Annotated in this window: 83 protein-coding genes and 2 pseudogenes (2 of these 85 running past the window's edge); 38 read left to right on the top strand and 47 right to left on the bottom strand. The window is 33.3% G+C overall.

Annotation, left to right across the window (positions count from 1 at the left end; translation table 11 throughout):
- From DMB65_RS03900 to DMB65_RS03890, 3 genes are all read right to left on the bottom strand, one after another.
- Positions 1-1,461: the 5' end (the start) of a TonB-dependent receptor gene (locus DMB65_RS03900; RefSeq protein WP_110305353.1), read on the bottom strand. 1,941 nt of this gene lie to the left of the window's left edge; only the first 1,461 of its 3,402 coding nucleotides appear in the window; its start codon is at positions 1,459-1,461; its stop codon lies off the left edge, out of view.
- Positions 1,462-1,643: 182 nt separating this feature from the next.
- Entirely contained in the window at positions 1,644-2,687 is a 1,044-nt protein-coding gene (locus DMB65_RS03895; protein WP_110305352.1) for a FecR family protein, read from the bottom strand.
- Between the two features lie 224 nt (positions 2,688-2,911).
- Complete coding sequence (locus tag DMB65_RS03890; RefSeq protein WP_110305351.1) at positions 2,912-3,499, bottom strand: RNA polymerase sigma factor; 588 nt, start codon at positions 3,497-3,499, stop codon at positions 2,912-2,914.
- A 1,144-nt stretch (positions 3,500-4,643) separates the two neighbouring features.
- Between DMB65_RS03890 and DMB65_RS03885 the strand changes: the two genes are divergently transcribed.
- From DMB65_RS03885 to DMB65_RS22670, 8 genes and pseudogenes are all read left to right on the top strand, one after another.
- Positions 4,644-7,691, top strand: coding sequence for a beta-L-arabinofuranosidase domain-containing protein (locus DMB65_RS03885; RefSeq protein ID WP_110305350.1), 3,048 nt, complete (start codon positions 4,644-4,646; stop codon positions 7,689-7,691).
- 57 nt (positions 7,692-7,748) lie between these two features.
- Complete coding sequence (locus tag DMB65_RS03880; RefSeq protein WP_110305349.1) at positions 7,749-10,439, top strand: DUF5695 domain-containing protein; 2,691 nt, start codon at positions 7,749-7,751, stop codon at positions 10,437-10,439.
- An 88-nt stretch (positions 10,440-10,527) separates the two neighbouring features.
- Positions 10,528-11,505, top strand: coding sequence for an ornithine cyclodeaminase family protein (locus DMB65_RS03875; RefSeq protein ID WP_110305348.1), 978 nt, complete (start codon positions 10,528-10,530; stop codon positions 11,503-11,505).
- Positions 11,506-11,551: 46 nt separating this feature from the next.
- Positions 11,552-13,693, top strand: a complete 2,142-nt coding sequence (locus DMB65_RS03870; RefSeq protein ID WP_110305347.1) for a family 43 glycosylhydrolase — start codon at positions 11,552-11,554, stop codon at positions 13,691-13,693.
- Positions 13,694-13,709: 16 nt separating this feature from the next.
- Positions 13,710-15,671 carry a glycoside hydrolase family 97 protein gene (locus tag DMB65_RS03865; RefSeq protein ID WP_110305346.1) on the top strand — a complete coding sequence of 654 codons (1,962 nt, stop codon included), beginning with the start codon at positions 13,710-13,712 and terminating at the stop codon, positions 15,669-15,671.
- Between the two features lie 3 nt (positions 15,672-15,674).
- Positions 15,675-15,809, top strand: a complete 135-nt coding sequence (locus tag DMB65_RS22585) for a hypothetical protein (protein ID WP_262511959.1) — start codon at positions 15,675-15,677, stop codon at positions 15,807-15,809.
- Positions 15,810-15,824: 15 nt separating this feature from the next.
- A pseudogene (locus tag DMB65_RS22080) lies at positions 15,825-15,995 on the top strand (DUF6055 domain-containing protein); the annotation flags it as partial.
- Positions 15,986-16,287: pseudogene (locus tag DMB65_RS22670) on the top strand (DUF6055 domain-containing protein). The pseudogenes DMB65_RS22080 and DMB65_RS22670, both read left to right, overlap by 10 nt.
- 355 nt (positions 16,288-16,642) lie before the next feature.
- On the opposite strand, the gene DMB65_RS03860 reads toward DMB65_RS22670, so the two are convergent.
- From DMB65_RS03860 to DMB65_RS03840, 5 genes are all read right to left on the bottom strand, one after another.
- Positions 16,643-19,261 carry a T9SS type A sorting domain-containing protein gene (locus DMB65_RS03860; RefSeq protein WP_110305345.1) on the bottom strand — a complete coding sequence of 873 codons (2,619 nt, stop codon included), beginning with the start codon at positions 19,259-19,261 and terminating at the stop codon, positions 16,643-16,645.
- Between the two features lie 309 nt (positions 19,262-19,570).
- The gene (locus DMB65_RS03855; RefSeq protein WP_110305344.1) at positions 19,571-20,959 is read right to left on the bottom strand and encodes an aminopeptidase P family protein; all 1,389 of its coding nucleotides are present in this window, start codon (positions 20,957-20,959) and stop codon (positions 19,571-19,573) included.
- Positions 20,960-20,974: 15 nt separating this feature from the next.
- Entirely contained in the window at positions 20,975-23,122 is a 2,148-nt protein-coding gene (locus DMB65_RS03850; RefSeq protein WP_110305343.1) for a S9 family peptidase, read from the bottom strand.
- 34 nt (positions 23,123-23,156) lie between these two features.
- A complete protein-coding gene (locus DMB65_RS03845) occupies positions 23,157-24,839 on the bottom strand; it encodes a M1 family metallopeptidase (RefSeq protein WP_110305342.1) in 1,683 nt (560 codons plus the stop codon).
- Positions 24,840-25,099: 260 nt separating this feature from the next.
- Positions 25,100-25,954: an AraC family transcriptional regulator gene (locus DMB65_RS03840; RefSeq protein WP_110305341.1), complete on the bottom strand. Its 855-nt coding sequence runs from the start codon at positions 25,952-25,954 to the stop codon at positions 25,100-25,102.
- Positions 25,955-26,148: 194 nt separating this feature from the next.
- Here DMB65_RS03840 and DMB65_RS03835 point away from each other — a divergent pair, with 194 nt between their 5' ends.
- From DMB65_RS03835 to DMB65_RS03785, 11 genes are all read left to right on the top strand, one after another.
- Positions 26,149-27,063: a dihydrodipicolinate synthase family protein gene (locus DMB65_RS03835; RefSeq protein ID WP_110305340.1), complete on the top strand. Its 915-nt coding sequence runs from the start codon at positions 26,149-26,151 to the stop codon at positions 27,061-27,063.
- Positions 27,064-27,131: 68 nt separating this feature from the next.
- Positions 27,132-28,715 carry an aldehyde dehydrogenase (NADP(+)) gene (locus tag DMB65_RS03830; RefSeq protein ID WP_110305339.1) on the top strand — a complete coding sequence of 528 codons (1,584 nt, stop codon included), beginning with the start codon at positions 27,132-27,134 and terminating at the stop codon, positions 28,713-28,715.
- 3 nt (positions 28,716-28,718) lie between these two features.
- Positions 28,719-29,729 carry a 4-hydroxyproline epimerase gene (locus DMB65_RS03825; protein ID WP_110305338.1) on the top strand — a complete coding sequence of 337 codons (1,011 nt, stop codon included), beginning with the start codon at positions 28,719-28,721 and terminating at the stop codon, positions 29,727-29,729.
- A gap of 63 nt (positions 29,730-29,792) precedes the next feature.
- Entirely contained in the window at positions 29,793-32,087 is a 2,295-nt protein-coding gene (locus DMB65_RS03820) for a S9 family peptidase (RefSeq protein WP_110305337.1), read from the top strand.
- Between the two features lie 52 nt (positions 32,088-32,139).
- Positions 32,140-33,924: a DUF885 family protein gene (locus tag DMB65_RS03815; RefSeq protein ID WP_230470592.1), complete on the top strand. Its 1,785-nt coding sequence runs from the start codon at positions 32,140-32,142 to the stop codon at positions 33,922-33,924.
- 157 nt (positions 33,925-34,081) lie between these two features.
- Positions 34,082-35,329, top strand: coding sequence for an NAD(P)/FAD-dependent oxidoreductase (locus DMB65_RS03810; protein ID WP_110305336.1), 1,248 nt, complete (start codon positions 34,082-34,084; stop codon positions 35,327-35,329).
- A gap of 95 nt (positions 35,330-35,424) precedes the next feature.
- Positions 35,425-36,846: an APC family permease gene (locus DMB65_RS03805; protein ID WP_110305335.1), complete on the top strand. Its 1,422-nt coding sequence runs from the start codon at positions 35,425-35,427 to the stop codon at positions 36,844-36,846.
- A gap of 420 nt (positions 36,847-37,266) precedes the next feature.
- Positions 37,267-38,850 (top strand): M61 family metallopeptidase, encoded by a 1,584-nt coding sequence (locus tag DMB65_RS03800; RefSeq protein WP_110305334.1) that lies wholly within the window; start codon positions 37,267-37,269, stop codon positions 38,848-38,850.
- Between the two features lie 582 nt (positions 38,851-39,432).
- A complete protein-coding gene (locus DMB65_RS03795; RefSeq protein WP_230470591.1) occupies positions 39,433-42,435 on the top strand; it encodes a SusC/RagA family TonB-linked outer membrane protein in 3,003 nt (1,000 codons plus the stop codon).
- Positions 42,436-42,446: 11 nt separating this feature from the next.
- On the top strand, positions 42,447-44,093 hold the full coding sequence (locus DMB65_RS03790; RefSeq protein WP_110305333.1) for a RagB/SusD family nutrient uptake outer membrane protein: 1,647 nt from the start codon (positions 42,447-42,449) through the stop codon (positions 44,091-44,093).
- 521 nt (positions 44,094-44,614) lie between these two features.
- Positions 44,615-45,322 carry a LytR/AlgR family response regulator transcription factor gene (locus DMB65_RS03785; protein WP_110305332.1) on the top strand — a complete coding sequence of 236 codons (708 nt, stop codon included), beginning with the start codon at positions 44,615-44,617 and terminating at the stop codon, positions 45,320-45,322.
- Between the two features lie 264 nt (positions 45,323-45,586).
- Here DMB65_RS03785 and DMB65_RS03780 read toward each other — a convergent pair whose 3' ends face one another.
- From DMB65_RS03780 to nhaA, 7 genes are all read right to left on the bottom strand, one after another.
- Entirely contained in the window at positions 45,587-45,904 is a 318-nt protein-coding gene (locus tag DMB65_RS03780; protein WP_110305331.1) for an Hpt domain-containing protein, read from the bottom strand.
- Positions 45,891-46,931, bottom strand: a complete 1,041-nt coding sequence (locus tag DMB65_RS03775; RefSeq protein WP_110305330.1) for a sensor histidine kinase — start codon at positions 46,929-46,931, stop codon at positions 45,891-45,893. Before DMB65_RS03775 ends, DMB65_RS03780 begins: the two co-directional genes overlap by 14 nt.
- Complete coding sequence (locus DMB65_RS03770) at positions 46,931-48,064, bottom strand: FIST signal transduction protein (RefSeq protein WP_110305329.1); 1,134 nt, start codon at positions 48,062-48,064, stop codon at positions 46,931-46,933. Before DMB65_RS03770 ends, DMB65_RS03775 begins: the two co-directional genes overlap by 1 nt.
- Positions 48,065-48,069: 5 nt before the next feature.
- Positions 48,070-51,066 (bottom strand): PAS domain S-box protein, encoded by a 2,997-nt coding sequence (locus tag DMB65_RS03765; RefSeq protein WP_110305328.1) that lies wholly within the window; start codon positions 51,064-51,066, stop codon positions 48,070-48,072.
- Positions 51,067-51,357: 291 nt separating this feature from the next.
- A complete protein-coding gene (locus DMB65_RS03760; protein ID WP_110305327.1) occupies positions 51,358-51,771 on the bottom strand; it encodes a response regulator in 414 nt (137 codons plus the stop codon).
- 1,012 nt (positions 51,772-52,783) lie between these two features.
- The gene (locus tag DMB65_RS03755) at positions 52,784-53,998 is read right to left on the bottom strand and encodes a sensor histidine kinase (RefSeq protein WP_110305326.1); all 1,215 of its coding nucleotides are present in this window, start codon (positions 53,996-53,998) and stop codon (positions 52,784-52,786) included.
- Between the two features lie 343 nt (positions 53,999-54,341).
- Complete coding sequence (gene nhaA / locus DMB65_RS03750) at positions 54,342-55,514, bottom strand: Na+/H+ antiporter NhaA (protein ID WP_110305325.1); 1,173 nt, start codon at positions 55,512-55,514, stop codon at positions 54,342-54,344.
- A gap of 541 nt (positions 55,515-56,055) precedes the next feature.
- Between nhaA and DMB65_RS03745 the strand changes: the two genes are divergently transcribed.
- Complete coding sequence (locus tag DMB65_RS03745; protein ID WP_110305324.1) at positions 56,056-56,889, top strand: universal stress protein; 834 nt, start codon at positions 56,056-56,058, stop codon at positions 56,887-56,889.
- 67 nt (positions 56,890-56,956) lie between these two features.
- The gene (locus DMB65_RS03740; RefSeq protein ID WP_110305323.1) at positions 56,957-58,729 is read left to right on the top strand and encodes a MutS-related protein; all 1,773 of its coding nucleotides are present in this window, start codon (positions 56,957-56,959) and stop codon (positions 58,727-58,729) included.
- Between the two features lie 52 nt (positions 58,730-58,781).
- On the opposite strand, the gene DMB65_RS03735 is transcribed toward DMB65_RS03740, so the two are convergent.
- From DMB65_RS03735 to DMB65_RS03720, 4 genes are all read right to left on the bottom strand, one after another.
- Positions 58,782-59,207, bottom strand: coding sequence for an HIT family protein (locus tag DMB65_RS03735; RefSeq protein ID WP_110305322.1), 426 nt, complete (start codon positions 59,205-59,207; stop codon positions 58,782-58,784).
- Between the two features lie 147 nt (positions 59,208-59,354).
- Entirely contained in the window at positions 59,355-61,589 is a 2,235-nt protein-coding gene (locus tag DMB65_RS03730; RefSeq protein WP_110305321.1) for a TonB-dependent siderophore receptor, read from the bottom strand.
- A 244-nt stretch (positions 61,590-61,833) separates the two neighbouring features.
- Complete coding sequence (locus tag DMB65_RS03725) at positions 61,834-62,559, bottom strand: hypothetical protein (RefSeq protein ID WP_110305320.1); 726 nt, start codon at positions 62,557-62,559, stop codon at positions 61,834-61,836.
- A 281-nt stretch (positions 62,560-62,840) separates the two neighbouring features.
- On the bottom strand, positions 62,841-65,294 hold the full coding sequence (locus tag DMB65_RS03720; RefSeq protein WP_110305319.1) for a TonB-dependent receptor: 2,454 nt from the start codon (positions 65,292-65,294) through the stop codon (positions 62,841-62,843).
- A gap of 515 nt (positions 65,295-65,809) precedes the next feature.
- Between DMB65_RS03720 and DMB65_RS03715 the strand changes: the two genes are divergently transcribed.
- A complete protein-coding gene (locus DMB65_RS03715; protein WP_110305318.1) occupies positions 65,810-66,970 on the top strand; it encodes an MFS transporter in 1,161 nt (386 codons plus the stop codon).
- Between the two features lie 178 nt (positions 66,971-67,148).
- Here DMB65_RS03715 and DMB65_RS03710 read toward each other — a convergent pair whose 3' ends face one another.
- The 3 genes from DMB65_RS03710 to DMB65_RS03700 form a co-directional block, all read right to left on the bottom strand.
- The gene (locus tag DMB65_RS03710) at positions 67,149-67,625 is read right to left on the bottom strand and encodes a DUF6265 family protein (RefSeq protein WP_110305418.1); all 477 of its coding nucleotides are present in this window, start codon (positions 67,623-67,625) and stop codon (positions 67,149-67,151) included.
- A 147-nt stretch (positions 67,626-67,772) separates the two neighbouring features.
- Positions 67,773-70,076 (bottom strand): type IA DNA topoisomerase, encoded by a 2,304-nt coding sequence (locus DMB65_RS03705; RefSeq protein ID WP_110305317.1) that lies wholly within the window; start codon positions 70,074-70,076, stop codon positions 67,773-67,775.
- Between the two features lie 165 nt (positions 70,077-70,241).
- Complete coding sequence (locus DMB65_RS03700) at positions 70,242-71,273, bottom strand: pectinesterase family protein (RefSeq protein WP_110305316.1); 1,032 nt, start codon at positions 71,271-71,273, stop codon at positions 70,242-70,244.
- A gap of 148 nt (positions 71,274-71,421) precedes the next feature.
- On the opposite strand from DMB65_RS03700, the gene DMB65_RS03695 reads away from it, so the two are divergent.
- On the top strand, positions 71,422-72,213 hold the full coding sequence (locus DMB65_RS03695; RefSeq protein ID WP_110305315.1) for a DUF5995 family protein: 792 nt from the start codon (positions 71,422-71,424) through the stop codon (positions 72,211-72,213).
- Positions 72,214-72,354: 141 nt separating this feature from the next.
- On the opposite strand, the gene DMB65_RS03690 is transcribed toward DMB65_RS03695, so the two are convergent.
- A complete protein-coding gene (locus tag DMB65_RS03690) occupies positions 72,355-72,591 on the bottom strand; it encodes a helix-turn-helix domain-containing protein (RefSeq protein WP_165834848.1) in 237 nt (78 codons plus the stop codon).
- 145 nt (positions 72,592-72,736) lie between these two features.
- On the opposite strand from DMB65_RS03690, the gene DMB65_RS03685 reads away from it, so the two are divergent.
- Entirely contained in the window at positions 72,737-73,024 is a 288-nt protein-coding gene (locus DMB65_RS03685) for a hypothetical protein (RefSeq protein ID WP_110305313.1), read from the top strand.
- A gap of 163 nt (positions 73,025-73,187) precedes the next feature.
- On the opposite strand, the gene DMB65_RS03680 is transcribed toward DMB65_RS03685, so the two are convergent.
- The 6 genes from DMB65_RS03680 to DMB65_RS03655 all read right to left on the bottom strand — a co-directional run bounded on the left by DMB65_RS03680 (position 73,188) and on the right by DMB65_RS03655 (position 79,544).
- On the bottom strand, positions 73,188-74,576 hold the full coding sequence (locus tag DMB65_RS03680; RefSeq protein WP_394336101.1) for an Eco57I restriction-modification methylase domain-containing protein: 1,389 nt from the start codon (positions 74,574-74,576) through the stop codon (positions 73,188-73,190).
- 123 nt (positions 74,577-74,699) lie between these two features.
- Complete coding sequence (locus DMB65_RS03675; protein WP_110305311.1) at positions 74,700-75,659, bottom strand: PDDEXK family nuclease; 960 nt, start codon at positions 75,657-75,659, stop codon at positions 74,700-74,702.
- A gap of 1 nt (position 75,660) precedes the next feature.
- Complete coding sequence (locus DMB65_RS03670) at positions 75,661-75,975, bottom strand: hypothetical protein (RefSeq protein ID WP_110305310.1); 315 nt, start codon at positions 75,973-75,975, stop codon at positions 75,661-75,663.
- Positions 75,945-76,205, bottom strand: coding sequence for a helix-turn-helix domain-containing protein (locus tag DMB65_RS03665; protein ID WP_110305309.1), 261 nt, complete (start codon positions 76,203-76,205; stop codon positions 75,945-75,947). The genes DMB65_RS03670 and DMB65_RS03665 overlap by 31 nt, the downstream gene beginning before the upstream one ends.
- 969 nt (positions 76,206-77,174) lie before the next feature.
- Entirely contained in the window at positions 77,175-78,614 is a 1,440-nt protein-coding gene (locus DMB65_RS03660) for a hypothetical protein (protein WP_110305308.1), read from the bottom strand.
- Positions 78,615-78,995: 381 nt separating this feature from the next.
- Entirely contained in the window at positions 78,996-79,544 is a 549-nt protein-coding gene (locus DMB65_RS03655; protein ID WP_110305307.1) for a hypothetical protein, read from the bottom strand.
- A gap of 675 nt (positions 79,545-80,219) precedes the next feature.
- Here DMB65_RS03655 and prfA point away from each other — a divergent pair.
- On the top strand, positions 80,220-81,296 hold the full coding sequence (gene prfA, locus DMB65_RS03650) for a peptide chain release factor 1 (protein WP_110305306.1): 1,077 nt from the start codon (positions 80,220-80,222) through the stop codon (positions 81,294-81,296).
- Between the two features lie 401 nt (positions 81,297-81,697).
- On the opposite strand, the gene DMB65_RS03645 is transcribed toward prfA, so the two are convergent.
- From DMB65_RS03645 to DMB65_RS03600, 10 genes are all read right to left on the bottom strand, one after another.
- Positions 81,698-82,069, bottom strand: a complete 372-nt coding sequence (locus DMB65_RS03645) for a hypothetical protein (RefSeq protein WP_110305305.1) — start codon at positions 82,067-82,069, stop codon at positions 81,698-81,700.
- Between the two features lie 24 nt (positions 82,070-82,093).
- The gene (locus DMB65_RS03640; protein ID WP_110305304.1) at positions 82,094-82,453 is read right to left on the bottom strand and encodes a hypothetical protein; all 360 of its coding nucleotides are present in this window, start codon (positions 82,451-82,453) and stop codon (positions 82,094-82,096) included.
- 34 nt (positions 82,454-82,487) lie between these two features.
- Positions 82,488-82,772 (bottom strand): YtxH domain-containing protein, encoded by a 285-nt coding sequence (locus tag DMB65_RS03635; RefSeq protein ID WP_110305303.1) that lies wholly within the window; start codon positions 82,770-82,772, stop codon positions 82,488-82,490.
- Between the two features lie 48 nt (positions 82,773-82,820).
- Entirely contained in the window at positions 82,821-82,973 is a 153-nt protein-coding gene (locus DMB65_RS03630; RefSeq protein ID WP_110305302.1) for a lmo0937 family membrane protein, read from the bottom strand.
- A gap of 30 nt (positions 82,974-83,003) precedes the next feature.
- Positions 83,004-83,660 carry a porin family protein gene (locus DMB65_RS03625; RefSeq protein ID WP_110305301.1) on the bottom strand — a complete coding sequence of 219 codons (657 nt, stop codon included), beginning with the start codon at positions 83,658-83,660 and terminating at the stop codon, positions 83,004-83,006.
- 35 nt (positions 83,661-83,695) lie between these two features.
- Positions 83,696-84,256, bottom strand: coding sequence for a DUF4142 domain-containing protein (locus DMB65_RS03620; RefSeq protein WP_110305417.1), 561 nt, complete (start codon positions 84,254-84,256; stop codon positions 83,696-83,698).
- A gap of 139 nt (positions 84,257-84,395) precedes the next feature.
- Complete coding sequence (locus tag DMB65_RS03615) at positions 84,396-86,180, bottom strand: sensor histidine kinase (RefSeq protein ID WP_110305300.1); 1,785 nt, start codon at positions 86,178-86,180, stop codon at positions 84,396-84,398.
- Between the two features lie 11 nt (positions 86,181-86,191).
- Positions 86,192-86,641 carry a response regulator gene (locus DMB65_RS03610; protein ID WP_110305299.1) on the bottom strand — a complete coding sequence of 150 codons (450 nt, stop codon included), beginning with the start codon at positions 86,639-86,641 and terminating at the stop codon, positions 86,192-86,194.
- A gap of 20 nt (positions 86,642-86,661) precedes the next feature.
- Positions 86,662-87,213: a helix-turn-helix domain-containing protein gene (locus tag DMB65_RS03605; protein WP_110305298.1), complete on the bottom strand. Its 552-nt coding sequence runs from the start codon at positions 87,211-87,213 to the stop codon at positions 86,662-86,664.
- Positions 87,214-87,360: 147 nt separating this feature from the next.
- Positions 87,361-87,546: a CsbD family protein gene (locus tag DMB65_RS03600; protein ID WP_110305297.1), complete on the bottom strand. Its 186-nt coding sequence runs from the start codon at positions 87,544-87,546 to the stop codon at positions 87,361-87,363.
- 246 nt (positions 87,547-87,792) lie between these two features.
- Here DMB65_RS03600 and DMB65_RS03595 point away from each other — a divergent pair, with 246 nt between their 5' ends.
- The 3 genes from DMB65_RS03595 (at position 87,793) to DMB65_RS03585 (ending at position 91,864) form a co-directional block, all read left to right on the top strand.
- Entirely contained in the window at positions 87,793-89,979 is a 2,187-nt protein-coding gene (locus tag DMB65_RS03595; RefSeq protein ID WP_110305296.1) for a DUF5723 family protein, read from the top strand.
- Between the two features lie 110 nt (positions 89,980-90,089).
- A complete protein-coding gene (pyrF, locus tag DMB65_RS03590; protein ID WP_110305295.1) occupies positions 90,090-90,941 on the top strand; it encodes an orotidine-5'-phosphate decarboxylase in 852 nt (283 codons plus the stop codon).
- Positions 90,942-91,063: 122 nt separating this feature from the next.
- On the top strand, positions 91,064-91,864 hold the full coding sequence (locus DMB65_RS03585) for an ABC transporter substrate-binding protein (protein ID WP_110305294.1): 801 nt from the start codon (positions 91,064-91,066) through the stop codon (positions 91,862-91,864).
- Positions 91,865-92,167: 303 nt separating this feature from the next.
- Here DMB65_RS03585 and DMB65_RS03580 read toward each other — a convergent pair whose 3' ends face one another.
- Positions 92,168-93,712: a hypothetical protein gene (locus tag DMB65_RS03580; RefSeq protein ID WP_110305293.1), complete on the bottom strand. Its 1,545-nt coding sequence runs from the start codon at positions 93,710-93,712 to the stop codon at positions 92,168-92,170.
- 154 nt (positions 93,713-93,866) lie between these two features.
- On the opposite strand from DMB65_RS03580, the gene DMB65_RS03575 reads away from it, so the two are divergent.
- The 7 genes from DMB65_RS03575 to acs all read left to right on the top strand — a co-directional run bounded on the left by DMB65_RS03575 (position 93,867) and on the right by acs (position 104,347).
- Entirely contained in the window at positions 93,867-95,042 is a 1,176-nt protein-coding gene (locus DMB65_RS03575; RefSeq protein WP_110305292.1) for a 2-isopropylmalate synthase, read from the top strand.
- A gap of 44 nt (positions 95,043-95,086) precedes the next feature.
- Positions 95,087-96,205, top strand: a complete 1,119-nt coding sequence (leuB, locus tag DMB65_RS03570) for a 3-isopropylmalate dehydrogenase (RefSeq protein WP_110305291.1) — start codon at positions 95,087-95,089, stop codon at positions 96,203-96,205.
- 271 nt (positions 96,206-96,476) lie between these two features.
- The gene (gene ilvD / locus DMB65_RS03565; protein WP_110305290.1) at positions 96,477-98,150 is read left to right on the top strand and encodes a dihydroxy-acid dehydratase; all 1,674 of its coding nucleotides are present in this window, start codon (positions 96,477-96,479) and stop codon (positions 98,148-98,150) included.
- A gap of 61 nt (positions 98,151-98,211) precedes the next feature.
- Positions 98,212-99,900, top strand: coding sequence for a biosynthetic-type acetolactate synthase large subunit (gene ilvB / locus DMB65_RS03560; RefSeq protein WP_110305289.1), 1,689 nt, complete (start codon positions 98,212-98,214; stop codon positions 99,898-99,900).
- Between the two features lie 5 nt (positions 99,901-99,905).
- The gene (ilvN, locus tag DMB65_RS03555) at positions 99,906-100,430 is read left to right on the top strand and encodes an acetolactate synthase small subunit (protein ID WP_110305288.1); all 525 of its coding nucleotides are present in this window, start codon (positions 99,906-99,908) and stop codon (positions 100,428-100,430) included.
- Positions 100,431-100,479: 49 nt separating this feature from the next.
- Positions 100,480-101,949: a ketol-acid reductoisomerase gene (gene ilvC / locus DMB65_RS03550; RefSeq protein ID WP_110305287.1), complete on the top strand. Its 1,470-nt coding sequence runs from the start codon at positions 100,480-100,482 to the stop codon at positions 101,947-101,949.
- Positions 101,950-102,436: 487 nt separating this feature from the next.
- Positions 102,437-104,347, top strand: a complete 1,911-nt coding sequence (gene acs, locus DMB65_RS03545) for an acetate--CoA ligase (protein WP_110305286.1) — start codon at positions 102,437-102,439, stop codon at positions 104,345-104,347.
- 77 nt (positions 104,348-104,424) lie between these two features.
- Here the strand turns inward: acs and DMB65_RS03540 are convergent, their stop codons facing one another.
- The 4 genes from DMB65_RS03540 to recG form a co-directional block, all read right to left on the bottom strand.
- Complete coding sequence (locus DMB65_RS03540) at positions 104,425-104,877, bottom strand: 2-dehydro-3-deoxyphosphooctonate aldolase (RefSeq protein WP_110305285.1); 453 nt, start codon at positions 104,875-104,877, stop codon at positions 104,425-104,427.
- Positions 104,878-105,034: 157 nt separating this feature from the next.
- Positions 105,035-105,310: an ATP-dependent Clp protease adaptor ClpS gene (locus tag DMB65_RS03535; protein WP_110305284.1), complete on the bottom strand. Its 276-nt coding sequence runs from the start codon at positions 105,308-105,310 to the stop codon at positions 105,035-105,037.
- A gap of 37 nt (positions 105,311-105,347) precedes the next feature.
- Complete coding sequence (gene prmA / locus DMB65_RS03530; RefSeq protein WP_110305283.1) at positions 105,348-106,181, bottom strand: 50S ribosomal protein L11 methyltransferase; 834 nt, start codon at positions 106,179-106,181, stop codon at positions 105,348-105,350.
- 131 nt (positions 106,182-106,312) lie between these two features.
- Entirely contained in the window at positions 106,313-108,421 is a 2,109-nt protein-coding gene (gene recG, locus DMB65_RS03525; RefSeq protein ID WP_110305282.1) for an ATP-dependent DNA helicase RecG, read from the bottom strand.
- A gap of 169 nt (positions 108,422-108,590) precedes the next feature.
- On the opposite strand from recG, the gene DMB65_RS03520 reads away from it, so the two are divergent.
- The 3 genes from DMB65_RS03520 to DMB65_RS03510 are packed head-to-tail and all read left to right on the top strand — an operon-like array spanning position 108,591 to position 112,663.
- Positions 108,591-109,775, top strand: a complete 1,185-nt coding sequence (locus tag DMB65_RS03520) for an AAA-like domain-containing protein (RefSeq protein WP_110305281.1) — start codon at positions 108,591-108,593, stop codon at positions 109,773-109,775.
- A complete protein-coding gene (locus tag DMB65_RS03515; RefSeq protein ID WP_110305280.1) occupies positions 109,768-112,101 on the top strand; it encodes a tetratricopeptide repeat protein in 2,334 nt (777 codons plus the stop codon). Before DMB65_RS03520 ends, DMB65_RS03515 begins: the two co-directional genes overlap by 8 nt.
- Positions 112,102-112,120: 19 nt before the next feature.
- The gene (locus DMB65_RS03510) at positions 112,121-112,663 is read left to right on the top strand and encodes a DUF1697 domain-containing protein (RefSeq protein WP_110305279.1); all 543 of its coding nucleotides are present in this window, start codon (positions 112,121-112,123) and stop codon (positions 112,661-112,663) included.
- A gap of 67 nt (positions 112,664-112,730) precedes the next feature.
- Here DMB65_RS03510 and DMB65_RS03505 read toward each other — a convergent pair whose 3' ends face one another.
- From DMB65_RS03505 to DMB65_RS03495, 3 genes are all read right to left on the bottom strand, one after another.
- Complete coding sequence (locus DMB65_RS03505; RefSeq protein WP_110305278.1) at positions 112,731-113,585, bottom strand: hypothetical protein; 855 nt, start codon at positions 113,583-113,585, stop codon at positions 112,731-112,733.
- A gap of 14 nt (positions 113,586-113,599) precedes the next feature.
- The gene (gene kdsA, locus DMB65_RS03500) at positions 113,600-114,418 is read right to left on the bottom strand and encodes a 3-deoxy-8-phosphooctulonate synthase (RefSeq protein ID WP_110305277.1); all 819 of its coding nucleotides are present in this window, start codon (positions 114,416-114,418) and stop codon (positions 113,600-113,602) included.
- 472 nt (positions 114,419-114,890) lie between these two features.
- On the bottom strand, positions 114,891-115,343 hold the 3' portion of the coding sequence (locus tag DMB65_RS03495; protein WP_007811539.1) for a YebC/PmpR family DNA-binding transcriptional regulator. Its footprint extends 261 nt past the window's final position; 453 of the gene's 714 nt are visible here — the last part of the coding sequence; the start codon falls outside the window, past its right edge; the stop codon is at positions 114,891-114,893.

Raw genomic sequence — 115,343 nt, 5'->3', positions numbered from 1 at the left:
TTTGTGGTAAGCGGCACTTAAAAGAAAGTTTGTTTCATCATTTCCACCTCTTAGGGAACCTGAATAGTTATTGAAGTTTGCTGTACCGCCTATCAGTTTTTCCTGCCAGTTGGTGTATGCATTAGGATCCCAGTCTGTAAGAGCAATACCGTTACTGTCCACATCTGCAACATCACCATTATTATCTAAGGCAGTTTGTAACATATTGAGGTAAGCAGGGGTATCTAATGTTTTTACCATGTGGGCTACTTCAGAAACCCCGGAGTTTGTCGTTATAGTAAATTCTGTTTTTCCTGCCTTTCCTTTTTTGGTTGTAATAAGTACAACACCATTTGCTCCTCTTGAACCGTAAATGGCCGTAGCATCAGCGTCTTTAAGAATTTCAATACTTTCTATATCATTTGGATTAAGAATGTTTAGTGGACTTGTTCTTTTTTGTGCTCCTCTGACCACTTGCATATTTGCTTGACCTCCATCTTTTTGTGCCTGCTCCTTTATATCATCGCCTATATAAGGAATTCCGTCTATAATATAAAAAGGAAGGTTGTCTCCAGCAATAAAATTTCGACCACGTATACTAATATTCATATCGCTTCCTGCATATCCGGAAGTCTGCGTTACAAAAACCCCGGCAGTTCGTCCTTGTAATGCTTGCAGAATATTTGTTATGGGTTGTTTTTCTATATCCTCAGCCGTAATTTTAACTACAGACCCCGTGGTAGTTCTTTTTGTTGTTGTACCATATCCAATAATAACAACTTCATCTAATTTGGCTAAATCAGGCTGTAATTGTATCACTACAGAACTTTGGTTTTCAACAGTAATTTCTTGTGTTTTGTAGCCTAGATAAGTAACTTTTAGCGCGTGCTTTCCAGGTGGTAAATCAATATAAAATTGCCCGTCAAAATCAGTTACACCGTGTTTATTACTTCCTACAAGTAAAACAGAAACACCGGGTAATGGAAATCCTTTTTCATCCAAAACTTTTCCAGTAAGTGTACGGTCTTTTTCTGGTACATTATTTTTTCCGGATGAACCAATTTCTGTCTTAACCGTTTCTTTTTTATAAATGACCACACTTTTATCTACTTGCTTATATCCTAGATTACTCCCTTCAAGTACGCGGTCCAAAATTTCACTTACGGCACGTTTTCCTCGCGATGTTGAAATCTTCGGAAAATTAGCAATCATCTGTGGCTGGTAGGCAAACAGTAATCCTGTTTTATTTTCAATAGTCTTAAATAAGGTTTTAATATCCTGATTATGAAGCTCAATATCAACAGATATATTGTCTAAACTCTGACCGCTCATTTCATTTGCAAATACCATTGGGGTACCGCAGGTGAGTAAAAAAATGTGGAATAAACTGATTCGCATGATCATAATGGTTTTTTTTGAAAGTCCGAACAAAGAATTGCTCTTTTCTCTTTCAAGCATGGTTGTTTTACAGCGTAATTTCATAAATTTGCTTGTTTTTTAATGGTTACTGGTTTTAATTGTTAAAAATCTGAGCCATCTGGTGTAGGAGCCGGATGGTTTTTTTTTTGTTTTAATCTTATACTACTGGTTTTGGTTACTACTATTTGATGCCATCTAAGTAGGAGGTTAGCTGGCTATCAATCTATTTTTTTTAATATAAATATTTATTCACAGCCTTTTCCGTCTAAAATAACAGACCCTGTTTTATTGTAACGGTATTCTGTTTCAGTAACGCTTGAGATTACTTTTAGAACATGGTTCAGATCTTCTTCGTTTAAGAAACTTGCTGTTATTCTGCAATTCTTAATTTTTTCATTGGCTAATACAATTTGTACTTTGTATTTCTGAGATATTAAGGCAACTGCTTCCTCCATATTTATATCGTCAAGAATCAGGTAATTGCTTTTCCATTCGGTTACAACGGCTGCACTTACATTATTCTGTTCAAAATCCAAGGTGCTTTTGTTCACCTTAATCTGCTGGTTAGGAGTGATTACGCCATATATTTTTTCTGTATCTCCAACCTGAACTTTACCACGGGTCACTGTAACTTCTATGTTTTTAGATGAATTGCGTGCATTGATATTGAATGCCGTACCTAAAACTTTTGTTTGTACCTTACCGGTATGTACAATAAAAGGTTTTGTTTCGTTTCTTTTAATGTCAAAAAAAGCTTCTCCGGTAAGGGTTACTTCACGGGTTTTATTGTTAAAAGAACTTTGATCGTATTTTAAGCTACTTTTATCGTTTAAAAGAACTGTACTTCCGTCTGGCAGGTGAATCAATTGTTTGCCGCTAAAATCTACCAACGTGTTTTCTGTAATTATATCCTGCTCAACAACCGGGTTAGTAATTGAAGTTTTTTGTTGAAAAAACAAGCTGTTGCCAATAGCTATCAAAGCGATAATACTAGCTGCAGCAAAAATTACACGAAGAATTTTTTTTCTGTTTCTTTTTTCTGTTTCTAATCTGATTACACCACTGTCATCTTTTGTTTCAGATAAAATGCATCTTAAAACATAAGCACTCTCTTCGGTATCCATTACTTCTGATCCGGTCTTTTCTTTAAGCATCGTATGAATTTTCTCTTTTAAGAAATCATCATATTCACCATTTCGGATAAGTTGCATCAGTTCTTGTTCTTCAACTTCTGACAGTTTCCTTTGTAAATAATTTTCAAATAATTCTTCAAAAATTTTATCTTGCATTCGATTCGAAATTAAATAAGTTAATAATAGTTTTAAATGGTAAACTTGGGGGTGTTTGTATTTTGTTTTAAGACCCTCTCTATTTTTGGGGTAAACCAGCTAAATAGGTGATCTTTATTATAAAGACGATTTAAAAAAAGGGAGGGAGTAGTCGAAAGTAAAAAAAATGTAAAAAAAACGTAAAAAAACAATCCAAAGGATGTTTTGAAAGAAAAGATTTAAAATCAGGCTTTGAAGAATAAAAGAATTGTCATGAAAATATTCATGTAAGGAGAAATTCTGTGGCGTACAAATTTTAATGCCTGTGCCATGTGTTTTTTAACTGTTTCGGTAGAAATTCCCAGATCTTCACCAATTTTTTGATGACTCAAACCTTCCCATTTAGCCATTTTATAAATTTTTTGCTGTTGAGGAGGAAGTTGTTCCACTATCTGGTTTAAAAGGACATTATACTGGGCATCTTTAATAGCCGTATCAGTATCTTCTGTAATTGCATTTTTATAATTAATAGCAATCGGCAAAGCTGTTTCCCTTGCTATTTTTTTGATCATGTCAAAAATGTGATTACGGGAAACAATAAAAAGATAATTTTCGAAATTGGCTATATCGTTCAGGTTTTCATGATTCTGCCAGATTTTCATAAAAACATCCTGAACAACCTCTTCGGCTAAAATTTTTGATTTCGTTATTTTTAAAGCAGTTCCGTAAACACCATTTTTGTATTTGTTGTATAGAATGGTAAACGCCGGTTCGCTTCCCTGAGACAACTCAAGAAGAAGTTTACTTTCGTCAAAACCGGAATTGATAGGCATCTGTAAAAATGATTTATTCAATTCAGCAATATTATTTAATTTTTTTCAAAACTGTATGCTTAATCCAAAATATGTCTTAAAAATACCATTTTGATAATTTAACCCATTAGTTATTATGTTATCATAAAAATTGGTACTGATATTTTGCGTATGATTTAATGAAGAATAAAATTAGTATTATTGTATTGTAGGTTAAGTCTTGTTTTAAATAAGGATACTATATCTTTGAAATAAAAATAGAATGTTTTTTTGAGGATTGTTTATAAAAACAATATGTCGGTGGTTTGTTTATAACTCATTTCTTAAAACAACTTTAAACGGTTTTCAAGTGTTTTTTGAACATTATATTAAATCTTTACTCAGGATAACGGAGATAATTTTAGTAAATAATGATTGGTTTTATGTAGATCAGTTTCTTTTTAATTGAAGAGTCTTTTTTTAACGCTGTACTTTAAAGTAGGTTTTTATGTATAAATAAGTTGATTCTGTCACATCTAAAGTTCGATTTATCTCCAAAACACCTTTTAAATTGAATTTTTTATATTTTAATTATGAAATATTTTAGCAATAATAATGGGCATTGATGCGTTCTATATCAATATAAGTAACCGCAATAATAAAAGGTTATAAATTCAGCCATACTTGGAAAACTCAAGATAAAAACAGGCTTTAATTTTGATTATAAAATTTATTTTACAAATTCGTGATACTGTGGGGGGCATCACAATAACCTTTGGATCTTTAAGATTCAAAGGTTTTTTTTTGATTAGTCTAGATTATTCTTTCTCAAAGCCAGGACTTTCCTCAGTCACATAATGAACATTATCCATAATCACCTTTACTATGAGTGCGAAAATTTTGTAAACCGGTATTTAAGGCGCATATTTTTGAGATCTTCAAAAAGTAATCGAATATTGTATCATTTATTCAGCAATCATATGTTTTCTGGATACTAGAGGATAATTTAGTATCAGTATCAGATAAAATTCCGGTTAAAAGTTTTGGTAGATCATCTTAAATTTACAAATGTGAGTTCTATTAACAAAACAAGAAGAAATAGTAAATAATAACACTTTTTTTCAGTCAAAGTTTTCTAATTATGATTGAGTTTTGTTTTCTTATTAAAATTTAAATTTAGAAAAATATGAAAATACATAAGCTTCTTTTATGTGCAGTATTGAGTTTAGGATCTATGAACTTCGCAGTTGTTTGGGCACAAAGTGGTGATCAGATTTTAGATGGTATTGGGGAAACAGGATTGATTGCACGGTATGTTTTTAATGGAGATATAAAGGACTGGTCAAGAAACAACCTTCATGCTAACACAGGGGAATCAAAATTGAATTTTGAAGATGATCAGAAATTTGGTAAAGTTCTCTCATTGTCAAACGGTTTTATTACCATTCCGGGTAATGCATTAATTGAGGAAGAATCAATCAGTATTTCAGGATGGATTTATTTGCGTTCTGTTAAAAAGGGGCAGCATTTTTTTGATTTTGGAAAAAGCACTAAATCAAATTTTTTTATTGCACCAATGGGAGATACCAATAATACAGCATTTACTACTGCAGTTACGACACAATCAGGAAAAAAGTATCAGGCTAATGCACCAATACTGGAAGCTAATAAGTGGTATTACATTACAGTGGTTATAGATAGTCCTCATAAAACGGTAAGCACATATGTAAATGGAGCATTGGGGGCTACAATAAAGAATTTGGATCTTGATCTAATACAATTATTTGATACCAATCTGACTAAAAATAACAAACTGTATATTGGAAAATCATTTGTGACTGAGGACTCCTATTTAGATGCGAAATTACATGATTTCAGATTGTACCGAATTCCTTTAAATGAAAAACAAATAGGAAAAATTTATCATAATGCTTTGGATGATGGCTATGAAGAGGAGGAAACAGAAGTTGCTGTTGGGGATTTAGTGAAATTTCCAGTCACAACACCTCAGTTATATAATCAATATTTGACGAGTGTAACAGATGTTAAAGTGCAAACGGTAGTGGGAAGTCTTCCGCGATTACCACGTTATATCAAGGGTGTGTATAAAAATGGAATCCAGGGACCTGAAGTAAAAGTGATCTGGCCTGCTCCAAAAGATAATAGTTCAGTATTAAAAGCCGGAGAATATACTATAAGCGGAATTGTTGCCGGTACCGATTTAAAGCCAAAAGCTTTTGTTACTGTAAAAGAAGGTAAAGTAGCTGCTGCGCCAAAGTTAAAGCTGGAAACTTTCAATTTGGATGAGGTATCATTGAATTCAGATCTTCATGGGCACAATACCAAGTTTATGGAGAATCGTGATAAGTTTATCAATACCCTCGCCAATACAAATCCAGATTCTTTTCTGTATATGTTTCGCAATGCTTTTGGGCAAGAACAGCCAAAAGGAGCAGAGTCGTTGGGTGTTTGGGATACGCAGGATACCAAGTTACGAGGGCATGCTACCGGACATTATCTAACAGCACTGGCACAGGCTTATGCCAGTACAGGATATGATAAAGCTTTGCACGACAATTTTGCTGCTAAGATGGGGTATATGGTTAATACCCTTTATGAATTAGAACAAATGTCTGGTCAGCCAAAAGAGGCTGGAGGATCTTTTGTTTCAGATCCAACGCTGGTACCGCCGGGATTAGGTAAAACAGAATATGATTCGGATTTAAGTACAGAAGGGATTCGTACCGATTACTGGAATTGGGGAAAAGGATTTATAAGCGCTTATCCGCCAGATCAGTTCATAATGTTAGAAAAAGGAGCTAAATACGGCGGACAGAAAACGCAAATTTGGGCACCCTACTATACGCTACATAAAATACTTGCCGGATTAATGGATATTTATGAAGTGAGTGGGAATGAAAAAGCGCTTCAGGTAGCCAAAGGCATGGGAAGCTGGGTGCATGCCCGTATGGCCAAGCTGCCAACGGAAACGCTAATTACAATGTGGAACACCTACATTGCAGGTGAATTTGGTGGTATGAACGAAGCTATGGCCCGCCTGTATAGAATAACAAATGACAAACAATATTTAGAAGTTGCGCAGTTATTCGATAACATCAAAGTGTTTTATGGTGATGCCCAACATTCAAATGGGCTGGCTAAAAATGTAGATACATTTAGAGGTTTGCATGCAAATCAGCACATACCTCAGATTATTGGAGCTCTTGAAATGTATCAGGACTCTAATATTCCTGATTATTATCGTATAGCAGATAATTTTTGGTATAAAACTACAAACGATTATATGTACAGTATTGGAGGGGTTGCCGGAGCAAGTAATCCCGCAAATGCAGAATGTTTTATTGCTGAGCCGGCAACAATTTATGAAAACGGTTTTTCTGCAGGTGGACAAAATGAAACTTGCGCTACCTATAACATGCTGAAATTAACCAGCGATTTGTTCCTTTATGAACAGCGTGGTGAATTAATGGATTATTATGAGCGTGGTTTGTATAACGATATATTGGCTTCTGTAGCAGAGAATACGCCTGCCAATACCTATCATATACCCTTAAGGCCAGGTTCTGTAAAGCAATTTGGGAATGCAAAAATGAATGGTTTCACTTGTTGTAATGGTACCGCATTAGAGAGTAATACAAAATTTCAAAATTCGATTTATTTTAAGAGTTTAGATAATAAAGCTTTGTATGTAAATCTTTATGTTCCATCAACCTTAAAGTGGAAAGAAAAGGATGTTACCATAGTACAAACGACTTCTTTTCCTAATGAGGATCATACACTGTTAACCATTGAAGGTAAGGGAAAATTTGACGTAAATGTGCGTGTACCATATTGGGCAACCAAAGGGTTTTTTGTAAAAATAAACGGGAAAGAGGTAAAAACAAAAGCAATACCGGGAAGTTACCTTACGTTAAGCAATAATTGGAAAAATGGAGATACTATCGAGTTACGTATGCCTTTTCAGTTTTATTTAGACCCGGTAATGGATCAGCAAAATGTTGCCAGTTTGTTTTATGGCCCTGTTTTACTGGCTGCACAGGAAGTGAGTCCTCTCAAAGAATGGAGAAAAGTGACTTTAGATGCGAAGGATATAAGTAAATCAATAAAAGGAAATCCGGAAAAATTAGAGTTTACTATCGATGGGGTTGAATTTAAACCTTTTTATAACACTTACGGACGACATTCGGTTTATTTGGATGTCACACTAGAATAACTTCCTGAAGTTTTCAATAGAAATTAGATAGAAAGAAAATACAGAAATACAGCAAACATGAAAAATATAAATTTTAGAATTGGTTTATTATTATTTGTAATAGGAACTACCAATATCCAGGCACAAGACTATTGGACGAGGATTGAAAAAAAAGAACCAACTTTGGGTATTGCAGAGATTTATCAAAAATACAATACCCCTTCTTTCCAGTTAAAGTTGGTAAAAGCCTCACAGACTGTTGCAGGTTTAAGACCAGTTAAAAATTTGAATTTTGATTTTACGCCAGGCGATCGGCTTGAAATTAGAGACAAAGACGGTTTGTATCATTTAGGGGATATCAATTTAAGAATCAGAGAGGTTAACACATCTGACTGGAAGAGTTATTCAACTGCTGCAAAACGCAGAGCAATTACTGCTTTGCCAACTTCAGATAAAATTTTAGCCGCTGCAGATTTAGCCAATACATTGCCCGGTGATATTCCTGTAATTATTAAACGCTATTATGAAAACGATGGCGGTCAATTGGTGCTGCGATTTGAGATAACCAATAAATCAGATAAAAATATTGAGATTGGTGCTTTAGGAATTCCGATGGTTTTTAATAATATTCTGGAAGGCAAGTCACTCAATGAAACGCATGCTCAAAATGTATTTTTTGATCCGTATATTGGTATGGGGGCAGGCTATTTAGAAGTAAAAAGATTAAGCGGAGAAGGACCAGCATTATTAGTTTTACCAAAGGAGAACATGAACTTTGAGGCTTACCGTCCTTTAAATGACGATCCAACTCCAAGAAGTATCGTTTTCGAAGGTTTTCATGAATGGATGGTATACAGTAAAGCGTATGCTGAGAACGAATGGAAAGATGCAAAACAATGGAATGTTCCGACATCATTGATCTTAAAACCGAAAGAATCTAAAAATTTCTCTTTAAAATTAGTGCTTTCTGAAGGAATTGAAGCCATTCAGAATACGCTTGTAACAGAAAATCTTCCTGTAGCAACAAGTGTTCCGGGGTATGTGCTTCCACAGGATGTTAAATCGCAATTGTTTTTGAATTACAAAAGTGAAGTAAGTTTCTTTGAAGTGGAGCCTAAAGGAGCAATTGAAATAAAAGAAAACGGAAGAACACCTAAAGGTTTAAAAAAATATATTGTAAGCGGTGTAAAATGGGGACGTGCCCGATTAACGGTTACCTATAAGGATGGTATGAAACAAACGGTTAACTATAAAGTTATTAAGCCAGAAACCGAAGTGATTAAAGATTTTGGACACTTTTTAACGAATGAGCAGTGGTTTGATCAGCCTGACCCCATTTTTAAAAGAAACCCATCGGTAATTAGTTATGATTACGAAACTAAAAAACAACTAACGCAGGATAGCAGAGCATGGGTTGCCGGATTAAGTGACGAGGGAGGAGCAGGAGGCTGGTTAGCGGCTATTATGAAACAGCTTATTCAGCCTGATAAAGAAGAAATTAAAAAGTTAGAAAAGTTTGTAAACACAACACTTTGGGGTAATATTCAGTACAATGAAGGCAAAAATAAATACGGTGTTAAAAAAAGTGTATTTTATTATGAACCCGATTCTTTACCAAAAGGAACATACAGTAAAGACATTGATTACTCTTCCTGGGCTGCGTGGAAAGTTAAAGAGGCAAATGATCCCGGAAGGTCTTATAATTATCCACACGCTGCAGCAGCTTACTGGACAATGTACCGATTAGCGAGATATAATAAAGGATTAGTAGATAGCAATACCTGGGATTGGTATTTAAAGCAAGCGTATTATACTTCCATTGCAATGGTAGAACAAGCACCTTATTACGCACAGTTTGGTCAAATGGAGGGTTCTGTGTTTTTATTCCTTCTGGATGATTTGAAGACAGAAAAATTTACAGATATGGCTTTAAATTTAGAAGCAAAAATGAAAGACAGGGCCAATCATTGGAGAGCATTAGAATATCCTTTTGGAAGTGAAATGCCATGGGATTCAACAGGTCAGGAAGAAGTATATATGTGGTCTGATTATTTTGGTTATGATGAAAAAGCAGAGGTTACTTTAAATGCAATTTTAGCTTATATGCCAACTATGCCGCATTGGGCTTACAATGGAAATGCCCGTAGGTATTGGGATTTTTTATATGGCGGAAAATTAGCAAGAGTAGAACGTCAGATTCATCATTATGGGTCTTCGTTGAATGCTATTCCGGTATTAAAACAGTATAGAAAAAAATCAGATGATTTGTATTTGCTAAAAGTAGGGTATGGAGGACTTTTAGGAGGAATTTCAAACATTACTGAAGACGGATTTGGACCGGCAGCATTTCACTCATATCCAACAGAATTACGAATGGATTATTTATCAGGAGATTATGGTTCCGGATTTTATGGGTATGCCGTTAATACCGCTACTTATATTACAAAAGAAGATGATTTAGGCTGGTTAGCTTTTGGAGGTAATCTAACCACAAAAGGGGATGTAGTAGAAATACAATTAACTACTGCTGCAAAATCTAAAGTTTTCATCAGCCAAAAACAGTTGTGGTTAACATTAGACGCTGGTACTTTTGAAAAAGTTTCTTATAACACAAAAACAGATGAGGTATCCATTACATTAAATCCTGCGAATGAGTTTACACCAAATGCTTATTTAAGAATTAATAAAGATATTACCTTGCCTTATACTAAAGAGAGAGGAGCTTATGAAATTCCTTTACAGAAAAAGAGTTTAACCATAAAATTATAGTTGTCAGTTCATTTTTTTTATAGAAATCTGTCTTTAAGAGTAAATAAATGGTTTGATTCTGCATTAGTTATATTTAAAAAAGTCATACATGAATACTGCTATTCCTTACATAACGGATGATTTCATTGAGAATAATTGCCATTTCAATGATTTAGTAGAAGCTCTTAAAGATGGATTTTCAAATTCGGCTATTGAAGTGCCCATGCGCCATCATCATGATTTTCATAATCCTGACGAAGATAAAGATTCGACCTTACTCTTGATGCCTGCTTTTAATCCGGGTAAAGAGTTAGGGGTGAAGATAGTTACGGTAAGTCCCAATAACGGAAAGTACAATTTGCCAGCTATTCAGGGGATGTATTTATATCTGGATGCACACAAAGGATATATAAAAGCCATTTTAGATGCAAAATCGTTAACCGCCAAAAGAACTGCTGCAGCATCGGCATTAGCGAGCAGTTATTTATCCAGAAAAGATTCTTCATCGCTCCTTATTCTGGGTACCGGTGCATTGTCCATTAACTTAATTAAAGCACATTGCAGCGTAAGACCCATTACAACTGTTTATGTCTGGGGACGAAGTTTTGAGAAAGCACAAAGAATATGTGATGCTTTAAAAGCAGAATCATTTACTTGTACTGCTATAGCAAAAATTGAGGATAAAATCGCAGAAGTTGCTATTATTTGTGCAGCTACTTTATCCGCAACTCCTTTGGTTTTTGGAGAGTTTTTAAAAAAAGGACAACATCTAGATTTAGTGGGAGCTTATAAAAAGAATACCCGTGAAGCTGATGATCAGGCTATAATCAAATCAAGTGTTTTTGTAGATACCTATCAGGGCGGTTTAAAAGAAAGCGGTGATATTGTAATCCCATTATCAAGTGGGATTCTTTCTAAAGAGTCCATAAAAGCAGACTTATTTGAGTTGTGCAGTACTACTAAATTAGGAAGAACTTCAGATTCTGAAATTACACTTTTTAAGTCGGTGGGTCATGCTTTAGAGGATCTGGTTGCGGCTTCTTATTTTTATTCGCTGTTTCAAAATAAAAAGTCGACACTTTTTTAGAATAGCGATGAACTGTTTTTATAATTAATGAATGTCAAAATACAAGATGAAAAAAAGTAACATACTGTTTATTCGCTTTTTGCTATTTTTTGCAATAAGTAGTTATGCACAGGAAAAGGTGAATGTTAACATATCTAATGCTGGAAATCCGGTTTTACCAGGTTACTTTGCAGATCCTACTATTAAAAAATTTGGTGATGTTTATTTTATTTATGCCACTACCGATAATGAAATGCTGGCTTCAGGAGCGCCAACAGTCTGGTATAGCAAAGATTTAAAAAACTGGTATAATCATACCATGGAAATACCTTCGTTTACAGCAAAACCGATTACAAATTTTTGGGCACCGGACATTGTTTTAGGAAATGATGGCAAATACTATTTGTATTTTGGAAACTGTGAAATTGGCTGCAATATTTATGGATATGTTTCGGATACACCTGTTGGCCCCTGGAAAAAATTAAGCGAAAATGACGTTCCTGTTATTTCGAATGGATACCCAAGAGAAGGTTTTCCCTCACTTGACGCACAGTTTTTTAAAGATACCGATGGTAAAGTATATGGTTATTGGGGAACCTGGGTACACTACAATGGCGGGTACGCTGTGGGAGAACTTGATACTGCTACAATGAAGGATATGATGAATTCAAAAAACATTCCTTTGAGTCAGACACCTAAGCCTTTTGAGGCGGCCTATATGATGAAAAAAGGCAGTAAATACATATTGATGTACTCTGGCGATTCCTGCCATGATGAAACTTATAATGTTCGTTATTCTTACGGGGATACTCCTTATGGACCATTTACAGAAGGTCAGAATAATCCAATTTTGAGTACTACCGAGGATAAAACTACACACGGTCCGGGACATCATTCGGTTTTAGAAGATGTAAATGAGTATTACATGGTGTACCACAAACATGATTATCCAATGACCCGTGGCGGTCTTGCCAGACAAGTATGTATTGATAAAATGATTTTCGAAAACGATTCTGTCATAAAAAAAGTAATACCAACTGCTAAAGGTGTTGGCGCTATTGTAAAGTCTACAATGCCAGAAAATATAGCTTTAGATGTTGCTGCAACTGCGTCGTCTTATTATCATTTACGATCCTCAGAATATGATTATCAATATAAGCCCACTTTTGCCACAGACGATAATAATGCCACCATGTGGAAAGCTGCCAGCAATACATTACCACAAGATTTGACAATCGATTTAGGAGCGGTAAAAGAAATAAAAAGGGTTATGACACAATTTGAGTTTGCCAGTTATTATTACCAATACACTTTACAATATTCAAGTGATGGTAAAAAATGGAACATGTATGCTGATAAATCCAAAAATCAAATTTCAGGCAGCCCAATGATTGACGATAATGCTATTTCGGCACGTTACTTAAAACTAACCGTTTTGGGAACTGAAAAGACAGGGCTTTATGCTGCTGTTTGGAATATAAAAGTATATAGTTCTTTATTTGAGATTCCTTTACAATTGCAAAATAAAAAATCGAATAGGGAGGTAGCTGCTGTAAGTACTCATAAAATGTTGCTAGATCTTAACGTAAATAATACAAAAAAGAGCGGCTCTTTTACTAAGTTATCAAACAAAGGCGCTATTGGAGGAACTTTTGTAAAAAATGGTGATGTCACTATAGAAAAGGATAACGAAGGGGTTAAGGCATTTAAATTCACTAATGGCTCTTTGGTATTAGATCAACCTGTCCCAAAAAGTTTAGCATGGAATGGTTCTTATACCGTTGCCATCTGGATAAAAAATCCCGAAATAGCTAAAGAAGGTGAAATTATAGCTTCATGGTGCGACAGAACAGCTTATAATCTGGCTAATTCTTACAATGCTTTGGCTTACAATAGTAGTCACTATGGTGCTGCACCACATTTGGACGGTCATTTTGATATGAAATACAACAAACTACCTGAGGCTAATAAGTGGCATCATATCGTTTTGACTTTTGATGGTGTTGTAGAGAAAATGTATGTTGATGGTGTATTGGATAATTCTCAAAATATGATGTTGTCCTCTGCAATTGATAAAGCTAAAATTAGTATTGGCGCATCGGATATTGGAGAAAACTACTCGGGTTATATGACCTCATTGCAAATGTATGATTATGCCTTGACTAAAGAAGAAGTCGTAAAACACTTAAAAACAACTAAAATTAAATAATAAACACCATCTAATAATGAAAAATCTATTACTCATGGTATGCTCTTTGGTGTTTGGTTTTTACCAAATGACAGCACAAAATTTCGATATTAAATCTCCTGACGGACGTATTCAGTTAAAAGTTACCCATTCAGATAAAATTTCATGGTCGGTCTCATTAAACGGAAATCTAATTATTGAAAAAGCCGAAGCCGGGATGGATTTTTCTTCTAATACGGATTTCGGGTATGATCCGAAGATAAAATCACATGCTATTAAAAGTGCATCTCAAAATATTCATGCTGTAATATCCCGCAAGGATTCAGACATAAAAGATGAATATACCGAGCTTTCTATTACTTATAAAGGCAATTATAAAATTAATTTTCGTGCTTATAACGATGGTGTGGCGTATCAGTTTATGGATGAAGCTAAAGCCGTACGAAATATCATTTCAGAAAAGGTTTCTTTTACTTTCCCAAAGGGATCCCGTTCTTTATTTCCTCAGGAAGAATCCATGTATTCGCACAATGAACGTTTGTATTTAGACAAATCTTTAACCGATATTCAATCAAAACACTTTTGCAGTTTGCCAGTCATGTTTACTACAGATAAGGCCAAAGTTTTGTTTACAGAAACTGCTCTTCACGATTATCCGGGGTTGTTTTTAAAAGGAACCGGAAGCACAACTTTAGACGCGCAGTTTCCTAAATATGTTTTGGAAGCTGTTGATAAAGATGGAAGGTCAGATCGTGTACAAACCATCACAAAAGAAGCTGATTATATTGCTAAAACATCAGGAGACAGGGCTTATCCATGGCGTGTATTTATCATCAGTGATGACGATCGCACTTTTGTAGAAAGTAATTTAAGCTATCAATTGGCAAAACCAAATGTTCTTCAAAATACAGATTGGATAAAACCGGGTAAAGTAGCATGGGACTGGTATAATGATAATAATATATTTGGTGTTGATTTTAAAGCAGGTTTAAATACAGAAACGTACAAATATTTTATTGATTTTGCGGCAATGAATAAAATAGAATATGTAATTCTTGATGAAGGCTGGACAAAATCGACTACTCAAATACTTGATTTTAATCCTGCAATGGATGTGAAAGAATTGATTCGGTATGGTAAAGAAAAAGGTGTTGGAATTATTCTTTGGGTTCTTTGGAAGCCATTGGATGCTAATTTACTCCCAATTCTTCAAGCCTATAAAAGCTGGGGAGCTAAAGGAATTAAAATTGATTACATGCAGCGAAATGATCAATATATGGTTACTTCCTATGAGCAGATTGCCAGAGAATGTGCTAAACTGGAAATGTTAGTTGATTTTCATGGAGCGTTTAAACCTTCTGGTCTGGAACGCATGTATCCTAATGTAATGAATTATGAAGGGGTACTAGGAAACGAAAACAATAAATGGAGCGACGAAATTACACCTGAACATACCGTAACGATTCCGTTTATTCGTATGGTAGCAGGTCCGATGGATTTTACTCCTGGTGCTATGATAAACAAGGAGCACAAGAACTTTTCTATTAGTTTTACGCGTCCAATGAGTATGGGTACCCGTGCACATCAGGTTGCAATGTATGTGGTCTACGAAGCCCCTTTACAAATGATGTGCGAATCGCCTTCAATTTATTATAAAGAACAGGAAACGGTTGATTTTATTACTCAAATACCAACAGTCTGGGACGAAACAAAAGTACTTCAGGGTTCTGTTGGAAACTATATTGTAGTGGCCAGAAAAAAGGCCGAAAAATGGTATATCGGCGGAATGACTGATGCTGATGCGAGAGAACTACCAATAGATCTTTCTTTCCTGGGTGACGGAAGTTTCTCTATGGAAGTTTTTGCAGACGGTATTAATGTGGACAAGTACGCAGAAGATTATAAAAAGGAAATAATTGAAGTTAATAAAAATGCTAAAGTTACAGCAAAAATGGCTTCGGGAGGCGGATGGTCTGCCATTATTACCAAAAAGCAATAGGGAATGAAGAAATTTGTAAAAAAGAGTATACTTCTGTTTTTTGCAGTAATTAGCCTTGGAAATGCACAAGATAAAGTTGAGTCAAAACAATTATACATCCCGGAGAAAGTTTGGTTAGTTCCGGAGAATAATAATTAGGATTCAAAAGAGAGTGACTATAGTTATAGCCGTATGATTGAATCAGACAATATTGCTATGTTTTGGCATAAAGAATACGGCGATAATCCTATGGTAAATAATGATTCAACCAAACGTTTTGATCCTAAAAATGCAATAGCAGAATGTGAACGCTTTTATAATTTTTATGTAAATGAATTAAAGTAGGTACAAAAGTCAAATTGAATTTTAAAGGTTTGGTTCCTGTTAAAGATTCTGTTGTCTCCGGGTGGCGTTATGGATTTATAGCTTCGCTAAATGATCGAAGCAGAGTCTACAGTAACGTTTTCAAGAAGAAAGAGGCAAAGCTGAATTTATAATCCCAAAAAACACAGAATATTTATGGTTGATTGTAAGCGGAGCACCAAAAGAGCATCAGAAACATTCTTTCGGTAATGGAAAAGAGGTGTACAGAAATTTTCCTTACAAAGTAAAACTCGTGAACACAAAACCATTGTAGTTTTTTTATTATAAATCACTAAGCAAAGTTAAAAATGGTCGTATTTAGGAACCATTTTTTTGGGCTATAATGAGAAGATTTGTGATAGTGATAAATTATATAATAGCCTGTTTTATGTATGTAATTAAGGCTACAACAAGATATTGTTTGAAATAAGCAGACAGGAATATGCTTAAAAGTTATTTTTTATAACCATAAGGTTTAAATTAGTCTTTTAAGAAATTAAAATTAAGTTTTTCTGTGTCTGTTTTGATAGTTTACTGTATGAAGAATTTTAGTTTTTTATATTTAAGAATAAACAACTACACCTCCAGTTAAGAAGGTGTAGTTAGCTTTAAGTGTAACCTCTTGTTTTTTATTTTATCACAATTTTCTTTGTTTGTTTAGAGTTTTGTGCTTCTACAGTTACAAAATAAATACCTCCCGGCAAGGCAGTGGCATTGTATTGATCTTCATTGAAACAATTTTCTTTTTGAAATAATATTTGTCCAATCATATTTGTTACTTTATAACTAAATTTAGTTGAACTACTATCTGATAACCTGATAGTAAATGAAGCTGAATTCTCAATAGGATTTGGATAAATCATAAAATTAGAAGGTAAACCGGAGTGATCTGTTACAGAAAGTGTCTCTGTTACAACCGCTTTCCAATCCCACCAGTTTTTGTCAATACTGGCCGTTTTTATGGCACCCTGTTCAAGTTTAAGTTTGTAATTAAACTTAGCAGTACGCGTTGATTCACCATTAAAGATATAGTCTGTATTGCAAATGACAGCAAAAATAACGCCGTTGGCAGGCATACCTTGGGCGAATGAAATAGTGCAATCCCCGGCATATACAGGCTGTGAGTAAAAAGCTTTGCCGTCTTTAGTTCGGTAGCACAATTGTATTGACATATTTTTTCCTAATGGCTGAAAAAATACCGTGGCCTCATTTCCTTCAACATGAATTGGTACAAAATTAGCACCCGACCACCCAGGTAAGGTTTTTACATCAGGAATTAAGTAACCATCCTGATCCTGGGCTGTAGCAGCATAAGGTGTCGCTTTCCATCGTTCTACATTGATTAATGCAGGTTGTTCCGGGCCTACATCCATTCCCATATTATTACGATATAAACTTAAGATTGGTTTTTCGAATTTTCCGAAATCGGCTAATGCCAGTCTTGCTCTGTATTCCTGAACCATTTTACGCATTTTAGTATCCCCAATCCCATTTACAGTTCCATTACCGTTCGCAATTCCTTCTAATACGCGGCCTTCGCAATAGTTCCAGACCCACGGTAAACTTTTTTCACCAACAATTTCACCTAAAAAGGTTGGAAATACAGAACTATATTGAACTCCCCCAATAACATCTCTGGTTTTTCTTAAAGTAATTCCATCCCCATTTTGTACTCCAGAATCTACTCCCTCGGCAGAGGGGCCCCCAAAAGTACCGTCTGAAAGCCATCCACTATAACATTCTATCGGAATGAAAGGTGCAATAACGGAACCTGCACTTAGCCATCCTAAATCGACATTGCTATAATCTGTGCTTCCTGTTTTCTTTATATCCAGAACTGTCTGTAACCAAACGTTTGAACCTTCATGAAACCAGGCAGAATTCCTACAGCCGGGTAATGAAGCATAAATAGCATGAATTCCTTCGTGAACGCAAGCTCCTGTTTGGTATTGTGCGTCAGAAAAAGTACTATTAGGATCGAAACTAGCTACTGGATAATAAGACAGCAATACCATGGGCCAGCTTTGTCCATCTGGTGTACCAACTCCACTTTGCCAGCCTCCTAAATCAGTATTTGAGGCTGTATCAGTACATAACCCTGATCCAAATAAGTAAACAGAACTGCGATACCCCTGTCTGTATAATTTGTCTGGTGGCCATCCCATATTGTCTCTTAAAAAAGTAAAATCCTGATCAAGACGTTTTAACATTAAGTCTACAGAAACTGAGGTTTCTGTTATTAAAGGATTAGCATTTGGTCCTGCGACGAAAGTCCATGAACCATAATTTTTGGACCAGGCCACATTACAGCCACTATATCCCGGATAGTCATCCTCTAAATTTTTTGTAGGTTTTGGGAAATTAGGATAATCGCTTATAAAATCATAATACAGGGTCGAATCATAAGCTGGCCATTTATAATCGGTATTTTCATCTTCTTTTACTGTTACGTAAAAATCTATAGTACTTTCGGAACCACACTCATTAACATACAAAAACGTATAGGTTCCTGAATTTACAGTCTGTAGATTAGACAAAGTGATATTTTGATTAGTAGACTCAAAATTGTTTGGGCCTGTCCATTTCATTTTAGCATTACTTTCAATATTGGCTATTGAGGGTTTTAGTTCTACACTTTCAGATGGTGATAAAACTGCATAATTTTGATTTTTTTCACTACCGTTGTTTATGATAATACTAGAGGTTAATGCAGTGGTATCGCATTGCGTAGTTTCAACCCCAAAAGCCTGATATTCTATTACACCAGTCGCAGTATCACTTTTCATATAAATTCTTAATTTACGGGTTTTGAAATTCAAATTAGCGATACTGTTGAATTGATTCAGGACAAGACCTAAGGATCCGCCGTTAACCCAGTTAATACCATCCCAATACTCAATATAGGCAGCTGTAGGTTGTCCAATTCCTCCGTAATCGGTAAACCAGTAAACAGAAACTGAATTTATTTCATGAGCAAAATCCCATTCATATTGTATCCAATTGTAAGTATTATAAGCTGCGTCACCATCCCAGTTTCCATATACAGAGTTACTTCTGTCCTCTGAGTTAACCGGTGTAAAACCGTCATTTACCGATGTAAGGTTTTCCCAGGGTGAGACATGAGAAGTAGTGACCTTTGTTGAATTTAGCCTGGCTAAATTAGTTTGTGCGTGTAACTTTCCTATACCTAACATAGCGATGTTAAATAATAGGAAAGAAAAAAAATGAAGTAATTTTTTTTCTTTCATCTCTGTAAGTTTTAATTGTTAATTAATAGAATTGGAATAGTTACTAAGCTTCAAATAAATTAAATAAAAAACGATTCTGTGGGTTTAACAGATGTTTTTAGTGTGCTTAGGTAACTGTCATTTAATTAGCAATTTAAGTATAGTTAAAACCGTTTTATGTATACTTAATTATCAGAAAATTAGTAAAAGTTAACCAGTATTTGTTTTGTGCTGAGAATTGATTTTTTGAATTAAATCAATCAAATAACAAAGCCATTACAAATTTGCAGGACTTTATTTTTATCTGATTTTTTAGTTTAACTATTTCATTTAATAATTTCTCAATGACTCAATATCTTCCGCTGTTTTGGCAAGCGGCTTTCCTAATAGTTGGTAAGTATCTTTTGTAATCAGGAAATCTTCTTCTATGCGGATACCTCCAAATTTACTGTATTTTTGTACTTTATCATAATTGATGAATTCACTATATTTTTTTTCAGATTGCCATTGATTTATTAATTCTGGAATAAAGTAAATACCAGGTTCTACGGTTAGCACAAAACCTTCCTCTAGTTCTTTTGCAAGACGTAATGATTTAAGCCCAAATTCTGTGCTCTTTTTTAAAGTATCAGTATAGCCTACGTATTCCTCACCAATGTTTTCCATGTCATGAACATCCATTCCCATCATGTGTCCTAAACCACATTGAAAGAATAGAGTATGAGCTCCGGCAGCCAGAGCCTCATCTAAATCTCCTTTTACCAAACCAAGAGATTTTAATCCGATTAAAATTTCTTTGCAGGCAACAAGATGAGAATCTCTAAACAAAGTTCCTGGTTGAAGTGTTGCCATTGCAGCTTCTTCTGCTTTTAAAACAATGTTGTAAATTTCTTTTTGTTGCGTAGTAAAAGTATTAGAAACAGGAAAAGTTCTGGTCATATCGCCTGCATAATGCATCTTGTTTTCGGCTCCGCAATCGCACAAAACCATTTGTCCTTCTTTTAAAATATTGCCACCGGCATGATGATGTAAATATTGTCCGTTTACCGTTAAAATTATAGGAAACGCAAGTTGTCCACCACTTGTAATGGCAGTTCCTTCTACCTGACCCGCAACCTCATATTCTGTCATTCCGGGGCGTGCTGTTTGCATGGCTTTCAAATGCATAGCTGCTGTTATATCAATAGCTTTTTCGATTTCAGTTAGTTCTTCATTTGTTTTATAAGAACGTTGAGCAACTATAGCTTTTGATAAGGCTACAGAAGCTTTTTTTGCTAATGCTGAAGGATCAATTCCTAACCAATTACTTAGTTTTAAAGTTATTGCTGCTCTATAAGGTGGTAGAAAATGAATAGTACGTTGTTGCTGTACTGCATTTTTAATCATTGCCTCCACAAAAGATAAGGGCTGAATTGCCGAAATCCCTGATTTTTCTAAGCTAATGGCTAAGGATTCCTGAGGACCTGTCCAAACAGTCTGCTCGATTGTTAAGTCATCACCAAATACTATTTCAATATCGGCATCAACATCTATTACTAAAAACAGGTTAGGAGTGTCAATTCCGCTATAATACAAAAAACTACTATCTTGTTTAAAAGGATAGATGTTATCCCTGTAGTTCATTCCAACTTCTTCGTTACCCGGTAATATAATGAGTCCGCTCCCAATTGCTTTTTTTAGGACTTGTCTTCTATTGATATAAGTTTCTTTACTAAACATATTTTTTGTATTTGTTTATCTTGCTCCGCCTGGACAATTTTCTTTGAGATAGCGTGTGAATAATTGCGATAAATGTTCTGTGGTTCCGGCACCTTCATTAATGCTATGGGTACGGTTTGGATAACTCATCATTTGAAAATATTTTCCATCTTTTACTAATTCGTTAACCAGCATTTCAGCTCCCTGGTAATGTACATTATCATCACCGGTACCGTGGATAAGCAGTAAATTTCCTTTCAGTTTATTGGCATGTGTAATTGGGGAACCTTTTATATAAGGTTCTTTGTTTTCTTGTGGTAAACCCATATAGCGTTCCTGATAAATATTATCGTATACTAATTGGTTAGGCACCGATGCTATGGCTATCCCTGTTTTGTAAATTTCAGGATATTGAAACAATAAATTGAGGGTAGTAGATCCACCGCCGCTCCAGCCCCAGACTGCAATACGGTCGGTATCTACAAAAGGCCATTTTAGAATTTCTTTGGCAGCCATTGCCTGATCTCTAACGTTTATGATACCGATGTTTTGGTAGATGGATTTTCTCCAGGCAGCTCCTTTAGGAACAGGAGTTCCTCTGCCATCTAAACTTATTTGAATGTAACCATCTGCTGCAATATCTCCGTTGTATAAACGCGTGCCGGCAACACCAGCAGCATCTTTTACAGTTGCTCCCGCAGGTTCAGCATAGACATAAAATAAAACCGGATATTTTTTTGTTTCATCAAAAGAGGCAGGTTTTATCATCCAGCCATCAAGAGTGATGTTATCAACAGTAGTAATCTGAATCATTTCTACGTTGCCGCCTGGTGTTTTATTACTGCTTATTTCTTTTATCGTTTTGTGGTCCGGCAGACTTACCCATTCTGAGACTTGCTGTTTTTTATGGTTAGAAAAACTATGTTTTGCATATTTTGCATCTGGTGTCAGGCTATAATTATGGGTACCAATTTGGTCAATAGGAGATACTTTTATTAGTTTTCCTTTTCCGTTTAAGGCCGTTTTATATAAATATTGTTGCGTAGCATTTTCTGGAGAGGCTAAAAAATAAGCAAATTCGTTTTTTTCGTCTATCGCTTCCAGGCTAATGATGTCATATTTTCCAGTTGTAACAATAGTTTCTTTACCATTTTTATCAATACGATATAAGTGACGCCATCCGTCTTTCTCTGAAAGGAAAAGAAACTCTTCTCTGTTATTAATCCATTTCCAGCCCAGATCATCAGTAGTCAATACATCAACCCATGAATTGTTTTTTTCTGTATAAATTGATTTTACTTCTCCACTTTTTGGATTACATAAAAAAAGTTCAGCTTTATTTTGTTTACGGTTTAACTGTTCCAGCATGATAGAAGAGCCATCCGGAGTCCATTGCATTAGCGGAATGTAGTGTTGTTTTGAGTCTCCCGGAACCTTCACCCATGTGGTTTTTTGCGTCAAAATGCTGACTACACCGACCTTGCAGGCAGAAGGATCCTCTCCAGCTTTTGGATACTCTATTGGAACGGTGTAGGAGTATATCGAATCGGTATTATTAATCAATAAGAAGTTTTTTATTTTTGTGGCATCAATTTGCCAAAAAGCAATATTTTTTCCGTCAGGACTCCATCGGAAACCATCTCTGCAATCAAATTCTTCTTCGTAAGCCCAGTCAAAAGTTCCGTTTATTAATCGGTCTGTTCCATCTTTTGTCAATGGGGTTATTTCTCTGGTTTTAATGTCCTCCACATACAAATTATGATTGCTTACGTATGCTACAGAATTGTTGTCGGGAGCTAATTTAGCAAACATCAATGAGGATGTTGGTTTTCCTTTGCCTATCTGATGTATTTCTTTTTTCTCTCTGTCCAGAAGCCAGTAATCGCCTCTTGTTTCCCGCCTCCAGACTTTTTTTGAATTGGTATATAGTAAAACTAACTTATCGTTTTTACTGAATTCGTAATCTTTGATTTCTAATGGTTTTTCGCCTTGTTTTGGTATAAGTTGTGTTGCATCGATTATTTTAGTACGAGTAAAATTGGGCAAGGTATATTTTATAATTTCTCCTTTTTCTACAGTATAATATCCGGTATGATCATTAGTCCACTTTAATTTTTGTGCATTAGCTGTAATAAATAACAAGTTAACTAGTAACCAGATAAAGAGATGCGTTATTTTTTTCATCGTAGGATTTTATAAATTATTACGCGTGTTTTAATTAGTTGATATTATTTGTCTGTGATACCAATATTGGATTGACATAGTACATTTTTGTGATACTTTCTACATTAAAAAGCAGTTGCTGAGTTTGGGTTACGGTGCTATTTTGCCATTTATCAGAAGGTATTATTTTAATCTTTGCAGTATCGTTTTTTAAGGTTAAAGGCAAATTAAATCCTGCAACACAATTGGTATAACGGTAGAAAACTTTTGTTTTGTCTGTATTAAAATAAAATTCAAAGTTTGGAGTTTGTATCGTTCTCAGATATTGATCAAAGACCTTGGCGTAATTGAATTTCAGCTGTTTCGAAACGTAATCTTCGACCTGTTTAGAGGTAACAGTCTGATGATAAAATTCCTTACCTAATCCTCGTATAACATTTCGAAACAGATCATCGTTGTCAATTCCATGACGAATAGCGTGCAGCATATTACCGGCTTTTGGATACATATCTCCGCTTCCTTGTGCGTTTACATTATAATCCGGAATGATTGGTCTGTCATTTCTTATTCCTTGTCGGGTTCCGGCATTGTATTCATTACCGGCTTGTTGTCCAAAAATATAATCAACAAATAAAGTTTCGCTATAATTTGTAAAACCTTCGTGAACCCACATATCAGCTAAGTCGTTTGTAGTGATGTTGTTACCAAACCATTCATGTCCACTTTCGTGAATGATAATAAAATCCCATTTCATTCCCCAGCCTGTTCCGGAACCATCATTACCGCGATATCCTGGTTTGTAATGATTTCCATAAGAAACAGCACTTTGATGCTCCATTCCGGTATGCGAGGTTTCAATTAGCTGATAACCGTCTTCATAAAATGGGTAAGGTCCCATCCAGTATTCAAAAGCTTTCAACATATTGTGAACTTCGTTAGGCATATAACTTTTGGCTTTTTCCAAATTATAGTCCAATACCCAATAGTTCAGGTCTAAGTTTCCTTTTTCGCCCGAATAATTTTCTTTAAAGTTTACATATTTACCTATATACGGAATGATACAATAATTGCTGATAGGGTTAACAACAGCCCATTTGTAAGTTGTAGTACCATTATTATTATCTTTTTTAAATTCCAATCTTCCGTTGGCAATAGCAGTTAGCGTATCAGAAACAATCATTGTAAGGCTTGCGCCCTGATTTGGTTCGTCACTCTGATGGTCTTTGCAGGGATACCAAACCGATGCTCCTAATCCCTGGCAGGCTACAGTCATCCAGGGCCGCCCTAAAGAATCTTTTGTCCAGATCCAGCCGCCATCCCAGGGGGCTTTTATGGCTTCATGAACTTTTCCGTGATAAAACAGGTCTATTTTATGAAGGGTGGCTACTTTAGATTTTGGTGTTTCGATATACCAAACAGTACCTTCTTTCTTAAAATTTAATTTTTTTCCTGACTGGACAACACTATCAATTGCCAAAGGCTCTTGTAAATCAATTTGCATTTTGGTATTCTCTTTTCCTTTAATTGTTTTATAAGTGACGATATTGCTTCCTTTTATTGTTTTGTTATCGTAATCAGGCTCTACGGTAATATCATAACGCATTACATCCCACCATAGTCTTTCCTGAGTTAAACTGCCTCGCAGCGTATCTGAAAGGGTATATTTTTTAGTGTTTTGACCAAAAGATATGAGAGTAATACCCAGAAAAATAAAAGTTTGAAAATACTTTTTAGTCATGCTGTTTTTGGTTTGAGAATTTTACAATTTGTGTTGTGTTTGGCCTCTTTGTTTTATGTAAAAATAAAGTGCAGCCTTTCAAAAGTAGAGGTATTTTTATAGTGTAACAGCGATTTTATTATCAATATTAAATACTATATTCATCTGTTTTCTTTTAATAATACAAAAAATGGATATTTTTTAATGAAATAAGCTCCGTAGCATGCCATGCCTCTCAAGTATCTGGCAAGCTATTAAATAAAAAAAAACAACACAGTGTTTTATGGGTTGACCAGTGAATTTTTAAACTCAAAAGGTGTTTTCTTTTTAATTTCTTTAAATTTTCTATTAAAATTAGAAATGTTATTAAATCCACTCAATTCTGAAATCTCAATAACCGATAATTCTTTGTTTTTAATAAGTAGTTTGGCCGCATGTTCAATTCTAATTTCAATTAAAAACTGAAAAAAAGTTTTATTGGTTCGTGTTTTAAAGTATTTACAAAAGGCATTTTTAGTCATGGTTGCAATTTGAGCAACTTCATCCAAAGTAATGTTTTTTTGATAATTGTTCATGACAAAGTCAAAAACCATCTGCATTCTTTTTCCTTCGGCATCTGTAAAAGGTTTATTAAAAACATAACTGGAAAGAGGTTTTTTTTCAGCTTCATAAAAGGCTTTTAACAGGTGAAAGAAAATTAAAAACTGATCGTATTTATCTGCATCCTTAAATTTTTTAAATCTTTTTAAGACAGAGGGTTTATTATTGGTTATTCGTACCCCGTTTTTAATAGCTTCAAAAAATGGTTCTGTATTGTTTAACTCTGGCATGCTAAAAAAGTTTTTACCAAATGCGTCTTTAGTAAAAAAAATAGTTATCATAACAGAGAGTTTTTTATTTTCTGTTTTATCACTTTTAAAAACATGTGGTAAATTACTCCCTAATATAAGAATGTCTCCTTCTTTATATTCAGAGATCATATCCCCAACCAAAACAGTCCCTTCACCTTTTTTAATATAGCTGATCTGAATTTCTTCATGCTGGTGGTATTTGTCATAAAAAACGTATTCTCGATCCTCCTGATAAATGAAGGCACCTTCATTTGATTTAGGAATTTTAAATGGAAAGATTTTCATAATATTTAGTTTTTTGGAAGTTGAGTGAAAGATAGGAATTAAATTAAAACAGGGATAAAAATTAACCTGATTTTTATAATATTCACACAAACAAGATAATATAGTATTACTTTTAGATAACAAGTTTAATTAAGTATTCAGGTATGACTTAATACCTTTGAATAAATAAATAATTTTAAAAAAATACTATTATTATGAATATTCAATGGAAAGGGGTAATGCCAGCGGTAACTACAAATTTTACAGCTGAAGATACATTAGATTTAAAAATGTTTGGTAAAAACCTTGAGGCACAATTAAATGCAGGTGTTGAAGGTATTATCCTTGGAGGAACATTAGGGGAAGCCAGTACACTATTAGAGGAAGAAAAGAAAGAGTTAGTTTTAGAAACTATTCGTGTCGTTGATGGAAAAGTCCCTGTGATTATGAATATTGCTGAACAAACGACCCGTGGTGCTATTGAAGCAGCTAATAAAGCAGAACTTAATGGAGCAAAAGGTTTAATGATGTTACCTCCAATGCGTTATAAAGCTACAGATTATGAAACGGTAAAATATTTTTCTGATGTTGCCAAAAGTACTTCACTGCCTATAATGATATATAATAATCCGGTTGATTATAAAATTGAGGTTACACTGGATATGTTTGAAGAGCTGATGGTTTTTGATAATATTCAGGCTGTTAAAGAATCAACAAGAGATATTTCTAATGTAACCCGAATAATTAATCGTTTTGGTTCCAGATTAAAAGTACTGACAGGTGTGGATACATTAGGTTTAGAAAGCTTATTAATGGGAGCAGACGGATGGGTTGGAGGACTAGTGGATGCTTTTCCAGAAGAAACCGTTGCAATTTATAAATTAGCAAAAGCAGGAAGAATTCAGGAAGCTTTAACTATTTATCGTTGGTTTTTACCTTTATTAGAGTTGGATATCAATCCACAATTGGTTCAAAATATTAAATTAGCAGAGGTAGGTGCCGGATTAGGAAGCGAATATGTACGTGCACCGAGAGTCCCATTAATGGGTGCTGAGAGAGAAAGGGTTTTGGCTATTATCACCAGTGCATTAGCAACAAGACCTGCACTTCCTGACTATAAAAGTTTGTAAACTTAAGTGTAGGATTTTGAAAATAGTTTTCAATCTTATAAATTACCAAATCCCAAAATAATTAAATAATGATTACTGGAAAAAATTACATAGGCAGTCAGTTGATAGCGGGTGGAGATAAAGTTTTCAAAACATTTAACCCACAGCTCAATATCCATAATCCCTGGCAATTTACTGAAGCTACTACAGATGAAATAAAATTAGCAACAGCTATTGCACACCATGCATTTTTATCTTTTCAAAAAGCTACTGGCAAAGAAAAAGCCCTGTTTCTAAGAACAATTGCTGAAGAGATTATGACTTTGGGCGAAGATTTGCTCGACGTTTATTGTCAGGAATCCGGTTTACCCAAAGGACGCGCAGAAGGAGAGCGAGGCAGAACCATTGGTCAGCTCAATGCTTTTGCAGATTTAGTGGAAGAAGGCAGTTGGGTAGAAGCTACTATTGACACCGCTATTCCGGATAGAAAACCATTACCTAAAGTAGACATCCGTAAAATGATGCGGCCATTAGGTACTGTAGTTGTATTTGGTTCCAGTAATTTCCCATTTGCTTATTCTACTGCAGGTGGTGACACAGCCTCTGCATTGGCATCGGGTTGTCCTGTAATTGTAAAAAGTCATCCAATGCATGCTGGTACAAGTGAAATGGTAGCATCAGCAATTATAAAAGCAGCTCAGAAAACGAACATGCCAGAAGGTGTTTTTTCAAATTTGAACAGTAGCGGTATTGAGGTAGGAGTTCAATTAGTAAAAGATCCGTTAGTAAAAGCTGTAGGGTTTACAGGAAGTATAAATGGAGGCCGTGCATTATATGATTTGGCTGCCGGGCGACCTGAACCTATTCCGGTTTTTGCAGAAATGGGAAGTATTAATCCAGTTGTGATTCTTCCGGATGCATTAAAACAAAATGCACAAAAATGGGCTATTGCCTGTGCTGGATCTGTGACGCTCGGTGCGGGTCAGTTTTGTACCAATCCTGGATTGATACTGGGTATTAAAAACGACGATTTAGAAAATTTTTCCAATCAATTAGCAAATGAGATTTTAAAAATGGATCCTATTTGTATGTTAAGCCCGTCTATTCATAAAAACTACGAGGTTAATAAAGATTCCTTGAGTTCGCAGCAAGGGGTTCAGGTAGTTGCAGCTTATGATAAAAACGATAAGCCTAATTATGCCGCACAAAAAATAGTTACCGTATCAGGAAAGGAATTTTTAAAAAATACGGTTTTACACAAAGAGGTTTTTGGGCCTTTTTCAATGATCGTACAGTGTGAAAACAAAGCTGAATTAGTTGCTGTACTTAATGCGTTAGAAGGTCAGTTAACCGGTACCATTTTGGGAGAAGAAACTGAAATTAAAACTTTTAATGATGTTGTAGATGCCCTGGGAAATCGTGTAGGCCGTATCATTTTTAATGGAATGCCAACTGGTGTAGAAGTTTGTCCGGCAATGGTGCATGGAGGTCCTTATCCATCTTCTTCCGATTCCAGATTTACTGCTGTTGGAATTGATGCCATTAAACGATGGGTTAGACCTTTTAGTTATCAGAACTGGCCTAATGATTTGCTGCCAGAAGCATTACAAAACGAAAATCCTCTGGGACTTTCCAGATTAGTTAATAATATTCAAACAACTGATTCAATTTAAAAAATGGCCAGAAAAACATTCTTTTGTGTAGATGCACATACTTGTGGAAATCCTGTAAGAGTTGTAGCTGGTGGCGGACCTAATTTAGTTGGGGCAAACATGAGCGAAAAGAGGCAGCATTTTTTGAACGAATATGACTGGATTCGTAAAGGGTTAATGTTTGAGCCACGGGGACACGATATGATGAGTGGAAGTATCCTGTTTCCACCAACTAATCCCGAAAATGATTTCGGAATTTTATTTATAGAAACCTCTGGCTGTCTGCCCATGTGCGGACATGGTACAATAGGCACTATTACCATAGCGATAGAGGAAGGATTAGTTAGTCCAAAAGTTGCTGGAAAAATAAACATGGAAGCACCCGCTGGATTAGTTAAAATAGAGTATAAGCAGGTTGGTAAAAAAGTAGAATGGGTTAAATTGACCAATGTAAAATCCTACTTAGCTGCTGAGTATTTAACTATTGATTGTCCGGAATTAGGAGAGTTGGTTTTTGATGTCGCTTATGGCGGAAATTACTATGCAATCGTTGATCCTCAGAAAAATTTCTCAGGAATTCAGGATTTCACGGCAAGCAAAATAGTACAATACAGTCAGGTACTACGAAAAAGAATAAACGAAAAATACCCTGATTTATTTATTCACCCTGAAAATGATACCATTAGGGATGTTAGCCACATGCTTTGGACGGGCTCGCCAATCGATCCATCGTCATCAGGCAGAAATGCGGTATTCTACGGAGATAAAGCAATCGACAGATCTCCCTGTGGTACCGGAACTTCGGCAAGGATAGCACAATTACATGCAAAAGGATTACTTAAAAAAGGCGACGAATTTATCCATGAAAGTTATATCGGAAGCAAGTTCGTTGGCCGAATTGAAGAAGAAACTTCAATCGGAGCTATTAAAGCAATTGTTCCTAGTATTCAGGGCTGGGCAAAAATCTACGGATATAATACCATAATAATTGACGAAGAAGATGATCCGTATGCTCATGGATTTCAGGTGTTGTAGTGAGGTTTATAGCAGACCGCTTATACTATATAATATAAACAAAGGTTCCCTTTTCAGATAAGTATGAAGAACAATTTATATATCACTGCCTTTTTTACATTGTTTCTTAGTTGCCATTTTTATGCACAAAATAAAGAAGCAATTCCCTATCAGCCCTCTAAAAGCGAAATTTTAGAACGATATAAGCAGGCATTAAAATTAGATGATGCCGTTAAAAACAAAGTTTTTAAAACAAGTATTCATGCACACTGGCAACCAGACGGAAATTTATTTTGGTATTCTAATGTCTTAAAAGACAGTGTGCGCGAATATATTCTGGCTGATGCCACAAAAGGTACAAAAAGTAAATTGTTTAATGAACCTAAACTTAAAAAAGCACTAAGTGTAATAACTGGAAAAGCACTTTCGCAAAAAAACCTGGCTATCGACAGTTTAAACTACGATTCTAAAGCCAAATCAATCACCTTAAAATATGATAAAAGTTATTTTCAGGTAAATTTATCAGATTACAGCATCAAAAGTGTTGCATCATTGCCTAAGGATTTTAATAAATATCCGAAATTAAACGACCAATGGGCCAGATGGAATTTTTTTAAGACAGATAGTATTTCACCCAATAAAAAATGGTCAGCTTACATCAAAGATCATAATGTATTTATAAAATCAATTAGTGGAGGCGAAGCCATTCAATTTACTACAGATGGTACCAAAGAGAAACCTTACGGAGCCCTTGCCTGGTCACCTGATAGTAATTATGTAGTTGGATATCACATAACTCTTGTAGAAGATTTGCCAGTGTATTATGTTTTATCATCATTGCCTAATACAACAAGAGGGAAATTAAAATCAAACCCATACAAACAGCCGGGAGATCCTTTTACAACTTACGAAATGCATTTGTTTCATGTCGCTAATCAGAAAGTTGTAAAAGTAAACACCCCAATTATTGATTTTTTTGATGCTCCTAAATTAGACTGGCGCAAAGGTGATGCGACTTATTTTACTTACGAAAAAGTAGATCGCGGGCATCAACGGTTTAGAATAATTGAAGTAAATGCCAGCAACGGAGAAACACGTTCTGTTGTTGACGAAAAAACCAAAACTTTTATTTACGAAAGCAGGTTGTTTACACATTATAACAAAGAAAGCAATACTGTAGTAATTTCGTCTGAAAAAGACGGCTGGAGGCATCTTTATTTGATCAATAGTTTGAATGGTAAAGAAAAACAAATTACTAAAGGCGAATGGGTTGTTAGAAGCGTTGATAGTATAGACGAACATAAAAAAGAAATTTGGTTTTCAGCCAGCGGAAGGAATCCAGGCGAAGATCCTTATTATATTCATCATTACCGAATAGATTTTGATGGAAAAAAAATGGTTAATCTTACTCCTTCAAAAGGAAATCATTCTATTTCATTTTCACTAAACAAAAAATATTACATCGATACCTATTCAGAACCGGATGTTCCTACTACCATCGAATTGCATCGAACTGATAATGGTGCAAAAATAATGGAATTAGAGAAATCTGATGCTTCGGCTTATTTAGCAACAGGAATGTCTTTGCCGGAACCTTTTCATGCAAAAGGACGGGACGGAGTTACAGATATTTGGGGAATTATTTGCAGACCAGCTCATTTTGATCCAAATAAAAAATACCCCGTTATCGAAAGTATTTATGCAGGACCACAAGATTCTTTTGTTCCAAAAAACTTTATGGACAGATACACTGCCGAAATGCAAAGTTTGGCTCAATTAGGTTTTATAGTTGTACAAATTGACGGTATGGGTACAGCAAACCGTTCAAAAGCTTTTCATGATGTTTGTTGGAAAAATTTGAAAGATGCAGGTTTTGAAGACAGAATTCTTTGGATAAAGGCTTTAGCAAAAAAATATGCTTATGTTGATGATTCGCGTGTTGGTTTGTACGGTACTTCTGCAGGTGGTCAAAATGCTTTAGGAGGTTTATTGTTTCATCCTGAATTTTACAAAGCAGGTGTTGCTGCCTGCGGGTGTCATGACAACAGAGTTGATAAACAATGGTGGAACGAGCAATGGATGGGGTATCCTGTTGATAAAAACTACGAAGAACAATCGAACGTTACAAACGCAACAAAACTTAAAGGTGATTTATTGCTAATCGTTGGTGAGGCTGACGAAAATGTTCCGCCAGAATCTACCTATCGCGTGGCTGATGAATTAATAAAATGTGGAAAAACTTTTGAATTTTTGCCATTACCAGGTGTCGGACATAGTGATGGAGGGCCTTATGGAAGAAAACGAAAGCGTGATTTTTTTGTAAAACATTTATTAGGGGTAGATGCTCATAATAGAAACAATGACGAATTATTACAGTAAAACTTCTTTTTTGACCTTCTAAAAATGATTTAAACGTTGAAATGACATAGTTATGGATAATTTTTCTGCTGCAATTAAACTTTTTCTTTTTCTAAAATTAGTAATGATGTTCCCAGACACTGCTTTAGCACAAACTTTCAGCGTTGACTTATATCAGCAAACCAGTGAACTAAATACTACTATGATTCAATATGAAGCTGATAAAGGAAGTATTATCAGATTTTATTCTGTTGCCAGTACTGCTGATACTTATGGGACTTATTTTGAAAAAAGCGATTATAATACGCCGGAAAGGAGAGAGCGGCTTTTAGCATTAATAAGCGAATATCAAAACAATTTAAAGGGATTGGATTTTGATAAAATGAATATTAATGGCAAAGTTGATTATATCTTATTTAATCGAAATTTGAATAATGAAAAAGAGGCGTTGGTTAAGCAGCAAAAGATTTACAACAAAATAAAAGGTTATTTTGCTTTTGAAAATCAGATTTACGCTTTAGAAAAACCACGTATTAGAGGAAATAAGGTAAATAGCGAAGCTGTTGCTAAAGAAATGAATGCGTTATGCAAAACCATTAAAGAGCAAATTAAAACCGTAGACAAAATAAGCGGTTTAGATAAAGAATCTTCCCTTTTTTCGGCAGAGCATTCAAAAGCATTACAACAGATTCTCAAAAAATATTTTGAGTTTTATAATGGATATGACCCTTTATTTACTTGGTGGGTTCCAAGAACCTATGAAGAATTAGACAAACTTCTTGCGGATTATGCTACACTTTTAAAAGCTAAAAAAGTAGATACAAGTACTCAAAAAGATGATGGAAGTGGAATTATTGGAAATCCGATTGGAAGAGATGAATTAATACGTCAATTAGAGACTGAATTTATTCCGTATTCACCAGAAGAGTTGGTTAATATTGCCAACAAAGAATTTGCGTGGTGTGATGCAGAATTGCTAAAAGCATCAAAAGAAATGGGATTTGGCGATAAATGGAAAGATGCGCAGGAAAAAGTCAAAACATCTTTTGTAGCACCGGGTGACCAACCTCAGGCAATGTTAGATTTATACAATCAATCTGTTGAATTTTTAAAGAAAAATGATCTGTTGACAATTCCGCCAATTGCAGAAGAAACCTGGAGGGTATACATGATGTCGCCTGAAGCACAAAAAATAAATCCTTTCTTTTTAGGAGGTGAATCCCTAATTATTTCCTATCCAACAAATACAATGACGTATGAAGAGAAAATGATGAGTATGCGTGGAAATAACCCAAATTTCTCACGCGCAACTATTCATCATGAATTAATAGCAGGGCATCATTTACAGCAATTTATGCGTGATCGTTACAAAGCATATCGCCATTTTGACACACCATTTTGGGTTGAAGGAAATTCATTGTATTGGGAAATGTTGTTGTGGGATCTAAAATTTCCCCAAACAACTGAGGATAAAATTGGAATGTTGTTTTGGCGTATGCATCGTTGTGCCAGAATAATTTTTTCATTAAACTACCACTTAGGAAAATGGACACCACAGCAATGTATTGATTTTTTAGTAGACAGAGTGGGACATGAACAGGCCAATGCCGAAGGAGAGGTACGGCGCTCTTTTGAAGGAGGATACAGCCCTTTGTATCAAATAGCTTATATGTTGGGTGGTTTACAATTTATGGCTTTAAAAAATGAAATGGTCACTACCGGAAAAATGAGTTATAAAGAATTTCATGATGCTATTTTGCATGAAAACAGTATGCCAATCGAATTGTTACGGGCAATTTTAACCCATCAAAAGCTGGAAAGGGATTTTAAAACAAACTGGAAATTTTATAAATTTTAATACGTTCATACACAATTTTTGTATCAAATGAGCACGATTCAAAAGTGGGGTTCCATTGAAAATATTGAATACAAAAGAATATTGTCTGATGAGATAAAATACCAATAAGAGCTATGCAAATTGGATAGCTCCATTAAAAAACAATAAATATCTACATATGAAAAACGTAGTAGTAATAGGTGGTGGAATAATTGGACTTAGTTCTGCTTTTTATTTACAGCAAAGTGGTTGTAAAGTAACGGTTATAGATAAAGATAATTTTAAAGACAATTGTTCTTACGGCAATGCCGGTTATGTTTGTCCAAGCCATTTTATTCCGTTGGCTGCTCCCGGTATTATCTGGCAGGGATTTAAATGGATGTTCAATTCGCAAAGTCCATTTTATGTAAAACCTTCTTTAAACAAAGATTTAATTGATTGGGGATTCAATTTTGCAAGAAGTGCTACAAACAAAAATGTGCTTAAATCGGCAATTCCGCTTCGGGATATTTCTTTATTAAGCCAGCATGAATTTGAAAAATGGACTAAAATCCCTGATTTTAATTTTGCCTATGAGCACAAAGGAATGTTAGAAGTTTTTCAGACAGAAGCTGTCGCCCATCACGCCCATCATACCGTTGAGAAAGCTAAACAACTGGGGCTCGATGTAAGTTTGTTGAACTATCAGGAATTACAAGATCTTGAGCCACAAACAAATATAAATGCGATTGGAGCTGTAAAATATGATTGTGATGCTCATGTTTATCCGGATCGGTTAATGGACGGTTTAAAAAAAATGTTATTAGCAAACGGTGTAGCGTTTAAGTATGGAGAAAGCGTACAATCGTTTGAGAAAAATAATAGTGTAGTTACAAAAGTCATCACTAAAGAAAATGCATATCCAGCTGATGATGTTGTTATTGCTACCGGATCCTGGTCTAAAGAAATTGCTGAGTTAGCCGGTGCTAAAATTTCATTGATGCCAGGAAGAGGATATTCCTTAACCTTAGAAGATTCGCCGTATAAACTTAATCATCCTATGATTCTTGCCGAAGGCAGGGTTGCCATTACGCCTATGGATGGAAATAAAATCAGATTTGGCGGAACGATGGAGGTTGTTCCTACGACAGCCAAACCTCAATACGAGCGAATTAATGGAGTGATAAACTCGGTTAAACAATTTTTACCCGAATTTCAAATTGAAAAACCTGCAGATGAGAAAATCTGGTGCGGATTCAGACCCTGCTCAGCAGATGGTGTTCCTTATATTGGAAAAATTAAAAAACATAAAAATGTCGTAGTAGCAACAGGACACTCTATGATGGGGCTGAGTCTGGGGCCTGGTACCGGAAAATTAGTTTCTGAAATCATTAACGAGGTACCTACAAGTATAGATATTAAAGCATTTGAGGCAGAAAGGTTTTAATTTAGGCTAAAAGTGTAGTTCCTTTTAAAGGGATTTTTCTGTTTCATATAAAAAAATAATTAACCACAAAAACAACCAAATTAACCAACCAAAAAATGGAATCTACAACAAATAAAAAAAAATTTAAACGGTCGCTGGGTTTATTAGACGCTACAATGATTGTTGCTGGTTCAATGATTGGCTCAGGAATCTTCATTGTAAGTGCTGATATTGTTCGTAATGTAGGATCGGCCGGAGCATTAGTTTTGATTTGGCTTATTACAGGATTCTTAACAATTACAGCTGCACTTAGCTACGGAGAGTTAAGCGCAATGTTTCCTAAAGCAGGTGGTCAATATGTTTATTTAAAAGAATCCTTTAACTCCTTAACAGGCTTTTTATATGGCTGGAGTTTTTTTGCAGTCATTCAGACAGGATCTATTGCGGCAGTAGGTGTCGCTTTTAGTAAGTTTGCTGCTTATGTTTTTCCGGCATTGAGTGAAAATAATATCATTTTAGATTTAGGTTTTTTGCAAATATCGGCAGCACAATTAACCGCTATTATTTTAGTTGTTTCGCTTACTTATATTAACACAAGAGGTGTCAAAGAAGGAAAAACAATTCAGACTATTTTTACGATGACAAAACTAATTGCTTTGTTTGGACTTATTATTTTTGGTTTTATTTTAGCGGCAAAAGCGGATATCTGGAAGACTAATTGGAGCAACGGTTTTGCAATCAGTAAATTAGATGGGGATACTTTAGTCCCATACTCCGGAATTGCCGTAATGGGAGCAGTAGCAGCAAGTTTGGTTGGGAGTTTATTTAGTAGTGATTCCTGGAATAATGTCACTTTTATTGCAGCAGAAATTAAAGACCCCTCTAAAAATATAGGAAGAAGTTTGTTTTTAGGAACATTCATTGTAACGCTTATTTATTTAGCAACAAATCTGATGTATTTGTGTGTCTTACCCTTAAACGAAATTGCACATGCTGCCAATGACAGGGTAGGTGTTGTTGCTTCTCAGAAAATATTTGGTGACGCTGGTACTTACATCATTGCCGTATTTTTAATGATTTCTACTTTTGGATGCAACAATGGTTTGATTCTTTCGGGGGCAAGGGTGTATCGAACGATGGCCAAAGACGGACTCTTTTTTAAACAGGTAAAAAAACTGAATAAAAATGGTGTGCCGGGAAAAGCATTGTGGATTCAGTGTATATGGGCATCTGTACTTTGCCTGAGTGGTAAATACAATGAGTTATTGGATTATGTGATTTTTGTAGTTTTGATTTTTTATATTCTTACCATTACCGGTATTTTTAGGTTACGTATCACAAAACCAGACCTGCCAAGATCTTACAAAGCAATTGGATATCCTGTTTTGCCTTTTTTTTATATACTGGCAGCTTCTACAATTTGCATTATGTTATTGGTGTACAAAAGCGATTCGTCTTTGCCTGGGCTGGGAATCGTTTTATTGGGAATTCCGATTTACTATTATTTTGTAAAAGGAAAAAATAAACCAACTAAGTAGTTGCTATTTTATCAAAAAAAATCCATAAGGATATCAAATATTAAACTAACAGGACTAACTCTTTTTACAGAAATAAGCAGTGTGATGTATTCGTCAAAAAAGATTATCCTATTCAGTCTGTAGATTTTACCCATGTCTATTTACCAGATAATTTCTGGAAACCAAAAATTGAAGTAAATACTAAAGTTACGATTCCTTACATTTTAAAAAAAAGTGTAAAGAAACAGGTTAGGTACAATATCCACTTAAATATAGATTAAGATATTTTTAGTTATAGTTGTTTGATTCACAAAGGTGACCAATATTTCAGTAGGTTGCCTTTATGTTTTTTTAAAGGAAAATAAAGACGTTAGATGTGTAATTGGTTTGAAAATAATTAAATAGGAAGTTTTTTTAAAATTTGAAGTAACAAAATAATTTATGAGATATATAGTATTCTTAAACAAAAAATACAGCATAATATTCTTTTTTGTCGTACTGTTGAATATATTGGCAACCTTGCAAAATTCTGCCTTGGGTCAATCTTCCAGGCTTGTATTGCAATATACGGTTTCAATGCCAAATCCTGAAAATCATTATTTTCATATAGAACTCAATTGTTCCGGATGGAAAGAAGAAACAATTAATTTTAAAATGCCAAACTGGATGCCAGGTTATTATCAAATAATGAATTACAGTAAAATGGTTGAAAATTTTGCAGCAAAAAGCAATAACAAAAGCCTGGCTGTAAAAAAAATAAATCAAAATACCTGGCAGATAAAAGCGGTAAAAAATGAACCATTCACATTGAGTTATGATGTAAAAGCCGATAAGCAGTTTGTAGCCAACAGTTATTTAGATGCTTCACATGCTTATCTTGTGCCTTGCAGTTTGTTTTTGTATATAAATGAACATATAAATATTCCTGTTACTGTAAAAATTTCAGGAATTAAAAAAGGATTTAAAATAGCGACAGGTTTAGATCCGGTTCCTGGAAAAGAGAATGAATTTACAGCTCCAGATTTTGATATTTTATACGATTGTCCTTTACTGATCGGTGATTTAGAAGAACTGCCTTCATTCAAAGTGAATGGAATTGAACACCGTTTTATGGGGTATAAATTGGGTAATTTTGATAAAATTACTTTCATGAATAATTTAAAAAAAGTAGTAGAATCGGCAGTTGCGATTATTGGCGATATTCCATATAAACAATATACGTTTATAGGAATTGGTCCAGGACAGGGAGGTATTGAACACTTGAATAATACAACAGTAAGTTTTGATGGAACTGGATTAGATAATCCCGAAGGTATGACTACTATGATGAATTTTTTAGCCCACGAGTATTTTCATCATTATAATGTAAAACGCATAAGACCTTTTGAGCTGGGACCTTTTGATTATGATAAAGGAAACAGAACAAATTTACTTTGGGTTAGTGAAGGATTATCGGTTTATTATGAATATTTAATTGTAAAAAGAGCAGGACTTATCACGGATCAGGCTTTATTGAATAATTTCGAAAGTAGTATTAATGCTTTTGAGAATAGCCCAGGCAGGTTGTATCAGTCATTAACGCAGTCTAGTTATGAAACCTGGAGTGATGGCCCTTTTGGAAAGCAAGGAGAAAATGCTAATAAAGCTATTTCTTATTATGATAAAGGACCTGCAGTGGGGCTTATTCTTGATTTAGCCATTCGCAAGGCAACACAAAATAAAAAATCGTTAGATGATGTTATGCAGCTTTTATATTGGGATTATTACAAAAAAAGGCAACGCGGATTTACAGATGCCGAATTTCAGCAAGCTTGTGAAAATACAGCCGGTGTTTCATTAGCCAATGTTTTTGAATACGTTTATACCACTAAAGAGATTGACTATGATTCGTATTTATCTTATGCGGGTTTAAGATTGAGTAAAAATGTTGATTCTGAAGCGAAATCAAAAAAGTATTCTTTCCAATTTTTAGAATCACGAAATGATTCACAAAAAGAAGTATTAAAATCATGGCTGGAGAATTAGCAGCAATGATTTTACATTTCTCCTGATTCTATTTAGGAATGTTAACTTAAAATTTTTTAAAGCCTCATGACAATTTATTAAAATAAACGTTCATGAGGCTTTTTATTTTACATCACTGCAGATTAGATCTAAACCAATTATAATTGCCCGTTGGCTGAAATTATTCAAAAACATCAGTTCTATTTTTTAGTGTAGAGAAACGGAACAAAAAAGTATCAAAGACTAAATACCCCAAAGCGTTATAACTATTTTAGCAGGTTCAAAATTTTCTGATAATTAATAATAACCTTCAAACCATCCTGTTTTTTATTTCCTGAATTGGTTGAGGTCTTTATATCATATTGGTTTTAAGGGCTTATTTTTCGCAGATAATTAACGCTATAATTTTGTATAGCTATTAATTTATTCAGTTTTGTTTGTAAAAATTTAATAATAGGATAATATATTATCGGTTTCGGATAAATTGTTAGCTTTTGCTGTTATGATTAACATTTAAATTTACAAGTGTTGAAACCACATATATTAACTAATGTATGAACAAAGCAAAATATTTTTAAACTATAACCAAATAACAAAAAAACTATGAATTTTATTACACCTTCAGTAATGCGAATTTTAGGAGTTAAATTTTGGAAGAATAAAATAGTATTATCTATTCTATTTCTTTTAGCTTTTTTAAACTCCTTTGCGCAAAAAGAGATTAAAGGCTCTGTTAAAGATGTTAATGGTATACCTCTCTCAGGAGTGACGATAAAGGAAAAAAATGTGACAGGAGGTACGGTGTCAGATTTTGATGGAAATTTTAAGATTAGTATCAAAAACCAGAACACTAAACTCGTTTTTGATTATGTAGGATTTAAAAGCCAGGAAGTTGTTATTTCAAATCAGATTGCATTAAATATAATTCTGATAGAAAGTACAGAAGAATTAAATGAAGTAGTGGTCGTAGGATACGGAACCCAGAAAAAATCAAGGGTTACCACCGCTATTGCCAGTATAAAAGAGGAGAATTTTACAAGAGGTGCTATTAGAGATGCTTCGGATCTTATTAGAGGTAAAGTGGCGGGTTTAACTATTAGTAATGGTTCCGGTGATCCGGCAGCATCATCTAATATTTCATTGCGTGGAGTTTCTACTTTACAAGGAAACGCTGGTCCTTTGGTCTTAATTAATGGTGTGCCGGGAGGTATGAATACCGTTGCTCCAAATGACATTGCTTCTATCGATATATTGAAAGATGCTTCTGCAGCAGCAATTTATGGAACAAGAGGTGCAAATGGGGTTATTCTTATTACCACAAAAACGGTAAACAAAGACATCGCACCCACTATTACCTATTCAACATTTGCTACAATAAATAATTTTTATAATAAGGCTGATTTTTTAGATGCCACACAACAAAGAAATTTTCGCTCTCAAGGATTAAGAATACCTTATGAAGAAGGTGGTGCTGATACCAATTGGTTGGATCAAATTTCAGGAAGTGGATTTGCTCAAAATCATAATTTAGCTTTAAAAGGAGGAAATGTTAAAACAAACTATACTGTGAATCTTAATTATATAGATGAAACAGGTGTTTTTAATAATACATTTAATAAAGAGTATCGATTTTCATTTGATGTTAATCATAGTATGTTCAATGATAAGTTAAAACTTAATTTGAACTTACTAAACGGAACCCAAAATATGGGACTTTCAGAAGGAACAGTAGCTTATGCCTACAGACAGGCTATGATAAGAAACCCTACAGCTCCTGTTTATGAGCCTGATGGAGTGACTTATGATGAAGATTATACGGATAAAGGTAAGTTTCAATATTATAATCCTGTAGGTATTATAAATGAAACAATAGAAGATAGAAATAGGACATGGCAAAGATTTACAGCCAATCTGACACTTGATTTATTGCCAGGATGGGATGTAGGGGCACAACTTTCAAAAAATAAAGACACATTTTTAAACGGATATGCAGAAACCAAAAAACATTATTCAAATACGATAAATTTCCGAAATGGTGTGGCTTCCAGGAATACAGCTACAACGGATAGTGATTTAGTTGAGATAACATCCAAATACCATAAAATTTTAGATAAGCATGAGTTTACAGTGTTAGGAGGCTATAGTTATCAATATATCGTAAATCAAGGATTTTCGGCCAGTAATTCTGATTTTCCTACCGATGCTTTTTCCTATAATAATTTGAGTTCAGGAAATGCTTTGACGGATGGATTAGCAGGGATGGGAAGTTATAAAGATGATAATACATTAATTGGATTCTTTGGTAGAGTTAACTATAACTTTAATAGTAAATACGATTTATTAGTTAGTATCAGGAGAGAAGGTTCTTCTAAATTTGGTGCAAATTACCAATGGGGAAATTTTCCTGCGGTTTCTGCAGGATGGAGTATTAATAAGGAGTCTTTCTTAAAAGATGTTGAAACTGTAAATACTTTAAAATTAAGAGCAGGTTATGGAGTAACAGGAGTAATTCCTAATGATCCTTATATGTCACTGACATTGTACAATTATGAAGGCTATTTTTATAATGATGGAAAATGGGTGAGAGGATTGGAACCGGTAAGTAATCCTAATCCTGATTTGCGTTGGGAGAAAACATCAGAAGTAAATATAGGTCTTGATTTTGGATTTTTCAATAATAGAATTAGCGGAAGTGTTGATGTGTATAGTAAAAAAACAATTGATATGTTATGGACATACGCTGTGCCAAGTCCTCCTAATATATATGACTCGACGATTGCCAATGTTGGGAAAATGGAAAATAAAGGTATCGAAATTCTTCTTAATACAATTCCTGTCAAAACGGATAATTTTGTTTGGAATTCCTCAATGACTTTTTCACACAATAAAAATAAGTTAACAAGTCTTTCTAATGATTTATATCAAATTGAAGGAGATTATATAAATAGAGGAAACACTGGAGATCCTATTTCATTCGATACTCATAGATTAGAAGTTGGGCAATCATTAGGTAATTTTTGGGGGTTAAAATCGGTAGATATTACTAATGATGGACAATGGATTGTTGAATTGCCGGACGGTACAAGGAAAACACTTGATCCTTCTATGTACAATGATACGAATAAGCAATATTTAGGAAATGGTATTCCGCAATATTATGCAGGTTGGACGAATACTTTTAGCTACAAAAAATTTGATTTAAGTATGGTGCTCACAGGAGCTTTCGATTTTCAAATACTAAATAGTCAACGTATGTTTTATGGAAATTCTAAAACTGATTATAATATGCTGTCCAGTGCATCTGACAAAGTGTATGGTAAGGCGGTATTAAATTATAATCCAACTTATGTAAGTTATTATATTGAACAAGGAGATTATGTAAAGGTTGACAACATAACTTTATCCTATAATTTTGATGTTAAGCCGTTTAAATTCATCAATGCAATGCGATTGTATGTATCCGGGAATAACTTAGCCACGTTTACAAAATACAAAGGTTTAGATCCGGAGATAAAAAGAGAAGACCCTACGTCTCAAGGAATGGATAATAGGGATAAATATCCAAGTACAACGGGTATGACTTTGGGATTAAATGTAACTTTTTAAATTAATTCAAAATGAAAAATAAAAATATAATATATAAAATTCTTGCTTCGGGCTTACTGCTTTTAGGAACAGGATGCACTAATTTAGATGAGAATGTTTATGATAAAGTAATTGGTGAGGAAACTAAATTTAAGGCAGAAGATTTAGCAAGTCTTATGGCACCAGCATATACTTCATTAAGAGAGGTTTATTGGGGCTGGGATGCGGCGTTTTGTTTATACGAAGAATCATCAGATTTAATAGTAACGCCATTAAGAAACGGTATTGGCTGGGGAGATTATTACATTACAATGCACCAACACACGTATGAGGCTCCGCTACCTCATGCAGAAGGGAATTGGGCTTATTTGTTTGGTGGTGTAAATAATGTCAACAAAGCTATTTTTCAGATAGAGCAAATACCGGAACTTGAAAATAAAGAAGCTGTTTTTCAGGAACTAAGAGCTTTAAGAGCTATTTATTATTATTTATTATTAGATAATTTTAGAAATGTTCCTATTGTAACCAAATATGATTTACCTAAAGGATATTTGCCAGAACAAAATACAGGTAAAGAAGTATATGATTTTGTAGAAAGTGAACTAAAAGGAGCTTTACCTTATCTAAATGATAATAATAAGAGAGAACCTAAGTATTATGGAAAAGTTACAAAATGGGCTGCTGAGATGACTTTGGCAAAACTGTATTTAAATGCTGAGGTTTATATAGGAACGCCAAAATGGAACGAAGCTTTAGCTGAAGTTAATGATGTTATAAATAATGGTGGGTTTGCTTTGACAACTAATTATTTGGATAATTTCATAATAGAAAATCAATCTTCTTCAGAACAGATATTTTCTATTCCTTTTGATCAAAAAAAAGCAGGTGGAAGTTACTGGCCATTTAAAACATTAGCAGCTGAAAGTCAGGTAACTTATGAATTAGCCGGAGGACCCTGGAATGGTTCTGGTGGAATACCTCAATTTATAGATACTTATGATCCTGATGATCAGAGATTAAAAGATTCCTGGTTAGGAGGAAAACAGTTTGATAGTAAAGGAGAACCAATAATGATAACTGATCCAAATGATTCAAGTAAAAAGATACAATTCGAGTATCTTAATTACTTGACAGATGTTAATGGCTGCGAATCTAACGAAGGGTACAGAATGGTTAAATATGAAATTGGTAAAGGTCAAATTGCACAATTGAGTAATGATGTTCCTTTTTACAGATTAGCCGACGCTATGATGATTAAAGCCGAATGTTTATTAAGAACAGGAGATGCTGCCGGTGCTGCACAAATTGTAACAAAAGTAAGAGAAAGAAATTTTAGAAAGACTAATCCGGCCAAAGCAACTGTTACCGGAGCGAAACTGTTAGGAGGAAGTGTCTACAAATACGGTACTTATAAAGCAGGAGTAATTACAAATTACGAAGGAGGAGCAGATATTCCTTACGGAGGTTTCCTTGATGAATTAGCTTGGGAATTTGTTGGTGAAGCACATAGAAAACAAGATTTAATACGATTTGGAGTATATTCAAGAAAGTCCTGGTTTTCAAAGAAAGGAGACATCAGTGTAGAACCTAAAGACTATTTTAGAGCAATTCTTCCAATACCGAAGGTTCAGTTAGAGAGAAATAGCAAATTGAAACAAAATCCAGGGTATATAAATTAAGTTGGTTTTATATTATTTTGGTGAAAGGCTGATCTGTTTTCGGACAGCCTTTTTTTGTTTATGTAGGGTACGCAATAGTACCTGCTCAGCAGCTGAACTGATACCTTTATTTCTCACATATAATTCTAAAGGTGCTTTTGTATTTAATTCCTTAATATAGTTTGCGTAATAAAAAATCACACATTTGCACTGAGCTCTTGGTTATATGTTCTTAGAAAAGATAGTAACGAATTAAAAAAAACTTTCTTCTGTCTAATAATCGACGAAAGTTTTAAAAAAGGTCATTTTAAATGGAAGTAATACTCATACAATCGGTAAAATTTATCCCCAATACTATTTTTTAAATTATAGCAATAGATAAATAAAAATATACAATTTACATTTAGGTCTTGAAAAAAGTTATTATATTGCTAAAGAATAGGAAAAGGATTAAAAAAGCATAGTATTTCTTTTGCAATCTACTGTTTAGGCTATTTTATATCCTGCAAAAGTTTTACTAGAATTATAATATCGGCTTAACTATGAATTGCATTATTATTGATGATGAAGAAATGGCAAGAGCCATCATAGAAAAAATGATTCAGAATACTCCTCAATTAAATTTGTCGCAGGAATTCTCAAATGCTATACAGGCCATAAAATACCTGAATCAAAATGAGGTCGATTTAATTTTTTTGGATATCCACATGCCTGATTTTACTGGTTTTGATTTTATTCAATCTCTAAAGAATCCTCCCAGAATCATATTGATAACTTCTGATAAAGATTTTGCTATCGAAGCTTTTGAATATGAATGTATAGTTGATTATTTAGTAAAGCCTATTACTGAAGATCGTTTTCAAAAAGCAATTCAAAAATTAAATACGCTCCCATTAGCTACAACAACAATCATAAATAAAAACTCAGGTAAAGATAATGCCAACGAATTTTATATTAATATTGATCGTCGTTTAATAAAAATCGAATTTGCTATGGTAAATATTGTAGAAGCTAAAGGAGATTATATACATATCAAGACAGAAAATAAAAATTATGTAGTTCATTCTACCCTTAAAAAAATTGAAGACAAATTGCCTGAAAGTTTGTTTTTGAAAGTGCATCGCTCGTTTATCATAAACACAAAAAAAATCATTGACATTGAAGACAATAGTGTTTTAATTGGTAAGGACGTCATTCCTGTCAGTCGTGCTAATCGTCCTGTTTTAATGAAGCGCCTGAACTTATTATAGTTTTTAATACAGGATAATTTATTCTTTTGCTTATTTTTTTTGCTGTCCTGTTTGATTTTTAATAGGATAATTATAACGAAAAAGTTATTCAGGTTATGCATTTCAATAGAGTTTAATAAAAATAACCTTTAGCATAGTCTATCGGCATTATACCAGAAAATTTTCGTACTGTTTACTAAATTAGAATATTGGTACTGTTTAGCATTAATGATTTATTTACCGCACAAATACAAAACTGAGGTAAAAGATTCATATAAAGCCTTATCATAGTTCATTTACAAAGCTTTGCATTAACTTTAAAATAGTTTCAAATTCATATTGACATTTAACCATACCGGTTAATAAATTATATTCAAGTTCTTCAGCTACATAATAATTTTTTTCAAGACCTAAAAGAGATATCTTATGTTTTAATTTATGGATATGTTCTGCTGCATGTTTGTAATTCTGATCTTCCATACTTTTATGGTACGCCACAATTTCTAATGGGAGCTCTTTTTTAATAATTGCAATCATTTTTTTCTTAAATTCATGATCCTCTCCACAGAGTTGATCTATATAGTTTAAATTAGGTTGTTCCATGATTTTTGGGTAATGAAAAATAAAATGTTGTTCCAATGTTTTCTTCACTTTCAAGCCAGATTGAGCCTTTGTAATACTCAATAATTTTGTTAACTATAGAAAGACCAATACCTGAATTTTGATTATTGCTTTCTAATTTCGTAAATACTTTAAAAATTTTATCGTGATATTTTTTTGCTATTCCAATACCATTGTCTTTAATATAAAATTCAAAATCCTGTTCCTTTTCGGTACAGCCAATTTCAATTTTGCCTTGAGCCTTATTATTATAATGAATACTATTTTCAATTAAATTTTGCATTAATTGTTTAAATCGCCAGGTATTTCCTTTTATTTTTGGCAAATCATTAACTATCGAAATTTCAATATTATTCGGAATGTGAATTTCTCTCTTAATTTCATCAATTACCTGATTAAAGTCAATTAATCTCTCTTCTGATTCTAGTTTGTCTACAGTAGAATAGTCTAAAATTCCTTTGATGAGCAAATCCATTTTTTCAACATTAAACAGTACCTGATTAAGCGAGTTTAAACAGTTTTCGCCCATAATTCCTTTATTGTCATCCAGCACCCAATTAACCAATGTATCTATATTTCTGAGTGGTGCTTTTAGATCATGAGAAACGACATGGGCATATTCGTTAAGTTCCCTGTTCTGATTTTCTAAACTATTTAGCAATTCTTCTCTTTGTTTGTTCATATTCACAATCTCCATAGATTGCTTTTTTAAGAAATCGGCCTGATTAAAATCTTTTTCATTTCCCAATTTTTCAGCATCCAGATTCATTGAATTTAATATTTCAGTCAAATTTGAATTTATTTCTTTTAAACTTTTTGCTTCCTCACCCAGTTTTTTATTGGCTTCGAAAAGTTCATCAGAGCTAATTTTCATTGCGCGTTGTAACATGCTCATCTGATCCTCATGATTATTATAAGAATCATTTACCGCCTGTAAAAAAAACTTTAAATCTTTTAAATTTTCGGAGTTTATGAATTTCGCAATTTGCCTTTTTAACAGGGTATTCATTATTCGCTTATTAGGGTTAAAGTCATCGTTTGGTTATGTAATTCACAAAACGTATTTCCGCTAAAAGGAGCCATTTCGCCGTAAGAGTAAAATCCGGTAATTGCTACTTCATTTCCAATTATTTCCTGAACGTGTTCTATTTCCTCTTCAACACGTTGATTCATAACTAATTTTCTTCCTACACAGCTCACTAATAAAGCAAGTTGTGGGTGATTTTTTCTGTTTTTCATAGCTAATATGGCCGCTTGTGAAGCTCCTTCTGCGATAGCATCTACAGAGGCCATCATCAACTGTACCTTGGAGTTTTCAGGCACATCTCCAGCTAAAATCATCGACTGATTTTCGGTATTAATATTTAAAATAGTACGAACTACAGCTTGTGTTTTCCCTTCAGGCGTAACATTCAAAGGATATAACAGAGAAGCCTGAGGCAATTGATTGGCTTTGTCTCCTAAATATTTTTTATACAAATCTAATGCAGGCTGGCCATCGATTTCATATAATACATTGGCATCTGACCGGGTAATAATTCTTTCGGGACCAAAAGAGCTCCATCCTCCAAAACTAGAAAATGAAATTTCTAAAGTTTCACCATAAAATCCAATTAAAACAACTTCTCCCTCTTTTGGATTTTCTTTATAAGAAGCCAATGTTTTCTCAAATTTTGCATCGTCTCCACACATACCTCCAGAGATAGGTACTTTATTTTGAATGCGATTTTCAAGTCCATCAATAAGTGAGCTTCCGTTTACAAAACTTCCTTCTGAAAGTACAAATAAATGCTTTAAATTTTCTTTAGGTATTTGTTCATAAAGAGCTTGTCCCAGTGCATTTGCATCTTTTTTATGATTAAAAATATTATCAGTTCTTATTTCAAATGTACTTTTTTCAAATTCTATAGCTGTAACTACGATCGAATTATCAAATACGTTTGAATCGATAATTTCGCCTGATGTAGATCCAAAAACAAGATGCTCATAAGGAAACTCCTTTCTGATCTCCTCAATGACTTCCTGTCGCTCTAATAGCATTCTATTTCCAAAAATGAGTACCAATGGATTTGTTAATTCCATCTCTTTTGTTAGGTATTCCCAATTTTCATTATCTTTTTTATAAGCCTGAATTAGTTTCATAATTTCTATTTTGGTAGTTTAATAAAGAAGGTAGTGCCTTTTGTAAGTTCGCTTTCTATCCAAATCTTTCCGTTATAATTTTCGACTATTTTTTTCACTATAGATAATCCAATACCTGTTGATCTGTTATTAGAGGTAAAAGATTGAAATATTTTAAATATTTTTGCCTGATTCTCTTTAGCAATTCCTGGTCCGTTATCTTTGATTGCAAAAACATAATACTGTTTTTCCTCCTCAAAACTTATTTCGATATATCCGAGAGGCTTATCAATATAATTTACCGCATTGCTGATGATATTTAGAAACAATTGCTGCATTCTAAATCGTTCTGCTTTGATTGTTGGCAGCTCATTTTTTATTACAACCTCAATATTCTTAGGGATATGGATAATATCAATAATTTTACTGATTTCATCATTCAGATTAATATTTTCAGCAATCATATCGATATCATCTACTTTAGAATAGTTTAGGATACCCTGAATGAAGTGATCCATTTTTTCAACTTTATCTTCTATCATTGCAAGATATTGCAGCGTTTGCGGATTAAATTCTTTTTCATTGTCTTCTTTAATCCATGTCACCAGAGTATGTATACTTTGTAATGGCGATTTTAAATCATGCGATACAATTTGAGCATAATCATTGAGTTGCCCGTTCTGTTTCTCTAATTTTTTAAGTAATTCCTCTTTTTGCAATTCCAGACTCTTTTGTCGGGTTATGTCCAAATGTATTCCTATTGAACCAATTATTTCGCCATTGACATTATAATTTGGAGCACCACTAATTAGCCAATACCTGGTTTCTCCTTTTTTATTAATAGATGCGACTTCATACGAATCTGATTTACCCTTAACCCGTTCTTTATTCTTAAAACTAACTAATTTTTTATCCTCAGGATGCAATAAAACTTCTGATGCTTTGTTGCCTAACAAATCAATCAAAGAAAACCCACTCATATCACAAAATGACTGGTTTGCCAATTGTATAACATCATTTTTATCTACTTCCAATAGCCCCATATTCATATTGGCAATAATGTTTCGGTATTTTTCTTTTTCTGCTTCCAGGCTTTCTTTGTATTTTTTTTTGATGGTAATGTCTTCAAAAGTCCATAAATGGCCGTCATTTTTATTGCCTTTTGGTATTGCAATAAAACTTCTTTCATAGATGCGCCCATCTGCTATTTCAATCTCTTCAGAAAAGACGTTTTTTTTGTTTCTTAAAATTTCTTCTGTTCTTTCGATAAACTCATTTGGTTTTTTAAAAAAGTGTATGTTTTTTTCAGTTAACAATTTAGAATCAAAACCAATCATTTCTTCCGGACGGCCTTTAAAATCAAATAAATCACAAAATCGTTTATTGGCAATTAGCACCTTTCTGTTTTCATCTTCTAGTAAAATACCCGATTGAAGATTAGTTATTAACGAGGCCAAACGATTTTCAGAATCTATAAGCTGTTGATTGAATTCTTTTTCCTGGCTTATATTTTCTTCAATTGCAAAAAACTTAATCACCTCTCCTTGTTTGTCATGTAGTGCCTGTCCTTGTATTCTAACCCAATATTTTTCCTTAAATTTTGTGTAATTGAGTATCTCACAAGTAAAAGGCAGACCTTGCTTTATTTGATTCTTTAAATATTTAATTGTTTCCTGATTGGTTGCTTCTCCCTGTAATAAATGACCGGGTTTCTGACCAACCAATTCTTCGTTTGAGTAGCCAGTCATTTTTGTAAAACTACTATTAACCCATTCTATTTTACCTTCTTTATTACAAATAACTACAGCACCTATATTTTTATCTGCTATTGAGGAAAGCAACAAAAGTTTTTCTTCTTTCTGTTTATCTTCTGAAATATCCTGAATCATTGCAAAATATTGGATTACTTTTTGAGAAGAATCCAAAATTGGCTGCCCAACTGTCTTGGACCAAAAAGTACCACCGTTTTTTTTAGCATGCAAAATTTCTACTTCAAAGGTATTACCCTCGTAAAAAGCACTAACCATTTTACGGATTTCCTCTTTATTGGATAAAGAATTCGAACCCAATTCAACAGGGGTTTTTCCTATGATATCCTCTTTTTCATATCCGGTCAATTTTATATAGGCATCATTGCACCAAAATATCTTTCCGTCTGGATGAGTAAATACAATTCCGTTTTTATTTGTTTTTGCTACCAGCGAGAGCCGTATAAGCTCTTCCTGATTTCTTTTTTGTTCTGTAATATCGCGCCCATAGACATGAATGTAGCGCTCTTCCTGTAAAGTTTTGCAAACAAAAGTGTAGTGTTCATGATTACTGTCAGCCTCAAACCCCCATTTTTCTTCTGTTTTATTTATCTGAGGTGCAATGAATTTAAAAAAATCCTGAAGATCATAATCAACATCCTGATAAGTTAATTTTTTTAAATTTTGGGCTGCTGTATTCATTTTTAATAAACCTCCCTCAAAATCAATGCGAATTAATGGATCGGGGTTTTGCGCATCAAAAAGTGCGGTGTCATAAATTTTTGCAGTTGCACTTTTTAGCTTATCTTCTTGTTGAAGTATTGTAGTGAAATAGTTTTGTAATTTTGCATCCAGCTTATCAGGATCGGTTATTAAATCGACTAAGGCCAATGATGCATCGTGATGGGCAAAATCAGAAAAAGATATTTTTTTTTCTTCAAAATGACTTACAGAAGTAAGCCAAAGACTGCCTAAAAATAAATACCCTTCTTCATAGTTTTCAAATTGTCCACGAAGCGAAATTTTTTCCTTAACTGTTTCGATGATTACTAATTGATTCGTGACTTTGTAAAAATTGTCAACATTTAGCGCTTCAGGAAAGGGATTGGTAATGGTAAATGAATGGAAGAAATATTCTGTTTTTTTTAAATCAGGGAGCATTTTAATCAAACTTCTGCCGCTGTCTTTAATAAGTAAATTTTGGTCTAGGAGAATATAAAAAGGGAAAATCCTATTGAATGCCTCACTGTCAAAATGAAATTGAGAATCTTCCATACTGTTACCTTCTTAATTTAAAATTTTATAAAATGGAATCTGGATAAACATTTTATTATCTCGACTGTTTTTAATGTGAAAAAGTAGCCCAGGTAATTTTATGCAACTTAAATTTCAGCTATTCAAATTTACAATTGTGTTGAAAATTACTACTTTTTTTTATATAAAACAAATTATTTAGAGGTTAAGTAGTTACATTCTCAATCTTCTCTCTAAATCGCCAGAAAAACATTTAATAAGAACTTTAATTTTCGATAGGACTACAAACAAAAAATGGTCACACTTAATTTATTATTGGGAAATTATTTCGTTCGTACTCCAGTAAGCCAGTACTTTTTGTATTCTATCTACATACTCCTCATATTTTAAAGGTTTTAAAATGTAGCCCGCAATACCAATTTTGTAACACTCCATAACATCCCTGTGATTATTTGAAGTGGTTAATATAATTGCAGGTATATATTTTAATACATCATCTGCTTTTAAAATACTCAAAAACTCGATTCCATTTAATTTAGGCATATTAAGATCCATAATAATGATATCAGGGATTATCTCTTTTCTTTTTAAGATATCAACTGCTTCCTCTCCATTATTAGCTTCAATGATACGATGATTGAGTTCTAAAGTTTTTAGGACTCTGTTAAATTTCATCACCTCTATTGCATCGTCTTCTATCAATAGTATGTTTAATGATTTAGCCATTTTCTTATTTTTAAATTGGGATGCTTTTAAGTTTCAAATGTATTTTATTTATCTTAAAATAAGTTTTTAATTCGTTGATTCCTCATAAAAGTATAGACAAATGGAAAAAAAGTGTCGATGAATGGTACTGCAATATGGAGACAGAAATAAAGAAAGTACCTTAAAGTGATTACAAATTAACGATAGGTAAAGATATTCTTCTTTATTTTTTGGAACGGCGTGTGTTTTTTAAATTTTGTATATAATCATACAAATTCATTGGTGTAACCAACAGAAATGTTTCCAAAAACAAAAATTAGTTTTTTACATCAAGGTTATTTGTAGGTTTTTGATTTTTAATTATTTACAGGTTAAGGAGCAAGATTGTATATTCACCGACAGTAAACTGCTATTCATAGAAAAAAAGAAAGAAAATTTTGTTATTGAATTAAATTTGTTCAAGAATTAAGAAAGAAAAAAATTAAAGAATAATTTCAATAACAATTTAAGAGTTTAGTAGTGATTACCATTTCATTAAATAGTATTCTTGGGTTAGTCATCAATTTTTCACTACTATTCTTCTTTTTTGTGTCAATAGTATACCATTATGCAGTTACTTCCAGAATTACATTGCCATTTAATATTCAAACTTAGTTAATTTAAATATCAATTTTGAAATACCTACACCTTCAAAAAATGATATACTAAGTTCCAAACACATGAACGCCTTTTTTGCCCAATAGTTCCGATCTTGTTATCCAAATCAAAAATCAGAAAAGGCGATGTAATTCTAGTGAAGTATATTTTATAAAGCACAAACAAACTTTTGACTGTACTTAAATTAAACTGAAAGTTAAAGTTAAAGTAAAAGCATTTGACTGCATTTATTGCGCTTTGTTTTTCTAAAGTAATTAAAACAAGAAAAAATAGCTTAACTTTTATGAAGAGTAATGGTAAGTGTAAAGGAAAGTATTATCACTTATATCTAGTCATAGCTGGACAAAATGTTGCGGTAAAATTATATTCCTAATTGTTAGCAGTTGTATTCTTTTGGTAAAACAAAACAAAAGCAGGCACCTTTTTCATTGTTTTCTCTATGCTTCAAACAAATAGTACCACCTAATCGATCTACTATCGCTTTTATTGTTGACAAGCCGATGCCGGCATTTTTAGTGTTTTTTTCACTAACTGTTTCAAATAATTCAAAGACTTTGTCCCAATATACTTCTGGTATGCCAGGTCCGTCATCTTCATAAATAAAAGAAAAACTAGTTTCATCTTCTGTTAGTGATATCCAAACATTGCTTTTTTCTTTGTCAGTATGTTTTACAGTATTTGACAAAAGATTTTGAATAATTTGAACGAAACCTATTTTTGAATGCTTTATGACAACATCACAATTGATGTAATTAATATCAGTTGGAATATTCAATGCATCATTATCAATTATATATTGAATAATTTTTTGGACGTTAAAATCTTCAAAACAAATTTGATCATTACTAACTTTGGTATATTCTAAAATACCATTAATTAAAAAATCCATATATTCATTTCTGGAATAAATTAAATCGATCCACTCTTTTAATTGAGTATTCTTTATGAGGTCTTTATAATCCTCTTTTATAAAATTTATTAAAGTGTTTACTCCCTGAATTGGAACTTTTAAATCATGAGTCAGTCGATATGCAAATTGATTCAGTTGTGCATTTTTTTTCACAATTTCATCATTTAATTTTTCTAACTGGCTGTTTTTTTTTCGAAGTTCGAGCTGTGAAATTACTTGTTTTGCCAATGCTTTTAGTGATTCTTTTTGGCTCTCTGTGAGACCTTCTCTGGGTTTTGTATCAATAACACAAAGAGTTCCTAAAGAATAACCGTCTTTGCTGTTTAATGGGGCACCTGCATAAAATAGTACGTTCGGGTCATTTATAGTTAATGGATTATCATGAAACCTCTTGTCTTTAGTAGCATCTGGAATAATGAATAATTCATCTGGCGTATTTATTGCATGGGCACAAAAAGCAAAATCTCTTGGTGTCTCAGTCGCATTTAAACCATAATGCGATTTGAACCATTGTCTGTCATGATCGACTAAAGTTACCAATGAGATTGGGGTGCCACAAATCTCGGCTGCTATTTTTGTTAAAGCATCATATTCTTCTTCTGGTAATGTGTCTAGTATTTTGTAAGTGTCTAAGGCTTCTAGACGAAGGTTTTCATTAGCAGGGATTTCAGGTTTATGCATATGAGCGATTTTTTGTTAAAGCAAACTTAATACTTAATGATGTATCTGGGAATCAGATATTAAAAGTAAAAATTTTTTAATAATAATTCGCATTTTTTTTTATTAATCTAATGATAAAAACATCTGCATTTAAAAAAAAAATAAAAATGTTTGAAATCTGAGGATTATCTCGTAAATACCAAAGTAATTCTGGTTATGTATTTAATATATAACCTGATAAAAGTTAAGCTGTTCTCATATTATATCATTTGTATTCATGCAAGGTTTCCAAACATGGAGGTGTTTGTCTTATGATGTAATGATAGCTGAATGCCCAAACAATGAAAGTATAGTAATCGTAATGTTATTGCTTTTTATTATATAAATTTAATAAAACAAAACCACAGATTCCGGCTAGGATTGAAGCAGTAAGAATTGCAAATTTAGCTTCAATCTGAAGTTGAGGATTTTTAAAAGAAAGCAGTGCAATAAATATCGACATGGTAAATCCGATGCCTCCCAGTATTCCAAGACCAATGACATGAGGCCATTGGGTCTGATCAGGAAGTTCAGATATTTTCAACTTTACAGCGAGCCAGGACATAAAGAAGATACCTATGGGTTTACCAAGGAACAATCCCAGGACAATTCCCATCCCAAGGCTTCCTAAAAGACCTTCTGCCATTCCGCTCTGGAATGTTATGTTGGTATTAGCTATAGCAAAAATGGGCATTATAATAAAATTTACCGGAGTCGTAAGCAGATGTTCCAGCTTTTCCAGTGGTGATTCGCTGTCATCTTCATTTGTAGGAAGCGTCAACGCAGTCAGTACACCAGCAATTGTTGCATGAATGCCAGAATGATGTATGAAATACCACATTACGATACCGGGAATAATGTAAAACAGCAGGTTTTTTACTCCCATGCGATTGAAAATTATCTGAAGAATCATGACCGCTGCTGCATAACCGAGATAATTAAAGTGAATTTCCCCCGAATAGAAAATTGCAATTACAAGAATAGCAATGAGATCATCTACGATAGCTAATGCTGCTAAAAATATTTTAATGCCCGAAGGCACTTTGTCACCTAAAAGAGAAAGTATTCCAAGAGCAAATGCAATATCAGTAGCCATTGGTATTCCCCATCCAGCATGGGTAAGCGGATTTGATATATTCAATAAGGCGTATATTACTGCGGGTACTATTACGCCACCAAAAGCTGCCAGTACAGGAAGCGAAGCCTGTTTGAAAGAAGAAAGTTCCCCTTCTATAATTTCTCTTTTAATTTCCAGTCCGACCAGTAGAAAAAAGACAGCCATTAAACCATCATTAATCCATATTAATACAGGATATTTCAATTGCAGCAATTGCGATTCTGTCCCTAATTCCAGGTTTAAAATGTTCGAAAAAGGTTCTGCCCAGGATGAGTTGGCAATAGTAAGAGATAAAGCCACACAAACAAGTAAAATAATTCCACCAGATGAAGAAGATGCAAAAAAGTGTTTAAATATTGTAAGATTGATTAGTTTTGACATACCACAAATTTAAGAAGTAATTAAAGGTAAAACAAATTCAACTTTTAAAAGTTAAAGATTTTTATATTTCTTAACTAATTTCAAATAACATTTCCTTACTGGAACTGTATTGACTTTATATTTTTTTTGAAAATCAATTACTTGGATTTCGCATATTTTTTAAATAGCAGCTACAACATGATTACTGTGTTTTCAAAGCATTAGGCCAACTATGAACAAATCATGACTTTTGAATCGAATAATTGATGAAAATTTGTCTCTTCCTGTCTTGTTTCGTATGTTCAGTATTTTCATATTTTTTTAAATTTAAAACTTGCAGTAAATTCAGAGTTTTTGATTTGTGCAACCTAAAAAGTAATTATTTGCATGAACTTGTTAGTCAGTTGTATTAATTGGTTTGTCTGAGATGCAGTGGCATAAAAAGGAGGCTGTCAATTTACAGGCTCATAAGAAAAAAAATAACTGTTAAATAACTGATAATTATCAGTTTAATTTGTTTTTAGAATGATTAAATTTGAGTAAAACCAATTAATCAGATACAATGAAAAAGATACTATTTCCAACCGATTTTTCTGAGGCAGCTACAAATGCTTTTGTTCATGCCTTAGAATTTGCCAAAGCTGTCAATGCCGAACTTATTTTGCTTCATACTTTTGAAATTCCTGTATATGACAGTCAATTTTTTCCTGAAAATTATGCAGCCATTTATAGTTCTATAGAATTGGCTAATTTTGAGATGTTCAAAGATGAAATTCCTAAACTAAAAACTATTGCTATGGAAAGGAATTTAGAAGACATTGTTATTAAGCATCGTTTGATGGATGGCGATTTGATTTATAATCTAAAAAATGCTGTAGAAGAGGATAAAGTAGATTTTGTTATTATGGGTACTAATGGAATTTCTGACTGGACTACTTTTTTTGTAGGTTCTAATACCAGTTCAGTAATTTCAGGCGTTAATGTTCCTGTTTTGTGTGTACCTGTTGATGCTAAATTTAAAAAAATAAAAGTCATTGGTTTTACGACCCGTTATCGCGAAAAAGATAAAAAAGAATTAAAGGAAGTACTGAAAATAGCCAAAAAAATGGACGCCAAAGTTCGAAGCCTATATGTAAAGACATCTGTTTCTGATGTTACCCCTGAAACGGTAAAGGAATGGGAAGTTGAATTTGCAGGTGAAAATGTTGAATTTTTAGTGCTGCCAAGTGATGATGTGAAAGAAACTATACTTGATTTTATACTCTATAAAGATATTGATATCCTGACTACAATTAATCACAAAAGGTCATTTTTTGAAAGTGTTTTTAGTTCAAGTTTTAGTAAAAATATAACAAAAGAGGTCTCTATTCCGGTTTTGGTGATGCATGATAATTAATTTCAGAACAATTAAAGTCTGTTTTGTAATGGTAAAACCTATATTTGTGATTCATTAAATTAAAAAGATGGATTACTATCAGGACAGAGTTTTATACTACAGTGAATTATTAAATAAAGCCAATAAAAAATTCAATTGCATCAGTCTTTTAAGGCTCATAAGTGTTTTTATTTGTTTGTTTACGGTGTTTTATTACATTAAAACCAATGAAATTTTATACTTAGCTGCTGCTTTTGTGTCTTTTATTGGTTTTGTTTTTTTAATGCGTATTCATTTTAAATTGTCTTTTCAAAAGCAGTTTTTAAATGCTCTTTTAAAAATAAATGAAAATGAAATTTCGTTTCTCAAAAGAGAAGCATTACCTTTTGAAAACGGTATTGAGTTTAACGATTTTCATCATCCTTATGCCTACGATTTAGATATTTTTGGGGAACATTCTTTGTTTCAGAATTTAAACAGGACAGCAACTTTTGTAGGAAAAAAAACATTAGCAAATCAGTTGTTAAACCAGTTTTCTAATGAAATAATTCTTGAAAATCAGGAAGCAATTAAAGAACTTAAATCGAAAACAAGCTGGCGTCAGGAATTTAATGCACTGGCGGTTGTCAGTCATGACAGTAAAGATTTTTACGAATCATTAATGCATTGGAATTCAGTTAAAAGTAATAGTTTACCTAAAGTTTTAAATATACTTTCATTTGCTCTTCCCATTTTGTTTTTTGGACTTCTGACAGCTTATTTTATTACTTCAGAAACAATTTTATTGTCGTATCTGACGTATGTTTTTATTGCAAACCTGATTGTTTTAGGACAGGCATTTAAAAGAATTCAGTCTGAAATTGCCCAAGCTGATAATATTGATAAAATCATCAAGCAATACAGTCTGTTAGTGGAGAAGATTGAATCTGAAACCTTTGCGTCTGAAAAATTAACCGAATTACAGCAAAAACTGATTTTTAAAAATGCACCAGCAAGTACACATTTAAAACAGTTGTCAGAGTTGTTTTCACGAATGGATACGATCAACAATTTGGTAACAGCTGCTCTTTTTAACGGAACCTTTTTGTTTAATCTGCATGTTTTAAAAGCACTTTTAAAATGGAAAGAGATTCATGCCCATGAGCTTGAAAAATGGATTGATGTTATCGGTGAGTTTGAAGCTTTGAATAGTTTGGCTAACCTGGCATACAACAATCCTGATTTTGTTTTTCCGGAAATCAATAACGAATATAAGATCGGGTTTAAAAATCTGAGTCATCCGTTATTAAATCCAGTGAGCAGAGTAGGGAATGATACGTATTTTTATCCCGAATCTTTCATGATTCTGACCGGTTCAAATATGTCCGGAAAAAGTACATTTTTGAGAAGTTTGGGAATCAATATGGTCTTAGCGGGTATAGGATCAGTTGTTTGTGCTTCAGAGGCTAAGATACATCCACTTCCGGTTTTGGTTTCAATGCGACTATCAGATTCTTTGGCCGACAGTGAATCCTACTTTTTTGCCGAGATCAAACGATTGAAACAAATTATGGATGCGCTCGAAGAAAAACCAGCTTTTGTTTTACTGGATGAAATTTTAAGAGGAACCAATTCTGATGACAAACGAAACGGAACAATTGAAGTAGTTAAAAAAGTCATTGCTAAAAAAGCAATTGGTGCCATTGCGACACATGATATTGAAGTTTGTTTAACAACTAATGAATATCCTGAAACCTTGACCAACCAATGCTTTGAAGTCGAAATACGTGATAATGATTTGTATTTTGATTATAAACTGCGCAACGGAATCTGTAAAAACAAAAGTGCTACTTTTTTAATGCAAAAAATGGGAGTTATTTAAATTATAAATAATTCCCATTCTTTTTTAAATTTATTTTTTTGTAATTAAAAAACTATAAATTACCCTTTATCTTTTCTATAACAGCTTCATATTCTGCATCAGATAAATATGTTTTTTGAGGATTCATTTCAAAAACACTACCAAATCCATAACCTTCTTTGTATTTCGGAACAATGTGCATGTGTAAGTGGGATAAAGTATCACTAAACGCTCCGTAATTGATTTTATCAGGATTAAAAGTTTTTGCAATAGCTTTTGCTGTTGTAGCAACATCTTCCATAAATAAATTACGCTGTTCATCGCTTAATTCATAAAATTCAACTGCATGATCTTTGTAAACTACATTTAAGCGTCCTGTATAAGATTGCTCTTTAAAAAGGAAAAGCTGAGATACTTTTAAATCTGTAACTTTTATCATTAATTGATGTAAGGTGTCATTGTTTTGGCAATAAAGGCATTCTGAAACCGGACTAGGCATGTTTTCTGTTTTATAAAGTTTTTTTGTAATAAAATTTTAAGAATCTGCTTGCAAAAATACTTTTTATTTTAAAACAAAAAACTTTTCTGCTTTTTAAAAATGAAAGAGGCAGAAAAAGTTTTAGTAAAGTTAAAACCTGGTTTTAGGCTATAGTTTGTATTTTAAGCTCACCATTACCTGACGAGGAGCGATTGGGTTCGTACTGTAATTTTCGTGTACTGTGTAATTCAATTCATTTGTAATATTTGATACCTTACCCAAGATTGAAAATTTCTTCCAGTTATAACCAGCAGATAAATCAATTGTTGTATATCCTTCTAATGGAATTTCTCTATACCAGATTCCATCAGGATATTTTGTAAGATCAGTATTGTACTGGTTGTTCCATCCACCAATTCTTTTTCCAATATAATTTCCGATTGCTCCAACAGAAATACCTTTTAAGAATCCCGACTGCAAAGTATAAAAGAAGCTTAAATTAGCAGTATTTTGAGGTGTTCTTGCGACTCTGTCTCCTTCAATGAAGCTTCCATTTTTTCCTGATGTTTCGGTGTAGCGCATATCGTTATAGCTGTATCCTGCAATCACGCTTAAGCCATCAACTGGTCTGGCGGTGATATCTACTTCAATACCTTTACTTTTTGTTTCTCCACTTAACATTTTTATGCTTGTATCAGCATAAGGAGTTCCATCAGCCTGTAGAGCTGTTTGAGCTAAATTACTGTTTGTAATTTGATAAACAGTTATATTAGTACTCAATAATCCTTTAAAGAAATCAGTTTTAATACCAGCTTCGTATTGATCAATTATAGAAGGTTTAATCGGTTCTAAATTTACAGTTGTTCCAGTGTTTGGTGTAAATGAATTAGAATAACTTGCAAATAATGAAATATCCTTTGTTGGTTGGAATACTAATCCTGCTTTAGGAGAAAATGCATTATCTAAACGTTTCGGTGCAACTGTTGGTATTGCATTTTCTGGATTTCCAGCACCTGTAGCTGTTTCTTTGTAGGTAGTAACTTCTGTTTCCTGCCATGACCAGCGAATACCTGCAAGTACTTTGAATTTTTCTGTAATCGATACTAAATCCTGAAAATAGGCTCCAAAACGATTTGCGTCAGTTTTTGCAATTTGAGTATTTCTTGCATTAGGAATATCATTTCTTTGGGTCGAAGGATCAAAATCTAAAAGATAAATAGTGTCATAATTAGCTGGAGAGAATACAAATGTATAAGCAGTTGCAAAAGAGTTCTCCCAATCAGCACCTGTGAATATTTGATGCTTTACAGATCCGGTATTAAAATTTCCTTGCAAACTTAATTGATCTCCAACTATTTGTTCCAGATTTTTAGTCTGGGTTAATCCTCTATTCCAGTAACCTGGGATTGGGTATGTTTTAACATCATCTAAATTGGATAATTGAGCTGTTGATTTTTGAGTTCTGTTATAATTTTGAAAAGATCCGTTGAAATTTAACTTCCAATTTTTGTTAAAGTCATGATTCAATAATACAGAAGCACTAGATGATTTTGTATTTCCGGTTGACCAAAGTGCACCAAAATAAGTATTACGAGAAATATCTAAAATAGTTTTTCCAATAATTCCAGTTCCAAAATCAGGAGTCCAGTCTGCTGTTAAATAATCTCCCTGAACTGTAATTTGTGTTTTTGGATTGATGAAAAAAAGCAAAGATGGGTTAACGTACAGACGTTCATTTTTTACAACATCTCTAAAACTTTCTGAGTTTTCGTAAGATCCATTAATTCTAAAAGCAATTGACTTACTAAGTGAGCCGTAAAAATCAATAGACGGTTTGTAATATGCATAACTTCCTATCTGCATTGAGATTTCTCCACCACTTGTAAATGATGGTGTTTTTGTCACAAGGTTTAATATTCCTCCAGGAGCTACATTTCCAAATAATAAAGCAGAACCACCTTTAAGAAACTCAACTTTTTCTAAACCTGAAATATCCGGAATGGAACCTGCATTATAACGAAACCCATTTTTAAACATATTGTTAGCAGACATGTCATATCCTCTTGAGAAAAATGATTCCTGTGCACCACCACGAGCTGAACTTACATAAACACCATTAGCATTTTTTATAACTTCACTTAGTCTTATAGCTTGTTGCTGTTCTATAACTTCTGAACTGATAACTTGTACGGCTTGAGGATTATCCATTGGTTTTAATCCAGAGCGAACAGCGGTTATAGGTTTTGGCTCTTTACTTTTAGTAACAATTACCTCATTAAGTACTTCACCTTTTTTGTTTTTTACAGTATCATTAATTGCCGATGCAGTATCGTTATTTGAATAATCCTGGCTATAAGTGGCAAAACTTAGAAATGATAAACTGAAAAGTAAAATATATTTCATGCTGTTTATTTAGAATAATTTAAAATAATTTTTTGCAAATATAGCGGCTATGTTTATTATTTGAAAGTTTATTTAGATTAATTATGATTAATTTTTTAACTATCTGTTTGTTAGTTGTTTATTTTTTGTTTTTGAATTAATAGCGGATAAAAAAACAAGAAAAATATTATTTTTAAGACAGGATTAAACAAAAAAAAGCCTTTTTCAATTCCGAAAAAGGCTTAATATATTCTAAATCTTAAATTTATTTTACGGCAATTAAATAGGTTGCCATTTTCCAAATCTCATCATATTTTTTGCCATTATGCTCTCCTGATCCTTTTTCAGTATGAGCAAATTCAACCATGTAATTTCCTGACCAGATTGGTGTAAAAGAAATTTCTCCTTTGTCATTCGTCCATAATTCTTTTTCCCAGCCGTTTGGTGCAATTACTTTTACCTTTTGTTTTTTTGCAACGTCACCTTCGTATATTGCAAATACATTAATTTTCACATTTTTCTTTGCTGCATCTGTATTTTCGCTAAACAATGCGATTACATTGGTATTAGCTGTAGCATAATTCCCGGCAGCTTTGTTTCCAATTACTACAGTTGCACTTGAATTATAATCGAGTTTCATCATACCATAAACATCTTTTACAGTATGATGCATTACAATTGTGTAAACTCCATCTTCATCAGGTGTAAAAAATGCCTGATACTTATTTTCAAGAGCTTTAGAAGTTAATTTGGTTTCTTTTTTTGACGGAGATACCAGTACTAAAGTAAAATCTTTTAAATCTGAAAACCATTTTTCGGATTTAGTAATATCGTTATCAGCGAATTCACCAAAATAAACAGATATTTCCTGTGTTTTGCCTTTTGTACCTCTAGCTTTTGTTTCAATCCATAAGGCATGGGCAAACAGTGCAGGGGTTGTGACAAGCATTAGAACTGCAAATGCAATTTTTTTTAAATTATTCGATTTCATTGGGCAATTTGTTTTTATGTTGTAGAATTTATATTGCTACAAACTTAAAACTTATTTAGAATAATTAAAGATAATTTAACTATCTTAATTTCGGTTAACTTTTAGGCTTTAGCATAAAGGATTACCAATTTTGCATTGCTTTTCTAAATAAGAGTTTTCATTTTCCCCGTAGATAATATTGGAAATCTAAATCCTTTAAGATTATTAAAAAAAATAAGTCGCTTTATTTGCCTCGTAAAGTTAAAAATCAAGCTAATAATTTTAAGAGTCCATGCTCTTTCTTAAAATTTATAGTTAAAACTCGCTACAACATTTCTCGGTTTCTGAGGATTCACAGTGCCCCATCCGCCATTGAAATATTCTTTGTTGGCAATATTATTTAGGTTTAGTGCTACTCTCAATTTGTTTGTTGCGTAAAAAACAGATCCGTTTATAACAGTATAGGAGGGGAGTATAAATTTACCGAGTATATCACTATTTACGATTGCATTTTCACTTGCATAATTTCCTCCAAAACCTAAACCAAAATCTCTCAGGGTTCCAGAGTTGAATTTATAGGTTGCCCAAAGGTTTAGTAAGTGTTCAGGCCCTGAATAGGTTGGTCTTTTACCTGTTTCCAGCCATACATTATCTGTGTCCCCTTTTGTAACTTTACTATCGTTATAGCTATATCCTGAAATTACATTCAACCCTTTTGCTGGTGATGTATTCAAATCAAATTCAAAGCCTTTGCTTCTTACAGTTCCTCCTTGTATGCTGTTTAAAGCATTTTTTGGGTCAGCCGTAACTAAATTGCCTACCTGAATATCATAATAACTTGCAGTGGCATTTAACTTTTCATCCAGAAAATTTGCTTTAACACCAAATTCCAATTGATTGGCATGTTCTGGTTTAAAGGTCTCAGAGCCTAATAGTGTACCGTTGGTATCGTATGATTTTTTTGGTGAGATGTTTTTAAAACCGTTCATATAATTAGCAAATACAGAAAGCTTATCTATAATGGGCTGATATAATAAACCAAATTTAGGGGACAAAGAACTTTGGTTGTAATTATCGCTGTCCGTTTTTGTGTCTCCTTCGGTATCAAAATAATCAACTCGTAAACTTGCCATTGCAATTAAAGATGGAAAAATGTTTACAATATCTGACGCATATACACTGTATGTTGCTTCTTTATTATTAAAAATTATTGCGCCGGATTCTGCTAGAACAGCATCTACAGAACTGCGGGTTGGATAGGTTGGCGGATCTTCATTTCCGGTATACGGATTATGATAATTTACAGCTCCTTGTGGAGTAATATTATAAAGCCACGCATAACCTGAACCTCCATATATATCCTCTCTTGAAAAGAAGTCTAGTCCTGCGACAATACGGTTTCGCACATTCCCGATTTTAAAATCACCAATAAAATTTTGTTGAATATCTGTGGCAATAGTCTGTGACTGTTCTTTTGTAATATTTACAGCAAATTCGCCTAATCCATTTTCATTATCTGGCATATAAGAATAATAGCCATCTGATTTTGCTGAACTTCTGGAAAGAGCCGTTTGCGAAGTCCATTGATCCGATATTTTATAATTCATCTGGGCCTGTAAATTAAACTTTGGGTTTTTTATAGATAAATCATTGCCATAAAAAGAAAGTTTGGTGTTATAGTTTAGTTCATCCAGACTGGCAAATTGTAAGGTCTTGTTTCTTCCTAAAAATAACATAGGGGGTACAGCTCTTTCTTCCTGCATAAATTCAGTATTAATTAGGAAAGATAACTTTTCATTTACTTTATAAGATAGGACAGGAGCTACAAAATAAGCAGTACGGAAACCAGCATCCTGAAAACTGTTTTCAGTCTGGTAAGCAGCGTTAATTCTGATGAAAACATTTTCAGATTCATCGACAGAGGTATTTACATCAGCAGTAACTCTGTTTAAACCAAAACTTCCGGCTAGGTAAGACACTTCGGCACCAAAGCCCGAATAAGGTTTCTTAGTTACAGTATTGATAAGTCCTCCGTAACTAATCAGACTGCTTCCGAATAAAGTTCCAGACGGGCCTTTTATCACTTCTATTCTTTCGATATTTGCAGGGTCTAAACTCCCATTTGTTAAGCCTGGTAATCCATTTACAATATTAGTCTGTACCTGAAAGCCTCGCAAAGCGTAATAAGATCCGCCACCACCACTACGACCTGTAGACTCCCATAATTTCTGAATCCCGGGAACATTTTTAAGGGCATCATCAAAATTGGTTATGGCCTGGTCTTTTAATAAATCTGCTGTTACAACATTATAAACTTGTGGATTTTCAATATTTTTAAGAGGCATTTTTGAAACGTAAGTGCTTTGTTTATGGAAAAATCTGGCTCTGTTGTTATTGTATATGGTTACTTCCTGCAATTGTTTGTTTGAAACGTTTAACTGTAAATTAAGTGTTGTTATTTCATTTGCTGCAACTTTTACATTTTGTTCAAGGGGTTCGTAGCCCGTTAAAGAAATTTCTAAAATGTAATTACCGGCTTTTACACGATTTAAGTCAAAATAACCTGCATCGTTTGTTGTTGTATTGTATTTAGTATTTTTGAGAATGATATTTACACTAGTTGCAGGTTGACCGTCTGATGTAGTTATGGTACCTTTTAGTTTTCCGTTTTCCTGCGCCAGGGCATTTGTAGCTGAAATTAATAACAAGTAAATTATAAAAATAAAATAGTGTTTTGGGAGGTTAAGATAGTTCATGTTATTGTATTTAAAAAAATGGTAATCTTATTTCTAATCAGATGTTATACTTGGTAAATCTATAAAAAATACGTTAAAATACAGAATAATTCTTTGTTGTTGAGTGAAAATTTTTATCATTTTTTTAATAGAAAAAATCTTTCTTTTTGATTTTAAGTGGTTTGAAATAATAGTAAATCGATAGGCTCATCGAAATCTCAGAAGGGATGCTATATTATGGAGTAATTTGAAAAGTTAAATTCTCGCCATATATTTTCTCATAACAAGTAGTTTTTTTTAAGAGTCTGGCTTTATATGGTATGAAACATCATGAAAACAACTTTTGTATTTGGTAAGGTTTGCATTTGCAAAAACTTTTAAGACTAATAAAAAAGCAATAAAAATACATTTACTTCATTTTTTATTGCAAATGATTAAACATTTAATTTTATTGTCGTTTTGGGTAATTTTAGAAAATTTTAAAAACAAAAGTTGCTTTTAAAAACCTTAATTTTGCAGTCTGAAAAAATGACTACATGATGCTTCCTTTTTTAAAAAAAATACAGAACACCCCAAAAGGGTATAGAATAGCAAATACCGTATTTTTTTTCCTTTCAGGTTTTGGTTACTCTTCATGGGTATCCAGAATTCCGCATATTCAGGCAGAATTACATTTGTCCGAAGCTCAGTTTGGCGCTGTTTTATTCGCGTTCCCGATCGGGTTAATGCTTACAATGCCTTTTACAGGAAAATTATTAAACAAATACAGCAGCCGTTACATCATGCTTTTAGGAGCCATTATGTTTAACATTGTGCTTTCTTTACCAGGTTTAGTGGCTTTTGTATGGCAATTGGTCATTGTACTTTTAATTTTTGGGGCGTCCCGGAATATTTTCAATTTATCGATTAACGCACAATCTCTTGAGGTTCAGAAATTATATCCAAAATCGATTATAACCCGTTTTCATGCGGTTTGGAGTATTGCCGTTTTTTCGGGAGCAGGTTTGGGCTACGTAATGGTTACACAACACATTGCGCCATCACATCATTTATTAGGTGTGAGTGTTTTTATGCTAGCGCTTACGGCTTGTTTTTATCCGTTGAGTATTCACAATCAGCCGGTTCCTGTCAAGAAAAAATTCTTTGCAATGCCGGAAAAAAATCTAATAAAATTTGCTGTGATTTGTTTCGTTTCAATGGCATGCGAAAACACCATGTACGACTGGAGTGGTATCTATTTTAAGAATATATTGCAGGCATCACCCAAACTTACCAGTGCTGCATTCGTGTTCTTTGCAACATCGGTAACTTTAGGACGCATATTTGGTGATTTTGGTGTAATGAAATTTGGTACCAAAAAAATCCTGCTTTACAGTGGCATATTAATTACTGCAGGTTTTGCAATTTGTTTTGTCCTGCCGTATGCGTATCCCACTATTTTTGGTTATGTCTTAATTGGAGCTGGTGTTTCCTGTGTCGTTCCTTTGGTTTTTAGTATTGCCGGAAGATCATCACAATTAAATAGTGGCTCTGCAATCACTTCTATCTCTACAATTGGTTATCTCGGTTTTTTGCTGGTTCCTCCAATGGTGGGTTTTATCTCTGAATACCTGAGCATGAAATGGGCGTTTCTCGTGATGGCACTTTTAGGAACGCTAATGATTTTTATGGTGAATAAAATAGGGGAGAATGAATAGTTTTTTTTGAAGGTTCTAAGATACTAAGGCTCTGATTTTTGGTTATAAAACACAAAAATAAATTCCAGTAGGAATGAACAATATTCTAGCATCGGATTTTAATCCATTGGCAATTGACCGAAGCAAATTTAAACTTCCGTAGGAACCAATTATATCCTGATTGTCTTTTATTATAAAATTACTTCTTCACCATAATAAACCTCTCCGTAGTAACTTTCCCATTCAGCTTTCCTGTAATCTCAGCCACCAAAGTACTATTGGCTCCTTTGGTGTAAGTGATTTTTTGAGGATAATCATGTTTCGGATTTTCAAAAACCAGTTTTGTATTTGATTCAGAAGTTGAAGGAAATGAAACTGGTTTATCCTCATTTTGACCTTTTACGGTAGCAATATAGGTTAGTGTTTCGCCTTTTTGTGCCAAAACTATATTTTCAAAATGCAAAGTGTCTTTTCCTTTTATAAAGTGTGAAGTAGCACTAAAAGTACTGTCGTTCACTTTTTGCCAGTTTTCGGTAAGTTTGCCATCCGTAGAAGTGTTCTCCCAGTTTCCGATAAGCCAGTCTGCTAGTTTGATTTTGCCTTTTTCAGCGGTTTCTTTTTTTTGGCAGGAAACAATTGTTACCATTAGTGCAAGGAGGGTAATTTTTTGAAACATATATTTAGGTGTTTGGTGTTGAATTGAAATACTAATGTATGAAAAAGAATTGTTTATTTGTAAAATGTAAAATGTGAAATGTGAAATGTGAAATGTGAAATGTGAAATGTTTTTTTTTAACATCTTGCGTTTTGCTTCTCACTTTTTTCAATTCTTACCACAAAGTATGGTATAAACCAGTTCTTTTGTTGGTTTTTGATCTTTTAATTTGGCTCTGACTTCATCAAAAGTGACTTTAAAATCACAGCCGGATTTATATTCTGCACAACCGTAAGCGGTTTTTCCTTTTAAGATTGTTCCTTTTTTGCATTTCGGGCAAGCTAGAGAATCGGATGTTTCTGGCTTTACTTTTTTTGGTTCTGTCTTCTTTGGTTCTAATTTTAGTTTGTAATTTTCCTCAAAACGAATTAAGCCTTCGACAGTTCCGGAATCGGTTTTGAAGCCTTTTATATTTACAGTTGAACCTTTTTGAACCAATCTCAAATATTGGCTTTCCGTAATTTTTTTATCATGAAAAACAAAAGGCAAAACAAAATCGCAGCCGGATTTATAGTTACTGCATCCAAAAGCCGATTTTCCCTTAATCAAATTTCCTTTTTGGCATTTCGGGCAGGTTTCTGCTAAAATTCCCGCTGCTTTCTTTTTCTCTGCTTTAACAACAGGCTTCTCAGTCGTTGCGGCATGTGAAATATTAGCATGTCTGGTTTCACTTCGTACTTCAGTGACCAAAGCTTCAACCATACGTTTCATATTCTTAATGAAGGCTCCGGCGGTAAAAGTTCCTTTTTCAATGTCTTTTAGCTGTTTTTCCCATGAACCTGTAAGTTCAGCCGATTTTATCAGTTCATTCTGAATTATAGCTATCAACTGAATTCCGGTTGGGGTAGGCAGAACCTGTTTTTTGTTTCGAACAATATACTGACGTTTAAACAGCGTTTCAATAATATTCGCACGTGTTGACGGACGACCAATTCCGTTTTCTTTCATCAATTCGCGTAAATCTTCGTCATCAACCTGTTTTCCTGCGGTTTCCATTGCACGCAATAAAGTGGCTTCGGTAAACTGATTGGGTGGTTTGGTTTCTTTTTGAAGAAAGGAAGGTTCATGCAGGCCTTTTTCACCCACAACAAAACCGGGTAATAAATCTGGTTCTTTTTCTTTGGCGTTCGGATCTTCAAATACAATACGAAACCCTTTTTTCAGGATTTCTTTTCCGGTTGCTTTAAACATTACATCGGCAGCTTTTCCAATTACAGTAGTATTGGCAACCAGACAATCGTCATAAAAAACAGCAATAAAACGTTTTGTAATTATATCATAAACCTGCTGCTGATTGTATGGCAGATTATTTTCTACTCCAGTCGGAATAATAGCATGGTGATCGGTTACTTTTTTATCATTGAAAACCTTAGGCGATTTCTTTACTTTTTTTGCTAAAAGTGGTTCGGTCAGTGCTGCATAACGGGTTAATTTCTGTAAAATCCCGGGTACTTTCGGATAAATATCGTTGGGTAAAAAAGTAGTATCTACTCTTGGATAAGTAATTACTTTTTGTTCATATAAAGTCTGGGCAATTTTAAGTGTTTCTTCTGCCGAAAACCCAAATTTTTGATTGCAATACACCTGTAAACCAGTTAAATCAAAGAGTTTTGGAGCATATTCGTTTCCGTTCTTTTTATCAATTGAAACGATTTCGAAGTCACTTTCTTTGACCTTTTCAGCCAGAGTTTCACCATCTTCTTTATTTAAAAAACGACCTTCTTCGTAACTAAAAAGTGTTTCTCTATATAAGGTCTGCAGTTCCCAATAAGGCTGCGGTTTAAAGTTTTCGATTTCTTTAAAACGATCAACAACCATTGCCAGTGTAGGTGTCTGAACTCTTCCTATTGATAAAACCTGTTTGTAACCGCCATGTTTTACCGTGTACAAGCGTGTTGCATTCATGCCGAGCAGCCAGTCGCCAATTGCTCTGGAAAATCCGGCGTAGAATAAATTATCGTAATTAGCAGATGGTTTTAAGTTCTCAAAACCTTCTTTTATCGCTTCGGTTGTTAGTGACGAAATCCATAAACGCTGTATTTCGCCTTTGTAATGCGCTTCGTTCATCACCCAGCGCTGAATCAATTCTCCTTCCTGCCCGGCATCCCCGCAATTGATAACGACTTGGGCTTTGTCGAAAAGACTTTTGATGATTTTAAACTGCTTCTGGATTCCGGAATTTTGAACCACTTTGGTTTCGAACTTTTCAGGAAGCATCGGGAGGTTATTCAAATCCCAGCTTTTCCAGTGGGGTTTGTAATCATTTGGTTCTTTTAAGGTACATAAATGCCCAAATGTGTAGGTCACGGCATAACCATTTCCTTCGTAATAACCATCATGCTTAGTATTGGCTCCCAAAACGGCTGCTATTTCTCGTGCTACACTTGGTTTCTCAGCAATACAGACCTTCATTTTTTTTCTTTCTTATTGATAGGCGAAATTAGCAATTTTGAAATTGGTATTGAAATGAAATTTTTACGGAGGTATGAGTTGGTATAATGAAAAATTATAAGAAAGGAAGTAGTGCCAATAAATTAAATAGGCACTCGCTTGTAACGAGTGCCAGTAGAAATAGGTTTACAGTACTGGAACCCAACCATTGAATATTTTGGAAACAGTATATTCTTTCACTTGTGCATCTGTAAGTTGATGCGACCATTTTACTCTTGAATTCATATTACCGCCTAATCCGGTAGATTTGTACTCACCATAAAAAGTTGTTGATTCGGCTTCCGGTTTGCTCCAGTTGTGCCATCCCTCTGGTTTAATATGATTGGCCATGTCGCAATTTATAAAAACTGTTTTTGCATAATTACCCCATGGACGGCCCAAATAATAAGTTGCCTTGCCCGAATCTGTCCTTAAATTACAATTTAGGAAGACGTACCCAAATTTACTGGTCTGAGTGGTACTTGCGGCTGTGATATAGGTACCGCCTTTTTTAGCAAAAATTTGACATTGGTCAAAAATCGCTGTTGATGCGCCAAAAATAAAATCGGTAGCACCGGCAATGTAGCATTTGTAGTAATATTGCCTGCTGGTGTCTGTTCGTGTATATAACGTATCTTGGAATCCTAAAAAATTGCAATTGTTAAAAATGGCTTTGTCCCCATCTACACGAACTGCTACAGCCTGCCCAACATTGCCCGAACTGTTCTCAAAAGTAACCGAACTGGCTTTGAAATTACTTCCCGTAATAACAAAACTTGCTGATCCGCTCGTACCTATTGCTGTTCCGGCACTATTGAGTTTAGATGCATAATCGTTATAGGTAATAATCACACCGTCTTTGCTTTCGCCCACAATGGTGACATTGATTTTGTCTTTTGGAAGTACCAATTTCTCTTTATACCTTCCATTTTTTATAAAAATTTTTGTTTCGGCAGTATTGTTTGCGGTTACCGCAGTAAACGCTTGCTGAATTGTTTTATAATCTCCTGTGCCATTGATGTCTACAACCAGATTATATCCGGCCATTTTTTGTGTCGATACGGTGGTTTTGGTATTGGATTCCGGCATTGCTGCATCTGATTCCAATGTTGGACTTGAGCACGCAACAACTATGGTTGCCAGAAGACAGTAGGTTGTTTTAATAAAATTTAATTTCATAATCGGTTAAAGTTTGGTTAATGGGTTAGTAATGATTTGTTTAAAAAATAAATTTAACTTTTTTTTTGTAATTATAATATTTTTCTTCCTATTATTTTGAATTATCCGTATATTCGCTCTTGCTAAATTTAAAACTAACCACTTAAAAATGAATATAAAACAGGCTACTACGATAGATGAAGTGATTCAGTTACTGGATGAAATAATTGAAGTTTCGATACAGGAACAAAGCGCAATTGGGTTCTTTACCATGTTATATCGCGAAGTTACAGTACGGATCAAAGAAGGAATTCAAAACGATGCTTTTCAGAATGGGGAGCGAATGGAGAAACTCGATGTTATTTTTGCCAATCGCTATCTCAAGGCGTATTATCAGTATAAAGCCAAAGAGAAAGCATCTGAATGTTGGGAATTCTCTTTTCAGCAGGCCGAAAACTTCTGGCCTATAGTGGTTCAGCATTTACTACTCGGAATAAATGCCCATGTGAATCTGGATTTAGGAATAGCCTCTGCTGAAGTTAGTACGGCAGAAAACATTAAGGATCTGGAATCTGACTTTAACCAGATCAATATCATTCTTAGCAGTCTGGTAACGCATGTAGAAACCTGCTTAATCAAAATCTGGCCAACGCTCGCAATCATACTAAAACTAACGGGTAAAATAGATAATTTTTGTATAGATTTCAGCATGAAAACCGCCAGGGATGGTGCCTGGAAATTTGCCAATGAATTTGTCGTATTGCCCGAAAACCAAAAAGAGGCCTGTATTACCCAAAGAGATAAAAGAATTGCAGAAATTGCGCGTTTGGTCTCTAATCCCGGATATTTTGTGAGTGCTGTTTTCAAGTTCATCCGTCTTTTTGAAAGGGGAGATGTGGCTCAAAAAATAATGGATTTGAAGATGATTCAGGAAAAAAAAGAGGATTGTGTCGTTGTATGATTTCAAAAATGACACAAAAAAACGGCAAAGTTCATATATCGTCAGGACGCTGGTGCGAATCGCTGCCTGCTCTTCATTGTCTTTATAATTGTTGGTTATAAGATCTCTGGTGCGAAGTCAGGAGGCTTCGTGCAACTGGGGTTACAAATCTTTAATTAAATCACTTGGCTTTATTTTTAAGGATTGAGCAATTTTAAACAAAGTGCTTATTTTCATTTCCTGAGTACCTTTTATATATTTTCTTAAATTTTCAACATCCATTTCTGCATCATGAGCAACCTCTCTTTGTTTTAATTGGTTGTCATCAATTACTTCTTTTATCTTGATTCCCAATTGAATTACAACTTCTGGAATCTCACTTTTTCTCGTTTTTTTCATAAAGATGAAATTACAAGTAATGGATTGTTTTTGCATGATTATAAAAAATCGATTGTTTACAACCGATATTTTTTATATTTTTGTTTTAGAGTAATGAATCATTGTGATACAATGTCCAGAAAGTGCAACATAATTCATCAAGCCAATGACTAAAGTAAATAAATTCAGAAAATTAAAACAAGAGAATGGTACTCACAATTCGTTTGGTGTAACACTACAAGTATCCGGTTATACTGAATTGAATATGATGGTTTCAAATCTTCTTAAAGCCAGTATCATTTTGCTTAATGAAGATGCCCGAAATCTGTCTAGTTTAACCGCTGTTACAGATACCAACGTAGTGAATTTACTGGAAATTGCCTTGCAGCTTCTACCAGAAGAAGAAATGGATTTATTAGATGATTTACATAAAATTCATTTGAAAGCCTTATGAAATATTCTATGCTAATTTTTTAAATAATTTAGGAATAGCTTGAGATTTATTCAATCTTAATTTGCATTGTTGATTATTAGGAACGTGTGCGAAGTCGGGAGACTTCGCAGAGTTGGAAGACTTCGCCTGGTCTACTCGATTGGTGGCTGGCTGTTTTCATGTTTCAATTTTCCGTTTGCTTATTTCCTCTGTTCAATCTTCTTTTCGATAATTTTTTCCATATATTATCGGCTAATTCAATTTCAGAATCAGAAAGACCATAATTTTCTTTTAGTATTTTTTGATTTGTTATTTTTAATATTTCCGAAATGTCTTTTTTATCTCTTATCATTTTATCAATAATGGGAAGTAAATTAGAGTTGTTTTTATTGTAAGGTAATATAATTCTTTCAACTTCATTTGGCATTAATTCTAAAACACCTCCACCGTGACTTCTTCCACAAATTTCTGTAAATGCTAATGACAAAGAATTGTAATAACTAGCAGTCAAAGCTTTTAGCTCAATGTTTGGTTTAACTGTAACACGATGCATCGTATCTGTCGTAAACGCTTTAGCTTCGTTAATAATTAATTTCGGGTACTTATTATTTCTACGAATAAAAAGAGCTTCTGAAATTCTTTGAGATGGAACAATTTGCCATTCGTCTCGTATTCTACATTTATAGCCTTCATTAATTTTTTCCTCTTCTCCCCAAGCTATGTAATCTCTTGCACCAATTGAACCATTTAAGTCTGCAATTTTTGGAAAGGACAGAAAATGTGTTCTAGCTTCTTTATCTCTATTTTTATCCCAATCTTTGGTTGTGAAGATTGCACTAGGAACTTGTACACTTCTCCCAACTAATGGTTTTGCGTACTTTTCCAGATTATAGAATTGTACTGTAGAAAGAGGAACCGTGAAAAAAGGATTTGAACCCGTTGTAATTCCGACTTCTACTTTTGCAAATTTACCAAATTGCTTGAATTTTTTATCAGATTGAAGTCTTTCTAGGAAGTCAATTTCTTCTTGTTCAAGAAAATAAAAAGTCCATTTGTTTGACTTAAAATCAATTTTCTTTTTAGGGCTTTTTAATTTGGAAACATCTAGTTTTTTTAGTTCTTCTGCGTCTCTTAATTCCAGATGTTCAATTAAATGAGAATTAGAGTTGTTTTTCTCGCAAAGCAATAAAACTACTTCTTGTTGAATATTAGGAAATACAAGTTTCTCAAAAGAAACAATGTTTATTTTGTTATAAAAATGAGCTAAAAATTCTCTCAAAGGTTGAGCGTAAGAAACTTGAAGAATTTCAGCTGGCAAAACAAAACCAATTTTACCTTCTTCTTTTAAAAGTAAAGATGAACCAACAACAAATGAAACCCAAGCGTTTGTTAATTTTGAATATTTTAAATTTGCTTTATTAAATATATCAGATGCAAATTGTTGTTGTTCTCTATCAAAATATTGGTATCTAATATATGGTGGATTTCCAACAATTAAGTCAAATTTCCTATCTGTATTAATGCAGTATTTATGAAAGTCTTCATTGATTACAATTGATTTATTTAATCCAATTGATTCTGATTTTTCTGCTTCAATTTCATCAAATTCAATTGCAGTAACAGAATTGTATTCGTAATTTTTCTTTTGAATTTCTTTTAAAAAAATACCATCTCCGCAACTTGGTTCTAAAATTAGTTAAATTGAATTTTCTATAATTGATATAAACTTCATTAACTCTTGCTCTGTTGTTAAAAATACCTCATATCTTTCACTACCAATACTTCCTTTCTTTTTTTGATTTGGTCGAACTCTATCATCAACTATTTTACCTAAATCAATCACCTTATCAATATTTGTATTTATAACTAAATAACATTTTCTACCTGTTTTTCCTGCATAACCTATTACTGAAAATGTTTGATTATTTAATTCAACTTTAATTTTACTGGCTTGGACTAATAATTTTGTTTTTCCTATTTTATTTAATGCTTCATAAAAAATCTTAAATAATCTTTGAGCTTCTTCTTTGCCAAACAAAAATGATTCAACATCTGCATAAAGAGATTTTTTGTTTTCAATAATATTTTTGATTTTTTTTAATTTTTCTGCATTTTCTTTTTCAATTAAATCATCGGGATCATTATTAATATAATCAATCAGTAGTAACTCATTTTCAAACCACATATAACGAATCAAAGTAGTCAAGTTTTTACTTGTGCTTTTTTTAACTCTTTCTATATCAGTTGATGAGTAACTTTTAGCAATCATTACCACTTCAATTGAATCTTGTGATATTTTATCAAATAATGGTAAAGGCGCTTTATATTTTTGTAATGACATAAGATATATTTGACTAAAATTATCTTCAATATAATCCTTATAATCACTGACTTGATTGCGAATATTTTTATCTTTATCTTTCTTTAATTCAAACACAACAAACTTATTACTTATTGGATTGAAAGCTAAAATATCTATTCGTCCAGAAGTTCCCTTACTACGAACATTTCCTTCTACTGAAAACTCACTTTTTATAAATAAATATTGTGGGAAGAATGCTTCCCAATTTTGTGAGATAAATTTATTGAGTTCTGCTTCGGACTTATTTACTATTTCTAAAATTTTTTTATTTGAAGTCGAATAAAGTTTAATCATTCTATGAATTTTTCATTAAAGATATTGTTTTTTCAAAATTATCTCTTCTTTTGATAATTTTTTCAACATCTTTTTTGAAAAGTTTCACTTCATATCCCCATTCTGGATATGGATCTTCGCCTAAAACCCATTGCAATATATATTTTCTTGCAGTTTCATCTACAATTTGATAATAAGCTTTTCTATCTGCAAAAGGTTTGACTATGTAACGGCAATGAAATACATTTTGACTTTTTTGAAATTCGTCAATTTCATTAAGTTCTTCAAATATTCTCTTTTCTTCTTCTATAAATTTTTCAAAAAATGATTTTTCCATTTTATAATAAGTTTATTAAGTTTTTCAAATATTAACTTCATAGATACATCAAGACCTTTTGACAATTTTTCAATATTTTCGAGAGTAATATTTTTTTCTCCTCTTTCAATCATTCCAATATATGTTCGATGAAGATTAGATTGAAATCCTAATTCTTCTTGAGAAAGTTTTTTTTCATATCGAAGTTCTCTAATAATTTTACCGAAATTTTGAGATAATTCTGTGTTCATTGAGTATACTATAGTTAGCACAAAGTAGGTCTATACTTTTACTTATACTACATACTAAAGTTAGCACTTTTCATATGGATAATTTTAGCTATTTAGGGTTTTATAGCTTTGTAGTTTTGTGTTAAAATATAAATTTGTTAGATTTCTGGGCGCTTTCGGCTTGCTTGTAGCGTTTGTTACAGGAGGCTTGTTTTGTCGAAATTACTATTAAACCTCAAGTTTTTCACGTTTCTGTTGGTAAAATCCAATTTTCACGCTTCTGTTTTTCGGTTCGCAATTTTCACTTTGTTATTGTTTATTTATTGTTTTAATTTTAGCTACTTTTTGGTTTTCTGTTGGCAGATTACAACTTTAACACTTTTTCATTTTTACGTTGGAGTAGCAGAGTTTCAATTTTTACGTTTCCGCTTTCCAAGTTTCAACTTTTTATGTTTCTGTTGGCGCATTCCAATTTTCACGCTTCTGCTTTGTCAATTTCTTGCGGAAACAAATGCTTATTTTCAAATTGGAATTGTCTGCGTAATTTCGGCACAAGTCTCCTGTAGCTAGTATATACACGAAACTCCATTTCGTCAATCTACCCATATTCGGTTATATATGCGGATGTTATATCGTCTGTGTTATTTTCAAATATATAAATTTATAATCAAAAACTGATTAAATCGTTTTCAAAAGTAACTTCTTTCCATTTAATACTATTACGGAAAACCGTACAACGCTTTTTTTTAGTTATAAAAATGATTCTGAGAGTAAAATGCAAAGAGTCAGGAACATTTTAAATGATTATATTTCGTAAGAACAAAAAAAAATGCTTAAAGCCGGAGGCATTGCAGAAATGAGGATTTTTTAAAAATATTTCGGAGACCGGACTAATGTATTTAAACAAAAACCACAAACAGGAAGCTTGTGGTTTTTTGTACTTTTAAATTTGATGTTTTGCTTTAAAAACTAAAGTAGTTTGGTATGGGGTTATTTTAATTTTAGGCGCAAATTATAATCGTCCATGATTTCCTTAACATGTTCCTGTTTGATTTGCTTTCTGGTTAAGCCTTTCAGGCTTCCTACATATCCATTAAAGACATGGCTAATATAAAGTGGAGAAAGATTCGATCTGTGAGAGGCATTATGACAGGAGAAACAATTTACGAGGCTGTCTACTGTAGTCTGGTGTATTGATTTTGGAGAAAATCCTACCTGAACATAGGTTTCCATGGTAATGTTGTAGGCTGCAACAGAACCTCGGGTCAGTTTTCCAGGAGTAGATTCTGAAAGAGTACCACTTAACGAGTCTAATAAAGCAGCTTGTTGCTCAGTAGTTTTGTATCCCTCAGTATTGATCCATATTGAACCATTGTAAAAATAATTATTCCAGATCCCTGTGAGCTGCGACTTAACACTTTTATTAAGACTAACGATATTATTTAAGTTTTCAGAACCATTTTGGCTTGTTTTCATGAAAAGCTGAACATCATGAGAGCCTTTAATTGCCTTTTCAACCGGAACACCATGTTTATAAACCGAAAACACATCAGTATAAATCCCGTTTCCAGACGTTATATTTGTAACGGTTGCAGTGCTGCTTTTGTTAAAAAAGGGATAATCTACAGTACTGGTAACGGGTGCATCAGTTGTTGGTGTTGCTTTTGACCAGTCATAAGCAGGAGCAAGGTTTTCATGTTCAAAAGTAGCCCATACAAACTCCGGATGGTTCTCTACAACTCCTACGACATGCATTCCTAAAAGTGCGACTTTGGTTTTTACTCCATTGATAACACCCTGCGTAATGAAATAAGATGAAGGATCTTTAAGGGCGCTAGCATCAATCCAGGACGTTTTAAGTTCTAATGAGCCTACAGGAAAAGTAATATCTTTTACTTTGGCAGGGTCATTTTTTGCTATCGGGCCATATTTTAGCAGGGTATCGTGCATCAGTTTGTCCATGAATATCGAATAATAAACCGTAGTAGATTTGGGAACGCCAGATGTATAATTAGGTGTTTTTAAAATATCAGTAGAAGAACTTGCCTGAGCAGTATCTGTCAGTACAATTCCGTTAGCAGGGTCTAATCGCTGACCAGCCGCACTCACCTGAATCAAATTTGTCATAAAGAAGGGTACTCCGTTCACCTCATTGGTGAGCCAAAGAAATTTTTGCCAGGACCACTGGTGAAAGTCACAATTGGTTACCGTTGCATTGTTGGCAAATACGCTTGTTGGGCCTTCATTTGGCGCAGGAGTTTGTCGGGTGTTGTTTACCATCGTAAACCAATCGGCAGGAGCCAGGCATTCAGTAGCTGCAGTATTGTTTTGTGCAGTTGTATAATCATCTTTGTCTCCTTTTGAATCCTTTTTACAGGCGCTGAGTGAGATTAGCGTAATTAAAAGTAATACTTTTTTTGTCGTTTTCATCTTGGGTTTCTTTAGTTAATTTTTGTAGTGATCTCTTTTGAAGGTATGAAACTAGACAATTAAGGGACTGACTTCAGAAAAAATGCCGTAAGCCATGTATATTTAGGTATAAAGGCTATAAAAAAGTGTATGGATAAATTAGTGAGAGGATGTTTTTGCGAAGTGTTTCTAAAAAACAATTCGAAAGCATAATTTTGGATAGATGCCGGTGACAGTGCAGGAAGGGAATCTGTTTTAAAAAGATTCAATAAAGAAATACGGAAATGTTTTTTGCCGTTTTGCGTATTTTATTTCCACATTAAAATAAAATCAAGTAAATTTTCAATAATTATTTTGAGCCAATTTTTCTTTTTTGGTTTAGGTCCTTTCATTTTTTAGATATTACCATTCCGGACTAATGCATGAAATAAGTTTGTCATTTTGAGTAGCACCAATATATCCATGTCCTCTTAAATAATAAAAGTTAAAAGTCACAGATTTCATCTTTGCTTCTATCACCAATAAGTTTTGATATTCGCAATATGGTGTTTTCAATTTTCCATCATAGGTAATTATTTTATATACCATTTCTTTATTTTCTGATACCCATGTATCACCTGTTTTAAATTTTGGATTATACCTGATGGTTTCATTTTTACAACATTTATCATATTGGTATACGATTCCATTTTCTTCTCTCAGATATAATAAATCTGTGTTAGAATTGTTCCATTCTTGTTTAAACTCTGTATATACTTTTCCGTTTAAAATTTTAGTTTCACTCTTGGTTTCGAAATAAAAAGTATTTCTCCAGAAAATTTTTTTCTTGTGAATTAAGATAGGGAAATAACTTAGGTCTTTTGACTCTTCGCAAAATTTCTGCCCTTCAAAAAGCTGTGAGTAAGAAACGTTTGTAAAAAATATTATTGAAAGTATGAAAATTTTATTCATATAAAATTGTGCCTTATTGTTCTTGAAAAAAGAATAGTATTTTTTTAAGTATTTTTATTTCCCGATTAAAATCAAATCAGGTAAAAAAGCAATGATTATTTTTATCTGATTACGCAAATTTTCAATCCGTGACTACAAAGTTGATGTTTTTCTGTTTATAAATATGAAAAAAAGCTACAAAATATTTAGTTTTTTTACTTTGAGTTTTTGTATTGTGTCTCATTGTTGTGGATCCGGATTGCAAATCATGCTAATCGGGCATAAAGGCTATAAAAAAGTGTATGGATAAATTAGTGAGAGGATGTTTTTGCGAAGTGTTTCTAAAAAAACAATTCGAAAGCATAATTTTGGATAGATGCCGGTGACAGTGCAGGAGGGGAATCTGTTTTAAAAAGATTCAATAAAGAAATACGGAAATGTTTTTTTGCATTCTGTGCGGCCGGGTTTCTAGCCCTGATAGCAGCGGCATCCTTTTTAGGCAAAAGAAAACATCTAATCAATACGTAAACGTTCTGCCTAAAAAGATATAGCGAATAGCAGGAAATAGCTTCAAATAATAATTATGATTTCACTAAACAATCTTAAGAAAAGAAGCCTAAAAAACTCAAAAAGTTAATGATAGAATTTTTAACAAAAATTTCGTAAATTTGCACTCCAAATAAAAGGGATTATACAATGTTAGATAAACTTCAATATGTAAAGCAGCGTTTTGACGAGATTTCGGATTTGATTATTCAGCCCGATGTTATTGCAGATCAAAAACGTTATGTACAGCTTAACCAGGAATATAAAAGTATTAAAGCTCTGGTTGACAAAAGAGAAGAATACATTCTTGTTCTGGCAAACATTGACGAGGCAAACGAAATTATCGCCGACGGGAGTGATGCAGATATGGTTGAAATGGCTAAAATGCAGTTGGATGAAGCTAAGGAGCGTTTACCACAGTTAGAAGAAGAAATCAAATTCATGCTGATTCCAAAAGATCCTGAAGACGCTAAAAACGTTATGGTGGAGATTCGTGCGGGTACGGGTGGAGATGAAGCAAGTATTTTTGCAGGGGATTTGTTCAGGATGTACACAAAATATTGTGAAGGTCAGGGTTGGAGAACTTCTGTTGTGGATATGAATGAGGGAACATCCGGAGGTTTCAAAGAGGTAATTTTTGAGGTTTCGGGAGAAGATGTTTACGGAACTTTGAAGTTTGAAGCCGGAGTTCACCGTGTTCAGCGCGTACCTCAGACAGAAACTCAGGGGCGCGTGCATACATCGGCAGCAACCGTAATGGTTTTACCTGAAGCAGAAGAATTTGATGTACAGATCGATATGAATGATGTTCGTGTTGATTTCTTTTGTTCATCAGGTCCTGGAGGACAATCGGTAAATACAACGAAATCTGCTGTACGTTTAACGCACATTCCAACCGGATTGGTGGCGCAATGTCAGGATCAGAAATCACAGCACAAAAATAAGGATAAGGCATTAACTGTTTTACGTTCCCGTTTGTACGAAATGGAATTGGCGAAAAAAGAAGCCGAAGATGCAACAAAACGTACTTCTCAGGTTAGTTCTGGTGACCGTTCTGCTAAGATTCGTACCTATAATTATGCACAGGGGCGTGTAACCGATCACCGAATTGGGCTTACACTTTATGATTTAGGAAATATCATGAATGGTGATATTCAGAAAATTGTGGCTGAGTTGCAATTGGTAAATAATATGGAGAAACTGAAGGAAGCTTCTGAGGTTTTTTAAAATTTAGACTTTTAGATTTTAGAGAACAGAATAAAAATTATTGAGAAAGCCGGACTACTTGTAGTTCGGTTTTTTGTTGTTGAGTATTTAATAATAAAAAAAAAGAGACTGTTTCACTTTATGTGAAATTAGTCTCTTTTTCGGTTGAGATAAGCTGTTGCTTAAAAATCTTTCGCTTATTAAAGCTTGGGATTTAATATCTCAGAACCATAAAAATATAATGATGTATTGACTGTTTAACCGTTTGTTATAGCTGGAAACGTATAAACGAGTCAGATACCTAAAAATACTCTGGTGTATTCAAAACATTTATAGAAATTGGAGTATATGTGCACACTATTTTTAATTATTATTTCATTTATCTTTTCCATAATACATGTATTTAAGTTGTACAAATACTCTTAGGATGGTTCGTGTTTTAATGAACTTTCTTCTTTTTCTGGCGAAGAATTTTCATGTGGTTTTGAGACTAATGTTGTAACAGCTAACTGTAAAACAGATCCCAAAATGTTTTTAAAAGTTGAATGGGTTTTTCCGACTACTATTTTTTTGGCCAGATAGCCAATTAAAATGCTGATTGCCGACTGTGCTATTTCGCTCCTGATGCCAATTGAATCATTGATTTCGCCAACTGCTTTTCGAATTAAGTTTGTAGGCTTTAAATTCTCCTTAACATCACCTATTTCTTCTTTAATGTCGCACCATTCTTTATGCTGTAGCTCTTCTAAAAGTTTTATTTGCTGATTTAATGTGTCTATAGTGTTAATATTCATAACAGTTATTTTTTAGTTTTTAAATCAGTTTTTAGAGTCTTTTAAAATGCTCGAAATAATCATATTTCCAATAGGCGTTTTAATAAGTTTGTGCTGTGTTTTGTGGAGTAGAATAGCGACAATTAAATAAAACAGTGCTATAATAAAAAAACCATAATAATATTCCCCCAGTACTTTTCCAATCCATAAGCTAATGCCGATGTTAAGGAAAGCGGTAAAAAATGCAACAACAGCTCCAACTGCAATTCTTGATGTTACCGTAGACAATGCGTCTGCAGTGGCAGATACTGTTTTGAGTTTGATTAGATCTAAACTCGTTTTAGTATAATTTTCAGCTTTTTCATAAAGATTCAGGTTTTCAGATGTTGTTGCATTAGTTTCCATGATATTTGGTATTTAGGGTTTGAAAAGACACTTTTTAATAGTTCGTTTTTACTGCCTTTGCTTCATCTGTAACAGAATTGAAGTCATTTTTTACCTGATTGAATTTTGCTTTTCCTTCTTCAATCATATCTTTACCATTTGAACTGATTGTGCTTAAAATCCCATCTACTTTACTTTTAAGGTTGTCCCCGTAATCTTTGGATTTATCTTTGATTTTTTTTCTGGTTTCTGAACCTTTGTCTGGTGCAAATAATACTCCGATAAACGCTCCTGCTGCTGCGGCTCCTAAAATTCCTAAAATTGCGCTACTAGTTTTCATAATGTTTGATTTTAAATATTAATATAAATTGTTTTATAATGTTGATTTTTAAATTTCGCGACCTTTAATAAGTCTGAATAGTATTGCTATTATGGCAATGACCAACAGGATATGGATAATACTTCCTGCACTGTATACAAAGAACCCCAAAGCCCAAAGAATGACAAGAATAATTGCGATTGTGTATAATAAATTTGACATTGTTTTTAATGTTTATGGTTAATAATTTTTCTAATTTAATTTATAGGACAAGTACAAGTTTAAGTTGCTGTTTTTGGCATCAGGAAAAGTATAGTTTGTTCCTGCAAAATCTCTTTCTTTCCCTACAGTAGCTAATCCATAGTTATAACGTAATCCTATGCTAACAGGCTTTATATCTAAACCAGCTCCTACTGATAAACCGGCATCAAATGTTTGGAAATCGTCAGTATTGAGGTCTTCGTCAAATTCGAAAGCATTACCATTTTCAGTTTCGTTTGTTAGTTTTGCATTAATTAAATAAGAAGCATAACCACCAGCGTGAATGTTGAAGTTTTCTGTTATATTGAGTCTTACCAGTAATGGGACTTCTATATAATTTAGTTTAAATTTTGCGGCACCGGAAATAACATTATTATCGTATTCTAATTCAGCGCCTTTTGTAGTATATAAGACCTCAGACTGTATGAATACATTATTCGCAATAGGAAATGCAGCAAAAAGCCCGGCATTAAATCCCCAAAGAACATTGTTGTCATCAACATCGTCAGAATATAGGTTTGACATATTTACCCCACCTTTAATACCGAATTCTGACCCCGCAACTGTACTGTTTTGTGCAGATACTATCCCAAATGAAGTTGTCATAAAAAGGGTTAAGGCGTATAAAAAACAGGATTGCATTTTCATAATTTAAAAGTTTAGTTAATAATTGTAATTTGATTTTAATTGATTCCTTTTTTAATTTTTTCTGTTTCTCTTAAAAGTTCGTATTGTTTTGGTAAATGATGAGTAACTAATTTTAAGATTACCGTATCATTTGTTTCTTTTGCCATAGATTCAAACAGTTTTATTATTTCGGATAAAGAATTGGTAATTGAGTTTAGATATTCTTTATCAAAATCTATTTCTCTCTTGCTTACAAGCCTGTATAATTCTTTGTTCGTTGCAGAAGTGTTTATTTCATTTATTATAATGAGCTTACGAGTAGCGATCTCACTAATCTCCTGCAGCAAGAACATTTGATGGTTTTCTATTTTTGTACTGACAACTTTTATTGAGTTTTGTGAACTTTTATGTTTTGCCAGATGGGTTTTAGAAATAATCGATTTTGTAAGGCCTGCAACTGCAACAAAAAAATAAGCTTCAATTTCTTCTGTATTTTTTATAAGAGTGTATTTATTATTTACCTTTTCAGGTTTGTCATTTTCATTACAAGACGAAATAGTTACTGTTAAAATCGCTATAAAAACCGTCTTTAAAAATGACGGTTTAGATGAGGACATCTGGCTCATATTATTTACTTCATTATTACATTACAAAGATGCTAACGAAGAGTAAGTTTTGCTTTACAGCATAAAAAAGAAACGTTATATAATTCCCATTACGGGCTTATATAACGTTTAAATGTTTTTTTTTGAAGATTTATACAGGTAGAAATACCGTAAATACGGAACCTTTGCCCGGTTCACTGTCGGCAGTAATATAACCTTTATGATTCTCAACAATTTTTTTACAGATTGCTAATCCAATTCCGGTTCCGGGGTAATCTGTTTTAGAATGTAAACGCTGGAACAATACAAAAATAGTGTCTTTGAACTGTGGATCAAATCCCATTCCGTTGTCTGTAAAAGTAATTTTGTGAAACTTCTTAAAAGGCTGATTTATTATTTCAGGATATTCATTGGATAAAATTTCTTCAGAACTGACAATAATCTTTGGGGCAATGCCAGTCTGGCTATATTTCAGGGAGTTTCCAATTAAATTAATAAAAAGCTGTTCGATCTGATATGGAATTACGTTCAGGCTGGGCAACTTGCCTACATTTAGATCTGCTTTTTTATCGTCAATGATTACGGCTAATTCTGATTTGACATTTTCAAATAATTCATTCAGATCAGATTGGATAAACTCTTTCTTAGTCGTATTGGTTCTTGAAAACAATAATAAGTCGTCAATCAAAACACGCATTCGTTTTGCCGAGGTTTCAACTTTAGTAATGTATTCGTTACCGCTTTCAGAAAGTGCGGCTTTATCAGCTTCAGAAATTCGGGAAATAAAGGTTAAGATTTTACGCAACGGTTCTTGTAAGTCATGGCTTGCAACATGATTAAATGATGCCAGTTCCTTATTGATTTTCACGAGTTCATTATTATGCTCCTGAAGTTTTATATTAAGCAAATGTTCATCAGTAATGTCAAAATTTATTCCAAGTAAAATATTACTGCCATTTTTATCTACGAGCAATTTTCCGGTAGATTTAAAATGTCTGATTTGATTATTTGGTAAAACGATTTTATAGTAAATAAAAGGCAGTTCTTTATTTTTTATTATGCCATCCATAGATTTGGAAATAGCTTCTTTATCATCTGGATGGACATAACTTAGAAAAGTATCTTTATTAGGAACGAAAGCATTTGGCATAAATCCTAAAAGCCGAAACTGATTATCTGAATATTCAATTTTATCTGTTTGTAAATCCCATTGCCAGGTGCTAAATTTACCAATAGCTTCTGATTCTGCCATAAGCCCTGACGATATTAAAAGCTTTTTATTATATATTGTCAGGCGCTCCAGATCGTTGCTTATTTTTCTATAGGCTAATAAAATAAAGGCTAAGGCCGCTAAGAATAATGATATTGAAAAAAGAGGACCAAAGGAAATTTCCTGATCGTATTTTTTTAAACTTTTGTTTAAAGAGGTTTTTTCAATGTCATTCATTTGGTCTACCTTAAAACGAATGTTTTCCATTAGGATACGCCCTCCAAACATGTGGTTGTCTAGTTTTCTTTTGTCGTAAGTGTCAGGATCACTATATTTTAAACAGTTTTCAAAAGAAACATAACGCTGAATAATCAGCGTGTATATTTTTTCGAGATTTTTTTTTTGTATTGGATTATTGGCTGTAAGTTTTTTTAAGGCGATAAAAGAAGTATTTACTTTATCGCGTGAAAAAAGATAGGGAGTCAGAAAGCGGTGATTGCGGGTAATCATGAAACCTCGCTGCCCAGTTTCTGCATCTTTTATTGCAGACATCAGTCGCTCAAGTTCTATGTTTATTTCATAGGTGTGCATGAGCAGTTTACTGTATTCGTTTACATCCCTGTTATGTTTGTAAGCTATTGATGAAAGAAAGAGTAAAATGAAGATAGCTATTATAAAAATAACTCTCAAATAATTTGAGGAATTAAACTTAGGTATCCATTTCATTATTATTTCAATTATTTAATACTTAATAAGAAATTATCGCGATTTAATCCTGATGTGTGATAATGCCAGTTAAGTGTTATAACTTCATTAATAATTTTTTTTAGTGTATTAAAATCACTTGGCTTTTTGATATAAATATTAGCTCCTTCAATAAATGTATCTTCAATGTCCTCATCAGAAGATGATGTAGAATAAATTGCAATTATAAGGTTTTTAAGATGTTCTGTTTTTTTAATTTCAATCAGACATTCTTTGCCTGTTTTCTTTGGCATATTCAAATCAAGAAATAGAATATCAGGTAATTTAGTATCAGGATTCATTAGGTGTTCCATTAATTGTAAACCATCGAAAACAAATTCGACTTTGGTTTGTACTTTCACTTCTTCAAAAGCATCTTTAAAAAAAAGTCTGTCGTCTTCGTCGTCATCGGCGAGTAAAATGTGTAATGCGTTTTTCTGCATTGAGTAAAGGTATTTGGGTTTTATTTTAAATTTTCTCTTCTTTTTTTAATAATCCTAAGGAATGCAGAAGGAGTTATTCCGGTTGTGTTTTTAAACTGTGTACTTAAATGCGCAACACTGGAATAGTTAAGTAAAAAAGCAATTTCGGTCAGACTCATTTCATTTACAATCATCAACTGCTTGGCTCTCTCGATTTTTTGAATGATTATAAAATTTTCGATTGATGAATAGGTTACTTCAGAAAACACATTCGACAAATAACCGTAACTATGATTCAGTTTATCAGCCAGATATGCTGAACTTTTAAAGTTATTATTATCATCAGTATAGACTAGTTCTATTATGGCATCCTTTATTTTTTGTACCAAAACACTTTTTTGATTCTCTACAACCTCAAAACCAAAAGGACTTAAGTTGTTTTTAAGTGCATCTAATGATTCACTGCTGAGATTTTCTTCCAGTTCAATCTCACCAAATCCTAAAGTTGAAAAAATTAAATTTTGTTCCTCAAGTTTTTGTTTTAGAAAAAGTGTACAAATTGTATTGATGTCAAATTTTATAAATAATTTCATTTTTGTAAAAAAATATGGTTAAAGATAACTAATTAAATTGATTTTTGTCTTACTATTGGCTTTTAAGAAAGGCAATCATTAAAGTTTGAAAAACAAAAAAATACCGCCTAAGAAAAGTTAAGCGGTATTGGATATCTTGAGATGCTGTTATAAATTGGATACGATTTCATCCCATTCTTCTTTTGTTTTACCTAATTTTTGCTGTATTCTGCCGTAAATCTCATCTTCTTTTCCTTCTTCATACAGCAAATCATCATCAGTCAAATCAGCATATCTTTGTTTTAATTTTACCTTAAACTCGTTCCAGTTTCCTTTTATTTCAGTACTATTCATAATGATTATATTACTATTTATAATAATGTAAAATTGCAAATTGGATTTGATTTACGTGTTATATTAATATTCTAAAGTTTTTCATAATTCACATTTTTCTCTGTAAGGAAGGAGAATTTGTAGTTAGCATTAAAGCTGATAACACATAATACTAATAAGATGTTACATCAATTCAATGATTTCTTAATATAGTTTCAAATCTATTATCGTAGTTTTGTCTCGAATTAAATCTTAAACCCCTATTTAATGAGAAAATTATCACTTGTTTTATTGCTTTTATTGATTTCTTTTGCGACCAGATCGCAATCATATTCAGGCTATTTTCATGACAATTATGCCGGTGTACAGAGTGTACTTTTTAACCCTGCGTCAATAGCCGATTCCCGTTTTAAAACAGATATTAATTTGTTTTCCATCAGTGGTGCTGTTAGCAATGACTTATATGGTGTGAAACTTTTTGATGTTTTTAAAGATGGTTATGATCTTGACAGTCAGTCTAAAATGACTCCTTCAAATGCAAATAATGCCATTATTAACTTGGATATTATGGGGCCATCATTTATGTTTAATATTGCTCCAAAGCATACACTGGCACTTTTTACGAGAGCAAGATCTATAACAAATCTCAGAGATGTTAATGGTAATCTTGTGGATCAGGTAAAGGATGGTTTAGATCAGGCAAACAGTTTCGATCCTATTAATGCCGGCAGTCCAAACGGAGCTTCACATGCCTGGGGAGAATTGGGTATTTCGTATGCAGCAGTTTTGTTTCAAAAGGATCAGCATTTCTTAAAAGGAGGTTTGACGGCTAAATACTTACAAGGCGTTGGAAATGCATATATTAAGGGAAAGAACGCCATAGCATCATTACAAGAAAATACCAATAATCCAGAAAATAGTAAATTATTTACAACTGGAGAAATGACAATTGGTGGAAGCCAGGATTGGGAAGCCAATGAAGATTATGAGTTTGACATCAATTCTAGCGGAGTAGGTTTTGATTTTGGATTTGTATATGAGTGGAGACCGGATTATGAAAAATATAATTTGAATAAGGCAAAACCTGCTGATAATAATTTCAGGGATTTGAATAAATACAAATTGCGTTTCGGGTTATCTGTTACGGATATTGGTTCCATAAGTTATAAAAAAGCAAAGCAGGATACTTACGATATTGATGGTGTAATCACGCAGAATATGATTGATAATGCGGATAATTTATACGATTTCTTAAATGAGCATTATACAAAAACTTCAACTGCAAAAGGAGTCAAAGCCAACCTGCCAACGGCGCTTCATGCCGATGCTGACTGGAATATCCATAATAAATTCTATCTGAATCTTAACGGAGATATCAGTATGGTTTCAAATACAAAATTAAATGCGGTTAATATAGCTGACAGAGTTAGTTTGACACCTCGATACGAAAGCAGATGGTTTAGTTTTTACGTTCCGGTAACCTGGATGGAATACAGCGGAACTCAGGTAGGTTCCGGATTACGTGTTGGTACTTTCTTCGTTGGGTCAGGATCAATTGTTTCTAATTTAATTTCTAAAGAATCAAAAGCAGCAGATTTTTATGTTGGACTTAAAATTCCTGTTTATCAAAAGAAATTTAAAGACAGGGATCAGGATGGTGTTATAGACAAACAAGATTCTTGTATAAAAGTAGCAGGACCAATTGAAAACAAAGGCTGCCCATGGCCGGATACTGATAACGATACCGTTTTTGATAAAGATGATACTTGTCCTGATGTTGCAGGTCCGGTTGAAAACAAAGGCTGTCCATGGAAAGATACTGATGCAGATACTTTAATGGATAACGTGGATGCATGTCCAACAGTTTTTGGCCCTTTAGAAAACAAAGGATGCCCGTGGCCGGATACAGATGGTGATACAGTTTTGGATAAGGATGATGCCTGTCCTGATACTGTAGGTTTAGTTGAAAACAAAGGATGTCCGGTTTTAGATGCTGACAAAGACGGAGTAGCAGATAATGTAGACGATTGCCCATTAATTGCAGGGCCTGCAGAAAATAAAGGTTGTCCTTTGGTTAATAAAGAAACTTTGGCACAATTGCAGGTAGAGGCAAAATCTATTTTCTTTACATCTGGTAAAGCTACTTTGAGTGATGCAAAAAAAGATGAAACTTCAGGAAGGCTGGATGCGATCAAAGAAATTTTAAAGAATTATCCAAATGCAAAATTTGCTATCTACGGGCATACTGATAATGTTGGGAATGCCAAGGCAAACCAGAAATTATCTGAAGAAAGAGCAAAAGTGGTTATGGATGCATTAATTGGAAAAGGAGTTAATCCGGAGAATTTAACTTCACAAGGTTTTGGGGCATCAAAACCTGTTAAATCTAATAAAACTGCTGCAGGAAGAGCTGAAAACAGAAGAACTGAAATTGTATATTTAGGTAATTTATAATCTAAAGAGAATATAAAACCAAAAAGCCATTCTTAATTGAGTGGCTTTTTTTATTTTTGCATGCTTTCTTAAGAATCATCTCTTAAAATTGAAGGACTAAAAAAACAAGAATGACTACACAACAACTACACGAACAAATACTTCAAAAAAAATCATTTTTATGTGTTGGATTAGATCCTGATCTGGATAAGATTCCTCCGCATTTATTAGAAACAGAAGATCCTGTTTTTGAATTTAATAAAGCCATAATTGATGCCACACATGATTTGACTGTGGCATACAAGCCTAATACCGCTTTTTTTGAAGCCTATGGTATAAAAGGATGGATTTCCCTTCAAAAAACAATCAGTTATATCAACGAAAAGTTTCCTGATGTTTTTACTATTGCTGATGCAAAACGTGGTGATATCGGAAATACTTCCAGTATGTATGCTAAAGCTTTTTTTGAAGATCTTCAATTTGATAGTGTAACTGTAGCTCCTTATATGGGAAAAGATTCTGTTGAACCTTTTTTGGCTTTCGAAAATAAGCATACTATAATATTAGCCTTAACTTCAAACGAGGGTGCATTTGATTTTCAGACTTTGACCATAAACGGAGGACAAGGCAGAGCCGAACAGAGCGAAGCTAAAGAATTATACAAACAGGTGTTGGAAACTTCTAAAACATGGAAAAACAGCGAAAACCTAATGTACGTGGTTGGTGCTACCAAAGCCGAATATTTTACAGAAATCCGTAAAATTGTTCCGGACAGTTTTTTACTGGTTCCGGGAATTGGAGCTCAGGGAGGAAGTTTGTCTGAAGTCTGTAAATACGGAATGAATGATAAAGTTGGTCTGCTGGTAAATTCGGCAAGAGCTATTATTTATGCTTCAAATGGAACTGATTTTGCAGAGAAGGCGAGGGAAGAAGCATTGAAGGTACAGCAGGAAATGGAAAGTATTTTAAGTTCTAAGGCTTAGGCTACGATAAATAACCGCAAGCTTCGTAAAGATTTTTTGGTAAGTGCCGCAAAGGAAATAGCTTTGCGTTCATAGCGTTAATCTTTGCGGACTTTGCGGTTAAAAACAGAATCAAAATAAACATGAAACAATTAAAAGATCAGCTTGGAACTTTACATTCTTTTGAAACAACACCAAAACGAATCATTTCTTTAGTTCCTTCTCAAACAGAATTGTTGTATGATTTAGGCTTAGAAGAAAAAATAGTAGGAATTACGAAGTTTTGTGTACATCCTTATCATTTAAAATCAACCAAAAAGATTGTTGGCGGGACAAAGAAAGTTCACTTTGAAAAAATAAAATTATTGCAGCCCGATATTATCATTTGTAATAAAGAAGAAAATACTGAAGAAATTGTTGCCCAATTAAGTGAAATCTGTCCGGTTTGGGTGACTCACATTGTTTCTGTGGAGGACAATTTCCAAATGATATCAGACTTTGGGCAGCTTTTTAATTGCAGAACCGAAGCCCGGAAATGGAACGACAAATTAACTTTCGCTTTAAGCGATTTCAAAAAATATGTCCAGGATATTTCGTTTAAAAAAGCGGCCTATTTTATTTGGAAAAATCCTTATATGGTGGCTGGTACTAATACTTATATAAATGAACTGTTAAAACTGAATCATTTTACAAATATTTACGAGGACAAAGGTCGCTATCCTGAAATAGAACTAAAAAAAATGCGGCTGGAAGGCGATCCTGACCTGGTTTTTCTTTCTTCAGAGCCTTATCCTTTTAAAGAAGAAGACGCTTTTGAAATTGGACGTTTTACTCATCACGCCAAAACTGTTTTTGTTGATGGTGAAATGTTTTCCTGGCACGGAAGCCGGTTATTAAAGGCTTTTCCGTATTTTAAATTATTACACGAAAGATTGAAAAGCTAAATTTTAATACTTTAAAGAAAGAATATTACGATTCTCCGCAATAAAATAAGGATTTCATTTTTTTATTTTTGGATTTCACCATAAAAAAATGCCGGCATCTCGAAGATGCCGGCATCATTTAACTAACCAAAACCAAAATAATAAATAACCAGTTTATTACATTACAAATGTCTGATATATATCTTTCTTTCGCTGTTAAGGTTTTGTTATTACTTTGTTGGACATAAGTTAAGATTTTAAAACTCTTTTTTATGTTTATTTATACAATTGCAAGTTTACGCTTAAAGTCCACCAGCAATTATTTTAACGGCTGTTTAATTTTGCTTTTTCTTTGATGATGTCTGCAATTTTGCGGTTTTCGATTTTGCTTTCAAGCCATGAAATAATATCTAAATAGAGGAAAGCTCTTTTTTCATAAGTGTTTTTTTCAAGTTCAATAAAACGTTCACGCATTTTTATAAATTCCTTTTTTATATCTGCCGGATAAAAATTATTAAGGTTTCTCATAAACTTTATAATTTCTTTCTGAACCTCATGCAGGTCATTCATTTTCAATAAGAACTTGTAGGTACTTTTAAGGTGATTCTCCAGATAATAATCTTTTCCCAGCTCATAATGTGCAATCAATGACAATAATCTTGCAAAACACATTAAATCTTCCCGCATCGTTAAGTTTTTGTTATTAATGATTTTGTCTAAGTAATAAATCGACTCGTTATATTTTTCATTTCCAAAATAAATAGAGGCAATCTTATAATAAAACAACATTTCGTGATGCTCATCAAGATGTTCATTGTGAATTTTTATTTTTTCTAAAATCTCCGGAATCAAATATTCACTTTCAGCAAATGTGCCTTCTAAAATGTGAAAATTTAATTTGTTATTATAAACATATAGAAATGATAGCGATGCAATATTATCATTGACAGGAAATTTATCATCGCGAATAGTTTCTTCTAAAAGTGTTAGGTATTTTTTAAAATTTGACTTGTATTTTAGCATATAAAGGGATTCTAAGAAATAGTGATTCCCTTTTAGAAAAAACACCGGATTCAGGTAAATCATGTTAGGATTATCATAAAACAGCCTAACCCATTTATAGGCGTATTTGTAACTCGCTAAAAAGTCCTGAACAAGAAAACTGCGCCATAAGTTGGCATTATAAAACCAATATTTTTCACGGAAACCAAATTTGGTCTCGTCTAATTTTGAAATATGCTTGTTAAAATAATCGTCAATATATTTGTATTCTTCATCACTCTTTACATAGCCTGTTTTTAGCATGATTCCGTAAAGCTGTAATGATAAATTAGATAATTTACTTGAGATTGTATTTCGATAATTCAATTCCTTGGCCTGGACCACCAATTCATCGGCGCGTCCCTGAATGCTTCGTGTGATATACTGTGATTCAATTAATTTTTCGAATTCGACAATTTCATAAGCCATTAATTTTTCGTCATTTTCGAGTGCTAAAATTTTGGTTTTATCAAGGATTTTTAAACTCTGTTTGTATAATCCTTTGTTATATAAAATAACAGCAAAATCTAGTTGTTCACGCAATTGATAACGAATATTCTGGCTTGGAATGTTTAAACGAATACTAACTAAAATTTGTTTGTATAGATATGATTTTAAGTTAGATAGCTGGACTTTTTTGATAATACCGCCTTTTAAAATAAGTTTTTCATCATAGGTTTCAGACTTATCTAAAATATTAAATAACTCAATAAATTTAGTATTAGAACTCGTTTCCAAACGACTTGCAAAAATTTTAAATTGCCTTTTTTCAGACTTGGAAAGTGATTTGATGAGTACAAATAAAAAATCTTTTTGATGGTTAGCCATTGTAAAATGTAATAATGTAAATCACTGGTTTTTAAATAATTAACTACTTATAAATTGTTTTATGAACAGTATAATTTCATTAAAATGAATTTCATACTGAAGAAGTACAATATATATTTGTTTCAAGATGTGAAATTACATTAAATAAATGAATATGAATAGAGAGAAAGTTCAAATTTTTGACACCACTTTGCGTGATGGTGAACAGGTTCCAGGATGTAAGTTAGATACCAAACAAAAGTTGGTTATTGCTGAACGACTTGACAAAATGGGAGTGGATATCATCGAGGCAGGTTTTCCTGTGTCAAGCCCGGGCGATTTTTTATCGGTCTCTGAGATTTGTAAAATTGTAGAAAATGCAACCGTCTGCGGATTAACAAGAGCCGTGAAAAATGACATTGATGTTGCAGCAGCTGCCCTCAAGCATGCTAAGAAACCTAGAATCCATACCGGAATCGGAACTTCACAATCTCATATCCTTCATAAATTAAATACTACTCCTGAAGATATTATTGCCAGAGCAAAATATGCTGTATCGCATGCAAAATCATACGTTGAAGACGTTGAATTTTACGCAGAAGATGCCGGTAGGACTGATAATGCCTTCCTTGCAAAAGTTTGTGAAGAAGTAATCAAATCCGGTGCTACAGTATTGAATATTCCGGATACAACCGGATATTGTCTGCCTGAAGAATACGGAGCAAAAATCAAATACTTAAAGGAAAACGTAAAAGGAATCGAAAACGTAATTCTTTCATGTCATTGTCATAATGATTTAGGAATGGCAACTGCCAACTCAATTTCGGGTGCTGTCAATGGAGCCAGACAAATAGAATGTACTATTAATGGTATTGGCGAAAGAGCCGGAAATACAGCTTTAGAAGAAGTGGTAATGATATTTAAACAACATCCTTATCTGAATTTAGATACAAACATCAATACAAGGGAATTAAACGAAATGAGCCGTTTGGTTTCTGAGAGCATGGGAATGATTGTTCAGCCAAATAAGGCAATCGTTGGAGCGAATGCTTTTGCACATAGTTCAGGAATTCATCAGGATGGTGTGATCAAAAACAGAGCAACTTACGAAATCATGGATCCGCTAGATGTTGGTGTTAATGAATCTTCCATTATTTTAACTGCAAGAAGCGGAAGAGCTGCTTTGGCTTACAGAGCTAAAAAAGTGGGGTATGAGCTTACAAAAACACAATTAGATGTTGTATATGTTGAGTTTTTGAAATTCGCTGATATTAAAAAAGAAGTTTTAGACGATGATATTCATCAGATTATTGAGGCTTCTAAAGTACAGGGAGATTTAATAAGAAATTAAGTTTGTTAAAAATCAGGTTTTAAATACATAAATAACGAGGTATTATGAATTTAAAAATTGCAGTTTTACCAGGAGACGGAATAGGACCGGAGGTAATTGCCCAAGCCAAAAAAGCTTTATATGCAATTGGTGAAGTGTATAATCATGAATTTGTTTTCGAAGAAGCTCTTATGGGCGCAATTGCTATTGATAAAACAGGAAATCCGCTTCCTGAGCAAACACTAAATCTCTGTTTAAACACTGATGCTGTTTTATTCGGAGCAATTGGTGACCCAAAATATGATAATAATCCCAATGCTAAAGTTCGTCCGGAACAGGGATTGTTAAAATTGCGTAAAGCATTGGGGTTGTTTGCAAACATTCGTCCAATTAAACCTTATAAGTCTTTAATAGAAGCTTCTCCTTTAAAAAGAGAAATCATAGAAGGGGTTGATTTTACAATTTTCAGAGAATTAACAGGTGGCGCTTATTTTGGTGCAAAAACATTAAATGAAGAAGGAACACATGCCTCAGATTTATGTGAGTATTCAGAAGAAGAAATTGCCAGAATTGCACACTTAGCTTTTAAGTCGGCACAAAACCGTAAAAAAAAGTTAACGATGGTAGATAAAGCTAATGTTTTAGAAACCTCAAGATTGTGGAGAAAAGTCGTTCAGAAAGTTGGAGAAGAATATAAGGATGTGGCATTAGACTTTTTGTTTGTTGATAATGCAGCAATGCAGCTGATTTTAAATCCAAAACAATTTGATGTGATTTTAACAGAAAATTTATTTGGAGACATATTATCTGATGAAGCAAGCGTCATAACAGGTTCTATAGGTTTATTGGCTTCGGCTTCGTTGGGAGAAAAAAATGCTCTTTTTGAACCAATTCATGGATCTTATCCACAAGCAAAAGGAAAAAATATTGCTAATCCTATAGCTTCTATACTGTCAGCAGCAATGTTGTTAGAGCATTTTGGGTTATGTAAAGAAGCGAATGTGATTTATAAGGCAATCGAAAAAGCAATTGAATTTAAAGTTGTTACAGTAGATTTAAAATCAGATTCAAAATTTGGAACTAATGAAGTTGGTGAGTTCGTTTCGAATTTTATTTTTAGTAAAGATGATTTGCTGTATTTTAATAATGATAATGTTCATATTGGACAATCGACGATTGTTTAGGTTTTTTTGTTAAATATTGCAATAATTAACAAGAAGTGTTTAAAATGTTGAGATTTTATTTTTTTAGTCCTATTAGTTTTTATACTTTTGTGACACCAAAAAAATAAGAAATGCAAATCTCAATTAATATTACTTCTGTCATTGTTGTCAATGTGTATAACACATTTGCATCGGGAATGGTATAGATATAATTGAAAAAATATATTATAACCTCCCACATAGTTGGGAGGTTTTTTTTAGGAATAAAATTAGAAATTACAAATAACACATAATGGAATTAAACAAGTACAGCAAAACAATCACGCAAGATGAAACTCAACCAGCTTCTCAGGCAATGTTCTACGGAATCGGTTTGACAGAAGAGGATCTTAAAAAAGCGCAGGTAGGAATTGTGAGCATGGGTTACGACGGAAATCCGTGTAACATGCACTTAAATGACCTGGCTAAAGATATTAAGAAAGGGGTCTGGGATGCTGACTTAGTCGGTTTGATTTTTAATACTATTGGTGTAAGTGATGGTATTTCTAATGGTAATGACGGGATGCGTTTTTCTTTGGTTTCCCGTGATGTAATTGCTGATTCGATTGAAACTGTTATGGGAGCACAATGGTACGATGGTATGATTGCTGTTCCGGGCTGTGATAAAAATATGCCGGGAGCTTTAATGGCTATGGGAAGAGTAAACCGTCCTTCTATTATGGTTTACGGTGGATCTATTCACCCGGGAAAATGGAAAGGTGAAGATTTGAATATAGTTTCTGCTTTTGAAGCTTTGGGTAAAAAAATTAAGAACACGATTACACCTGAAGATTTTAAAGGAGTCATTCAAAATGCTTGTCCGGGAGCCGGAGCATGTGGTGGAATGTACACAGCCAACACTATGTCCTCAGCTATTGAAGCATTAGGAATGAGTTTGCCTTACAGTTCTTCTAATCCTGCTTTAAGTCCTGAAAAGAAACAGGAATGTGTTGATGCCGGTAAAGCGATCCGAATATTATTAGAGAAAGATATTAAGCCTAGAGACATTATGACCCGTAAAGCATTCGAAAATGCAATTACGATGGTAGCAGTTTTAGGAGGGTCTACAAATGCTGTTATGCACTTAATTGCAATGGCACATTCTGTAGGTATCGAATTGACCTTAAAAGATTTCCAGGATATTAGTGATAAGACACCATTATTAGCTGACTTGAAACCAAGTGGTAAATACCTGATGGAAGATTTGCATAATGTTGGAGGTGTTCCGGGCGTAATGAAATATTTATTAAAAGAAGGTTTCCTACATGGGGATTGCTTAACTGTAACAGGGAAAACAATAGCAGAGAATTTAGCTTCAGTACCAGATTTACATGATGGTCAGGAGGTAGTTTTTGAAATTGCAAAAGCATTAAAATCAACAGGAAATATTCAGATTCTTTACGGAAATATAGCAACTGAGGGTTGTGTAGCAAAAATCAGCGGTAAAGAAGGAGAATTTTTTGAAGGTACAGCTGTTGTTTTTGAAGGAGAAAAAGATGTAATCAGAGGAATACAGGCAGGTGAAGTTAAACCAGGAAATGTTGTGATTATTAGGTATTGTGGGCCAAAAGGAGGTCCTGGTATGTCTGAAATGCTTAAACCAACATCTGCTATTATGGGAGCCGGTTTAGGAAGTACTGTAGCCTTAATTACCGACGGACGTTTCTCTGGAGGGTCGCACGGTTTTGTTGTTGGTCACGTAACTCCGGAAGCTTATGAAGGTGGCGGAATTGCATTAATAGAAAATGGCGATATTATTACGATTGATGCGATTAATAACACTATTGATATGAAAGTCTCTGATGAAGAATTAGCAAAACGAAAGGCTAATTGGAAAAGACCAGAAAACGGAATTACACAAGGAGTTTTACTTAAATATATGCGTTCGGTCTCAAGTGCCTCTGAGGGATGTGTTACTGACAAATAATTTAATAAAAACGGACTCTAAATTTGTAAATAAGATTTAGAGCTGAAAAAAATAAGATAAAATGAAAATATCAGGGGCAGAAGCCGTTATAAGATGTTTATTAGCAGAAGGAGTAGATTTGGTTTATGGTTACCCGGGTGGAGCCATCATGCCGGTTTATGATGAATTATATAAATTTCAGGATCAATTGCACCATGTTTTAGTTCGTCACGAACAAGGTGCGGCGCATGCAGCGCAGGGGTTTGCAAGGGCTACCGGAAAAGTAGGCGTAGCAATTGCAACATCAGGACCTGGAGCAACCAATTTAGTTACAGGAATTGCAGATGCTCAAATTGATTCTACACCAATGGTATGTATTACAGGTCAGGTAGGAAAACATTTATTGGGATCAGATGCTTTTCAGGAAACAGATATTATTGGAATATCAACTCCGGTGACCAAATGGAATTACCAGATCACAGAAGCTCACGAAATCCCGGAAATTATCGCAAAAGCTTTTTTTATTGCCAGATCTGGACGTCCGGGACCTGTTTTGATAGATATTACTAAAAATGCTCAATTTGATGAGTTTGAATTTAGTTATGAAAAATGTACGGGAATTAGAAGTTATCATCCAAAACCGGTATTGAACCTTCAAAAAGTACAGGAGGCTGCAGATTTAATTAATAATGCCAAAAAGCCATTTATTGTTTTTGGTCAGGGAATTATATTAAGTGAAGCTGAAGAACAGTTAAAAAGGTTGATTGAAAAATCTGGAATCCCGGCTGCCTGGACAATTTTAGGTTTATCAGCTTTACCAACAGATCATCGATTAAATGTAGGAATGGTAGGGATGCACGGTAATTATGGTCCGAACCTTTTAACAAATGAATGTGATGTTTTAATTGCATTGGGGATGCGTTTTGATGATCGTGTTACAGGAAAATTAGCTACTTATGCTAAGCAGGCAAAAGTAATTCACTTCGAGATTGATCCGGCAGAGGTTGATAAAAACGTAAAAACGGAAGTTGCAGTTTTAGGAGACGTTAAAGAAGCCTTGACTGCCTTGATTCCATTGATTGATAAAAAATCACATGATTCATGGCATAATGAATTCAAGGAAAAATACAAAATTGAATTAGATGCGGTTATTAATGAAGAGTTAGCTCCAACCAATGGCAAAGGAATTTCAATGGGTGAAACTATCGAAATGATTAATAAACACTCGAAAGGGGACGCTATAATGGTTTCAGATGTTGGACAACATCAAATGTTTGCTTGTCGCTATACCAAATTCAACACAACTAAAAGCAATGTTACTTCAGGAGGTTTAGGTACTATGGGGTTTGCTTTACCTGCAGCGATTGGTGCTAAAATGGGAAGACCGGATCGTGAAGTAGTTGCCGTTATTGGTGATGGAGGTTTTCAAATGAACATTCAGGAATTGGGTACGATTCACCAAACGAAAGTTCCTGTAAAAATTGTTGTTTTAAATAATGAGTTTCTGGGAATGGTACGCCAGTGGCAGGAATTATTTTTTGACTACAGATACGCTTCTACTGTCATGATAAATCCAAATTTTTGCGCTATAGCAGAAGGATATTACATCAAATCAAGAAAAGTAACTAAAAGAGAAGATCTGGATGAAGCTGTTGCAGAAATGATGGCCTCAAAAGATTCTTATTTCTTGGAAGTTATGGTTGAAAAAGAAAACAATGTGTTCCCAATGATCCCAACCGGGGCTTGTGTTTCAGAGATCAGATTAAGTTAAAAGACATGGAAGAAAAAACATTTACCATATCGGTATATTCGGAGAACAATGTGGGTTTGCTTAATAGGATATCAGGAATATTCTTAAAACGTCACATTAATATATTAAGTTTAAACGTTTCAGAATCAGAAATAGAAAATGTTTCAAGATTCATCATTGTAGTGGAAACTACTGAGAAATGGGTTAAAAATATCGTTGGACAAATTGAAAAGCAAATAGAAGTTATTAAAGCATTTTATCACACAGACGAAGAAACTATTTATCTGGAAAATGCGTTATTTAAAATTGCTTCAAGTTTACTGTTTGATGAAAAGCAAATTCAGAATATTATTAAAGAAAGCCAGTCAACAATTGTAACTGTTTCCCGAGATTTCTTTGTAATTTCTAAATCAGGAAGACGTTCTGAGATTGAAGAATTATACGCAAAATTTAAACCATACGGTATCATGCAATTTGTGCGTTCAGGAAGAATTTCTGTGTCTAAAGAAAAGATGGAGATTTCTTCTTTATTGCTGGAAGAATTAAAATAAATCAATCAATTTTAAAATTAAACATCATACTTATTAAATATTAAAAAAAATGGCCAATTATTTCAACACGTTACCACTTAGATTACAATTAGAACAATTAGGGGTTTGTGAATTTATGGAGCAATCTGAATTTGCAAATGGGATAGATGCATTAGCAGGAAAAAAAGTCGTAATCGTAGGTTGCGGAGCTCAGGGTTTGAACCAAGGTTTAAATATGAGAGATTCAGGTCTTGACATTTCTTACGCTTTGCGTGCAGATGCAATTGCAGAAAAGAGAGCTTCTTATAAAAATGCTACTGAAAATGGTTTTAAAGTAGGTACTTATGAAGAATTAATCCCAACTGCTGATTTAGTTTGTAATTTAACTCCTGATAAACAACATACCGCGGTGGTAACTGCTATTATGCCATTAATGAAAAATGGCTCAACTTTAGCTTATTCCCATGGTTTCAATATTGTAGAAGAAGGGATGCAGATTCGTAAAGATATCACGGTAATTATGTGTGCTCCTAAATGCCCTGGATCTGAGGTACGTGAAGAATATAAAAGAGGTTTTGGTGTACCAACACTTATTGCTGTTCACCCTGAAAATGACCCAAACGGTTTAGGTTTAGACCAGGCAAAAGCGTACGCTGTTGCAACAGGCGGACATAAAGCAGGAGTTCTAAAATCATCATTTGTAGCTGAAGTGAAATCCGATTTAATGGGTGAGCAGACTATTCTTTGTGGATTATTGCAGACTGGTTCTATTTTATGTTTTGATAAAATGGTAGAAAAAGGAATTGATGCTGCTTATGCTTCAAAATTAATTCAATACGGATGGGAAACTATCACAGAAGCTTTGAAACATGGTGGTATCACAAATATGATGGACCGCCTGAACAATCCTTCAAAAATTGAAGCTTATGAATTGGCAGAAGAATTGAAAGATATTATGCGTCCATTATTCCAAAAGCACCAAGACGATATTATTTCTGGAGAATTCTCAAGAACAATGATGGTTGACTGGGCGAATGATGATGTTAATTTATTAAAATGGAGAGCTGCGACAGGTGAAACTAACTTCGAAAAAACAGCACCACAAGAAGCTCCGATTTCAGAGCAGGAATATTTTGATAATGGAGTATTGATGATTGCTATGGTTAAAGCTGGTGTTGAATTGGCTTTCGAAACAATGACTGAAGCTGGAATTATTGAAGAATCTGCATATTATGAGTCGCTACACGAATTGCCATTAATTGCAAACACAATTGCAAGAAAGAAATTATTCGAAATGAACCGTGTTATTTCTGACACAGCAGAATATGGCTGTTATTTATTTGATCATGCATGTAAGCCTTTATTGACTGAATTCATGAAAAAAGTAGAAACTAATATTATTGGCAAACCATTTTCAACTTCAAACGGAGTAGATAATGCAGTTTTGATTGCTGTAAACAAAGAAATTCGTCAACATCCTATTGAAGAGGTAGGGGCTTGGTTAAGAGAGTCTATGACAGCAATGAAAAAAATAGGATAATTATAAATTGCACACCACGTTGTGTGTTGGGATTTTGCACTATATCTTTGTTTTATATAATATTTTGAATTAGTAAGCACTTATTAAGAGAATAACAGATAGAGCGCATTTACATTCACTTAACTTTAATTTAATTACTGGGTTAAGTGAAGTAATCCCTAATTTTATGGAGTATGTTTAGATTAACATACTCGTAGAAATTTCTGTTATAATTAATAATGTTGCTGCTATTTTCAAGATAAAAAGAAATCGGCAGGATTAAAAATATTAATTGTTATTGAAATTGTTAAAATTAAAAGGCATGGTATTTTATATATCATGCCTTTTTTTATGATACGTTTTTGGATTAAAACCTTGATTTTTATATTAAATTCATTTAATCAATATGTTTTTTTTAAGATTTGTTTTTTTTTGATAAAATTTATGAATTAAATAATTTTAAGAATACGTTGTTATTTAATACATTTATAAAAAAATTACAACAACTATGAGTTATTATAAAATTGAAAATTTAGAACAATATTTTAAACATTACAATAAGTCAATAAGAGAGCCAAGAAAATTTTGGGGAAAAATAGCTGAGGAAAATTTTACTTGGTACCAGCAATGGGAAAAAGTTGTTGATTTTAACATGGCTGATGCAGAGGTAAAATGGTTTACTGAAGCCAAAGTTAATATTACAAAAAATTGTATCGACAGACATCTAAGTAAAAGAGGAGAAAAAACGGCTATCATATTTGAACCTAATAATCCTTCTGAAGATGCAATACATATTACATATAATGAATTATATGAAAAAGTTTCCAAAATGGCAAATGTCCTTCGTGAGCAGGGAGTTGTAAAAGGAGACAGGGTTTGTATTTATTTACCAATGATCCCGGAACTTGCTGTAGCAGTTTTGGCTTGTGCCAGAATTGGAGCTATTCATTCGGTTATTTTTGCAGGCTTTTCGGCATCTGCAGTCTCTGCAAGAATCAATGATTGTGAATGCAAAATGGTGATTACTTCTGATGGAGGTTACAGAGGAAATAAGACAATTGATCTTAAAGGCATTGTTGACGAAGCTTTGGAAAGCTGTCCTTCAGTATCGAAGGTTTTGGTTGTAAAAAGAACGCAAACTGAAATAAAAATGCAAGAAGGCAGAGACCTTTGGTTACAGCCGTTATTAGATGCAGCTCTTGATTACAATGTAGCGGAAATAATGGATGCAGAAGATCCATTATTTATTTTATATACTTCTGGGTCTACAGGTAAGCCAAAAGGAATGGTACATACAACAGCAGGATATATGGTTTACACTGCTTATACTTTTAAAAATGTTTTTAGCCACGAAGAAAATGATATTTTTTGGTGTACTGCAGACATTGGATGGATTACAGGACATTCATATATTTTGTACGGACCATTATTGAATGGAGGAACAACTGTAATTTTTGAAGGAGTTCCGTCTTATCCTGATTTTAGCCGCTTCTGGGAAATCATCGAAAAACATAAAATTACACAATTTTATACAGCACCAACAGCAATTCGTTCTTTAGCAAAAGAAAGCTTGGATTATATTCAAAAATATCCTTTAAAATCATTAAAAGTTATTGGTTCTGTTGGGGAGCCAATCAACGAAGAGGCTTGGCACTGGTTTAATGACCACGTTGGAGACAAAAGATGCCCGGTTGTAGATACATGGTGGCAAACAGAAACAGGTGGAATTATGATTTCGCCGATTGCTTTTGTAACTCCAACAAAGCCAACTTATGCGACTTTACCCTTACCGGGAATTCAACCGGTTTTAATGGATGATAAACGTAACGAAATTGAAGGTAATCAGGTAGTGGGTAGTTTATGTATTAAGTTCCCATGGCCTGGAATTGCACGTACTATCTGGGGGGATCATGAGCGTTATAAAAAAACATATTTCTCAGCTTTTCCTGGAAAATACTTTACAGGTGACGGTGCTTTAAGAGATGAAGTCGGATATTACAGAATTACAGGTAGGGTGGATGATGTTGTTATTGTTTCAGGTCATAATTTAGGAACAGCACCTATTGAAGATGCTATCAATGAGCATCCTGCAGTTGCAGAATCTGCTATTGTTGGCTTTGGTCATGAAATTAAAGGTAATGCTTTGTATGGTTATGTTATTCTAAAAGAAACCGGTGAAGTTAGAAATAAAGAAAATTTAGCGAAGGAAATTAATCAATATATTGCGGATCATATTGGACCAATCGCTAAATTAGATAAAATTCAGTTTGTATCCGGATTGCCAAAAACACGTTCAGGAAAAATTATGCGTAGAATTTTACGTAAAATAGCTGAAGGTGATTTTTCTAATTTTGGAGATACTTCAACTTTGTTAAATCCTGAGGTTGTTGAAGATATTATGAAAGAAAGGATTTCCTAAATAACATTCTCAAAGTAAGAAGCCGTCTTAATTTGTTTTAAGACGGCTTCTTTTTTACTATATTTTTTACAAAAAAATTACTCTTTCTTCACACTTAGTCCCATTGGAACCATCAAGATACCTTTTTCGTAAATATTCAGATAAAGGGTAATTGGTTTTTTTTGTCCTTCCCATTTTAATTCATAGACGTTTAAAAATCCAGCTCCCATATCGCTTCGTTTAGTTGGAAACGGGCAACAGGTCTCTAATCTTGTATAAGTGATTTTTTCTCCATTTGGACCAGCTAAAGCATTTAAAAAACGTACCTCATTCAAAGTCTCGTCTTTCGTGTTTCTGTAGAAAATATTGATTGGGTAATCAGGATTATAACCATACTTTTTGTCTTTACTGTACTCTTTAATGATAAACGTGTTATTTTTGCTTAAAACCAAATCAGGGGCATTATCATCTACATTTTTTAATGTAGACTTGGTACTTACACATGAAGTTGCTGTAATTAATAAAACAATAAGTAAAGTTAGTTTTTTCATGGACTTTGAGTTGTGATGAATACAAATGTAAAAGATTTTTCGCTTTTGTAGGCATACAAACAAATATTATGCCTCCAACTTTTACAAACAGAAAAACATTTTATTTTAGTCTAAGTGTGAATAAAATAAAATGTTTTTTTAGATTTTTTATTTGAATTTAAATGATTTCGGCACTAAGTCCGGCTTCCAAAAGTTGCGTGCATTGTGGTTTTAATTTATCTATTGGACCAGTTTTAACGGTACATTTTCCATTATAATGTACAATTAAGGAACATTGTTCTGCTTGTTCTGCTGTATGGCTACAAACACGCATTAAAGTATCAATTACATGATCAAAAGTATTTACATCATCATTGTAAACGACGATTTCATTATTGAAACTTACAGCTTCTTTTTCACGATTTTTTTCTCTTACTTTTTCTTTAGTACTCATAATTTTTTAGATTTTGTACTGTAGTAATTATTATTATCTAATTTACGTATTTTAATGAAACCCAGTTGTTTCTTTGAAATTTTTTAACATAAGTCAAACCTTTTTCCGTACAGGAAGCATTTATAAATGGTATATCTTCTTCATAAAAACCACTTAAAAGTAAAATCCCCTTTGGATTTAAGCAATCTGCGTAACTTTGCATATCGTTCAATAAGATATTACGATTGATGTTGGCAATAATCAAATCATACTTTTTGTTGGTTAATAAGGCAGCATCTCCTTCATAAACGCTAATATGTTGGCAATTATTACGTTCAGCATTTTCAATAGAATTCAAATAACACCAGTTGTCTATATCTATTGCATCAATAGGTTTTGCGCCTTTCATCTCAGCTAAAATGGCCAGAATTGCAGTTCCGCACCCCATATCCAGTGTTTTTAAATCTTTAACATCGATTTCCAGTAAATGCTGAATCATCATGTGTGTAGTTTCATGATGCCCCGTCCCAAAACTCATTTTTGGCTCGATTACGATATCAAATTCAGCATTAGTTTTTGGGTGAAAAGGAGCACGGACATGGCATTTACCATCAACATCAATTGCTTCAAAATTCTTTTCCCATTCTTCATTCCAGTTTACCTGATCGATTTCTTCAACGGTGTACTCGATTTTAAACTCTTGCGATTGTAAAATATAAATGTCATCTAAGATATTTTCATCCCATAAATCTTTCTTTACAAAAGCCGAAATTCCGTTTTCAGTTTCTGTAAAACTCTCAAAAGCTTTTTCGCCTAATTCAGCAATTAGTATTTCTGATCCCAGTTCTTTGGGTTCCACAGTAAAATGATACCCTAAATATATATTTGACATAGATAATTTTTTTTGCAAAGGTAAGAATCGAAAGCAGAACTTTTTTATAAATAATTTGTTATTATTTTAATTTGAATTAAGTTGAAGTTTATTTTTAAAATACCCCGAAGTTTAGCTTAAATGTATTGCAGTTAACTAATATAGTTCCAAATATTTTTTTTCTTCGTCAGTTCGATGAAAACTGCTTTTAGCAGAGCATGTTCCGTTTTTTGTAGCGCAGCATCTTCTTTTAGAATTTTCATTGCATAATTTCTGGCCAAAGCCAGGATATCACGGTCACGGACTATATCTGCTATTTGAAGGTTTAAAACACCACTTTGCTGAGTTCCCATTAAATCGCCCGGACCACGAAGTTTTAGATCAACCTCTGCAATTTCAAATCCATCGTTAGTCTGAACCATTGTTTCCATTCTGGTTTTGCTGTCAGCGCTTAGTTTATGGCTTGTCATCAAAATGCAATAACTTTGTTCAGCTCCACGGCCTACGCGTCCGCGCAATTGATGAAGCTGTGATAAACCAAAACGCTCTGCACTTTCGATAATCATCACACTGGCATTTGGGACATTGACACCTACTTCAATTACCGTTGTAGCTACCATAATATTTGTTTTACCTTCTGAAAAACGTTTCATTTCTGCATCTTTATCTGCAGGTTTCATTTTTCCATGAAGAATTGAAATGGAATATTGAGGAAGCGGAAAATCGCGTGAAATGCTTTCATAACCATCCATCAAATCTTTATAATCCATTTTCTCGGACTCCTGAATTAAGGGGTAAACAATATAAATCTGTCTTCCTTTTGCAATTTCATCACGCAAAAATTTCCAGACTTTTAAGCGGTTGCTGTCAAATCGATGAACTGTCTGAATTGGTTTTCTTCCAGGGGGTAATTCATCAATTACAGAGATGTCTAAATCACCATATAAACTCATTGCTAAAGTTCTTGGAATAGGGGTGGCGGTCATAACTAAAACGTGTGGCGGAATTTCGTTTTTCTTCCATAATTTTGATCGTTGCTCCACACCAAAACGATGTTGTTCATCAATAACAGCTAATCCTAAATTTTGAAATTTTACTTTATCTTCCAATAAGGCATGAGTTCCAATTAAAATATGCAGAGTTCCATTTTCCAGCTCTTCGTGAAGAATCTTTCGGGCTGCAGTTTTAGTTGATCCCGTAAGTATTTTGATGTTGATATTTAATGTTTGAGCCAATTCAGATAATCCAATAAAATGTTGGTTGGCAAGAATTTCAGTAGGAGCCATTAAACAAGTCTGAAAACCATTATCAATAGCCAGAAGCATACTCATAAAGGCTACGATTGTTTTTCCGGAGCCTACATCTCCTTGCAATAACCGATTCATTTGAGCGTTGCTGCCCATATCTGAACGGATTTCTTTTATAACTCTTTTTTGAGCATTGGTTAGTTCGAATGGTAAATAATTTTGATAAAAATCGTTGAATAATTGACCTACTTTTGTAAAAGGATGTCCTTTAATTTTGTGCTTTCTAATTAAGTTTTTGGTAATTAATTGCAATTGAATAAAGAATAATTCCTCAAATTTTAATCGGAATTGTGCTTTTGCCAAAGCTTCTGAACTTTTTGGAAAATGGATATTGAATAAAGCCGCTCTTTTTGAAATTAGCTTCAATTCATCCATTAAGTAGGAAGGAAAAGTTTCTGTAAACAAAGCTTGTGTCTCAATGAAAAGCTGTTCCATCAATTTATTTATTGTCCTATTTGAAATTCCGCGATTTGTAAGGGTTTCTGTCGAAGGGTAAACGGGCTGCATGGCTGACCGAAGGCTTTTTTCATGCTCACTTAAAAGCTCAATCTCAGGATGTGCCATACTAAACAAGCTTCCATATAAAGAGCATTTTCCGAAAATGACACATACTTCGTTCAATTTTAAACTCTCCCGAATCCACTTATGTCCCTGAAACCAATTAAGTTCTATTTGCCCTGTATCATCGACAAATGTTGCTACCAGACGTTTTTTGTTTTTAGCAAATTCAACCGTTTTTATATTGATGATTTTGCCAATAATCTGAACTTCAGAACCCGTATTTTGTAGCTCGTTTATTTTATAATAACGGGTTCTGTCAATATATCTGTTTGGAAAAAAATTAACTAAATCTCCATATTTATGAATTCCCAATTCCTTACGAAGCAACTGGCCACGACTAGGCCCAACGCCTTTTAGGTATTCGATTGGGGTATCAAGGAGATTATTGGGCATTTAATGATTTCTTTGTTATATGATCTTTTTATTTCAAAAGCGAAGATAGATTTTAATTAGGAAATTTGAAAGTTGTCTATGAGTGAAATTTTTAGCAGTATTTTTGTTGTCAAATAAAAATAACAGTATATTTGTTGTCAAAATATTTAAACAGTAAATTTATTGTCAAATGAAGAACAATTGGATTGCGCCAAAAATAATAATAGGAAAAGATGCTACAGGTGAATATTATTATAGAAGAGAATATATAGAAAATGAGATTTGGTCGGAAATTAAAAAAGGCAATAATGTATTAATAGCAGCGCCAAGAAGAGTGGGTAAGACTTCTGTTATGAAATATTTAATTGAAAATACGGAATCTGGCTATAAACTTATTTTCAGAAATGTTCAGGGTATTGATACTGAAAAGGAATTTTATAAAACGATTTATGAGCTTATAATAAAATGTTTAAACAAATTTAAAAGTAATAAACAATTAATTACTGATTATTTTAAGCAAAAGAAAATTACGGAAATAAGTTGGTCTGGTGGAATAACAATTGAAGACAATGAAATCGATTATTTGTATGAAATCAATAATTTAATACCGAAACTAGATGTTAACGGAGAGACAATTGTTTTACTGATTGATGAATTACCTGAAGTTCTTCATAATTTACATAAAAAAGGAAATAATGATATTGCTAAAAGTATCATTAAAAATTTGCGGCAATGGAGGCAGGAAAATGGTTATGAGAAATTACAATTTGTATTAGCCGGTTCAGTAGGGATTCATTACGTTGTGAATTTAATAGATGGAAGAACATCTGATATTAATGATTTAAATAAAATATATTATCAGCCTTTAAATGAAAATGAAGTTGATCATTATATTGATTGGGCGACAAATAAAGCATCAGTGTTATTTGATAATGCATTAAAAGGATATTTGAGAACTAAAATTCAATATTTTGTACCTTATTTCATTAATTTAATGTTAGATGAAATAGATAAAACGGCTAGAAAAAATAAGAATACTGTTATTTCTGAAATAGATATTGATAATGCCTTTAATAGTATTATAAGAAACAACGATTATTTTAGTGACTGGAAAAAGAGGTTATCTGATTACCTGCCAAAAGAAGATTTTAAATTTGTTAATGACATTCTGAAACATATTGCCCATAGAGATCAAATTACAATTCAGGAAATTTACAATAAAGCACAGACTTTTGATAAAGAAGAAGATTATATGAGCTTTATAAAAGATTTGACACAAGATGGTTATATAGTGGAGAATAACAGTAAATATATTTTTATTTCTCCATTTTTAAAAGAATTTTGGAAATTAGATAACCCAGTATACAATGGATAAACAAAAAGAAAATATAGGTAAACGGTTCTTAGAACAACTTAATTTATATCAGTCAGCGAATAGTGACAATGATTCGATAAAAAAGAATTTTATAATTAGAGTAAATGAATTTGAAACTATAATAAATTCGTTAAAAAATAAATCGAACAAAGATCCATTACAGAATGAATTAATTTTAGGAAGACGTGGTAGCGGAAAATCAACTTTATTAAAAAGAATTCAAATTGAAATTGATGAAAACCCTCAATTTAATTCTAAATACATTGCTGTAAATTTAGCTGAAGAACAGGCAGGTATTTACAGATTATTTGACTTGTGGGAACAAATTATTGAAGAATTAATTTGTAAATTAAATTTAAATTTAAATTTAAAACTTAAAGATTTTAAGGAATTTAAAGAAGAACAAGAATTTACAAGGTATTTATATCAAATTATTCATGAAATTTGCTTAAAAGAGAAAAAGAAAATAATTCTTCTTTTAGATAATTTTGACAGGATTGTAGAAAATTTTACAGACGATGGAAATTTATTGCGTGAAACGCTAATAAACTATAACGATATTCAAATTATTGCAGGAAGTAAGAGAATGGATGAGCATTTTTGGCAATATGACAAGCCATTTTATGAATTTTTCAGAAGACATCGTTTAGAGTCATTGAGTTCAGAAGAAATTAATATTTTGATTAATCATTGGAGCGAAAGTTTAGAAATTCCGGAATTAAAAGATTTTGTAGAAAATAATAGAGGTAAGATTGAAAATATCAGAATTTTGACTGATGGATTGCCTAGGACCTTACAGTTTTTCATTCAAATATTATTGCAAAACTCTCAATTATACGGATATGAGTATTTGAGAAAAGTGATGGATAATACAACACCATTATATCAGGAGAGATTGAATTATTTGACACCACAGTTGCGTAAAATAATTTCTGAAATGGCTTTTATTTGGGAAGCATGTACAACAAAACAATTGGTTGAAAAATGCAGGATGGAGAGTAAACTTATTTCCGCCAACTTAAAAACACTTATAGATAAAGGCATAGTCGAAAAGATAGAAACCTCAAAAAGAAATCATTTATATAGGATTTCTGAGCGTTTTTTTAATATGTGGCTGATAATTACCCAAGGTAATCCTGAGCAAAAAAGAAAAGCAAAATGGCTGAGCATTTTTTTAGAGAATTGGTATGATATCCATGACTTTAGAAAACTTGCAGACGAGCATATCCATAATTTAAAAGATAACAAATTAGCTTTCAATCAAGCACTTGTTTTTTCAAAAGCATTAAGTCAATGTAAGTATATTTCAACTTTTGAACGTGATAGGATTATCGAATTAACTGAAGGACTAAACGAAGATAATACAAAGGATAATTTATTAGAATTGCCTAAAAAATATAGTACAATTGAAAAAGAAGTATCTAAATTAATAGTAGAAAAAAAATATTCTGAGGCTATTAAAACTGTACAAGAGATAGAAAATGAAGAAGATGGAATTAAGTTTAGTTTATTAGGCGATTTATATTATTTTTTAGATGATAAAAAAAGTAGTCAGAAATACTTATTGTTAGCGATTGAAAAGGGAGATTCAAGAGCTATATATAATTTAGCTATTTTACTACATGATCAAAAAAAATATACAGAAGCGGAAAAATATTATTTGTTGGGTATTGAAAAGAATAGTTTTGAATCTATGTATAATTTAGGATTATTATATCAGGAACAAGGTAAAGACAAACAAGCAGAAAAATATTACTTATTAGCGATTGAAAAAGGTTATATGATTCCTTTATGTAATTTAGGAGCATTATATGGAGAACGAGGTAATTATAATTTATCGGAAAAATATTTCTTATTAGCCATTAAAGAAGGACAAATTGAAGCCTTATATAATTTAGCAATGCATTATTATTTGAATAATTGTAATAAAGCAAAATCATTAGAACTTATAAGAAATCATAACGAAGTTTATAAAGATGTTAAATCTATCCTTGGTGAGATATTTATAGAAGTTTGGAGTGGTATATTTGAGAATATTGAAAAAAGGTTATTTAAAGTTTTTGAAGAGAATAAATTTGAAAATTTAAATACGGGTATTCATCAATTATTAATTCATCAACAAAAAAGTTTAATCTTAAAACTTTTTCAAAACAAGATTATTGGTAAAGAATTACAAGATAGATATGTAATTCTTTATTTTGTAACCTTAATTTTAAGTAATTTAAAAGAAGAAAGCTTAGACTTAAAAATTCCGCCAGAAATTTCACTAACCGTAAATGAAGTGATTTTGGAAATAAAAGAGAAACAAAAATTTTATGGCTATTAATTAACTGAAAAAATAAAAAATGAAAACCCACTTAGCACTTTTACGAGGCATCAACGTTTCAGGCCATAACATGATAAAAATGGAAGCATTAAAGACAATGCTCGAAAATATAGGTTTTACCAACGTTAGAACCTATCTGCAATCCGGAAATGTTTTTGTAGATACTGAAGAAGAAAGTGCTTCGAAAGTAGGGTTTATGATTAAGCAGGAAATTTTTAAAGTCTTTGGGTATGAAGTTCCTGTGATTGTTATTGCAAAAGAAGATTTGGAATTGTGTTTTAAAAATAGCCCTTATCTCAAAGAAAAAGAGGTTGATACTAAAAAGTTATATGTTGCTTTTGTTTCAATTGCCTTAAAAAGCGAAAATATAAATGATTTAAAAATCAGTCAGTTCAAGCCAGATGAGGCAAGTATTGACGGAAACAGAATTTTTATTAAATATGCTGTTGGAGCAGGGAAAACCAGATTTGATCAAAAATATATTGAGAAAAAGCTTAATGTCACGGCAACCATCAGAAACTGGAATACGGTTACGAATTTACTGAATATGTATACTGAGTAAAATAAAAAAAGCAGGTTTCAAATTAAATATATGAAACCTGCTTTTTATTATGTTTGAATTGTATTTTTTAGATTCTAAAAATCCCTCCAAAAGCAATAATTCTTTGTAAGAAGAAAAAGTCCTGAAAAGCACTGTCTTCATTACTTGCAGTAGTTTTGATATCCTGCATGTTGATATAACCGCCCTTTAGTTCTCCCTGTATGTAAAAGTGTTTAAAGAAAGTTACATTGATTCCTGCTTTTGCAGATACTCCATAACCAGAAACATGAAAATCGTCATGACGCTCTTTTCCTAAAAGCATAGTATTGGTTTTAGGATATAAAAGTCCCGCACCAAGACCTTCTGTAAGATTAATTTGTACCTTATCGGTGTTTGGAAGACTAAACCATTTTGAAATATCATCAAATCTTGAAACTTCTGTGTTTACATAATTTAAACCATCTGTATGTTCATAAGTCAAGAACGTTTCGTCAGAAAAATCTACAGGTTTGTTGCTATAAGTAGTGTTGTCATACTGAGAACCAGTATTATTAATATAACCGGTGACATTTGCTATTTGATTTTGGTTCATTACATATTTCATGTGATCAACTCCAATGGTTACACTGTAATGATCGCTAAAAAAATAACCTAATTTCAAATTTGTTTGAGGAATAGTCATTCGGGAAGGATTTACATAATCAACATGCCATCCTTTTGGTTTGTCATGTGCACTCATATCATGAACAGTGAATTCGTAATCTTTCCCTCTGAAAGTTACGTCAGATTTAGAGTAGCTTTCTCTATTGCCTCCCCATGAAACAAAGAACTTACCTTTATTGTGTGCTGTATATTTGTCTTGTATTGCAATGTTTTCCTGAGCAAATGTGTTCACAGCGAAACACATTAAGAATAATGGCAAGAATAAAAATTTATTTTTCAATTTATGATGTAAAATTAGAATGAATTAACTGTTTTTCTTATGGCTACTAATTTGGTCATTAACCCTTCAAAATAGTCTAAATGAAGCATGTTAGCACCATCACTTTTAGCATTAGCCGGGTCAAAATGAGTTTCGATAAAGATACCATCAACTCCTACAGCAATACCTGCTTTTGCAACTGTTTCAATCATATCGGGTCTGCCACCTGTAACACCGGCAGTTTGGTTTGGTTGCTGTAACGAGTGTGTCACATCTAAAACCGTTGTAGCATATTGTTGCATAGTTGGGATTCCTCTATAATCAACAATCATGTCCTGGTAACCAAACATCGTACCACGGTCTGTAACTATTACATTCTCATTATTACAATCTAACACTTTTTGAACGGCATGTTTCATGCTTTCAGGACTCATAAATTGCCCTTTTTTCAGGTTTACTGCTTTTCCAGTATTTGCTGCAGCAACAACCAAGTCAGTCTGGCGAACCAAAAAGGCAGGAATCTGTAATACATCTACATATTGGGCAGCCATGTCAGCATCTTCATTGGTGTGGATGTCTGTTACAGTTGGAACATGAAAAGTTTCTGAAACTTTTCGTAGAATTTTTAATGCTTTTTCGTCACCGATTCCGGAGAAACTGTCAATTCTGGAGCGGTTAGCTTTTTTAAAAGATCCTTTAAAAACATAAGGGATCTGAAGTTTGTCGGTAATACCAACTAATTTTTCGGCAATTCTGAGAGCCATTTCTTCTCCTTCTATAGCGCAAGGTCCCGCCAACAAAAAGAAATTACCACTGTCAGTATGCTTAATTTGTGGAATTTGCTGTAAATTCATATTTCTGATTTTTTTGACAGTGCAAAGGTAGTCAGGATTTACGATTTACAGATGAAGATTTGTGATTATTTTAAGATGCTGGGGTGATTTATGAAGAAATCTGCATTTTATGAACTGAACGGTTAACAAAATTACTTAAACTAACAGAAATAAGTAAATCATTTTTTTGTTGACCGGCAGCTTTTTGCTTCCTTAATATTTTCTTTTATTGGCCTTCTGGTACTTTCTGTGAGCTGTTATTAGGATTTGATTCTTATTAATGCACAGTACAACTTAACATGCTGAGAACAATAAAGAATACAACCATTATGATTAAAATAAATTTGTGTATTTTGAATTTTTTATATTTTATCTGGTTTTGGGTTGCAATTAATAGTTAAAAGCATATTTACCAGTTCCTGTTGTTTATTTCAATTTATTATAAACAAAAAGCCCTGGATTTCCAGAGCTTTTTAATATTTTATAAAAAAAATTATTCTTCTTTCATTGTGTGATAAACGTTCATTACATCATCATCTTCTTCTATTTTTTCAATAAGTTTTTCAACATCAGCAATTTGAGCTTCGGTTAATTCTTTAGTAATTTGAGGAATTCGTTCAAAACCTGAAGACAGAATTTCTAGACCTCTGTTTTCTAGTTCTTTCTGCAAGGCTCCAAAACTTCCAAAAGGTGCATAAATTAAAATTCCGTCTTCATCTTCAAAAACTTCTTCGGCACCAAAATCGATTAGTTCTAATTCTAATTCTTCCGGATCAAGATTTCCCTTTGCAATTCTGAAATTACAGGTGTGATCAAACATGAACTCAACAGAACCCTGAGTTCCCATTGTTCCGTTGCATTTGTTAAAATAGCTTCGGATATTGGCAACCGTTCTGTTGTTGTTATCAGAGGCAGTTTCAATCAAAATGGCAATTCCGTGAGGGGC

It is taken from the genome of Flavobacterium cheongpyeongense, assembly GCF_003202435.1.
Classification (GTDB): domain Bacteria; phylum Bacteroidota; class Bacteroidia; order Flavobacteriales; family Flavobacteriaceae; genus Flavobacterium; species Flavobacterium cheongpyeongense.
Note: the sequence above shows the minus strand (reverse complement) of the source record. Positions and strands in the feature narration are given on the sequence as shown.

Excerpts from the sequence above, each read along its gene's own strand:
- DMB65_RS03895 (WP_110305352.1), bottom strand. The coding sequence starts at position 2,687 with ATGCAAGATAAAATTTTTGAAGAATTATTTGAAAATTATTTACAAAGG.
- DMB65_RS03890 (WP_110305351.1), bottom strand. The coding sequence starts at position 3,499 with ATGCCTATCAATTCCGGTTTTGACGAAAGTAAACTTCTTCTTGAGTTG.
- DMB65_RS03885 (WP_110305350.1), top strand. The coding sequence starts at position 4,644 with ATGAAAATACATAAGCTTCTTTTATGTGCAGTATTGAGTTTAGGATCT.
- DMB65_RS03880 (WP_110305349.1), top strand. The coding sequence starts at position 7,749 with ATGAAAAATATAAATTTTAGAATTGGTTTATTATTATTTGTAATAGGA.
- DMB65_RS03875 (WP_110305348.1), top strand. The coding sequence starts at position 10,528 with ATGAATACTGCTATTCCTTACATAACGGATGATTTCATTGAGAATAAT.
- DMB65_RS03870 (WP_110305347.1), top strand. The coding sequence starts at position 11,552 with ATGAAAAAAAGTAACATACTGTTTATTCGCTTTTTGCTATTTTTTGCA.
- DMB65_RS03865 (WP_110305346.1), top strand. The coding sequence starts at position 13,710 with ATGAAAAATCTATTACTCATGGTATGCTCTTTGGTGTTTGGTTTTTAC.
- DMB65_RS22585 (WP_262511959.1), top strand. The coding sequence starts at position 15,675 with ATGAAGAAATTTGTAAAAAAGAGTATACTTCTGTTTTTTGCAGTAATT.
- DMB65_RS03860 (WP_110305345.1), bottom strand. The coding sequence starts at position 19,261 with ATGAAAGAAAAAAAATTACTTCATTTTTTTTCTTTCCTATTATTTAAC.
- DMB65_RS03855 (WP_110305344.1), bottom strand. The coding sequence starts at position 20,959 with ATGTTTAGTAAAGAAACTTATATCAATAGAAGACAAGTCCTAAAAAAA.
- DMB65_RS03850 (WP_110305343.1), bottom strand. The coding sequence starts at position 23,122 with ATGAAAAAAATAACGCATCTCTTTATCTGGTTACTAGTTAACTTGTTA.
- DMB65_RS03845 (WP_110305342.1), bottom strand. The coding sequence starts at position 24,839 with ATGACTAAAAAGTATTTTCAAACTTTTATTTTTCTGGGTATTACTCTC.
- DMB65_RS03840 (WP_110305341.1), bottom strand. The coding sequence starts at position 25,954 with ATGAAAATCTTTCCATTTAAAATTCCTAAATCAAATGAAGGTGCCTTC.
- DMB65_RS03835 (WP_110305340.1), top strand. The coding sequence starts at position 26,149 with ATGAATATTCAATGGAAAGGGGTAATGCCAGCGGTAACTACAAATTTT.
- DMB65_RS03830 (WP_110305339.1), top strand. The coding sequence starts at position 27,132 with ATGATTACTGGAAAAAATTACATAGGCAGTCAGTTGATAGCGGGTGGA.
- DMB65_RS03825 (WP_110305338.1), top strand. The coding sequence starts at position 28,719 with ATGGCCAGAAAAACATTCTTTTGTGTAGATGCACATACTTGTGGAAAT.
- DMB65_RS03820 (WP_110305337.1), top strand. The coding sequence starts at position 29,793 with ATGAAGAACAATTTATATATCACTGCCTTTTTTACATTGTTTCTTAGT.
- DMB65_RS03815 (WP_230470592.1), top strand. The coding sequence starts at position 32,140 with ATGGATAATTTTTCTGCTGCAATTAAACTTTTTCTTTTTCTAAAATTA.
- DMB65_RS03810 (WP_110305336.1), top strand. The coding sequence starts at position 34,082 with ATGAAAAACGTAGTAGTAATAGGTGGTGGAATAATTGGACTTAGTTCT.
- DMB65_RS03805 (WP_110305335.1), top strand. The coding sequence starts at position 35,425 with ATGGAATCTACAACAAATAAAAAAAAATTTAAACGGTCGCTGGGTTTA.
- DMB65_RS03800 (WP_110305334.1), top strand. The coding sequence starts at position 37,267 with ATGAGATATATAGTATTCTTAAACAAAAAATACAGCATAATATTCTTT.
- DMB65_RS03795 (WP_230470591.1), top strand. The coding sequence starts at position 39,433 with ATGAATTTTATTACACCTTCAGTAATGCGAATTTTAGGAGTTAAATTT.
- DMB65_RS03790 (WP_110305333.1), top strand. The coding sequence starts at position 42,447 with ATGAAAAATAAAAATATAATATATAAAATTCTTGCTTCGGGCTTACTG.
- DMB65_RS03785 (WP_110305332.1), top strand. The coding sequence starts at position 44,615 with ATGAATTGCATTATTATTGATGATGAAGAAATGGCAAGAGCCATCATA.
- DMB65_RS03780 (WP_110305331.1), bottom strand. The coding sequence starts at position 45,904 with ATGGAACAACCTAATTTAAACTATATAGATCAACTCTGTGGAGAGGAT.
- DMB65_RS03775 (WP_110305330.1), bottom strand. The coding sequence starts at position 46,931 with ATGAATACCCTGTTAAAAAGGCAAATTGCGAAATTCATAAACTCCGAA.
- DMB65_RS03770 (WP_110305329.1), bottom strand. The coding sequence starts at position 48,064 with ATGAAACTAATTCAGGCTTATAAAAAAGATAATGAAAATTGGGAATAC.
- DMB65_RS03765 (WP_110305328.1), bottom strand. The coding sequence starts at position 51,066 with ATGGAAGATTCTCAATTTCATTTTGACAGTGAGGCATTCAATAGGATT.
- DMB65_RS03760 (WP_110305327.1), bottom strand. The coding sequence starts at position 51,771 with ATGGCTAAATCATTAAACATACTATTGATAGAAGACGATGCAATAGAG.
- DMB65_RS03755 (WP_110305326.1), bottom strand. The coding sequence starts at position 53,998 with ATGCATAAACCTGAAATCCCTGCTAATGAAAACCTTCGTCTAGAAGCC.
- nhaA (WP_110305325.1), bottom strand. The coding sequence starts at position 55,514 with ATGTCAAAACTAATCAATCTTACAATATTTAAACACTTTTTTGCATCT.
- DMB65_RS03745 (WP_110305324.1), top strand. The coding sequence starts at position 56,056 with ATGAAAAAGATACTATTTCCAACCGATTTTTCTGAGGCAGCTACAAAT.
- DMB65_RS03740 (WP_110305323.1), top strand. The coding sequence starts at position 56,957 with ATGGATTACTATCAGGACAGAGTTTTATACTACAGTGAATTATTAAAT.
- DMB65_RS03735 (WP_110305322.1), bottom strand. The coding sequence starts at position 59,207 with ATGCCTAGTCCGGTTTCAGAATGCCTTTATTGCCAAAACAATGACACC.
- DMB65_RS03730 (WP_110305321.1), bottom strand. The coding sequence starts at position 61,589 with ATGAAATATATTTTACTTTTCAGTTTATCATTTCTAAGTTTTGCCACT.
- DMB65_RS03725 (WP_110305320.1), bottom strand. The coding sequence starts at position 62,559 with ATGAAATCGAATAATTTAAAAAAAATTGCATTTGCAGTTCTAATGCTT.
- DMB65_RS03720 (WP_110305319.1), bottom strand. The coding sequence starts at position 65,294 with ATGAACTATCTTAACCTCCCAAAACACTATTTTATTTTTATAATTTAC.
- DMB65_RS03715 (WP_110305318.1), top strand. The coding sequence starts at position 65,810 with ATGATGCTTCCTTTTTTAAAAAAAATACAGAACACCCCAAAAGGGTAT.
- DMB65_RS03710 (WP_110305418.1), bottom strand. The coding sequence starts at position 67,625 with ATGTTTCAAAAAATTACCCTCCTTGCACTAATGGTAACAATTGTTTCC.
- DMB65_RS03705 (WP_110305317.1), bottom strand. The coding sequence starts at position 70,076 with ATGAAGGTCTGTATTGCTGAGAAACCAAGTGTAGCACGAGAAATAGCA.
- DMB65_RS03700 (WP_110305316.1), bottom strand. The coding sequence starts at position 71,273 with ATGAAATTAAATTTTATTAAAACAACCTACTGTCTTCTGGCAACCATA.
- DMB65_RS03695 (WP_110305315.1), top strand. The coding sequence starts at position 71,422 with ATGAATATAAAACAGGCTACTACGATAGATGAAGTGATTCAGTTACTG.
- DMB65_RS03690 (WP_165834848.1), bottom strand. The coding sequence starts at position 72,591 with ATGAAAAAAACGAGAAAAAGTGAGATTCCAGAAGTTGTAATTCAATTG.
- DMB65_RS03685 (WP_110305313.1), top strand. The coding sequence starts at position 72,737 with ATGACTAAAGTAAATAAATTCAGAAAATTAAAACAAGAGAATGGTACT.
- DMB65_RS03675 (WP_110305311.1), bottom strand. The coding sequence starts at position 75,659 with ATGATTAAACTTTATTCGACTTCAAATAAAAAAATTTTAGAAATAGTA.
- DMB65_RS03670 (WP_110305310.1), bottom strand. The coding sequence starts at position 75,975 with ATGGAAAAATCATTTTTTGAAAAATTTATAGAAGAAGAAAAGAGAATA.
- DMB65_RS03665 (WP_110305309.1), bottom strand. The coding sequence starts at position 76,205 with ATGAACACAGAATTATCTCAAAATTTCGGTAAAATTATTAGAGAACTT.
- DMB65_RS03660 (WP_110305308.1), bottom strand. The coding sequence starts at position 78,614 with ATGAAAACGACAAAAAAAGTATTACTTTTAATTACGCTAATCTCACTC.
- DMB65_RS03655 (WP_110305307.1), bottom strand. The coding sequence starts at position 79,544 with ATGAATAAAATTTTCATACTTTCAATAATATTTTTTACAAACGTTTCT.
- prfA (WP_110305306.1), top strand. The coding sequence starts at position 80,220 with ATGTTAGATAAACTTCAATATGTAAAGCAGCGTTTTGACGAGATTTCG.
- DMB65_RS03645 (WP_110305305.1), bottom strand. The coding sequence starts at position 82,069 with ATGAATATTAACACTATAGACACATTAAATCAGCAAATAAAACTTTTA.
- DMB65_RS03640 (WP_110305304.1), bottom strand. The coding sequence starts at position 82,453 with ATGGAAACTAATGCAACAACATCTGAAAACCTGAATCTTTATGAAAAA.
- DMB65_RS03635 (WP_110305303.1), bottom strand. The coding sequence starts at position 82,772 with ATGAAAACTAGTAGCGCAATTTTAGGAATTTTAGGAGCCGCAGCAGCA.
- DMB65_RS03630 (WP_110305302.1), bottom strand. The coding sequence starts at position 82,973 with ATGTCAAATTTATTATACACAATCGCAATTATTCTTGTCATTCTTTGG.
- DMB65_RS03625 (WP_110305301.1), bottom strand. The coding sequence starts at position 83,660 with ATGAAAATGCAATCCTGTTTTTTATACGCCTTAACCCTTTTTATGACA.
- DMB65_RS03620 (WP_110305417.1), bottom strand. The coding sequence starts at position 84,256 with ATGTCCTCATCTAAACCGTCATTTTTAAAGACGGTTTTTATAGCGATT.
- DMB65_RS03615 (WP_110305300.1), bottom strand. The coding sequence starts at position 86,180 with ATGAAATGGATACCTAAGTTTAATTCCTCAAATTATTTGAGAGTTATT.
- DMB65_RS03610 (WP_110305299.1), bottom strand. The coding sequence starts at position 86,641 with ATGCAGAAAAACGCATTACACATTTTACTCGCCGATGACGACGAAGAC.
- DMB65_RS03605 (WP_110305298.1), bottom strand. The coding sequence starts at position 87,213 with ATGAAATTATTTATAAAATTTGACATCAATACAATTTGTACACTTTTT.
- DMB65_RS03600 (WP_110305297.1), bottom strand. The coding sequence starts at position 87,546 with ATGAATAGTACTGAAATAAAAGGAAACTGGAACGAGTTTAAGGTAAAA.
- DMB65_RS03595 (WP_110305296.1), top strand. The coding sequence starts at position 87,793 with ATGAGAAAATTATCACTTGTTTTATTGCTTTTATTGATTTCTTTTGCG.
- pyrF (WP_110305295.1), top strand. The coding sequence starts at position 90,090 with ATGACTACACAACAACTACACGAACAAATACTTCAAAAAAAATCATTT.
- DMB65_RS03585 (WP_110305294.1), top strand. The coding sequence starts at position 91,064 with ATGAAACAATTAAAAGATCAGCTTGGAACTTTACATTCTTTTGAAACA.
- DMB65_RS03580 (WP_110305293.1), bottom strand. The coding sequence starts at position 93,712 with ATGGCTAACCATCAAAAAGATTTTTTATTTGTACTCATCAAATCACTT.
- DMB65_RS03575 (WP_110305292.1), top strand. The coding sequence starts at position 93,867 with ATGAATAGAGAGAAAGTTCAAATTTTTGACACCACTTTGCGTGATGGT.
- leuB (WP_110305291.1), top strand. The coding sequence starts at position 95,087 with ATGAATTTAAAAATTGCAGTTTTACCAGGAGACGGAATAGGACCGGAG.
- ilvD (WP_110305290.1), top strand. The coding sequence starts at position 96,477 with ATGGAATTAAACAAGTACAGCAAAACAATCACGCAAGATGAAACTCAA.
- ilvB (WP_110305289.1), top strand. The coding sequence starts at position 98,212 with ATGAAAATATCAGGGGCAGAAGCCGTTATAAGATGTTTATTAGCAGAA.
- ilvN (WP_110305288.1), top strand. The coding sequence starts at position 99,906 with ATGGAAGAAAAAACATTTACCATATCGGTATATTCGGAGAACAATGTG.
- ilvC (WP_110305287.1), top strand. The coding sequence starts at position 100,480 with ATGGCCAATTATTTCAACACGTTACCACTTAGATTACAATTAGAACAA.
- acs (WP_110305286.1), top strand. The coding sequence starts at position 102,437 with ATGAGTTATTATAAAATTGAAAATTTAGAACAATATTTTAAACATTAC.
- DMB65_RS03540 (WP_110305285.1), bottom strand. The coding sequence starts at position 104,877 with ATGAAAAAACTAACTTTACTTATTGTTTTATTAATTACAGCAACTTCA.
- DMB65_RS03535 (WP_110305284.1), bottom strand. The coding sequence starts at position 105,310 with ATGAGTACTAAAGAAAAAGTAAGAGAAAAAAATCGTGAAAAAGAAGCT.
- prmA (WP_110305283.1), bottom strand. The coding sequence starts at position 106,181 with ATGTCAAATATATATTTAGGGTATCATTTTACTGTGGAACCCAAAGAA.
- recG (WP_110305282.1), bottom strand. The coding sequence starts at position 108,421 with ATGCCCAATAATCTCCTTGATACCCCAATCGAATACCTAAAAGGCGTT.
- DMB65_RS03520 (WP_110305281.1), top strand. The coding sequence starts at position 108,591 with ATGAAGAACAATTGGATTGCGCCAAAAATAATAATAGGAAAAGATGCT.
- DMB65_RS03515 (WP_110305280.1), top strand. The coding sequence starts at position 109,768 with ATGGATAAACAAAAAGAAAATATAGGTAAACGGTTCTTAGAACAACTT.
- DMB65_RS03510 (WP_110305279.1), top strand. The coding sequence starts at position 112,121 with ATGAAAACCCACTTAGCACTTTTACGAGGCATCAACGTTTCAGGCCAT.
- kdsA (WP_110305277.1), bottom strand. The coding sequence starts at position 114,418 with ATGAATTTACAGCAAATTCCACAAATTAAGCATACTGACAGTGGTAAT.